Genomic DNA, 115,343 nt, shown 5'->3' on the forward strand with positions numbered 1-115,343 from the left:
TTAGGTAGGCGAGGGGGATTGCTCCATCGAGCCAATACGGGGCGCGTTCCCAGCCTTCGGCCTCGCCACCAAACCAGGAGCTATCCTTAATATCGGGCCAAAATTGATCGAGGGCACCGCTTAAGCCATCGGCTTGAATTTGGAGTTGATTTTTGAGCCAGCCCTGAGGCTTGATTTGTCCCAATGCGAAGGGCGTGAAAGTGAGTTTTTGTAAAGTCATAGAGTTCCTTTTGTGGGTGGATCTAAATAAAATAATATGCGACGAGCCAGCCTCTTCGTAAATGGCCTGATACGACAAAAAATAGACCGTATGCGACATGGTGAAGGTTATTGACTAAAGAATGTCGAAGGTATGAAATAAATTAGCCCAATGGCGCAACCTTGGGGAAGAGAGGTGATTAGTGTTTTGAATGCCGTAGGTATGGCATAGGCCCTATGCCGTTCCTTCAGAACTCCTGAATCTTTGATCATATGTTATGCGCTAGTTCTCACGAACTAGGCTAAGTTATGGCGTGCTTTCAGCACTCAAAAAATTCAACTGAGCGCTAGATATTTCATCCAGTGACTTAAAGATAGCCAGAAACTTCCTTAATTACCCTAGTTTTGATGGCTCTAAGAAGATTTTTCTAAGTTCTTGTTTGCACTGGTTTATTTCAAAAATGTGTTATTTTACGGGCATTAAATTTTAAAGGAATCACATGAACCTCGAGCAATACATTTCCTGGCTGAATCATGCAGTGAGTCAAGCTGATCGTCCCTATTGGGTTGATTTGGCTTATCAATCATTTCAAAAAGGCTGGTATAGAGAAATCTTAGGTCGTCACGACGACGAAATTTATTTGATGCGTTTCTGGATTAATGAGCCGCAGCCCAATACCAAGGGCTCGCATTCATCACGCAATAGCCTTCTCCTGCATCATTTTCTCAAACCCGATGATGATAAACACTTGCACAATCACCCCTGGGCAGGGCGTTCGACAATCCTAAGTGGAGGTTATGTGGAAGAAACAAAAGACGGGCTCAAGACAGTGAAACCGTTTGATTCCAATATGATTACCGCGGATACTTATCATTGTGTGAAATCTATTGAGCCCGATACTTGGTCATTAGTTCATACGGGTGATAAAGAGGGTGAGTGGGGTTTCCTCGTCGATGGTAAACACATTCATTACATGGACTATCTCAACGACGCAATTGCCGCGAGGTCCTGAGTTCAGCGCTTTGCGCTGAAAGACCGCTACGCTGAAAGACCGCTACGCTTGCAGATCGTTCGCTTCGCGCACTGCAGATCGGCCTTCGGCCTGCAGAGTTATTGCGCCTTTCTTTTTCCTTCTAAAGCTTCTTTTTGGTGGCGCTTGATTTCTTCTTCTAAGCCTTCTTTACCAATGAGGTTCCTCTTGCCATCCTTGCGGTGGATCCAATAATCTTGGGCATCTACGGAATCAAAATATTGTTTCATGCTCTTCTTGAGATCACTAGCTAATTCAGGCATGCTTTCCATGAGGTCCTTAGCTTCTTCAATATCATTAGCGACATCAAATAACTCATATTTTCTGGTGTAGTAACTGTAATAAAGTTTATGATTTCCACGACGAATAGCGGCTGCGGGGTGAACCGGATCATGGGGTAAACCTTCCCATTTGAGGAAGCGCCATACAAAGTCTTCGGTACCGCGATTAATCTTGGCATTTTCATCGCCTTCTAAGTAGGCACGAAAGCTGCCGCCATCGAGTTCCAAATCTTGGCTGAGGGCTTCTGTACCGCCCACTAAATCATAAAAGGTTGGCAAGAAATCCCAGTTGATAATGGGCTGATTACAGTAAGTCCCCGCCTTGATTTTGGGACCTTGAATGACGAAGGGAACGCGGATGCCACCTTCATATAACCAACGCTTGCCTCCTTTTAATGGAGTGTTTTGACCAGAGGTGTTGGCATAAGAGAAGCCACCATTATCGGATGTAAAAATGATGTAGGTATTGTCTTTAATTCCCTGTTTTTCGACTTCGTCTAAAATCATGCCGACACCAATATCTAAATCCTCCACCATAGCGGCAAAATCAATAGTTCTTTGGTGCAATTTAGGATGTGTAGTGGCAAGTCGCTTTTTAGTTCTTTCCAGGGTTTTGGCACGGGATTGTAATGAGACGTGAACCGCATAATGAGAAATTTGTAGATAAAATGGTTTCTTGGCTTTTGCTTGTTGCGCAATAAAGTCACAGGCACGTTCCGAAATGGTGTAAATTTGTTTAGGATCTTCTGGGGGGAGCTTTTTCTTATCCTTACCTTTATGCGCTTCGTAATATTCTCCGCCACCATTGCCTGTATAACCATCATGCACGTCAAAACCAGCTACTTCAGGCTGAAGCTTGGGAACATGCCACTTACCTAGGTGAGCTGTCGCATATTCAGGGTGAACCAAACGGATCGCTTGAGGAATAGTAAACTTATGACTTCTATCTGGAACTAAGTTATCTCCCGCATTGGTGGTGTGAGCTAAGCGAGTGGGAGTTTGTCCAAACATCAAAGCCGCTCGACTTGGCGCACATTGCGGAGCGCCAGCATAGGCTTGTGAGAAGATCATTCCCTCCGCTGCCAGGCGTTCTAAATTTGGTGTGTGGTAAATGCCTTTGCGGCTATCTTTGCGATCGGGGTGCATGTGAACCGAGGTGTCGGCCCAGCCTTGATCATCTGAAAAGATCAAAATGATATTGGGTTTCGATGTCTCAGCTTTGAGTAAGAGGCCCGAGAAAAGGCCTAGGACTAATAGTGTGTAGAAAGAATTTTTGGTCATAATGACGAGCTCATAAAAGGTTAGACTATATAATATAAATCGTAGGATAAGTAGCGTTCTAACAGCGCAAGCTTGATTTCAGGACCAAAACTTTTTGACGAGAGCAATTCCGGCGTCGTAGACTTCTCTTTCGCTAGAGAATAAAGGTCGCCAAAGGTGCAGCGCAGCAACAATGCCAGGATCATTTTGAGTGAAAGCTTCAATAACAACCCAGCCCTCATAGCCAATTTCTTTAAGTGCGGAAGTATTTTCCTGCCAGTTGACTTGGCCCTGGCCTGGGATGCCGCGATTACTCTCGGAGTACTGCACATGCTTGATGTGCTTACCGGCCTGCTGAATGGCTTCTGATAGGCTGTATTCTTCCAGGTGAGCGTGATGTGTGTCGTAGTGAATCCCCAGATTATCGGCGCCAACGGCTTCTACCAATTCTACTGTTTGGGCAAGAGTATTTGTGAGGTGGGATTCAAAGCGATTGAGGTACTCAATAGTGAGCAGTACATCTTTGCCTTTTGCGTAGTCCGCAAGTTCGCGAAGGCCTTTGATGGCCCAATTCATTTCCTCGCTACTTGGTGCTTTTCCCGTCAGTACTCCGGGAGCTGAATGAAAGGGTCCACAAAGAGCTTCACTTCCCAAAATTGCCGAGCAATCCACGGCCCATTTAAGATGTTGCAAAGCTGCTTCTCGACATTTTTCATCCGGCGAAATAAGGTTCCTATCCTCTAGGCAAGCCGTAGAAGTCGTACATTCAAGGCCGAGATCATCCAAGGCTTCTTTTACTTTTTTATAATGCTCCAAATCACCCTCAAAAAGAGGGATTTCTACACCGTCATAGCCGGCGTTCTTTAAGTCATTGAAGATGGGAAAGTGCTTCTCTTCAACAAAGGGGGTCCAGAGCATCATATTGATGCCGACTTTATTTTTTTTATTCATGTTCGTCCTAAGATGATTTTATTAATAGCCTTATCTTTATGCCAAGCAGGAGCTTGGCATTCCCAGGTAAGTAGTCCACGCTTCAGTGTGAGGGAGAATGAAGTGTTCCGAGTTAGGTATGTAGTCCACGCTTTAGCGTGCGGGAGAATAAGCAAACTAAAGTTTGAACTACGAGCCGGTTTTATTTTTTCTCTTTGATTTTTAGGGTTTGGATGTAGGCGGCGACGTCTTTCATGGCTTGCTCATCCTTGAGAAGCTTGGCCGAGGCCTGCATCATTTTTCCCGTTTTATCACCGCTACCATTACCGCGAATTCCCTCTTTGAAATTGTGGAGTTGCTTAACGATGTAGTAATCTGGAAGTCCAGTGAGAGCCGGTACTTTCAATTCTTTGAGACCGCTACCGTCGGGTTGGTGGCAGGCAAAACAGTTATTGTAAAGAACCTTGCCTTTTACAGGGTCGCCGGCGAGTGTTGGCTTTGGCTGTTTAATTGTCTGCGTGCGAATATAAGCCGAGAGGTCAGCCATTTGCTGAGTCGAGAAGTCTTGCATAAGGACTTTCATGGCATAGCCGTCGGCATCGTTAACATCACCCCCGCGAATACCCTGCTTAAACTTCTGCATTTGACTCTGGAGGTACCAATCGGAGAGCTGAGATAAGCCAGGAGCACGCTCACTTGCGTGACCCGCAAAATCTTCGCCATGGCAGACGATACAGGCGGCGGCTAATGTTTTGCCATTGGCCGCATCACCTTCGACAATGACGGGTTCAAAGCCAGTCAAGCTATTGGCGAGTTCATTGAGGCCGATATCGATGTTGTTATTTGATGAGAAGATGGCAAGGGGCATTTTGCTGGCGGGTGCAGCGTCGTCGGCTAGGGCCTTGAGGCGTGTTATTTGCTCAGCACTAAAGTTCATATCATTGACATTCTCGAGCCCTTTGATAAAGAGCTCGGTTCTTTTCTCATTTTTAGTATTGATCAATTCCACAAGTTTGATGAGCTCATCAGGGCTCTTTTCAAAAGCCTGAGCCGCGAGTAAACTTTCAATCGCGGTAACTTTTTTGACGATCTTTTCAGAAGAAAGCTGAATGAGCTCAGGCTCGGTGTACCAAACGGTGCCCGTAGCTTCTGTCCAACCGCCAAATAGGCCGAAGAGCAGTGCGCCGCTTGTGGCTTTAACTCGGAAGTTGACTTGGATTTTAGTCCATTCGTCTTTTGTACCCTGCAACATTTCACTGGTGGCTTCCACCACATCACGTCCTGCCGCACGTAAATAGACGCCGCGTTCTGCCGATTTGAAGTCTTTCATTTTGACCCACATTGAATAGAGGTATTGACCAGGCTCGAGTCTTTGGACTTGAAGAACTTCAGCACCGCCGCCATTAGTGGATTCAACGCGCACGGAGTGTTTGCCCTTGCGGACAACTGATGAATCCATACTCATTTTAACTTCAGCTTTATTTCTGTGAGCCTTTAAAATCCATCTGACAGGTTTTCCATTTTTCATTTCTTCAAAAGAGGGGTTCTGCATGAGGTTTTTGATCTTTGTTTCTTGCTTCTCAACGATTCCTTCTTTAGCACGGTCTCGCTCGGGTAAGTCGGTAATAAATTGATCCACTAATGAACCTCCATGGCGAACGAAGGCTAAATTAAAGGCTGGCTGTAAAGCTTGTTTACCATTGACCTTAGCTTTTATTGTTTTGTAGAGAATGAGGCCCGTTTCAGAAGAGGACGGCATGATGCTAAGACTTAGGAGAATATGGCGCAGGGTATTCGCGTCTCTTTCATTGAGCATTGCCGTGAGCAGCTGGGTGTTTTCAGCTGTAGGAGGCAAAACGCGAACAGCATTTTTACGAACGGCAGCTGAACGGTGTTTTAAGGCTTCTTGAGCGACTTTGAGGGCTTCAGGATTTGAACCATCTAATTGACCGAGGCCGTGAAGTGACCATAGAGCATGAATGACAGCGGGATTGGAGTCGAGATCGACGATTTCTTTGGATTTGGCCATTTCGATGAGCAGGGGAATGGCATCCATACGCTTTTGCTGAACAATCTTTTGCTGAGCCATCATGCGCCAAAAGAGGTTGTTGTTATTAAAAGTATCCACTAATTTTGCCGTGTTGGCTTTACTTAAATCGAGAACTTTGTTGGCCTTACCGTCTTTGTGTGTGATGCGGTAGATACGGCCGTGAGATTTATCACGCAGGGGATTTTGCATCTGTCCTCCATGAAGCATGATGAGGTTGTGCCAATCCAGCATGTAGAGCTGACCGTCGGGACCAGTAATGCCTTTGATCGGTGCTGTGTATTCATCGAAACTAGCGACCAGGCTTTCTCCATTGCGAGCGCGGTAGCTTCCCTCGTTATCGGGTTCGAGGAAGTATTGCCCGAGCAGTTTTCCTGTAGGACCACCGATGAAAGCGCCTTTATTCCAGTATTTCTCTGGGAAAGAGCGTGCGGTATAAATGTCGAAGTTGGAACCGGCGGTATAGCCACCAAATTGATCACCCTGACGAGTGATCGTGAGGGGGTAATAAGTCCAGTGATCAAAAATAGGGAGTGAAGATATTTTCTTGAGTCCCACGGCATCAAAATAGGGGTAGGGAGCGTGAATGTGTTTTGCTGGACCCTTGTTTGCGGTAGATGCAAAAATTTCAAAATCTTCGGTGAATCCCAAGCCCCAGCTATTATCACCTAGATTACTAATGGGAGTGAAATTACTCCCGTCCACATCCATACGCCAAATGCCAGCTGAGAAACGATTGCCGCCATTCTCATCGACGTGACCGCCGCCGCCAAGACACCCATAGATGTAGTTGTCGAAGCTATAAGTTAGATTGCTTGGACCACCGTGGAGATCACCCAAGCCCCAGCCTGTGTTGATCTGTTTGATCACATCGGCTTTATCATCACCCGTGGTGTCTTTGAGGAAATACATGTGGGGTGCTTGAGCGAGGATAATGCCGCCATTAACCCAGCAGATGCCGGTGTGAAGTTTAAAGCCTTCGGCAAAAATGGTGAATTTATCCAAAATGCCGTCGCCGTTTGTATCTTCACAAATTTTGATGCGATCACGGCCCTTGCCTTGAGGAATGGTGGGGTACTCCACTGTTTCGGCTACAAACATGCGTCCACGGTCATCCCAAGTGATATCGATGGGGTTGACGATGTTAGGCTCGTGAGCAATAAGCTGGGCCTCAAAGCCATCTTCCAAAACGAGGCATTTGGCCGATTCTTGGGGGCTGATTTGATTTTGAATCATTTGGGGATCTTGGCGACCCTCGAAATTGTGTAAACTCTTCTTTACATCATCGCGGTAAGTCATCAATGGGATGTCTTTGTTGATGAGAGGAGTCTTTTGTGAGGCCCATACAGTGGCAGCGGTGATCATTTTCTGAAAGTGACGATTTTCCCAAACGCGGCCATCGTGACCGTGAGCGGTATAGAAAACTCGACCCTTGCCTTGATTTCGAACCCAAGTCCAAGGTTCTTTGCGTCCCTTGTCATCTCGAGTTTGCAGGTCAGTACGGTCGTCATTCAAGTTTTTGTGGACGTAAGTTTCGTCCCAGGTGAAAAACTCTGGAATACCCCCAAGCGCGGGGTGATTTTCCTGACCCTTGACGTGATTAGCTGCAAACCAGCCTTTGCCATGGCCCTTGAATTCACCCCCAATGAGCGAGACAAAACGCTTGTCGCCTTCAAAGGCTCCGCAAGTATTGTGGACACCCACAAAACCGCCACCCTTTTCAACGAAGTCGATGAGCGCATCGATACGCTCGGGTTTGTCATTGGCAGCACTCAAATAAAGGATGACCACATCATATTTTGAGAGCGTCTCTGGATTGAGAGCATCTTTGTCAGAGGTGTAGGTCAATTCAACTCTATACCTTAAAAAATGAGGAAGCAGTTTATGGTGATTGATCCTGCCGTTATGACCGCTGTCGGTTGTAGGGCCACCGCCACTAATGAAAAGTGCCTTGATGCTTTCGGCACTGGCGCTCTGTAAGAAGAGCAGGCAGCTGATGAAAAGTATAAATCGCATAAAGTTTCCTTGTTTTTTAAAGTATGTTAATAAATGCTAAGACTTGGAATAGCCTATTGAAATTTTTTAGTGAGTTTATTTAGAAAAAGTCCATTCAGGAAGCATGATCTTTTTGCCTCCATTCATAGCGGATTCGTGGGAGAGAATTCCCGAACAAGTGATATTGGCTCCTTGGCGCGCATTGGGGTAGGGCTCACGTTCGTTGATGATCGCATCCAGAAGTTCGTGCACGAGATGCGGGTGAGAACCACCGTGACCGCCGCCTTGGGCAAAGGAGAGGTGAGTATTATCATCGTCGTATACGCCTTTAGTAGTGAATTTCGCAATGGAACCGGGTAGGCGGTGAGCGTAATCGGGAACTTCTACGCGCTCAGGGCTTTCTCCCGTGTGCATGATGTGACCATCATCTTCGATAAGGCTCCATTCGAATGATTTTTTCGAGCAGTGAACATCAAAACTCTCGCGGTATTGACGAGCCACATCAAAGAGTGAACGTGTGACTTCTGCATAGAGATCAGAATTTCTGAACTTAATATGAGCCGATTCAATACAGAAAGGTGAGCCATATTGAGCGTGCATCGCTTCATCGATCGTACCCGAGCCAATGCATTGAACCGATTCCGCTTCGTTGCCGCCGATGGCGAGTGTCGGAGAAATAGCGTGAGTCGCATTATACATGGGAGGAAGTCCTTCCCAGTAACCCGGCCAGCCAGCCATATCCTGCTGATGCGATGAGCGCAAAAATTGTAATTTGCCCATTTCACCTTTGTCGTAGAGTTCTTTGACGTAGAGGTATTCGCGACTATAGACCACGGTCTCCATCATCATGTAAGTTTTACCCGATTTTTCCTGAGCTTCCACAATGCGTTTGCAGTCTTCTACAGACATGGCCATGGGGATGGTGCAGGCGGCGTGCTTGCCCGCTTCCAATGCTGCGACGGTTTGATCGGCATGCATAAAGGGAGGCGTGTTGATGTGAACGATGTCGATCTCGGGATCTTTCAAAAGTTCTTCGTAATCGGTGTAACGTTTTTCGACCTTATAAGTATCGCCGATTTGATTGAGGCTCTCTTCATTGCGCTGGCAGATAGCGTACATATTGGCATTTTCATGAGCCTGATAGATAGGGATAAATTCTGCACCAAAGCTGAGGCCGACAATAGCAATATTTAATTTTTTTGCTGACATAGAGAATTCCTTGTTTTATATATGATAATGTTTTTATATAATAAAAATTGGTTGATTTGACCCAAAAATAGTAAAAAGACGTCGTCTGTTTTTTCGCTGTGTTGAGTGGGTAACGCAACAATGTCTTTAATTATATTTTTGTTGATTTGGTCTATTATAAAGTTCATATCTACATATAACTTGTAGGAAAAGTGTCTAATTTTAGGAGAATAGCGTTTTTGTTTTTTGGGTTATTTGTATTTCATCATGTGTAATGTACTTATTCATCTCTTATCAAATATTGGTGAATAAAGTTTTATGGAAGTTTTTGAATCATTAAATGACTGTGTGATTAGCGAAGATTTTTTTCGTGTGTTCGATGATATCAAGGGTGTGCTTTTCTTTGTTAAAAATCGTCAATGTGAACTGATTTGGGCAAACCCTCGATTGGCAGAGCACTGCGGTTTCTCGAATGTGGAAGATTTGGTACATGCCCAAGATGATTTTAAGATTCATTCTGTAGAAATGGCTCAACAGTACCGTGAAGATGACCTCCAAGTGATGGAGTCGGGTACGAGCAAAGAGGGCATCGTCGAATTGTTTCCCAACTACCTCGGAGACCTCAGTTGGTTTGTAACGAAAAAGATTCCTTTGTTCAACAAAGAATGTGAAGTTCTAGGTTTATACGGCATCATGCAGACTTATGAAAATTCCGGAAAACTGGGGCGACCGCTTGGTGAGATTTCCAAAGCCTTAGAGTATATCAAAGCCCACTATACCGAAAAGATTTCCAATAAAACTTTGGCTCGAGAAACGGGCATGTCGGTGCGCCCCTTTGAAAAGCGCTTCAAGGAAGTCTTTAACAGTACGCCGCATCAGTACATTATTAAACTGCGAATCCTCAAGGCCTGTGACCTGCTCTTATCCAAGAATAAAAGCATCATTGACGTCGCCACCGAAATGGGTTTCTACGATCAGAGTGCCTTTAACTTACACTTCAAAAAACAAGTCGGCATGACCCCACTCAAATACATCAAAAAGCATAGTTCGTAACTTGATTTGGTAAGTAGTCCACGCTTCAGCGGCTGTGTGAAAAATACTTTTTTAGGTGTAGAGCACCGATAGAAAATAGCGTGTGGTGTAGCCACACGTAGATGATAATAAAATGAATGGAGGGCTCGCGGATGTGAGTCCGGCATAGTGTATCGAACCCAAGTTTGGGCCCTAGCTTAATTCCGAACCCATTTTCATGCCCCTGACGGAGCATGCTACAATTTGTCGGGCTTCCAGCCCTAACGTGAGCTGTATTTTTGTTTTTCACACAGCCTCTTCAGCGTGCGTGAGAAAAGTTAGAGATATCAATGGTGAATTATATGCCTTACCACTACTTAAATTACAAAAGCTAAAGGTTCCTTGTTATAAAGTTCGATTTTCTTCGATTCAACTAGTATAACGTTGATTAATTTTAGGATGAAATATGAAAATAAAAACTTTTATAATGACTTTGTTTCTTGTGTCTTTAAGTGCGGTTATCAATGCCTCAGATGAGGATCAATTCAAGGCTTATGGCAAGGCAATAACGGTGATGAATATTGAGAAGCTGGCGTTGAGCCCAAAAGAAAAAGAGGCTTTTTTAGAAGGGGTAAAAGCCGCTTTAAAGGAGACGAAGCTCAACGAAAAGGATCAAGAAGGACTCGCGAAGCTCGGACAATTTTTAGATCAACGTGCTAGCAAAACTATGGCTAAAACAAAATCCTGTGATTCGCCACAAGGCAATTGCAAAACCTGCCCATAAATGGACTAATAAAGCTTTCAAAAAGATCTCGACTAAATCCTAGTCTGTAAAATTGCTAAAGCGCAATTAACTTTTTGATTTATCACGGATAAGTTTCCCAGAAAAGATAAAAAATACTAATTCCATTTCTCTTCAACTGGAATTATGGGTCCCAAGGTCCAGTGCTTGGATCTGGGTAAAAATGGTCACCTAAGTTTTGAGGATGGGGCCAGTTTTGAAAACCCTAGTAATATTGAAGTACGAGGGTCAACACAAGTTGATTTTACGCTTTGTGAAACAGGCTTTTCCACACTCGATTTTTGGAGTTTATATGATGAGAATGTCGTGAATGGAGCGATTTATATTTCAATATATATGTTTCCAACTACGACCATAGCGCATGGTATCGAGACTGTGAGGGTAGATTTTATTTCTCATTCGTCTACCTTTAATGATGAGTTTAATCCGACAATTAATTTCATAAAAAGAGCCCACTTATACGATCTTGAACTGACTTTTGTTAAGGACACATCAAAGCTGATTTTGACATTTACGCCTTGAAAGAAAGCATCACAATTTCCCTATTAGTATAAAAAATTAGAAATTATCTCACCTAGTTTTTTTTGATATCATCAAATAAGTTTCATAATTCATATTAAATGGCTCACAAATAATAATTATTAAACTCCTTATGTTCACTTAGTTTTGTATAAATAACAATAAAGTGAGTCATTATAATGAAAATATTTAATCAGCTATTTTGCCTTTTTTTCATATTTATGTCATTTCAACTAAAGGCAGATCAGAAACCAAAAGTAAGTATTCAGTTATCTGGAGAAAAGAACCAGATTATAATTAATCAGCCCAAAACTCAATCTAAACTGCGTTTTTCCAAGATGGATTGGATGAAAGAAAAGAAGAAGTTTACTTTAGCGGTAAATGGTACAGACGCTCTAAACTCGCAATGGAAAGAGTATACTTTTACTTTTATGCCAAGTAAAGAGGGCAAGGTTCAATTAACTCTCCTAGGGACTTTCCATAAACCAGCCGGAGCTCAAAAACCACTTTCAATATTAGTATGTTACGACTCCTTTAACGTTACAGGCGCTCAATTAAAAAATACCAGTTTTGAAAGTTTAAATCCAAAGGGCGTACCATTCTGGTGGTGGGGTGCAAGCACCGACCAAATCCTTTCTAACGAAGCCAAAGATGGACAAAAGTTTATAGCAGTAAGTCAAAATAAACGTGTTTCACAAAATTTAATTGTTAAAGCTAATCAGCTGGTTACAATTAAGTTTTCGGCTCGCTCATATCCTCAATCTATATAATACTTCAAACAGAAGATAAGCTATAAAAACCCTATTAGCCTATTCCTTATAATTTAGATATCATTGTGCTTTTGGAGTTTCAAACTCAGGATTCATCCATGAGCGCGGTTCACTCTTAGACAAGCACCTTACTACAGTGATTGCACGAGGCGTAACGCAAATTAATTCCTTGAACTGACTTTCTCCAAACACTAAATAAATGAATTCAAAGAGAAATATATGAATGTAAAAATAAATAAGATCGTTCGTGCGCTAATAGCTTTTCTTGCTGTAAATAGCATAAATGCTCAAACAAAAAAGAATATCCTCTTTATTGCTGTAGATGACCTCAAGCCAATTTTAGCCTGTTACGGTGACTCCACTGTTCTTACTCCAAACATCGATCGCCTTGCAGCTCAAGGCACCGTATTTATGAATAATCACAGTCAATTTGCCGTTTGCGGGCCATCGCGAGCAAGTTTAATGACAGGCCTTATGCCAGAGGAAACAGGTGTTACCTCTTTTATTAAAATGCGTTCAAATAAAAATGCCCAACTCAAGGATCTAATTACCCTACCGCAACACTTTAAAAATAACGGTTACGAAACTGCTGCTACCGGAAAGCTAAACGACAATCGCTGTGTCGGTTCAGTTAATGCAGATGGCACAGTAAATGACGATGGCAACGATGTTGACGACCCAGCTTCATGGTCAATTCCCTATGTCAAAGCAGGCCCTGGACACCAAGGCCCCACGGCAATTAAGCAGGGGACAAGCAATACGGTCATGAAAAAAGCCACCGAGAGTATAGATGATGTCGACTCAGCCTTTCCAGATGGCAAAGTGCTCGAAGAAGCGCTTGTTTTACTCAACGATTTAGCCACAAATGACAAATCATTTTTTCTCGGAGTTGGCTTCAAAAAACCTCACCTACCTTTTGTGGCTCCAAAAAAATACTGGGACTTATATAATCGCGATGATTTTTCTCCAGCTAATCACCAAGGTGCAATTCTAAACGATAGTGGCTACGTCATGAATAGTGTTGAAGAACTCAGAAATAAATATTACTTTCAAACTGATGCAAGTGGCCTCGCAATTCCCCTCACTTCAGAAACCTTTTCTCATGAAGAGCAAAAAGAACTAATCCATGGCTACTATGCATGCGTTTCTCATGTCGATGCATTGATTGGTGTACTTCTTGATGAACTTGAGAATCTAAAATTAAGTGACAATACAATTATTGTTTTATGGGGCGATCATGGTTTCCATTTGGGCGATCATAATCGTTGGGGTAAACATACAGTTTTAGAACAATCTACTCGCTCACCATTAATCATTTCTGCACCAGCTTATCCAGGTGGTCAAACAACTCAATCGCCAACTACATTTTTAGATTTATATCCAACTTTATGTGCCATGAATGGTTTGGCTCAACCTCAACAACCACTCAACTCGACACAAGTTACTGGACGCCCTCTTAGAGGCAAAAGCCTCATCCCAATATTAAACGATCCAACGGCCCTAGTCCAAATCGGTGCCGTCAGTACGATTTATCCAAAAAATGGAGCTATCGGATATGCATATAGAACCGAAGATTACCGCTACATTGAGTGGATTAAAGATGGTGAAGTAGTTGCCCAAGATCTCTATGATTACCTGCATGACCCAGATGAAACTCAGAATATTGCCCAAGATAACTCCTATGAACTCGCTCAAACCATGCATATTCTTTCAGAAATCATGAGAAGTGAATCAGAGTGCAATGGCTGCGAAGTACTCAAAGCCTCAAATCCTATACCAGCACCACAACAAAACGATGCCCCAGTATGGACTAAATCGACTATAAATCGTACCGCTGATGCCAACACAGATTTTACTGTTTTCTTAAATTGGGCTGCTTCTGACCCAAACCAAGATGCCTTGCTGTATAGCATCGTATCTGGCCCTTCATGGTTGACAATGGCGAATTCAAGTTTAGGTAAATTAAACGGCACCCCAAGTATAGAGCATATTGGCGATAACACTTTTGTCATTGCCGTTTCAGACTCATATAACGCACCCGTAAATGTTTCCTTAATCATAACTGTAGATGGAATAAATCTTCCTCCACAATGGACCAAACAATCATACACTAAAATAGCCACTCAAAACACCCAGTTCTCAAGCTTTATGAACTGGGCCGCATCGGATAGCGATAGCAATACTTTGAGCTATTCTATTGTGTCTGGCCCCTCATGGTTGAGTTTGGTAAATAACTCAAATTGCAAACTAACTGGCACACCAAGCTCTGATAACCTAGGGGACAATAAATTTGTCATTGCAGTAAGCGACGGATTTAATCCAGCTCAAGAAATGAACTTAAATATTAAAGTAAACGATTAAGCCATCACTCATAAGCATGCTTAAAAGTGTAAAAGTAAGGTCATAAATCAGTATATTTAGTCCCTTCTAGAGTCATATTTTCACTTTTATGATAACATCCCTCTGGGTCTAAAATCGCTATGCTTGAAGTTATCTTATTTATATAAAAATCCACGATTATAAACTTATCCATGACGCTATTTATTTTTCATCAAAAATAGACTTTGAAGAAGCTACATAACATAAATTTCAGGTGATTGGTGGCCTCAATTCACGGCACAATAAGGGCTAATAAGGCACAGGTAATCTTGAGCTATATCGCTCTTATTTAGCTCTTGTCTCCTTTTATTAGTAGTGATTCATCCCCTACCATCAAATTTTAGTATTTTTAAAAATCAAGAGCGCGCGTGTTATCGAATGCTACAGTACATCTTAACAGTGAAAATCCTTTTATGACAAAGCTTTATGCAATTTAATTTTAAAGTCTAAAACATGACACATCTTAACTTTACATTAACAATTCAAGCCTATTATTTTCAGCACTAAATGATACTTACTCGGTAATTTTATAAATTACTGGAGATACCATGAGGAAAATACTCATACCCACTATTGCGCTTGCCGCAATTATAGTTTCATACAACTTGATGCAGAAAAATCCCATCAAGCAAAATGAACCATCAGCTAAATCAAACACAAATAAAATTGACGATAATTCTGCAATTGTTAATATTGACAACACCAGTCTAAAACAATCGGAAGATTCAAGTAAGACGTCTTCAATTAATAATAAATCAGCAAACCCTGCGGGTACAGCCTATGCAAAGACAAATTATAAAGCCTTAGAAGAGGGCTATGGCTTAACTCCTGCAACTACGAATCAAGAAATTGCCGCTAGCCCTCAGCTCGCAAGTGCAGTAGAGGCGGCCAAGGATCCTAAAGAAAATGCGACTCAGTTGTCACTCTTAGCTAAACCCCTTCCTTTTGAAAAGAATCGTTACTTAAATGATAAAGAATATAAAAAACAATACCTATCAACTGCTGAGCCTGCTAGAGTTTACCAAAGTGATAGTAGTTCAAAGTATACACTCAAGCGTTTATCACATTACTATCAGGAAGTCGAACAGGGCAATTTTACCCACATAGTTGTCCAAGGTGAGCCCAATATGCCAATTTCACTTACAAGCCTCGATTTGGGTAAATTAGGTAATGGCTTAACTCATCAGACTATAGAAGCCGATATCAATGGCGAAGCTAAATTCACTTTTTACGGCATGCCAGGAACTATTGCAGATACAAAATTACTAGCAAGTGGCCCCACCTGTAAAGGTCAACTAAAATTTATTGTTAATACAACTTTTAAAAAATAGAATAAAGAGGAAATGGAAATGATTAAAAAAATAGGTCTAATAATTCTTTTATTAGCTACATTCAGTCAATTAACTTTGTCAGCAGGACCAAAAAAATTATGCTGTAATGTCACGGGTGGTGGCAATGGTGGTGGCTGTGATGGTAGCTCTGGAGGAGATGAGTCAGGCGGCGATGAGTCAGGCGGCGATGAAGATCCAGACGATCCTGGTTGTGACGATACAGAGGATGACGGCACAGATGAAGAAGATGACGAAGCTCCAGATACATGTTCAAACTCAGGCGGGAGTATCATCGATAACCTCACTTACAACTACATTCACAATGTAACTGATTTCAGTATTGCTAGTGGAACTACAGCATGTGCATCATGTGGGAGCTCATCTCCAGTAGATACACTAACAGGGGTAAGAATTGTTCGTTATCACCAATTTAGACATATGTCGGAACAGGGGTCATTTGGTCCCGGTGTATTTATTAACTGGGATTCTAATTTAACTCTATTTGAAGTTGGTGACATTCACCCAGAAACGCGCATCGATTTTTTTGAGCCTGCCGAAACTTCTGTACGCCGTTATTTTAAAGAAGGCGATGTCTTTAAGGATACATACCTTAAAACAACTGATCGCATGGAACTTTACGACACAAACGGTGACCTTACTACCTCGATGATTGATGCTCAAACAGCTGTCGTTTTCACACTAAGTCAACGCACATTTCATTTCGAGCTCTATGAAGTCGAAGAAGGTATGAAAAAAGGGCGTATTGTCGCTTATCGTGATCAGCGTGGCTACGGTATAGACTTAACTTATCAAATTCCTGCAAATGCTCAGGTAAATGACCCTAGCGAAAAAAGAAAAATAGAAACAATTAGCGATGATAATAATCGTCAGCTTACATTTACTTACTTCCCTACACAAAAGAACTCTCAATGGGTTGTTTCTTCAATTCAATTGCCTAATGGATCTGCCATTCAATACAACTATGGGGCAGGAGAAACAGGATCAATTTCATCTATCAATTACCCCGATGGTACTAGTTCAACTTTTTCCACTTCTGTAACATCGGATAATTTAACAAAATTTTCTATTTTTGAAGCCGGTGAAAAAGCTTCTCACAGAAACAAACATGTGTATCTAGATAATAACTTTGTTGCCGATACTAGCGGGCAAGACGGTGTTGTTTTCTTTAATAGTGCAGCTCTCTTAATCACCAAACTGACCAAAGGTGATGACGAAGAACTGGCATACCAAAATTTTGAAGCTCCAGATAAAATTAACAATCGCCTTGTTTACGAAGGTGGACAACAAATAAAGCACGTGACCCCAACATTCAATAGGTATGGCTACTTAGGTCCTAATGCAACGGTGACTTTCGATACTATTGATTTAAATACAGGCTACTATGATTTTGACTTTAAAAGTGAAACTAAATTTGTTCAAACAAAAGGATCTATTACCGCCAACTTTCAAAGTCGTCCAACCTATGCCCGCAATATTAAAGGGGAGTTCCATACTTATGCATACAACGACAAGAAATCTGTAACCAAAAAATCTTATGCTGATGGATCTTCCAAAAAATGGCAGAAAAATCAATTTCAACAAGATACAGTAGAATGCGATCGCGAAGGTCGAGTAACTCTAAAAACTTATGATGACTGGGGTAATCTTCTCAGTAAAAAAGTCGGGCTCAGCTGTAGTCCGCAGGGCTTAGTTGGTCAAGAATATCTTCCTGGCTTGGATACCAAGATATATTTTTATAGTAGTAAATCTCAGCTTCCTACAGACTTCGCAGGACTTCCTTTACTTGATTCATTCATTGAACACAACTTCAACTCAGATGTCGATAATGGTGAAGGCAAAATGGCTTTTTCTTTCGATGGTCAAATAGAGATCACCAATTCAGGTGATTACACATTCTATTCACAAACCACTTTGGGTGGGGCAAAACTCTATATTAACGATCAATTAGTAGTCGATAATGAAGCTTGGAATAAAGCCAGTGATGAAGACGCGGGCAAGGACTCAAGTATTCCAATTAATCTTTCTTCGGGTTTTCATTCAATTCGTGTCGAGTTTTATACCCATGTAAAATACGATGAACTCGGACTTTTAAACATTACTTACACGGGGCCAGACACACTAGACTTAGATTCAAATCAGCAGGAAATAGCTATCCCAGACACGGCGCTAACTCACCTTTCTACTGCGGATGATTATTCCGAGGAATTTGAGGAGACAAGCGAAACCGCCACCTATCTCTACGAATATTATCCAGCGGGTCACATCAATCAACACCTTCTTCGTTACGAATGGGATGCCAAAGGCAACAAGACCGAACATATTTATGATGAAAATAACCAAATTCTCGAAATCCGTGAACCATCTGATAATGGTTCTGGCTCAATTGTTAAAGCTGCATACACCTATGATTCAGCACGTCGTCAAACATCATCTACCGATGCTCTAGGTCGTACAACCGCCTTTGAATACGATAATCGCGATCGTGTAATAAAAGTTACCTATAACGACGCATCAACCGAGTTAAGAATTTATGGAACGGGTGCAGATTCAAATCTCATTGTAAAATCGAAGGACCGTAATGGTAACACCACCAAGTATACCTACGACTCACTCGGCCGTGCTATTCAGACCATTAGAGCATACTCGATTATGAATACAGATGGTTCATCAGAAACAGTAAATCCACCTAATCTTCAATCAATTGAAAACTGCACCTACGTTCAGGGGACGGAACTAAAAGCGTCTTGTACAATTAATGGTGAGAAAAAAGAATACGAGTATGACTACCGCAAACGTATTGTAAAAACCAATCGTTACCCCAAAAACGGCATCGTACTTACTTCTGAAAAAGTCTATAAAAACAATAAACTCTTACAAGATAAATCACCCTATGGCCATAGTACTTTTTATGCTTATAGAGAAAGCGATTCTAAACTAATCAGAACTTTAAAGACAACTTGGAATAATTACTTACCTTCAGTAGGCGGTGAGGGGTTTATTTTAAGTCGTACTCGTGACTCACAATTAAATGCTAAATTTATGATCACCGACTATGAGCTTGATGCCACAGGTTTAACGACTGCGACTATTGATCCCCGTGGCATTCGTCATGAGATGGTTTACGACTCACGAGGTCGTATGATTGCTTCAACACAAGCTGTCGGTTCAAGCGTTCAAGCTTCTACTTCTCGCGAATACGATGCCAACTCCAATGTCACAGCATCAATTGACCCTCGTGGCATTCGTACAGAAATGACTTACACTGCCCGTAACCTTATGGCTTCGCAAACTGTGGCAGCAAGCACTTCCGACGCCGCGACTTCCTACTACACTTACTACGATGACAAACGTCAAAACACGGTGACGGATTATAAAGGTAACTTTAGCCAATCTGTGTGGCACCAATGCTGTGGTCGTCCTCAAGCCAATATCGACCAAGCAGGTAACGGAACAATCACCAATAATGACTTTTACGGCAACATTACGCACTCAGCTGCAGTGGAAGACGTACTTGCTCACGCAGGAACTTACCACGATCCAATCAATGCTAAAACTCTCACCGAGACCACACGCCTCTATGACTCACGCAATCGCATGGTCGCCCAAACGGTTTGGCTTCAGCCTCTTGGCTACGTTGACCCCAATAATGTGCCAATCGCTACCGACTCAGCCCAAGGCTTAACGACTTTCTATACCTACTTTGATGAAGTCACGGGCCACCCTGAACTCGCCTCAATTATTGCGGAACTCGCAGCCGACGGTATTGTTATTCCTGGGAGCGCCGGCGGCTCGCCGGCATCTGATGGCTCAGCCGTCATGGTGCAAAATCCTGCTGGTGAACTCTCGGTACAGATCTCCGATGGCCTCGGTCGCTCAGTCGCTTCCGCCATTCTTGAGCCATCCAATTATTCAGTGATTACTTGGAATACCACAGCCTACGATGCGATTTCCGCAAATGGTCTCGTGGAAACAGCCTCCATCGATGCCCTTAATAATACCTCAAAATCTCGTGCCGATGGCGCGGGCCGTGTACAAGAATCAGTCGATGCCCTAGGAAACATCTCCACAGCTTCCTACGACGCGAATTCCAACCGCATTTCTTACCGCGATGCCTCTGGTGTCGGCCAAGACTGTATCTTCGACGCTCGCAATCGCGATGTCTCTTGTGTGGATACCGCTGGTTCAACGACCACAAAAGTCTTTGATGCCAACAATAACCTTGTCTCAGTCACCGATGCAAAGGGCCAAACTTCTACATACGTCTATGACCTTCGTAATCGTAAGATCTCTCAAACTGATCGCATTGGCGGAACAACGACTTTTGCTTACGATGCCAATAATAACCTCACATCCATTACCGATGCACAGGCGTCAGTCACAACTTATGTTTATGATCTACGTAATCTGCAAACATCCACTATCTACCCAGCCGGAAGTGCCGGTGGTTCAACAACTGTAAGTACCGTTTATGATGCCCTCGGTCGTAAAGCCCAAGTGACGGATCAACTCGGAGATACAGTAACTTATACTTACGATATGGTTTCTCGTATGCTCAATCGTGATTACTCCGACAACACGTCGGATACCTTCACCTACGATGACGCCTCCAGACTTGTTTCAGCCACCAAGGGTCGTTATAGTAACACTATTTCTTACACTTATGACCAGGCAGGTAGACGTTTGAGCGAAACACAAACACATTCTGGGAGCGCTGGCGTCTCGCCGGCTTCTTTTACAATCTCCCACACTTTCGACGTAGCTAATCGTGTAACTTCCTGCACATACCCAGATGGCACGGTTCTCAACAAGACCTACACTGACCGCAATCTCCTCGAAGGCCTCTCCTACGCTGGGACCGCGGGCGGCTCGCCCGCATCAGTAGTGGACTTTACATACGACGCCTCAATGCGAGAAGCTTCCCGTGAATACGGCAATGCGATCACCACAGACCGCACTTACAATGACGACAATACCCTGGGAACGCTGAGCTCCAGCTCGGCATTATCCTTCACCTACGCTTACGACGCCAACAAAAACGTCACCGGAGAAACCGTCCAAGGAGCGCCGAGCTCCAACTCGGCATTATCATGGACGGCAGCCTTCGACAATGAAGATCGTCTCTCACTATGGACTCGTTCTGGGAGCGCCGGCGGCTCGCCGGCATCATCAATGTCATGGAACCTCGACCTCATTGGTAACTGGTCATCCGTCACTCGCAATGGTTTGACTGATACTCGTACGCATAATGGCGTACACGAACTTACTGGGAGCGCCGGCGGCTCGCCGGCATCATACAGCTACGATGCCAAAGGTAACCTCACTACTAATAAGTATGGTTCAACCCTCACTTGGGATATTGATAATCATCTCCAGTCGATTCTTTACTCAGGGATGGATCCTGCAGATGCACCAAGCTATGAATACGACGCCCTAGGCCGTCGTCTCTCTAAGTCTCATTTAGATGGTTCAAAAACCCTCTATGTCCTCTGTGATCAAAAAGTCTGCATGGAATTTGATTTATTTGTTGATGGGAACACTGGAGCTTTACTGCCCGCGGTGGCTCACCGCAAGTACGTCTGGGGCACCTATGTGGACGAACTCATCGCCATCATCCCTGCCGAAGGCATTTCAAATACCCTCTACGCTCACCAAGATCGTCAATACAACCTCAGAGGCTTAACTGACTCCAACGGAGCACTTGTAGAATACTATGCCTACAGTCCCTATGGTGAACGTACTGCCTACGACTCCAATGGAACTGAGATAGATCAAACTTCCACTATGCTAAAAACAGACTATGGCTTCACTGGTCGTAGATATGATATGGAAAGTGACCTTTGGTACTTTAGAGCAAGGTACTTTGATACTGAAATGGGTAGGTTTGTGAGTAGGGATCCATTGGGTTATGTGGATGGTGCGAGTTTATATGCGGGGTATTTTGCTCAATTTTTAAGTGTTGATCCGAGTGGGACAAAGTGTCAAGTTAGGATTTTCGTAGGACACCATTATGAAACTGGTAGATGGATCGATAAGCAAAACCCTAAACAATGTGATGCAATGGGTGCGGTTAGTTGCCACCCTGATGGTAATAATGAGAGTGTACCCGAAAAAAATCAAATTGGGGGAATGGTAGGTGCATTTGATAAACTACTGAGAAACTTCACATACACTAAACAGGAAGATAACGGCTATTTACATTGTAAATTTGTTAAACAAGCTATTAAGATTGCAGTGAAGAAGGCTATACGTCATGCGAAATCATTTTGTAAAAAAGAAGGGGGATGCTGTAAAAACGTAAGATTTGCAGTTATATGCTCTACTTGGAGAAAACCTGGTCCAAGTGGTCGTTTACAAAAAAGTGCTAAAGATTGTGGAGGTAGCTTATGCAGAGATTTTGTGTTAAATTGCAAAAAATAACTATATTAACTATTTTTTTCTTATCTTATCATGTTTATGCTACAGAAGTATTTACTTTTTGTGAATATATAATATTTGAAAAAGATAGTAGTAAAATGTTAGATGATAATAAGAGGTGTTTGAAACTAACCGACTACAATTTTTCCGAATCAAATCTAAAAAGTAAACTCAAATCACATCTTGATAGAAGTGTTTACCCTCGAAGTAGTGAATCAATTAGTTATATAGTTTTCAATCAATCCGAAGAGAACTATTGGACAATTTCTTTAGGTAATTATGGCTATGAATTAATCATACATAAATCTAAAACCAAAGGTGATTATATAGTTTGGCCTAACGGTGAGTATAGTAAGACAAGTTATTATGGAACATTTAGAGATAAGAAAGCGTACCTTATTTTCTTTGATGCACTTCTAAAAATCAAAAATCCTACAAAAGATATAAAGCGACAAATTAAGTATATGCAATATTCGTACCCTGAGTTAAAACAATTGGTAGAATCATCTCAGATAGAAGGAGAAATTGTAGGAGACAATAAAAATAAGTCAGAAGTTAAATCTCTCCCTCCAAAAACTAAAACCGATGAAGACCAACCCACCAAATAACTTACAGAAAAAGTATCACCCCCAAAACCATCGGTGCTTTTTCTAAACCCTTAAGCAAAAGCCCCCAAAGCTTTTAAAACAATTTGGCAACCTTTCCTCGTTATTACAGCGAGTGTTGTGAAGTAGGAGTACTTCGTGAGGAAGGGTTGCCTTTTTTTGTGTTTAGATGGTTTTAAAAATGAAATGGGTTTAAAGCGTTTTAAAGGCGGTTTGATGGGGTTTAAGTGTGTGCGTGGTGGGGTTTGTGGGTTGAGGTGTTTTTGATGGGGTTGTGAGGACGTGATAAGCTTATTGATAGTGGAAGAGGGACTTGAACCCACTTAAAACCACGGTCAAATAGCCGTTTTAAGTACAAAAACTATGTGTGAGTTACAGTGAGATCCAGTGTGGTTCATACAGGTGGTGTAAAAGTTTTTGGGGTAATATTGGGGACTACAGCTCCAAATAAGCTCCGTTAATCCTTAACCAGTCTTTTCGTTCGGCATAATCGGGCATGATTTTACTTAATAATCTCCAAAAGTCTTTGGAGTGATCGTGATGAATGAGATGGCATAATTCATGAGCTACTACATAGTCCACAATACTAATTGGAGCCATGATGACCTTCCAGTTGAAGACTACTGTTTTATCTTGGTGGCATGATCCCCACTGGCTTTTGAAATTACCTAGCTTTATCTGTTTGGGCTTAACATTAAGAAGTGTGCTATACTTCTTAGCTCTTTGCTTAAATTTGGTTAGAGCATGTTCTCTATACCAATTGATAATTGATTCACGAATAAACTCTTCTTTGTGCGCATTATTAGCTTCTTTTGGCACTGATACACATAATCTTGCACTCTCATAAGAGGTAGGCTTATAATCACCTTCTAAGACCTTTAAGCGGTAGTTACGGCCAAGATAAGTAAAGGATTCACCCGATACGTATTCTTTACTTTTAGCGGGTTTTCTAACCTCATTATTCAGAGCTTTTTTCTTGAGAATCCAAAGTCGTTTCTTTTGAATGATCTTATCAATTTCATCATCACTTAGATTATCGGGAGCAAGGATACTTACTGAATTATCGGGAGCGACTATGACTTTTGCAGTCTTTCGGTTGGGTTTCTTTAGAATAGTATATTGCATTAGTTAATCATTAATCGTTTCTAATGCTTTCCCAATATTCCTTAAGCTTTGAAGCTTCACTTAAGGCTGAATAGGCACTTCTAGTATCAAAACTCTCATCCATGGGATTTATTTTATCGACATCAACTCTAATGGAAATAGATTTACCTGTTTTAACTAATTGATAAGTAGAACCTTCTTCAAAATCACCGTATAAAACAAGGTAATCCTCAACGGAGATGACCCTTTCTCAGAGATGACCCTTTCTCAGAAAACTAAAAAAAGTTCATAGGTTGAATTAAATCAATAACTTATAGAAAAAGTATCGGCATTAAAAACGTCGGTACTTTTTTTAAACCCTTAAGCAAAAGCCCCCAAAGCTTTTAAAACATTTTGGCAACCTTTCCTCGTTATTACAGCGAGTGTTGTGAAGTAGGAGTACTTCGTGAGAGAGATGACCCTTTCTCAGAAAACTAAAAAAAGTTCATAGGTTTAATTAAATTAATAACTTATAGAAAAAGTATCGGCATTAAAAACGTCGGTACTTTTTTTAAACCCTTAAGCAAAAGCCCCCAATGGATGAGCCTTTCTCAGAAAACTAAAAAAAGTTTATAGACTAAATAAAATCAACAACTTACAGAAAAAGTATCGACACTTAAAACGTCGGTACTTTTTTCTTTTTAGCTGATTCTAATGCCTTGGCCTCCCGCTGGTCGTCACTAAGCGCTGACGCGATAAAGACAAAAAATAAATCATATGATTTGCTTATTGAATAAGATTGACTATTCTTAAATTTCCAAATTGGGAATTTTTAGTTGTTGTTTGGTCCAATAAGAATATATTAATGCAGGTTTTATCGCGAGGAACAGTCAGAAACTTTACCGACTCCCATGCAAGTTCTGCAGAATCTTTGTGGGAATGGTTTAAACTGACAACAAGCACAAATTGGACAAATTTTGAAGAACTAAAACAGACTTTTCCAAGTGAGGATTAGTTTCCCAGAAAAGATAAAAAATAATGTATCCCATTTTTGTTGAATAGTTTATGCCTTATTTATCTAGCTGAATTTGTCGAGTAAATTTGCACAAATAAATATTAGCGTATTTATTAAAGTTAATCAGTAAGGAGAGCTTTAATGAAACGTTATTTGGATACAGAAAGTGATCTAAGTTTTTATCATGTAATAATCAAAGTTCCTGACAATACCTTTGGGAATAGTAATTATGCTTTTCAAGCAGAACATAAACGTCGCTTAAAGGATTTATTTTTCTGGCTAGAAGAGATTTATGAACTGAAATGTCTCTGTTACACCATCATGAGTACCCATGCTCATTTTATTATTTGTCGAGAAAAAGATCTTGAATTTAAGTTGAGTCTAAAAGAGCTCGCCTTGCGTGAGCAAAAGTATCGTGGACGAAAATACCCTTTGGATGCTCGAAGTTGCGAAGTGCGCAATTTTAGATTTCGTTTAAACGATTTAAGCGATTTCATGGGGAATTTACAAAAACGCTTTACCCGATGGTACAATAAGCAGGGGGATCGAAGTCGAAGAGGTCAACTTTTCAATCATAATTTTAAGTCAGTTTTACTTAAAGATACAAAATCATTAATACACTGTATGCAGTATGTGGAAATGAATGCCGTTCGAGCACAAATGGTCAAAACACCGAGTGAGTATGAGTTCACATCATGGTCTGATTTTAATAAGAAAAATTCTTTAGGAGAGCGCTTAAAAAGAAGTTTCATCTATTGCTTAAGAAAGTTTAATGGAGGATTGCAGGACATGACTGACCTGCAGGTTTTTTCACTTTATACTGCTCGCCTCAAGTTAATATGTCGGGCGTTGTATGAATTAGGTGACTTTTCTAAATTAGATAGGACGATTGTGAATGAGTTATTTCTGAAGAAGAAAAAGTGGACAGCTGCTGAAGCTGTTGCTTTGGAGTAAATTTATGCTCATTGCAGAAGAATATCCGATGTTGACTATACTTTTCACTAAAGAGCTTACTTTGGATAAAAGTAGACTTTGCTATTTGTAACAAAAGAAGGTTCTTTCTCACTTTGAGGGGATGAGGTTTGGTATCCCAGTTAAATTTCCTTTAGTGAAATAGAGCATCATTTTTAGATATTCTTTAGATCTAAACCCTCTGGCCCGTCTTTTAACTGCTGAGAAAACGGAATTAATTCCTTCCAATACAGCATTACTTGTTCCGTGCCTCCATCGAGCAATAATTCCATCAAAATGTTTTGTAAGAGATTCGGCAAATTTCTTTAGAGGGTTTAAAAAGTATTTCCACATTTCTTTTTCAGCTTCATTATGAACCCAAGATATCCATGCTTTTAACCCTAACAAAGCTTTGATTTCGGACTTCGTTTTAAAAATATCTTGGAGACTTAAGCGCATTTGGTATGCCATGGCTGTTGCAGTGTTCAGCTCTTTTAATTTTTCTATAGTTTGCTGATCTTTTTCCTTGAGTTTGTCTCTGTTCTTTTGAAATAAACGAGGCTTTTTTAGGAGGTTTCGAATATCACCTTTTGTACGGCGCTCTCTGGAACAAACTTTGCCAATTGCTTTGTTTAAGTTTTGTGCAATATGGAAGTAGTCAAATACTTTACGAGCATTGCGCATATTTGAATCAACGCCACTTTTATAAGAGGGACTCATATCCATGCTAACTTCAGTAATTGCATGAGGGTGACCGTCTTTCAGGTAAAGTTCCTCGGTGAATTGTTCAAAAACTTGTGCATCTTTGCCGTCTGCAGCGAATAGAACACTATGGTTTTCCATATCCACAAAAACACTTACATAACGATGACCTTTTGCGATACTCAACTCATCTACTCCAATTCTCGTGAGTTCACTCCAGTCAAGTTTGGCCCGTTCTTTATCAATATATACTCTTAGAATCCTCCATAATTTTTGATCATCAACTTTCATTAATTTACCTACTTTTGACACGGGCATATGACGCATGAGGGTCAAGGCTAATGCCTCAAAGTCTTTACTGGAATGTTTATTGACACCTTCCCAAGGAGCTCGAATTGTCCACGTTTTTTTACAGGATTTACAAAGGGCACGAGGCAATCGGCATTTTAATACAGTTTTATAAGTCCACATTTGTAGATGATCCCATAGCCTTTCATTTGCATGATCTTTTATAATTAAATCGGTTCTCTTACAACAAGGGCATTCCATACCTTCTAAAAGTTTAGCTGTATCTTTAATTGTCACTTCAATACATGATTGCTCTGCCAAAACTTCTAGTTTACTAACTTCCCATTTATCCCCGAGATTTAACATTTCTGCAAAAAGTTGTTCGGTCATCATTAGCTCCTATTTTGATAAGCTTAACAATACTCCTTGGAGCATCTATCCACAAAAAATGAGAAAGAACCCAAAAGAAATAAGTAAGCGTTTGATTCTAAAAGGTTTAATCAATAAGACTTAAATCAATGAAGAGCTGTAAAGTCGAGCTGATGATGGGTGTTTTCTTGAAAATACGAATTTTAAGTTAAAGAACTAGCAAGCCTTAAGCATTTTTTGTCCTTTATGAGGGAGAAAAAATGATAAAAAAATGTATTTTTAGCTCCTTGTGAAAGATTAAGGGATTTTTTGCGATTAGTAAGAAAGGAGTTGTTTTTGTCGTATATATATTCTGTAAGCCAAATAGAGAATAAGTTTAATGCCGCTACATCGTTTTAAAGTTCTCGATTCTTCTGGTGCTCAGCAGGAAGTTTCGATAGATGCCCAAAGTCGTGATTCGGCCTTGGGCCGTTTGCGTAGTCAGCAAATGACTTATTTGGCTTATTTGGGGGAGGGACAAAAAGGCAAGGCACGTTTTTCATCGAGTAAGGGGATTAAGTTAGAGGAGTTTACTGAAAACTTATCTTCCTTGCTAAAAGCTGGAGTGACTTTAGAGCGCAGTTTAGAAATTATAGAAGAGAGTTTAGAGAATGAACATGGCCGAGCTTTTGTGGGCCATTTGCGCCAAGGCTTGCACGAGGGGCAGAAATTCTCGGTTTTAGTGGGTGATCGTCCTGAGTTTTTCCCAAAGATTTACACACACCTCGTCATGGTGGGTGAAGAGTCGGGAACTTTGAGTGCGGTGTTGGAACGTTTGCACATTTACTTGCAAGAGAAAAAAGAAACGCGTTCTTATGTAATTTCCGCCAGTGTTTATCCTTTGATTGTAGGTTTTATAAGTCTCTCGGTGCTCGTGTTTATGTTGGCATTTATTGTGCCACAGTTTGCCCAGACCTTTGCTAAGGCAAAAACGGAGCCAAGTGGCTTGGCAGCGATCTTGTTTGATGTGTCATTCTTTTTGAAGGATAATTTTGCGATTCTTGGTGTTTCGACTCTGCTAGCCCTTGCGGGTTTTATTTACTTTTTAAAGAGTGAGAATTTAAAAGAAATCAAAGACCAACTCTTTTTGAAAATCCCCTTTTTACGCAAATTCATTGTGACCGCTGAGCTGAGCACTTTTTTTCGAACTTTGGGAATTATGATTGGCAATGGAGTGCACATGTTGAAGGCAGTACAGATTTCAGAAAAAGTGATCAATAATAGTCAGATTCGTCAAGATTTTAGTCAGTTGCCAGCACAACTTCGACAAGGCAAGAGTTTATCATCCGCTCTTAGCAGCATTGATTATATTTCAGGGACAACGGGAAAAATGTTTACCGTTGGGGAAGAGACAGGGAAGATAGACGAAATGGTGGAGCGCGTTGCGGAAGCCTATGAAAAATCCCTCAAACAAACCATAAAAAACTTTCTTAGCGCTTTTGAACCGCTGGTGATGATCTTTCTGGGCGGTTCGGTGGGCCTCATTGTCATTACGATGTTCTTGGCCATCTCAGATCTTACAAATTTAGCTTAAATACAAAAGGAAAACACATGAAAAAATCATTTTCATTGATCGAAATTATTATTGTTGTGACGATTATCTCTGCGATTGTCGCGATTGTCGCACCCCGCATACTCGGTAAGGGTGATGAAGCCAAAGTGAACCTCACACAATCTGAGTTAAGTAACCTCACGGGTGTGATTGATTTATTTAAGCTGAATACGGGACAACTTCCTGAAGCACTGGATGAACTCGTTGAAAATACGCGTGACCTAAAAGGCTGGAAGCAGCAGGCCGATAGTGTCCCCGTGGATCAGTGGAATAATGCCATTATTTATGAAAAGACTTCGAATAATCGTTATGGTTTTCAGTTGATGTCCTATGGTGCCGATGGCCAGCCAGGTGGTGAAGGTCCAAACGCCGATATTATTGTGCCTGAAATCAAGCGTTAATGCGTAAAAGTTTTTCACTTCTTGAGTTACTGATAGTTATCGGAATCATAGCGATGGTTTCGGTGGTAGTTCTCAAGCGTTTTTCAGGTTCTTATGGACCTGTTGACCGCGTCGTAGTGAAAAACCAAATCATTAAATCCTTTGCTGAAGCTCGCTTAAAAGCTAAGATGTCTGGCCGTGCAGTGGCGTTAAACTTTGAAGACGATGAGGGTAAAAAACAAATTCGCATCGATTTTCTCGACTCCATCAATAAGGAAAATTCTGAAGCAGCACAGGACTTTGAAGAGGAAGCTATTTCACTCCCAGAGACGTGCACGTGGGCAACAGAGCTTGAGGAAGCTTTTGTATTTTATCCCGATGGTGAAGCAACGGGCACTGAATTTGTCGTGGGAGCTGATAAGTCCACTTTTATTATCCAGGTCGATCGCCTCAATAGCCAGTTGATAATCGATGAAGAATAAAAATTTCAGTTTAATCGAAGTGCTTTTGGCGACAGTTATTCTATCCGCCGGGGCTGTGCTTTATTCTAAAATAAGTGCGCAGTCCGCAAATATGGTGTATGAGGGTGAGAGTCAGTGGGGGCGGGCGCATCTAAAATCTCTCGCCTGTGAATATTATCTCTTGTGGGGAGCTGATGCCCCTGAACCAGTAGAATTATTGCCAGAAGATTACTCTGCGAGCTGTGAACTTATTGATGAACATGAATTATTGGAGCAGAGCGAGGATCAGACTGAGGGACGCTGGACACTCAAGAAGTATTGGGTTCAGCTTTATTACAAAGACGAAGTGATTGACGAGACTTACGTGAGCAAATTTCTTCCCGTGGAGCTCGTGCAATGAAACAAAAATTCACTCTCCTAGAAATGCTTATCTCTGTCTCTTTATTTGCTTTAGTGGCAGCCGCGGGTGTGAGCCTAAATGTAGGTTCAATTTCGACTTATAATTCAGTCAATGATCGCCATCAGCACGTCCAAGAAATTATTCGTGTGGATGAAACGCTGCAGAGACTGATCACAAGTATGAAGCCGTTTTGGTGGAAGGCAGAGGAAGGTAAGCAAAATTTATTTTTGGGACTTCCCGATAGCATGCGTTTTGTGAGTCGTGGAAGCGTTAAAAACTTTAAGGACGGGGCATTTCGTTTTTGCGAACTCTATGTGGATGATGAGGCTCAGTTAGTGGTGCGTTATCAAATGCGGCCCTTAACTGAGGGAGTCGAGTTTGTGGAAGATGAAACTTTGTACTCAATCTTAGCCCGAGAAGTCGATAGTGTGGAATTATCGTATGCAGGAATTGAGCACGAATTAACGGCGGGTGAAAACCAAGCTGATTTGTTGCCTGAGTGGCAGGCTGAGTGGGACGAACTTCGCGTTGATCTTCCCTTAGCGGTTTGGGTGAAAGTTAATTGGCAAAACGGAGTTTCGGAAAACTTCATGTGGCGTACATCTGGTAACGGTCGTTATGAACGCTTGGGCCAATGGCAAAACGGAGTGGAACTCAAATGAAGGGACCTGTTTTAATTATAGTGATCATGATTATGATGATGGTATTTATGTTTTCGGGAGAAACGAGTGCAGTGGCTAATTTGAGTTATCGGCAGTCTTTGATCCGCAGCCGTCAAATTGATAATCATTACTTAGCGGAAAGCCGAATGGCCGAAGGTATTTGGAACCTATACTCTGATATCCGCCTCAATAAAAACCGTGTTATTGACCGCGAGATCTTAGAAGAAGATGAAGCCGTCTTTACGGCAGATAATATTTGGCGCGTTGAAAGTAGCGAAGATGGGCAGGAGTTTCATTTAAAAATTGAAGATGCTTACAAGGGCTTTTCCTTTTCGGGTAAATTAGATGGCAAGGCCATTGCTGATTTGAAGAGGAATTGGTTAAATGAAGAGAATAGTCAAGATTTAGACGTCTTGAAATTTTTCGATGAACTCAGACTTTATTCGAGTTCAAGCAACTTGGAGAAAGCAGAAGAATACGCTGATTTTGATATGCCACGTCGAGCTCCCATGCAATATGCTGAAGAAGTGTTGTGGGTGCCAGGGATCGAGAATGTGATTACAGAGCTCAACGAAGAGACTCAGCTTAATTTTGACTTCAGCCAATTACTCGCTCCTTTTCCTCCTCAAGGAGTGAAAATCTCTAGAAAAAATAAGAGTAATTTCTATTCCGCAAGTCTATCGGAAGTGATTCTACGAGCCAATCTTCAAGAAGATGAAGTAGAAGAATTACTGGAAGGTAAACGCTTGTGGTCCGAAGAACGAGTCCCGTTCTCTGAAGGTATGCCGAATCTCTACAGTCGTTTGCGCAAGTTTTTTTCCTTTAAAGAATCAGGAGTTTATAAGTTAAGTGTCAAAGTGACGGATCAGGGCGCGCAAGCACCAGTGAGCCGCACGGTATTGCTTCAATTGAATTCACGAGGGCCTGCAAGATTGGGGAAATTTAATGGTATTTCTTATTGGGAATGGGGTGCATTTTAATGAGTTTGTTTAATAAAAATATTGTTGTTCTCTGCTTGGCAAAAAGTGGTCGTCACCTCGCCATGAAAGTGGCCAAAAGCCGATCCGGTTTAGAGTTAATCAAGTCGCGTATATTAGATGGCGACCATGAGTTTAGTTCGTTACAAGAAAGCCTCGATATAAGCGCAAATGATTATTTTGTCTTGTGCGATGAGGGCAGCTTAAGTGTGAGCGTCAATTTAGCTTTGCCAAAGCTTGCCGCCAAAGAGTTGCGTAATGCGGTGAGTTTTGAACTTGGTAATAAAATTCCTTTGCCAGTAGATGCTGTGCAATGGGGCTATTATCGAGACAAAGATTCTTGTCAGCTCAGTGTGATTAGCTATGAAGCATGGGATGAATTCATCTTAGCAACTCATGAGATGGCCTTTGATTTTTTCGTGTCGAGTTCATCTCTTCCTGAGTTAAGTGATGACTTGAAAGGCTTGGTCAATAAGCAAGGAGAAAATGACGAGGCTCTATTTGAACAGGCATTAAAAGTCGCCTCCTTTTGTTTGTCGAATGATATGAACGTCCTCAAGAAAACGATGATAACGCCGCCCGAAGGGCGTCGTCTGAAGCATCGATTTGTGAGTAAATACATCATGGTGGCCTGCATGGTTTATGTGTTGACCTCTTTGCTCATGACGGGTTTGACTTATTACAAAGGCAAAAACCAATACAGCTCGCAACTGAAATCGCGAATTGCGCAAATTCAGTCGGCAACTCCTCAGGTCGATGAAGAAGCCTTTGAGTACCTTAATGAACTTAATAGTGAGTATTCAAGCATCCTTGAAAAGGCTTATTCACCTGGAGCTATTTTAGATGAATTATCTTTGAGGTTACCCGCTAAGTACCTGATCAAAAGTTTGAGAACAGATGGTCTTTCAGTGAATTGTGAACTAACGAGCCAAGATGGTGTCTTGGATACAAAAGAAATTTATAATGCCTTTGTGGCTTCTGATGTTTTTACCAAGGATATTCCCATCAGCCAAAGAAAGGGATCACTTCAGTTGAACTTAACTCTGAATGAGAAAGGAGTTGACCATGACTGATACACGTCGAAAAATCATCCTATCAATACTTATGGTATTCTTGTTAGCTTTTGTTTATTTTGATAAGAACAAAAACTCTGCGACTAAAGTAGGAGGGGCTTCAAGCGCAGCACTGGAGCTCGACTTACAGAAAACAAATAATCGTTTGAACTTACAGCTGGCTAAGCAAGCGAAGTTTGAAAAGTTACTTGAAGCAAAAAAAGATATGGAGCAGGGACTTTGGGCTTACGAAGAAGGGGACTCACCTCGAAGTTTAGTTCACCAAAACTTGCGTGAGTTGATTCAAGTGAGTGGTCTTACCGCCTTAACCGTTGCAGTTGGAAGAGAAAAGCAAATCAAAGGCTTGGAGTCCATTCGAGCTATCGATTTCTCGGTAAATGGAGTTTTAATTACCGCAGACCAAGAAAATTTCTATCAGCTTACAAAGTCTTTGGAAAAGGATGAGAAGTTATATCACTGGGCTTCACTTAGCTTAAGCCAGCATGCTGGGCAGTTGCGGGTGAGTGCAGTTTTACGAGCGTATGTTTATATACCAGATAAAGAACTAGAAAAGGAAGCCTTATGAAATCATTATTAATTGTATGCGCTTGTCTAGGTGCAGTAGTAGCGACCTTCCCTCTCCAGGAGAAGATGAAGTTCAACAGCAAGCCACTCCCTCCAATGAATATCGAAGAGATAGTTTCTGAGTCTCCACAGAACAATCAAGACGAGGAAAGTAATGAGCCGAGTTCTTTTTTAAAGGCTTTACCGTTTTCTCGTCAACAAACAGAAGCTCCTGTAAGTCCAGTAGTGGAAGAAGTCCCAGTAGAGGAAGCGCCACAGGCTTCGCCGCATAGCTTTATCCTAAGGGGTATTACAGGTGTGGGGGACAAGAAACGAGCCGTTATTGTGCTCGAAGGAAGTAATGATGCAGCTGCGTATTCGTATACTTATGAAGATAAAATCTCCGATAGCGGTTATGTGGTCTATGAAATTCACGACGATCACGTAGTGCTAGATCATACACTCTATGCAGATGTAACTTTGGGCTTTGATTATGATGCAGATTTTAGTGCTTCCATGAAGAAAAAAGCTACTGACTTGGAACAAAAAACACAGAAAGAAATTACTAAAGTTTACCAGAAAAAGGGTGGTGCAAGTTCTAAGAGTAAAGCAATTGCTGATAAGAAAATGTGGGAAGAAAGGAAAAAAAGGTATGAGCGTTTCCGTCAGATGCGTGAAGAACAAGAAAAGAATAAAAATAAAGTTGAACAAGATGAAAAAAAGAAAAAACGCTAAACTTTGAAACAATTTAAAAATTTTTGAAAAACTAATTTAGGTACGAATCGTGATTTTAAATAAAACAATATATAGCCTGCTGATAACGACTTGGTTTATCTCCTGTTCGGGAGTTGACAAGCAAGAACTAGCCGAAACAACAAAGATGGAGATCAATCTCTCCAAGAATGCTCAAGCGATTCCAGTTGATACAGAGCAAGGTATGCCCAAAGATGGAGTTATAGAAGTGATTTCTCCTTTGCAGGGTGTGGATGGAAGTCGTAATTTCACTTTGCCGAATCGCGATGGAAGCAAAGATTACGAAATGCAAAAGCTCAAACGCCTTGCAGATCTGATGAAGGAACGAGCACCAGATCCAAAGACTTTCGAAGAGAAAGTGAGTGTATTCCTAACTTTGGACAATGTTGAGCTTGGGGTTGTTATTAATGAGTTTAGTCAGGTGCTTTCTTTTCAGTACTTGGTAGATCCAGGCGTTAAAGGTTTTGTGAAATCGAGTATTAGTTTAGAAAATAGCATGACCGTTTATGATGCTTGGAAACTTTTTGAACAGGTTCTATATATTAATAATGCCTATGCGTCCATCGATGAAGCTGGAATTATTCGGGTCTTTCCTTTAACAAAAATTGCTCAAGATGCTTTAGCAAGTGTACCTGGACAAGCTCAGGGCAATGTGAATATTGTTTATTACTCACTGCAAAATATTACTGCAGCAGAAGCCTTGCCAATCCTTAAGCCTTTTATGAGTGCCAATGCGTCGGCCTCGGTGATTCCTTCAAGTAATGCATTACTTATAGTTGAGACGAGTGCCAACATGGATCGCCTCAATACGATTTTACAGACAATGGACGCCAATGGTCAGAGCAATTGGCCACAGATCGCTTATAGATGCCGTTTTATTGATTCAGCGGTACTTTTGGCAGAGTTACAAAGCGCCATTCCCGTTTTAGGCTTTTCACTTGCTGCGGGAGAGAATCAAGGTGCAGGTGTTAAAATGGCTTCCATTGATCGTATGCAGATCATTGTGGCTTCAGCCCCTTCAGGAGCGGTATTAAATGAAGTTTATAAATGGATTCAGATTTTAGATACCGCAGAGTCTGAGGGTGCTACAAAAGTTTTTTATTATCCCGTACGTCATGGTATCTCAGCCGATTTAGTCGCGGCTCTGCAACTCTTTTTCCCTAATTCAGCCAATGCGGCCTCACCTCAAACGAATGCTTCTAATTCGACTTCCAGCCGTGCCTCGACAAATAATACGAATAACCGCACGACCCCGAATAGGACGACAACAAACAGGAATACGACAAATTCCAGTGATGTTACTTCTATAAAATCTCTATTTGAAGAACCTGTCACTATCTTTGAGGATAGTCGCAGAAATCAATTGGTGATACGTACCAAGCCCAAAACTTATTCCATGGTGAAGGCGATCTTACGCCACCTCGATGCTCCAGCCATGCAGGTAATGATTCAAGTGACCGCCGTAGAAGTCGAGCTCGGAGAAGGACTAGAATTTGGTTTTGAGTATGCGGCTACGGATAAATTTGGTAGTGGCGATAATGAAAGTGGCGTCGGTGTCGGTAGTAGTACGGCAGACACACCAAGTTTTGGCCCTCCGGGGGGCTTAGATCCAGGGATTAGTTTACTGCTACAGTCAGCTGGGGTTGATAACGAATTTGCTTTTGTTCAGGCGGTTGCGGGCGATTCATCCTCCGAACTACTCTTTACTCCGCATATTTTAACTCTCAATGGGGAAGAAGCGGAAATTAACATTGGCCAAAATGTCCCCGTAAGAGCGGGTACTACATCAACTTCTTCAAATAATGATTTTGAGCAAATTGAGTATCGGAGTACGGGTGTGCTTCTTCGAGTGTTACCACAGGTTTCAGCAGATAAATACGTAACCTTAGATACAGAAATAGTAATATCAAGTATTGTTGAACAATCTCCAGAAGAAGTTTTGATTGATTCGCCATCCTTTAATGAGAATAAAGTAACAACGAAACTCTTGATTAAGAATAATGAAACTATTTTACTAGGTGGCATTATTCAAAAAGTAGCGAGTGAAAGTACCAGTGGGGTTCCATTTTTGAAAGATATTCCAGGTATAGGCTTCCTCTTTCAAAGTGCCACAACAGGAAGTAGAGAAAAGGAGTTGGTAATCTTTATTAAAGCCACAGTGATTGAGCAAAAGAGTGATTTCCAAGATGTTGTCAATCGTTATGGCAATGCGATGAAATTCAAAAATGAAACGCCAGAAGTTCCGTGAATTTTTCTAATGAACAGGACCTGCTCGATAAGCTTTCACATGAGCTAAAGGTTGATTTAAAGGAGGCCAAGGATCTTGATGAACTCCTTGAATCGGGAGAATTGAGTGAAGAGCGTTTAATCAATGCATTCGCACAAGAAAGTGGACTTGAGCACATCCTTGAAGAGACAGTTTCTAGTTTAGAGAAGATGAAAAATGTGAGCCACGAATACCTGGATGCCGCCCTCTGCCTACCCTTGGCTCAAGATGACTATACAATTGACTTGGCATTTTGTAGCCTTTTTCAACTCGATGAAAAATGTAAGCAGTGGCAAGTTCTATACAATAAAGAAATTCAGCCCAAGCTGATGCGTAAGAGCTTTATTTCTCGTAAGATTAATGAACTTTATCACCAATCCGATGAACTCAACGAGTTTGATGAGCAGGCGAATCAGTCTCTAGAAGACATGGCCAAGGAGGCACCGATCGTTCGTTTGGTAAACGATGTCTTTAGTCGAGCTGTTGAATTGGGTGCGAGTGATATTCACGTTGAACCCGGCGATGGTCAATTGAATATTCGTTATCGTATTGATGGTATTTTACATACTCACTTCACGCCACCTTTTCAGCAATTTGCCGCCATTTCTTCACGTTTAAAACTGATTGGCGGTCTTAATATTGCCGAACGTCGAATCCCCCAAGATGGTCGTATTGAATTATCCATTAGTGGTAAAGCGATCGACGTGCGAATGAATACTTTGCCAGGCATGTACGGAGAATCAATTGTGATGCGTTTGTTGCAAAAGAATCTCCAAGATTTCACTTTAGAAAGTATTGGTATGTCTGCCGTGCTGAAGGATAAGTTTATAGCGAAAATTAAAAAGCCTTATGGTCTTGTACTTGTCGTGGGGCCCACGGGTTCAGGTAAAACGACGACGCTCTATTGTGCGCTTAATATTCTCAATAGTGGTAATGAGAAAATCATTACGATTGAGGATCCCATTGAATATCAAATTAATGGCATTACCCAGGTTCAAGTTAAAAAGTCCATTGGCTTAAGTTTTGCTGATGGTCTGCGCTCCATTGTCCGTCAGGACCCCGATATTATTCTAGTGGGCGAAATCCGTGATAAAGAAACAGCGGAAATTAGTATCAATGCGGCTCTCACAGGGCACTTAGTGCTCTCGACACTTCACACTAATGATGCCGCAGGGGCAATTAGCCGTTTGCAAGATATGGGAGTCGAGAATTTTCTGATCGCCTCATCACTAGTCGCAGTACTATCACAGCGTCTTTTACGTCGTGTGTGTTCGGCTTGTGGTGGTAAAGAAGAGAACTTCCCTTGCAGGAAATGTGCCAATACAGGCTACAAAGGTCGCGTTGGGGTTTATGAATTCTTAGAAGTTAATCAGCGTATACAAAATGCCGTTATGGAACAAAAAGATAGTGGTCAGATTAATGCAATTGCGGTGTCGCAAGGCATGCAGACAATTGCGGAAAACGCAAACGAAAAAGTCGAAGCGGGAGTGACGACTCGCGAAGAACAAGTTCGGGTGTGTAGTACGAATTAAATAAGGTGTGATAAGTCTAATCAGTGGTATCGGCTTTCTTTAGATCGCTTTTTATTTCCCGGCGCTTTTTATTTCCCAGAAAAGTAATCATAAAATTTCCCAGAATCATAAAATTTCCCAGAAAATCATAAAAAGTTTATAAATAATTTACAACTAACTATTTATAAATAAGTTATAAGTGAAAAAATGGTCGATAACTTTTCTTTTTAGCTGAAGTAGAATAAGGCACAGCTTGAGTGATTGGCAATAATCTATTATCCACGAATAGAAAAATTGATGGCGCTTTTTCTTTCCCAGAAAAGCATAAAACGCTTTTTCTTTCCCAGAAAAGCATAAAAAGTTTATAAATAACTTATAACTAACTATTTAGGGCTCACTGATTAAGATATAAATAACTTATATACAATGAGATAAGTGTAATTCATGCTATATTATATGTAAACAAAACCCCTCAAAACAGTCATTAGGTTTGCATAAGATGTATAAAAATACGGGCTCAGAGCCCAAAATGGCCAATTTACCTTATTTTCTAGATGGTACACTCAATATCAATAATCGCTGGGTCAAGTTAGCAGCGATAATACCTTGGACAGATGTCGAAGAAATTTATGCACTAAATTTCACCAGTCATACTGGGCCCAAAGCTCTTCCTGCAAGAACTGCATTTGGTTCCCTTATCATTCAAGTAAAGCTAAGTTTAACTGATGAAGAAACGATAGAAATGATTTCTGAAAATCCCTATCTTCAATATTTCTTGGGCTTTGAAAGATATAAACAGGAAGCACCTTTTGATTCGAGCATGATGACTCATTTTCGAAAGCGTTTTGGCGCTCAGGACATTAAAGACATTGACGAACTCCTGCATACAGCGACACGTAAAAAAGAAGAGGATTCTAATGATGATTCAGACAATGATCCTCCATCAAATAAGGGTTCTTTAATTGTTGATGCCAGTTGTGTTCCTGCTGATATTCACTACCCAACTGACCTTGGGTTACTAAATAAAGCCCGTGAAAAAACTGAGGAAGTAATCGATATCCTTTGGTGTCATCGCTCAAATACAGAAGATAAAGTTAAGCCTCGAACTTATCGTGAAGATGGCAGGAAAAGCTTTTTAAGTATTGTTCTAAAAAAACGTGTTTCGAAAAAGAAAAGACGTGAGGTGATTAACAGACAACTCCATTGCGTAAGGAGGAACCTCGCCAGTATAGATGAACTCAAAAAGTATGCCGATCTTACTCTATTGAAGCCTAGTTTATATCGTGAACTTCTGGTGATCGGGACACTTTATCAACAACAGCAATACATGTACGATAACAAAGTAACAAGCGTAGATGATCGCATCGTAAGTATTCATCAACCACATATCCGTCCCATAGTTCGGGGGAAGGCGGGAGCTCATACGGAATTCGGAGCAAAAATATCTATCAGTGTGGTCGATGGCTGGACCTTTACCGATACGATTAGCTTTGACTCTTATAATGAAGGGACCGAACTGATTTCACAAATTGAAAAATACAAAGAACGATTCGGTTATTATCCCGAATCAACACATGCGGACAAAATCTACCGAAACAAAGAAAATCGAGCACATTGTAAAAAGCATGGGATAAGGATAAGTGGTCCCAGTCTTGGAAGGCCTCCCAAAGATGAAAAATTACGTAAAGAACAAAAGGATATACAACGCCAAGATGAAGCTATAAGAAACCAAGTAGAAGGCTGTTTTGGTGTAGCCAAAAGACGCTATAAACTCGATCGCATTTTCACGAAAATTAAAGCGTCGTCTGAAACACTTATTGCTTTAATATTCATGGTGATGAACTTGGACAAGGCATTAGCCTTTTTATCACTTTTTGGCCAATATTATAAGCAGCTATTAGAACATTTTCTTAACTTTATAAGTCTCATTAGCCAGGGTGAGCATCTCAAAAGACGAGTCATTCAGTAAGGCCTATTTATAAATAATTTATAAGTAAAAAAATGGCCGACAACTTTTCTTTTTAGCTGAAGTAGAATAGGCACAGCTTGAGTGATTGGCAATAATCTATTATCGACTAATAGAAAAATTGATTACAAGCATATCTGAAAGCGAAACATGCATTTAATTTTACTGATACCTTTCTAAAATTTGAATGAGAGCAATCGGGATAATATATATTTAGATGATTATTGGTGCCAAGTAAAATGGAGTTCAGAATGGCTGAATATATGCATATCCCGATTATAATTTTAATAGCATGGTGTATCTCTTACCTCTGCAAGCGGATCTTTACGGTTCTCATTGATCGTGGAGTCGAAACACTGAAAATTGAGGCAACTAATTATTATTTCATAAGAAATGGTGTCAGCTTTGTTATCTACCTTTTTTCCTTAGCACTAATTTTTAAAATGACACCAGGTTTATCTGGTTTAGGCACGACGTTATTTGCTTCTGCAGGGATTATTGCCGCGGCAGTGGGTTTTGCAGGTAAAGAAGCAATGTCAAATATTGTGAGTGGTATCTTCATTATTATCTTCAAGCCTTTTCGTGTTGGAGACTTTCTCGAATTGGATCCACAAACTCGAGGTAAGGTTGAGGACATTACTATGCGACATACCGTATTGGCCGATATTAATAATCGTCGAATCTTATTCCAAATTCGGTTATTAGTGCTAATGCAGTCGTTAATTTTGATATTTCAGATGAAAAAATCCGTTTTAATTTTAAAGTTTCTGTGGCCTATGAAGCAGATTTTGAGCTGGCGATCAAAATAATAAAAGAATACATTGAAGAACGTGAGGAAGTCTTATTATTAGAAGAGCCTCAACCCGATGGTAGCTTCTTGCCAAAAGTAAATATTTTCATTGCGGAGTTAGGCGAATCGGGAGTTTTAATAAGAGCCGATTTTTGGACACAAAATTTTGCGGATTCTTTGAAGGTTTCTAGAGATTTAAATAAGTATGTGCTACTGAGTTTCAAAGAAAATCCAATAGAAATCCCTTACCCCCATCGAACAGTCGTCCAAAAAGGAGCTTAAAAGTCATTTGTCTCAGTGCATTCCAGTCGGGATCAATAAGGTCGCCGCTAGTGGTTCAAGTAACTTCGTAGAAATAGGTAGAATTTTCTCAGAGACTTTCGGGGATCTGCCTCAATTAGATGTGGCCATCGCTATGTAAGATATTGAGTTTATAAGCCTGAAAACCATGGATCTATAAGCCCTTTACCTCTCGGGTGTTTATATTATTAAAAGGTAAGTTGACTGGCGTATAACTTTTGCTAAAAGCACTTCCGTCCACACTTATGCCACTGGCGAATCCGAGCAGGGTTGAGTAACTCTGCGCTTCTGTGATTACGATAAAGTTACTGGGGCGAGTGATCATAGTGTATTTAATTGACCAGCCAAACTTGAACTAGAAGTTGTCGTTCTTAATCCGCGATTTGGATTTTGACTTCAGCCTTTTTACCTGCGGGAAAGGAGTAGCCTGTGTAAGCGGGAGGGGCAGTGTTAGTGGCTTTGCCTTTACTGCTTAGTTGAGCTTTGCCAGTAAGTTTTCCACCTTCTAGCCAAGGATTGATAGTGACATTTAATGGTGAGTTGGTGACTGTAATAGTCTTTTGTCCATTTGAGCCATTGAGTTGACGTTTATAGCTCACTTTGACCCATTGAGTTTTCTTATCTTTGCCAGCGCGGATGGGGATGCCGACTTCCATTGAACCCCAAGTTTTTGGCATGGTGTCTGTAATCGTCAAAGTATTATCGGGAAGGGAGTATTTAATGCCCGCAAGTCCCTCGAGAATGAGCAGGATTTTACCCGCGTTAAAATTGGAGTACTGATCGCCGAAGGGTTTGCCATCGCGATCGTATGCTTCGGGTGCGACGGGGCAGTCCCATTCTTTATGGTAGTTATAATTGAGCAAATGATTGAGGGTGAGTTGCCAAGCGGGATCACCGAGGTGATGCACAAACATGCCAATGAGGGTGAAATAAGCGGTGTCAGGTGTGTAGCCAAATGTATGGTCGACCGAGCTGGCGAACTTCTTCATGCCGTATTTGCTCATGGCTAAAGGGAAGAACTTGCCGAAGAAACCGTGATCCTTATTTGCCGCCCAATGATTGACCATTTTGATGGCGTAATCTCTAGGAAATTGCGGAAGTCGCATGGGCCAAAAACCCGTGGTCATTAGCATGCCATCGCGGGGAGCCATGAAGAAGTTTTTGTGACCGTTTTGTTGCCATTGGTGATCAAAGCTTCTGCGAATATTTTCTGCAGTGAGAATATCTTTGCCACCCTTATTTTTTAACCAGTGGTCTTTGTCTTTTTCATTGCCAGTGAGCTGAGCCATTTTTGCGAGGATCGCACGAACTTCAAAGTCATTCATGAAAAACTGTGGTATGCCTTCCCAGAACATTTCACGGAAGTAACCCTCGTAACACTTGCGCAAGAAATCGAGATCTTTGCTATGCTCATAAATTTGCCAAGCTCCAATGACGTGTTCCGAAACTTCGTGACCGTAGGCTCCCGAATGCCAAGTTGTGCCTTTATTATCGGCTAGGGCGATCATACCATTGGGGTACTTCTTGTACATTTTGTTTTTAAAGAGATGCTTCCAAGTGAGAACATTGCCGTAAGCAAAGCGTTCTTTGTCGGCCGTCCAAGCGCCCACCTTGATTTGGAACATGGCATCATAGCGGTGGATACCGAGGAAGTTATTCACTGCAGTTTGGGTATGGTTCTCCATTTCCCAGCCCTTCTGAACGTTGATATAATACATCAACTGCATGGACCAGAGGTAGTAATAGATGTCTTCTATGCGTTTATCTGAGCAGCGGAACCAAGGGATCTCCTGAGTTAGTTGAGTATTCATTTCCTTGGTTTTGGCAGCGAGTTCTTTTTTGGCATTTTTGAGGAGTTGTATGGCATTATTTATGGCGAGCTGCCTATCGTCGTGCATTGACCAAATGACTGAGACGCCCTTGCTGTCGCAAGAGATACTGAATTCATAGAGTTCTTGGCCTTTCTTGCCTTTGGAGAGCTTGAGACTTTTTGAAAAGTTTTTCGAAGCGGTCAAAACAGTGGACATGTCTTGATACATGATGGGAGCAGTCGTGTGCCCACCGAATTCTTGAGGGCGAGTTTCTGTGGTTCCACCTTCTTTGATGATGATGGCGTTATGGGAGGAATCATAGTTGATTTTTGCAGTGCTCTTAAGGGATTTTTCTCCCCAGAAACTTTGACCATCAAAAACTAGCGTGATCGGTTTTGAAGAGGTGATGATAGAGCAGGCGGCATCATTGGCAGCAATAAATTTCTCTTCGCGGATTTTGACTCCAGCAACTTCATATTCACAGATCATTTTGTCTGGGCGCCAGAACATTTTTGTGGGCACGGGGTATTGGTGTTTTGTACCATCGATGATGACGGAGCCGTAGAGCACTCGTGTATTCTTATAAAATTCCCAGCCCCAATAATCATTGCCCTTGCCGGTATTTTGCGCCCCATTTTCTTTACTTTTGGCAAGGCCAAAGCCGCGACTACGTAGGTCGTGGTAGAAGGGGTGGGTGAGTCCAATAGTTTCTTGGAATTTAGGGATGTCAGCTTCCCAACTGGGGTGATGCCCCCCGACATAATAGCTTAGATTGCCAGCAAGAAAGCCCGATTTTTTATATTGGACATCATGCTCTAAGCGTTTACAGATATCCGCTTCGAGTGGGTTTTCTGCGCTCATCGCAAAAGATATACTAAAGAAAAAGCTTAAGATAAATAATTTGGCTGACTTAATTCTATTGAGACTCATATGTATTCCTATCCTGTTTCAGCGGGGCTGATTTACTTTTAGCGAGAGTGAATGACTTTCCTATTCCGAGAAGAATATTGTATGGCTTTTCGGACTCGTAAATGGCCTAACACGACAAAGATGTTTCCTATTGCGACCAATGGGGGAAAAGAAGTTGTCAGATCGCTGCGCTTGCAGATCGTTCGCAAGCTCACTGCAGATCGGCCTCCGGCCTGCAGAAAAAAGCTGGGAGCCCCGCATTCCATGCGGAAGTTGAATCTACATTTCTATCGAAGTTGTCAGATCGCTTCGCTTGCAGATCGTTCGCAAGCTCACTGCAGATCGCTCATTTCATTCGCTGCAGAAAATTCCTGTAGGTCATAGTTATAATAGAAGATTCATCTTACTTTATTCTGTGAAAATCTGGGTAATCTGTGGATATTTTTTAAATCATGGGACCTCACGCAGAGCCGCGAAGTTCGCAGGGGAAATCAATAAATGTTTATAATTCCCTCGAAGAGGGGGGCATATTATTAGCCTGGGGTGACTGGAAGGAACCCCAGGAAAATGTTTCGTAAACAAAAACCATCCTCGATGAGGGCGAATGATTGGCCACCTTCGGCGACCAAACAGGTGAAAATATCGTGTTGTGCTGGGAGCTCCGCATTCCATGCGGAAGTTGAATCTACATTTCTATCGAAGTTGTCAGATCGCTTCGCTTTCAGATCGTTCGCAAGCTCACTGCAGATCGCTCATTTCATTCGCTGCAGAAAATCCCTGTAGGTCATAGTTTATAAGAGAAGATTCATCTTAAATTACTTACTTTATTCTGTGAAAATCTGAGTAATCTGTGGAGGGTTTTTAATGATGGGACCTCACGCAGAGCCGCGAAGTTCGCAGGGGAAATCAATAAATGTTTATAATTCCCTCGAAGAGGGGGGCATATTATTAGCATGGGTGAACTGAAAGGAGATTCAGAGTTATTATTCTGTGAAAACCTGAGTAATCTGTGGATGATTATTTTTAATAATGAGACCTCACGCAGAGCCGCTGTGACGCAGAGCTCTTTTCTGTGTTGTTTAGTGTGTTCTGTGGTTTAAATATTTACCACGAAAGATCACAAAAAAGCACGAAAGTTAATGACCAAATATGTGGTTTTGAAATTCTTCTCGCTAAGTTTTTTGTTTGAGAGCTTAATAAGTAACTAGAGTTCAATGGGCATTTTTTAGCTTGATCCACAGATTTGACAGAACAACACAGAGGATTTAAAAAGGTAATCTCAAGTCTTTCTTCTGTGAAAATCTGAGTCATCTGTGGATACCCTATGCCGTACCTTTTGCACTCCGATACTCTTTTAGTACTTTTCTTCCTAGCACTTCGTACTAGGCTGTGTTATGCCGTACCTCCGGTACTCCAAGAGCATAGTTAGGGCGCCGATCAAAAAAACACGCTTTAATCGGCGGTAAAAAGAGAATTAACAATCACTCATTCACCGAAGAAGACGAGTTCGCCATTTTTTTGCGAGAGCAGGATATTGCCGTGACTTACTGCCATGCCATCGAAAACTGGTACTGAGTTGAGTTCGAGCTTAGTCACATGACTGCCGGATTTTTTGTCCATGACCCAAAGGTGACCACCGCGTTCACCATTGAAAGCAGCTTCTTGTTCTTCAAGTTTAGCTTGGTTCTTTTCAGCAGTGAACTGACCGTAGAGCGAAGCTTCATCAAGGATGTCTGCAGGACCAGCTACAATGAGTTTGTCGTTGGCGATTGCGATGGCACGTACCATGATTTCTGGCTCAATTTCACGCCAGTCATATTTGTAGAGAACCGATCTTGAATCATCAAACTTTAAGCTCGCTTTCCAATCGGCAATATTGGGGTTGTTAGCTCGGTAATTTTCGGTGCTTTTCTTATTGGCTGGGAGCTGATTCATTTTTGTACGATAATCAGAGTAGGCTTTTGAGGCTTTCTTCACTTCAGGGGCTTTTTTGTCACCATATTTTCTGCGGGCTTCAATGGCAGTTTGTTTGAATTTTTCCAAAGTAGATGCCTGCTCTGGGCTCATTATTAAAGCGGGTTTTTCACCTCTGAATGCCCTCTCTTTTTCTTTGGAAAATTGGCCTTTTTTCGTGGCAAAAATTTGGTATTCGGTAACCGAGGATTGACGAATAAAAACGGGTTTGCGGCCAAAGCCATAAACAGTATCATCATCCATAGCTAGGATACGCCCAGAGGGTGCTAATTGCATAGGCTTCATCCAGCCACCCCAGCCGCCACCGGGGCCATTGCCATAAATCCAGTAAGTCCTATGAAACCAACTATCATCGAGGAAGCCCGAGAGTGAGAAGAGGTGAACGTCATCGCCACCCTGATCACTTTGGTTATAAGTAAGACCTTTTTCACCGGGTTTAGCATTATTAGTTTCTGGCCACATGCGATTGCCATCGAGGTCAATTTTTTGTGAACCCATGAATATTTTACCATTCTTGACTGAGAGAACATCGGGACGAGAAGTGGGGAGTTTGGAACCCTGTGAACGAAGTTGCATAGATTCACCAGTGATCGGATCGATGTCATTGAAGCGAACTTCGTTAATGACTTCGCCAGTCATGGGGTTGAGCACGTTCATCAAGAGACCACCATCAACAAAGAGGCTACGTCCTGCAACGGCATAGAGTCGGTCTTGGTGGATGAGCACTGAGCCTACGAGTGGCCAGACTGACTCGACTTGTTCGTCGGCAATGAGTTGCTTGTTTTGCGGTGAGGCGCGATAACGCCAAGCGAGTTCGCCATCACTAAGACGGAGGCAAGTGACCCAGCCATCGCTGGCGCCAAAGAGTACGCGACCGCGATAAATTGTGGGGGCGGAGTTGACTTTAGCACCTGTGTTATAGCGCCATTTAACCTTGCCGATTTTTTGATCGATGGCAACAACTTGTTGAGCGTCGAGTAAAGAAACGAGTGCTAAGCCATGAGCGGAAACGGGAGCTGAAATAGCACCCTCAAAAGCGACGCGCCATTTTTCTTGAATTGTACTAGGAATTGTACTCTTTGTAGCCGCAGTCCTTTCTACGCTTTTGCGGTACATGGGCCAATCTTCATTGCTCGCTTGCAGTTCCTCGATTTGATCATACGCTGGACCTTTGAAGAAACGGTTTTCTTTAACAATAGCAGCGTAATCAACTCCTTCTTCAGCTGGAGCAAAGGCACCTAGGGTACGCAACTGACTTTCGGAATAACAGGCACAGGGATTTGGTGGTACATAAGTCACGCCATTAGCGGGCATCACGCCATAGAGGCAACCACCACGAACCCAGTGATTGAGGTTCCAAGTACCTTTTTCTGTGTCAATATACTCGGTTCCCGTAGCCGCCGGCATAATATATTTTTCTGTCGCCTTAGCGCGATAACAGCGTTGGTGAAACCAGTAATCCGGGTCGACATCGAGGGGAAATTCTTTTTCGATTTTACCTGTTTTGGGGTTAATGCCCTGATAAGTTCCGCCACCTTTACCAACTGCATAAGTGCCACCAGTCCAAAGTAATCCACGGATGGGGATGAGGTCCTCTGGGCTATGGTGTCCTGAATGCTGAGGTTTTTGAGTCCACATTGTTTTACCGGTTTTGGAATCAATGCCAAAGACCACAGCTGGTTTGCGACTCTCGCGAATTTGAATAATCACCATGTCCATGTAGTTCAGCATGGTCGGAGCATAACCCGCGCCAAGTTCACCCGCTTTAATAAGATCCTCGAGAACCAATTTGTCAGATTTCCAAATTAGCTTGCCATCCTTGCGACTAATGGCTTGGGCATTGGCTCCATCAAAGAAATAAATCTTATCTTTATCCATATTCATTGTCATGGCAATACAGGGAGCTTTGTAAACCCAGCTAGTTTTTCCCGTTTCAGGATTGATAGAGACTATAGTGCGTTCTTCGTTGGTCCAGGCAAAGCGTTGACGAGCATTACCCGCAGCAGCCCAAACGTGGCTCATATCGTGGGTGTAGCCTTCACGACGTTTAACATGATCACTCATGTGAACAATGAGTTGATCGTTATCTAAAATGATTTCATCGACATTTTCGGTGCCTTCATAAGTCTTGAGGACTTTGCCCGTACGGCCATCGAGCTGTGAAACGGGAGCGAGGGCACCCAAGGTTACATAAACTTTGCCATCAACGGCCACTAATTTTCTTTGAATTTGTGTCGGCCCAGATTTGAGCGGCCACATGTGATTCATCCAAGAGGGAAGTTCTTTGCGCCAGAGTTCTTTACCATTAAAGCCATCGCGGGCAATGAGTGTCCAGCGAGCGGGCAGGGCGACAGCAGAACGGGAACCCATGTCGACGATGTAATAAACAATACCGCCTTCCGAGACCATGGCATTGAAACTCACCATGTGTTCGTGGGAACGCGACCAACCCGGACCCGTCATCCATTGCAGGCGACGAGGAGGTCCAACTTTTGTATCTTTACTGACCACGGTATTAGCGGGATTGTAGAGGGCGTGGGTCCAGTCGTCGATATCACTAGGTACCGGTTTGACGATTTTCTGCCATTGCTCGCCTTTTTGGATATAGGCAATGCCACGGGGCGTGAGGGCGCGCATAATTTCATCTTGATCAATTTTTGCGCTTTCCGCACAAAGGATAATATTGGCAACGCTACTGATGACGGGGATATCGCTACCATTATAAGTCTGTACAGAGAGCTGACCCTTAGTTTTCTGCTCCGCAACTTGCTCGCGACTCGGCTTTAAATCGGCGCCATCTTTAATCAAAATTTGGCCAATGAGTCGTGGACTACTGACAATGGATGCGAGTTGTTTGACTTCATCTTGTGGAGCTTTACCTACATAAAGTAACAGACCCCCACTATCTTCTGGGATTTCAGGAAGTTGACCTGCCCAAGTCAATTGACTGAGCATGAGTAAAGGTAAGTATTTGCGTAAGTTCATGGGGGCTCCTAATTGATGATCTAATAAAAATGTTTAAAACGGCTTCTCAAAATAAATATTGAATTTAGAGGATGAATCGGCAAAGTTTTGAAGTTCTAACAGTTTTTGGGAAAAGTCGTCAGATCGTTACGCTTGCAGGGGAAAGTAAGTTGTCAGTTCGCTGCGCTTGCAGACCGTTCGCAAGCTCACTGCAGATCGCTCATTTCATTCGCTGCAGTTTAAAGCCGTGTTATGCTGGGAGCTCCGCATTCCATGCGGAAATTGAAATGGTGTCTCTCTCGAAGAGGGATGATGTCATTAGCCTAGAGTGACTGTAAGGAACCCCAGGAAAAAGTTTCGTAAAACAGCTTCCTCGAGGAGGGCGAATAATTGGAGGTTTTGGAAGTGAGCAGGGGTTTTGCAAGGGCATGGGGTTCACATTATCGTGTGGAAAAGGATGCTACTGAAGCTTGAATTACAAGCTGGTATGCAGTCCAGGTCTGTAGTTTCGTAGAGGGCAGTTATCGATAAATACAAGGTTGTATGCTTTATTGCTTGCCGTAACCTTTATAAAAGACTTAAAAGTATAAAATTGTATTTTTTATTGATTTGTGAGTAATGTTTTTTCAATCGTTTCGTATAAAGAGTGTAAAGGCATTGTGAATTTAAACTCGGAGCTCCCATGAATAATATGAACCGCCGGCTGGCACTAAAGACTCTCTTGGGAGGTTTTGGGTCTGTCGCCCTTAATTCAAACTTATATTCACAATTTGCTACGCCAAGCAAGTTGAATCCTAGTTTTTCTGGTGGCCCTAAACGCGTTGTGTTCTTTCTCCAAAATCAAGGTTTTGAACCTAAAACCTGTATTCCAGTAGGTATGCAAAATAGTGGCTCTTTGGCTAATGCGACTTTGCCAGAACCCATTCAAGCCCTGCAGCCCTACCGTGAAAAAATTCATATTATTAATGGTCTTCACGGCAGACATGCTTCCCCTGCGCACAGCGCCTTCTTTGGGGCTTTAGGCGGCTACCGCGGAAGTGATGGCGTACCGCCAAGTGCTTCTACAGTTGATTATGAATTAAGTAAAACGCTTCCTCAAACTCTCTTGCCCCACCTCTGTATTGGTATGGATTCTTTGGACAACATGAAAGCTAAGCCGACTCTCGCGACCCTGTCCGCCAGTGGTGCGGGTCAGCCCATTTTCATGTATTCTGACCCTATGCAACTCTATAAACTTCTCTATGGTGGTTTAAGTACAGGTGAAGTTAGAACTCAGCATGAAGCGCAATCTCATATGCTTAGAAAAATCGAACAGTTTGCTGTAGATAAAAGCACTGGGCTCCCTCTTCATGACCAAGAACTTTATAGCCAATTTACAGGTGGTTTTGAGCAAATGAACGCGCTCAGAAAACGTTTGGACGGGGCATCTGGTGATCTTGCTAAATACGCTCCAAAGCTGGATCAGCGTTACAGCAATCCCGAGTTTGAAACAGATTGGCACGATGTACTTCTGGACCTTGGTATATCTGCATTAAAATCTGGAATTACTAATACATTAACTATTGGTTCTGGCCGTGGTGAGATTTTTGGTTCCTGGAAGGGCTTGGGAGTAGAAAAGCAAGGCCACAATCTTGGTCACATGCCGCAACATGAAAACCCCATTTGGATCAAAATTCGCCAATACAACTCCCGTATGCTTGTTAAGTTAATTGAAGAGTTGGAAAGTGTTCCCGAAGGTAGTGGGACAATGATGGACAATACACTCATCGTCTATACGAGTAACAACGCAGACAAACAGCACACCAATGGCGCAACTTGGCCTTTTATTTTGATTGGTGACTGTAATGGTGCTTTCAAAATGGGTCAGTTCACTCAGCTTGATGGAAAACGCCCCATTAATGCTCTTTACACAAGTATCCTAAACGCTGCTGGTCGCGATATTGAACGTTTCAATATGTCCGAAAAAATGGCCAAGAAATACGATTCATCAACGGGTCCATTAAAAGAAGTGATGGCTTAAGATGTCAAAATTATTCTTTAGCAGTCTAGTATTCCTGTGTCTAAATATGATGGCAAAAGAGAGCTTTGCTCCCGGGAAGTATATAGACAAAGACTTTGATTCCTTCGGTATAGATTTCATTGATAACAACTGCACAAACTGTCATGATGATGACAAGCCCGATGGCAATTTAAATCTTTTAGATCTAGAAGCGGTGAACGAAACAAATGTTGCCCTCTGGAAATCCATATGGGCGCAGGTGGCTCTTGGTGAAATGCCACCCAAGAAAAAAAATAAGCTCACAGAAATTGAAAGGCTCGAATTCTCTGAATGGGTCGTTCAGGAAGTGAGTAAAACTCTCAAAGACAAGGGCGGTTTTCACGTCCAAAGAGATCCCAAGAAAGGGAATTTTGTCAATCATGACTTGTTGTTTTCTCCGAAAGCAGGAATGCTGAAACTTGAGCCTGCTGCTTCCCCTAAACGGATTTGGCGTATCACTCCCCAGGAACACATTACGCGCTTGAGTATTCTGATTAATTCTGAGCCAAATTTTGATCCACAAAAACCTGGACAAAGAACATTTGGTGATTCAGTTCCCTTGAATCATGGTGGTGAGCTCAAACTCTACTTTGGTGCGGACCGAATCAACAGCTGGCAGGGAGGGACAGTGGCTTACGCAACGGCTGTAAAAAGTATCCCAGTTGTTTTATCGTCGATGCGCAAACACGGCTTTTCTAATTATGCGGGTAGATTAAGCGTGAATAGTGCAGAATCAGTGCAAATACTCAGCAAGGCGCATGATATCTTAAAGTACATGGCTTATGGACCTGGAAGCCTCATCAAATTCCCTGAGCAGATTACAGATGACCCCACGACTTATCAAAAAGAAAGACTTGATGGTGACTTTCGTGGCTTACCTATGGCACTTACCTACAACACCAAAGTGTTACGTCCACTTACCGCTGTTCATGACTTACTCAAGGATCCTAATAAAAAAGTATCTGAAGCGGAAATCCACAATGCAATTATTTATCTTTTTGAGATGCTGACTTTTCGACCTCCTTCTCAATTAGAAGTAGACAAATACTACACCCTTATTAAATCGACTATTGATCAGTTGGGGCAAAAAGACGGTTTACTGGCAGGCTTGAGTTCACTCTTTCTTGATCGTGATGCCTTATTCCGTACGGAACTTGCGAAATCCTCTGTCCCCGATAAATACAACCGAGTTATGCTGCAAGACTGGGAATTGGGCCTAGCTCTAAATCATGCCCTCAGTTATTTAAAACCTGACCCAAGTTTAAGAAAAGCTATCATGAATGGCAAGATGCGTAGCCGTGAAGGTGTTAAGCGCGAAATAACACGCATGCTCGAAGATGATAGCTTTCGCAAACCTCGCCTTTTACAATTCTTCAGAGAATACTTCGATTATGATTTAGCAGGTTTTATCTGCAAGGATGAAAAAGCTTTACGAGATGCGGGGTACATGGGTAAAAATCCAAGTAAGACCATGTTTTATACTTTAACGAGTACCGATCGCCTAGTTGAACTCATTCTAGAAGAAGATAAGGATGTTCTGAAACAGTTGCTCACTACGGATAAAATTGTTGCTCATTCAACAGAGAATGGCTTCTATGCTGAATACCTCTCAAAAAAGGAAAAAGAAGCTTACGAGATAGCTAGAAAGAAAGCAGGTAAATCCGAAAAGGAAAAAGCTAAATTTAATACGACAATTAGCAAACTCGATAAACAAATTACTGAGACCAATGAAAAGATTGCAAATGCGACAGACAAAACGAAAAAGTCTGAGGCCGCAAAAAAAGTTAAAAAATTAAGTCAACAAAAAAAGAAAGTTGAAAAGCAATATAACAATCCGCCAGTACCCAATAGCTTAGTCCCAGAAATGAAGGGTGAAAACATCTACGCTCGCGTAGGGCGCCGCTCTTTTGCCAACGGTTTTAATGACTCAAGAAGAATTCTCACCCAAGCCCCAAAAGCTCAACGTTTTGGGATTTTAACACAACCAGCTTGGTTAGTTTCTCATTCCGACGCCATGGATAATCATGCGATTCATCGAGGTATCTGGATTCGTGAACGCCTGCTCGGTGGCGGCATTCCGGATGTGCCGATCACTGTTGATGCACAACTTCCTGATGAGCCTCACAATACCCTGCGTGAACGCATGCGCGTCACTCGTGAGGAGTACTGCTGGAGCTGTCACGAGAAGATGGATCCCCTTGGTTTAGTCTTTGAAGGCTATAATCACATGGGACTTTTCCGCAACTATGAGAAAGAAAAGCCAGTCAATACAAACGGAGGAATTATTGACTCCGGCGATCCTGCGCTTGACGGCCCCGTTTCAGGACCTTTTGAACTCATCAATAAACTGGCCAATAGCGAACGTGTGGAACAAGTCTTCGTCCGCCACGCCTTCCGTTTCTGGATGGGACGCAACGAAACCCTTCACGACGGACCGATTTTGCGAGATGCGCACAAAGCCTATAAGGAAAATGGCGGAAGCATGAAAGCCTTGCTCATTTCTCTCATGACTTCAGATGCTTTTCTTTACAGAAGGGGTGAAGGCCAAGAAATTGTCATGCAATAGATTTATTCTATTTCTAATAGTCACACTATAAGTGAAGTTATCAGATCGCTGCACTTGCAGATCGTTCGCAAGCTCACTGCAGATCGGCCTTCGGCCTGCAGTAAGGGAAAGAAAATCTACGATTCACCATATCGAAGTAAAATTTAATCCACTGATTACACAGAGAATCTCAGATTATTATAGATCTAAGATTTTTTTAAATGATGGGATCTCACACAGAGCCGCAAAGCTCGCAGGGGGGAAGAAATAAATGTTTATAATTCCCTCGAAGAGGGGAGCATATTATTAGCCTGGGGTGACTGGAAGGAACCCCAGGAAAATGTTTCGAAATAATAGCGTCCTAGATGAGGGCGAATGATTGGCCACCTTCGGCGACCCTTTTGTGTTTTAATTCAAACCTCGGGTTTTACCCGAGGCTAATATAATTAGGCACCTTAGGAGCCATAGGCACGGAAAAAGACAGTTGTCAGATCACCCTATTTTTTATAATTCCCTCGAAGAGGGGAGAATGTCATTAGCCTGGGGTGACTGAAAGGAACCCCAGGGATAGGTTCAGGATTTTCTCAATGTGAATTCTGGTAGCTTTAGAGTGATGCCACCTTGGAGTGCGGATTCATGAGCGAGAATTCCCACGCAAGTGATATTGGCCGATTGGCGTGCATTGGGGTAAGAATCTTCACCGGTTTTGAGCATGTCCACAAATTGATGGACTAAGTGGGGGTGGGAGCCGCCGTGCCCAGCACCTTGGGTAAAAGATAAGTGCTCTTCGCCATCATTATTATAAACACCATGGGTGGTGAAGCTTTGGATTTCCTTAGGGAGTAGATGAGCAAAATCTGGACATTCTACTTTAGATGGAATCTCTGGCTCTGGTTTCTTCGCCGTATGAACAACGAGTTCTTCATTTTCAACTAAAGGCCATTCAACGGATTTTTCCGAACCATAAACCTCGAAGCTCTCCCTATATTGGCGAGCGGTATCAAAGAGTGAACGATAGACGTGACCGGTTAAATCTGAATCTTTAAATTTGATGTGACAAGACTCCACTGCGAAGGGCGAATTGTATTCGCTAATGAGTTCTTCCCGTATAGTTCCCGAGCCAAAACAAGAAACTTCTTCAGCTTCAGAACGTGTGAGACCAAGAACAGGACCGACACAGTGAGTTGCGTAATGCATCGGAGGTAAGCCTGGCCAGTAGTTTGGCCAACCATCCATATCTTGTTGATGGCTCGCTTTGAGGAATTGGACTTTACCGAGTTCACCTTTTTCGTAGAGATCCTTCATGTAAAGGAATTCACGAGCGTAAACCACCGTTTCCATCATCATATACTTTAAGTTTTTCTCTTCGCATAGGCGAACGATCTCTTGGCACTCCTCTAGTGAAGTCGCCATAGGCACTGTACAGGCCACATGTTTACCCGCTTTGAGGGCTTGGATCGATTGCGCACCGTGATTGGGAATGGGGGTATTTATATGAACGGCATCAATATCAGGATCTTTGAGTAATTCTTCATACGAAGTAAAACGTTTTTCAATCCCAAATTGATCGCCAACTTCATTAAGTGACTTTTCGTTTCGTTGACAAATAGCAACTAAGTCAGCATCGGGGTGCTTTTGATAAATAGGGATGAATTCTGCGCCAAAACCTAGGCCTACAATAGCAATACGAGTCTTCATAATTTTTCTCCAATTTTATTTAAGTGAATCAATTATAGGTTTATCACGATGTTGATTATTGCTGTTAAAATATTTTTTTTAGGAGAATAACGACATTTTAAAATATCATGGACAAAACAAGTCGTTCTAGTGGAGGAAGGATGAGGGAAATAAAAAGTACTTGCTTAAAGAGAGCTAGATTGCTCTTTAGTAAGTCATGGGCTTTTCTTTTGAAAGAAAGACCTCTAAAGGTGAAAAATAAAGGTAACTTGCATTAATTTCTTAAAGAATTCTCCTAAGAATAATCAATTTTTTATGAATATGCTTGTTAGAGTGTACAGTTGAGTTCGATTCAGTTTGTATATCTATTAAAAAGAAGTTGTGAAGGTAAATGAATAAAGCGAAATACATTTTTCTTAGTCTTGTTGCCCTATTATTAATTGCTACGGGATTTTTGTTTAAGAATGACCCCTCCGAAACAGGTGAAGCCACAAAGAGTCTTGATTTTTATTGTGCCGCTGGAATGAAACTTCCAGCCGCCGCAGTGGTGAAGGATTACGAACGTGAATTTGGCGTCAAAATCAATATTATCTATGGTGGTTCAGGGACGCTGCTCAATAACTTGGCGGTGGCGCAAAAAGGCGACCTCTATTTAGCAGCGGATTATAGTTACATTACTTTAGCTCGAGAAAAAGGTTTGCTCGCGGAAGCGATTCCCGTGAACCAATTGCGTGCGGGTTTAGCGGTTGCTAAAGGCAATCCCCATGGGATCAGCTCACTGCAGGATTTGCTGGATAAAAAAGATTTAAAGATTGGTCTCGCTAATCCCGATGCGGCATCAGTGGGGAAGTTCACCAAAAAAGTTCTCAGCCAACATAAGTATTGGCAAGCTATTGAAGAGCGCGTGAAAAATGACGGTGTCTTTACGGGCACAGTTAATGAATTGACCAATAACCTCAAATTAAGCTCCATTGACGTGGGGATCGTTTGGGATGCGGTGGCCGCACAATACCCAGAGTTGGATTTCGTCGCACTTGCCGAGTTTGATGCGAAACCCAAAAACACTACGATTGGCATTTTGAAATCAAGCGAAAATGCTGCGCAGGCCTTGCACTTCGCCCGTTTCCTGACGGCGCGCGATAGAGGGCTGAAACATTTTGAAGCCATGGGTTTTAAAATTGTTGAAGGCGATAAATGGGCCAATCGACCCGAGCTCAATTTCTTTGGTGGTGGGATGTTACGTCCTGCAGTGGAAGAGAGCATCCGCGAATTTGAACTACGTGAAGGAGTGATCGTAAAAACCACTTTTAATGGCTGTGGGATCTTGGTTTCACAGATGGAAGCAGGAGCACATCCCGACGCTTATTTTGCTTGTGATACTAAATTCATGGAACAAGTTCAAGATAGGTTTGATCCTTCGACTGATGTGACTAGCAATGATATAGTGATTGCTGTGGAGAAAGGAAATCCCAAAGGTATAAATTCATTAAATGATATGCTCAAGCCCGGTGTGAAAGTGGGTTTGGGGCATCCCGATAAGTCGGCTTTGGGTTACCTGACAATGGAGATGCTTAAGTCGGTGAACCTTTATGATAAAATCAAGAAAAATGTTGCGGTAGATTCTCCCACGGGAGATTTCTTAATCAATCAGATCAGTATACATTCTGTGGATGCAGTTATTATTTATAAGAGTAATTTTATGGCCAGCCCGAGTGCGGTGCGCGAATGTGATATGATTGAGATTCCACTTAAAGAAGCCAAGGCCGTTCAGCCTTATGCGATTTCAAAGAATAATGATCACAAAGAGCTTCTTAAGCGTTTGATGATCCAACTCACGAGCCATCAAGAGCGCTTCACTGATATTGGTTTTCATTGGCAGGCAGCTGAGTGAGCGAAACCAAGCCAGTCGAGCAAGTCGTCAAGAATGGTGAAGGTGTCCGAGCGAAGATGCGCAAAGTGCCTTCGGATAAACCTTTTATCATTGGCCTCGCTTTTATTTTTTCGCTCTACCTCTTGCTCATTTTGGGAATGCTCGTTGCCGATGCTAATTACACGAGTTTTGCGGACATCGCAAAAACTCTCGAAAATCCCAATATTCAGTACTCGCTAAAAATCACCATGCTCAGTTGCTTCATCGCCACCATCCTCAGTGTCATTGTGGCAGTGCCGACGGGCTACTTGCTGGCGCGCTTTCGTTTTCCAGGTAAAGCAGCTTTGGATGCATTGCTCGACATTCCGATTATTCTTCCCCCCTTAGTGATTGGCTTGAGTCTCTTGATATTGTTTCATAAATTTTCCGTGTTTGGAACCAGTATCGAAGAGTGGTGCGTGATTATTTTCTCGGGGATCTATTCATTCTTCAGTGGTAAAGCGCCTGATTTTTCCGTGGGGGTGACTTACAAGGTCCCCGCAATTATTCTCGCTCAATTTAGTGTTTCCTGTGCTTTTGCGGTGCGCACCATGCGTAATACTTTCGATCAAATGAGTCCTCGCCAAGAGCAAGTCGCCATGACTTTGGGCTGCAATCGTTCACAAGCTTTTTGGCTCATTGCCGTTCCGGGTGCTTGGCGCGGGATTTTGACCGCAGCCGCCCTCGCTTGGGCACGTGCACTCGGTGAGTTTGGCCCCATCCTTATTTTTGCAGGTACGACTCGCGGTCGTACAGAGGTTTTATCCACATCAGTATTTTTGGAAATCAGCATTGGTAACTTAGAGGGTGCGGTCGCCGTATCAATGATTATGGTGGTGATTGCCTTGGCAGTCTTGTTCCTCGTGCGTCTGATAGATGGTCGCAAAGGAGGTCTTTATGATATCAATTAAGGATTGCACCATACAAGCAGGTAAATTTAAGATCTCTCATATCAATATCGAGATCCCCACGGGAAGCTACGGCATCTTGATGGGCAAAACGGGCTCGGGTAAGACGACTATTCTCGAAGCACTTTGCGGACTTCGCAAAGTCTCGGCAGGACAAATCTTAATCAATGGGGTCGATATAACCAAGAAGCGCCCAGCCGAAAGAAACATTGGCTTTTTGCCACAAGATATTGCGCTTTTCGATCATATGTCAGTTTATGAGCACATTGCTTTTGGTATGCGCATTCAAAAATGGAATAAAGTTGACATTGATAAACGCGTGCGTGAACTCGCAGAACAATTAAAAATTAATCACTTACTCGAGCGCAAGCCGGCAGGTTTGAGCGGCGGTGAACGTCAGCGCACGGCCATGGGCCGAGCTCTTGCGGTTAGACCTCAGGTGCTCTGCTTAGATGAGCCGCTTAGCACACTGGATGACGATACGCACGAAGATGTGATCAATCTAATTAAAGAAGTGACTCAGGAGAACCAAGTCACTTCACTACATATTACCCATAGAAAATCTGAAGCTGCTTTGCTTGGCGATCATTTTTTCGAGCTTTGCGATGGTCGCATTATCCAAGATCAGGAGACTTTTTCATGAGAATTCAATTATTATGTTTACTCGTTTTTTTTCAGGGCATTACTTCGGCTTGTGATGTTCCCGTTTTTCGCTATGCACTTGAGCGTTGGGAACGCGACCTCTATAAAGTCTTTATTCTCCATCGTGGGGATTTAAAAGAAGCGGATTCCAAGTTGGCTGACGAAGTTTATGCTCAGAGTATCGGTCATGGTGGGCATGCAAATATTGTTACTTATAAAGTTGATTTAAACGATGAGAAGCAATCCAGTGATTTTTATTCGGCTTACAAAGATCTGAAGGAAATTGAAGTGGGAGATATGCCCGAGATGGTTTTGCTCTATCCCACGAGTACACGAGTTTTTAAAGCTGTTTGGAATGGAGATTTTAATAAAGCCAATGTAGATGAGTTGTTGAATTCAAAAGCTACAGCTGAGTTAATGAAAGGCGTTTTACAGGGCTACTCAGCCACTTTCTTAGTGATGGAAAGCGGAAATAAAGCAAAAGATGAGCGCGCAATTAAGGAAGTTAATGAGGCGATGGAGCTGCTTAGAAATGAGTTGGAAATGCCTGAGGGTGTGGTTCAAACGGATGGTAGCGTGACTGGTGGGAAACTCACTCCTTACGAAGCGGCGGCAATTGATCCCTCCAATGTTTTGAAATCAGGGATTCCTCTCAAAATCGACTTTCACATGGTGCGCATGCCCAATAATGAGGCTAATAATATTTTTCGTACCATTCTATCACGAACCTTTAAAGATGAATCCAAAGAGCCTGAACCCAAGCTTTTTGCCTTCTTTGGTCGAGGCCGTTTACTCGGTCCCATGGTGGGGGATGAAATTATCGTGAAGCACCTCAAGCAGCTTTCTCATTACCTTTGTGGAGCCTGTTCCTGTCAGGTGAAAAGCCAGAATCCAGGGATCGACTTTTTAACTAATCTCAACTGGGGAAGCTTTATTGCCGGGAGTGAAGTTGTGGTTGATAAAGAATTGCCACCACTCATTGGCCTGATTGATGTGGAAGATATTAAAGAAAAAGCGGAACAATCAAAATTAGATGAACCACAAGAAAAAGTTACTCAAGAAGAAGTCGTAGCAGATAATTCGACGATTAAAACGAGCGCTTTCATTACAGTTTTACTGCTATTCGCTTTAGTTATTGGTGGTAGCTTAATCATAAGGAAGAAATAATGACCCTTTTTAAACTTATTCGCAAAGAAATTGGCCATCGAAAAATCAATTTTGGCCTCTCAATTCTCGCTGTTGCGGTGGCCGCAGCCGCTTGGCTCTTGAGTGATGCTTTTCTCACCAGTGCCAATTTACAATCTGAGGCCCTGATTCAAGAAAAAGTTGAAGAAACAGAGAAGCATATGAAAAAGCTTGAAGACGATATTCGCAAATCGATGAAGGGCTTGGGCTTCAATATTTATATTTTCCCCGAAGGGCAAGATTTGAGCGAAGTTTACTCTCAGGGTTACGCGAGTAAAACCATGCCGGAAGAATATGTCTATAAGTTAGCGAACTCCAATATCGTTACGGTCAATCACCTCTTGCCAACTCTGACCAGGAGCCTTGAATGGCCTGAGCATAAGAGAAAAATTGTTTTAATTGGGATTCGTGGACAAGTCCCCAAGTCGCACGGCAAACCCAAAAAACCTCTCGTGAATCCCGTCGCCGAAAATGATATGGTTTTGGGTTATGAGCTCCACAAGAGTCTCGGACTCAAAGTGGGTGATAAAGCGACTTTTATGGGGCGTGAATTCACGGTTTCAAAAATTCATCGCCAACGCGGCTCAAAAGATGATATCACCGCCTGGATCAATTTAGGGGTTTGTCAGCAACTCTTGGGAATGGAAAAACGAATCAATTCGATCTTGGCGCTGGAATGCAATTGTGCCACTGTGGATCGCATTGGCGAAATCCGCAAAGAACTTCTAGCAATTTTGCCGGGTACGCAAATTATTGAACACGATAGTAAAGCCTTGGCTCGAGCTGAAGCTCGAAATAAAACGCATGAGACGGCGCTGCTGGAGATTGAATCAATCAAAAAACAACAGCATGAACTCAGATTGAAGCGCGAGAATATGGTGGCGATTATGGTTCCTTTTGTGGCGATTCTCTGTATGGCGACGATTGCGCTCTTGGCTTTCCTTAATGTGAGGGAACGCATTTACGAACTGGGCTTATTATTGAGTCTCGGGGTGAAGACAAGCAAAATTTTATTTGCCTACTTAGTGAAGGCTTGTTTGAGCGCCTTGGTGGGAGCACTCATTGGTGTGGGGCTGCTTTACCTCTGCCTCAATTTCGGAAAAGAGTCTTACTTCAATTCTCATTCAGCCTGTGCCTTAGTGCAGAGCTCAAAAGTAATTTTGATTATTGTGGCTATGCCAGTCTTGGCAATGTTAGCTACTTGGTTGCCAGCCCTTTGGGCGGCGCAAACTGACCCAGCGGAGGTACTTCGTCATGACTAATTCAATTGAAATTAAGCAGGCCTCAAAAGCCTATCAACGTAAAAACCAGACTCCCGTTCAAGCTTTAGATAAGCTCGACTTAAAAGCTGAGAGTGGCGATTTTATTGCTGTCCTAGGACCGAGTGGTTGTGGCAAATCAACTTTGATGTTGAGTGCAGGCGGACTTTTAGAAGTCGATTCGGGTCAGGTGGTGATCAATGGTCAGGACCTTAGCCAACTCAGTAGCTCACAAAAGGCGGAGTTTCGCGCTAAGAATGTGGCCTACGTCTATCAAGAATTTCACTTAATTCCCTACCTCAATGTGATTGATAACGTTCGCATTGCGGATCTCGCATTAGGATCTGGCTCTGAACAAAAAGCCGAAGAAATTCTCAAAAAATTTGGTTTGGCGGAGCGAGCCCAGCATCTTCCCTCTGAATTGAGTGTGGGTGAGCAACAGCGCGTCGCTCTGTCTCGAGCCATTTATTCTGGAGCTAAAATTATTTTAGCCGATGAACCCACGGGGAATTTGGATAGCGAGAATGCCGAAACAGTGCTCAAAGCCCTTAAAGATTTTACCGAAGAGGGTGGCATTGTGATTATGGTGACTCACGACGATCGCGCGGTGGCTTATGCGGCCAAAAAGCTCAGCATGTCTGCAGGACAGTGGAGCGCTTAAGTTTTTAATTTTTATAGGAGTACGTTCAATGGCACATAAAGTAAAACTCTGGGGGCAATTAAAGCATATTGCTGGGGAAGAATACGTCGAAGTTTCTGGCGCGAAAACTGTAAAAGAACTCGTTTTTCATTTAGCTGAACAGAAAACAGAGATTAGCGAAATGTTACTTGTGGACGGTCAGCCCAATCCCTCGATTCTCGTTTTTGTCAATGATAATCAACACCTCTGGGAGAACCCGACGGAATTGCAAGAGAGCGATGCGATTACTTTAATGTCACCCATTGCAGGAGGTTAAGATGAAGCCACTCAATCAAGAAGAAAAAGATACCTATGCTTGGCAAACAACTGTTCCTGGTTTTGGGGAAGAAGGTCAAGTTAAACTCAAAAACTCCACTGTTTTCATCTCGCGTTGTGGCGGTTTAGGTTCGGTGGTCGCTTATGAACTGGCGGCCGCAGGTATTGGCAAGATGATTTTAGCCCATGGTGGCAATGTCAAGCATTCGGATTTAAATCGTCAGTTACTGATGACTCATGATTGGTTGGGCAAGCCCCGCATTGAATCAGTGGAACGTCGCTTAAAAGAGCTCAATCCTCGTTTAGAGATTGAGGCAGTTAATTCGAATGTCAACGAAGAAAATGCCCAGGAATTAATGAAAGAAGCGGATCTGATTATTGATTGTGCACCACTCTTTGAAGAACGTTACCTGATGAATCGCGAAGCGATCAGAAATAATATTCCCCTCGTCGAATGTGCGATGTTTGAAATGCAGGCGCAGATCACCACCATTATACCGGGCAAGACGGCTTGCTTAACTTGTATCTACCCCGAGAAACCAGCCGCATGGAAGCGTCGCTTTCCCGTTTTTGGAGCAGTTTCGGGGACAGTGGGCTGCATGGCCGCCATGGAAGCTGTAAAAGTTCTCAGTAACTTGGGCGATACTCTGGAGAATAAATTATTGAGTTTTGATTTACGCGATATGACTTTTATGAAAAGTCCGCTCATTAAGCGCGATGATTGCCCCGCCTGTTCAGGGCATTCGAGTTAAACTTAAAGTTTTTAGGAGGAGCTTTATGTTCTTCCTTCAGAACTTCCCTAGTGTTGTTATCTACTTTCTCCTATTAATTCGGCGAGTATATAGATTGAGAAAATACTGGCCTTGATTTTTTACCAGTTTAATATAATGCTGAAAGCATGACTCAATTTAGCCCAATGGCGTAAGCCTTGGAATAATAATGTACATAGTCATATTATGAATGCTGTAAGCATGGATTAGAGCACTATGCCGTTCCTTCAGAACTCGTAATTTTTTTGTTTCACATATACCTAGCTCTCACGAGCTCGGCTAATTTATACCGTGCTTTCAGCACTCAAAAGTAAATCTAGTTCATCGCCAGATTAATAGCTCTGACGAGGCTGTGTGAAAAATAAAAAAACGAAATATCTATATTGTTAGGGCTCACGTGTGAGTCCGCTAAAATGTAGCATGCTCCGTGAGGGGCATGAAAATGGGTTCGGAATTAAGCCAGGGCCCAAACTTGGGTTCGACACTCTATGCCGGACTCACATCCGTGAGGTATTGCCATACGGGCGGATAAAAACTATTTCCCCATTTGTGCGGCTGCACCACACGCTATTGTCTATCGGTACTCTGCACCTAAAAGAGTGTTTTTCACACAGCCTCTGACGAGCCTTGCTGAGCTATGTAGTGCATACAGCACACTCTGACGAACTAGGTTTACAGTCCTGCTTTTTGAGGATTTTATTGCAAGAGATCCCAATAAGTACCTTGAAGGTCGGCAGTGCCAATATGTGTGCCAGTATAAAAATCATTGCGATACTCACCAAATGTATCCGCATAAGGCATGACATGGACGCTGCCGTCTGCCATGAGGAAATTCATTTTATAGGATTTACTGTCATGAACATAGAATTCCTTGACTCCCCCGACTTGGCTATTATGAGCTATGAAAGGGGCGCCCGGAGAAAAGTTTTTACTGATTATACCGCCTCGTTGGCCTGCCCCACGACCAAGAATGCTGTTAAAATCATGCATTTCGAGTAAAACCATGGCTGCGCTGGGATTGTTGACTTTTGTGATTTTTGTCGACCAAGCTTCAAAGTACCGAGATGCACCACTACCACCTATGTTAACCCATCCAGCTACTCCCTGTGTATTTCTGCTTGGGTTGCTGGGTTGGTTATAGTAATTATTGTTGATGGTGTAAGATTTTAGCACTGCAGGAGAGCGTTTTTGGACATTAGATGGGCAGACGTAAAGGTCTTCATCTTTATAATCAGCATCAGTCTGGCGGAGATTATCTCTCAATTGCTGCTCTTCAGTTAAGTTTCTGCCATCATAAACACCGAGCTGATCATCCCAACTGACAAAGGGATCTAGACGGCCATCGGAGGCCTTATTGCCCTCGCCGTCATCGTAGATTGGGTAGCGATTATCATTGTCTCCCTGATACATGGTAAAAGCGATGCCTATTTGTTTTTGATTACTTGCGCAGGCTGTGCGTCTGGCGGCCTCACGAGATCTTTTTAGCATGGGGAATAAGAGACTGAGAAGAATACCGATTATGGCGAGTACGACGAGTAATTCAATAAGGGAGAATCTATTTTTTTTCATAATTAGCCTTTGTCTTTGAGTGTATGGTTCCCAATTCCTATTCAATACTAAACTACAAGTTGCATAAGTTCACAAGGGATCTTATTTATCCAATCACGACATTTAATTATCCAATGACGACCCTAATATTTTAATATTTATTCATAAGTATATTATTATAAGTAATTTAAATGAAATATTATAACAAAACATCTTTATTCTAATTATGACTATTTATCGTTAATGAGTGGACTTATGGGCTAGGGCTCTTGCTGAGCCTAGGAGTGAAATTGTCATGGGCTTTTTACTTAAGGCTTGTTTCTTTGGAACCCATACTTGGTATGTTCTTCATGCTTTTCCTGGGAGGCGGGAGCTAAAATCATCAAAGCTGCTTTTTTCTACACGATTACCCATAAAGCGGGGCAAGGTCCCTAATCGACTGGTCAAGGAAAGGCATTTCCTTGCTGGGGGAGCTCGAGGGGGACAGCGGCTCCCTCGTATGGGTGCATCATGCCCTTTATTGTGGGTAATCGTGTTTTTCTCAGTCTGACGTGGTTGTGTGAAAAATAAAAAAACGAAAGATCTATATTGTTAGGGCTCACATGTGAGTTCGCTAAAATGTAGCATGCCCCGTGAGGGGCATGAAAACGGGTTCGGAATTAAACTAGGGCCCAAGCTTGGGTTCGACACTCTATGCTGGGCTCACACCCGCGAGGTATTGCCATACGGGCGGATAAAAACTATTTCCCCAAAAAATCCGTGTATTTCCTAGAAATACACGGACATGTTTAGTGAATAGCGACTTGTTTTAATAACTATTGAGAGGTCAATTCGGCGCTTATTTAAGGGCATTCCAGGGAGTGTCAATTAGGTAGCCCCAATTAGTGTAAGCTCCGGTATAAAAATTACTGGCTCCTGTACTACCGAGGGTACTAGGAACACTGCGATACTCCGCATGACCATCGGCAAAGGAAAAGTTCATTTTATAGGATTTATCATCGTGGACATAAAAACCACTGACTCCACCAATGTCATTGTTGTGGAGTGGGAAACCGTCAGGGTTATAGTTTTCAATATAATAACGTGCATGTGAGTAGCCTTGAGCCCCATAAAATCCGAGAATATTAGAATAGCTTTGGGCTTCTGAGTTAACAATAGTGTCGGATGGATTGCTAATTTGAGTGAGAGAGATAGAACTTCCTAAATTATTAGGTGCAATGACACCTGCGCTAGAATCGTTGACGTACGCCGCATTCATAGAATAAGATCTTAGGTTGACTCCAGGTCTAGATTGCCGATTTGAAGGGCATAAATACATGGGAGATGGGGTGTTATCAGCCTCATTTAGATTTTGTCGTTCCATTTGAGCTTGGGTGAGGTCACGACCGTCATATAAGCCCAATAGGTCATCCCATGATATTTTTGTGTTATTAAAATCAGCATTGGGAGCGGGGTAATAGTCTTCATTATCGCTGTGGTAATTGACTAGTGCAATGGCCATCTGTTTCATGTTATTCATACATGATGCTCTTCTAGCCGAGTCACGTGCTTTTTTGAGAGTCGGCATTAAGAAGCTAGCTAAGATGCCAATGATGGCCACAACGACGAGAATTTCGATGAGTGAAAATTTCAATTTTTTCATACTTAGCCTTGGTCTTTTAGTGCTTGTTTCCCTCGCCCTCTTAAATAGTAAACGACAAATACAAGCAGTCCGCAAGTCTTGGTATTTATCAAATTACGACATTTTATTATCTTATAACGACCTAGAATATGTGAAAATAATATATAAATACTTTTCAATAATGATCTTATGAACAATTTACCTAAATCAGAAATGGTATCGAGCGACTTTTTTAAATTGTGTTAAATCGTTTTTTGTGCTTTTAAAGCAATAAAAAATCCCTATGTTTTTTAGGAAACACAGGGATTTATTGTGTGAATAGGAATTTTATTTTTTCTTGAGTTCTGCGTCAGTCCAAGGAGTTTTGCGGTCTTTGTGGCGGGCGCGAACGCGTTTGACCTGATGATGAGGGACGCTTTCGCCCACATTGCCCCAGGCACGACGGATGTAGGTGGTGACGGAGCCAATCCATTCGTCATCATTACTGCCCATGGCAGCCATCAAGCCACTATATTTTTTGCCATCGATGGGGCCCGTGAGGCCGTGGAGTAGAATTTGCACGACTTTATCGGGATCGCCCTCAACGCGTTTGTTGGCTGCAAGTGCAGGAGCAAGCAAATCGGTGCTGCTCGGAATTTTAATGCCCATGCCATCTTGGCCGTGGCAGGCTGCACAGAGGCCATTGTAAATGGTCTTGCCACGGTTGTAGAGGTCTTTTTCCCAATGGGCCATTTCCACGACGGCATAGGGTTTATCATAGCGAGCCTCTCCGGGCCAGGTAAACCAAGTCATAGATTTTTTGAGTTGTTCAGAAGCGGCGTGTGTTTCTTCTAGCTGGCTGAGTACTTGTGGTTTTTTATCGAAGCGAACCAGTGTGACGCGTGAGCCACTGCCGCGACCATTTTGTGGAAGTGCTTCGGCAAATCCTTGGATCAATAGTTCTTGATGTTCTTGTGAAGACTCAATCGACATTTGCAAAAGTTTTTCTACTCGCTTGGCATCACCGGATTTAATAATAATGCGACCGAGCATTTTCAACCAAGCTGAAGCTTCTTGTGGATCGCCGCTCTTCTTTAGGATAAAAGCGAGTAAAGCCTCTTCTTGTCCCGGCATGGAAGCAATAGTTGAGAGTACCATGAGGTCATTTTTTGGGTAGGTCATGGCAATTTTGGTAATGAGGGCCCTAGCGGCAGCTTTGTTTTGCTCTTTGACGCCCTTTACGCTATTGCATAGACCGAGAGAGAGGATGACTTGGCGAGCGACTTTATCATTGATCAACGGTGTTTGAGCTAAAGTTTTGATGAATGAGCTGTCTTCTTGGATGATTTTTTCACTGGCGCGAATGGCGGTGAATTGCACTTGCCAATCAGTGTCCTTAATTGCGGATTCCGCACTTGCCTTGTCCCATGAATCGAGACCTCGTAAAGTCCAGATGGCGTGGACGCGACCGAGAGCTGATTTTTCAGCTTTGAGCAACTCCTTAAGAGCGGGGACTACGGATTTGTCTTGGGCAAGCACGAGGCGTTTTTGCGCTTCATCACGCCACCAACCATTGGCGTGGGCGAGGGCTTTGATGAGTTGATCATTTGAGAAGCTATCAAATTTGGGTATGGCATCAGGTTTGATGCCGTCTTTTGAGATGCGGTAGATACGACCGCGCTGAATGTTTTTATCGAGTCCCCTGCGAAGAATTTCTTTGCGCAAGTAAGAGCCCGGTCGCGTCCAGTTACCATCTTGGATAATACCGCGATACATATCGATGATGTAAAGACAGCCATCGGGCCCCGTAAAGGCGTTGACGGGGCGGAAGTTCGAGTCGGAGGAAGCCATAAATTCTTTCTGTTGACCTTTGAGGGGGTTGGTCAGAGTGCGGAAACCATCTTTTTCTTCGATGACGGCTCGACGTACCAAGCGCCCGACGGGTTCCGGGATAAAGTATTGTCCCACCATATCTTCACCGAGTTTATCGCCACGAAAGATCGCCTGACCACCAATAGCGGTAAAGCTATGCAGGGTGTTATCTTCTTTGCGGATGGCGCCAGGGCCGCCCTGGACATCGGGAGTGCCGATGATGGGCCAAACTTTTTTGAAGTCTTTTTCGAGGCGTTTTTGTTGAGAGAAAGTGTCGTCGTGAACGAGCTTGTTATGCATCAGGTATTCGTAGGCAATTTGCTCGCCAATCCATGGGGTCGTATTGCCCGTTGCATAAATATGGCCGATATTATCTTGAGTGATGCCCCACTGACCGCGAAAGCCTGTTTGACCTTCGATGAATTTTCCGCCCTTATCATCTTGGATATATTGGTAGCGGGTCGCGGATTTGGCATTATAAATCCAGTTGTCTATGCCCCACATGAGGCCGTTATCTTTGTGTTCCACATTGCCACCACGCCCAGCGTAACGATCGTAAATGGACTTGCGTATGTCGGCAACGCCATCACCTGTGCTATCTTTACAGAAATAAATATTGGGGGGAGCCGCAATTAGCAAGCCACCTTTGACGGCCATGATGGCGCGAGGTTCCACGAGCTTATCGACAAAAACACTTTGCTTATCCATGATGCCATCGCCATTGCTATCCTCTAGACGAACGACTTGACCAACGGGTTCTTGTGCACCGCTATGATCGGCATCCTGCATATAGCCTCGCAGTTCAACGACATAGAGGGCACCATCGCCGCCCCATGCCATGACGATGGGTTCGTTGACCATGGGTTCAGCGGCAATGAGCTCAGCTTTAAAAGGAGCTTCCATCCGAATGCTTTGCTGCGAAGCCTGTGGCTCGAGTGGAGTGACGTCAGGATCTTTGTCAACAGCTAGGCGATTTTGGGCACTTATTACTAATCCGGTGGTACAAAGTAAAGCAAAAGTCTTGAGGTGATGTATGTACATAGAAAGCCTTCTTATTTTAGGGCTGAAAATTTAGATTCACTAAATACAGTAAGCTTAGTTCAACTCTTGATCAATAAGAAGTCTTTGTCATGTTGCGACATCTATTTATCATTAAATGACTTGTGATAAGTAGTATATAAAAAAGGCCTGCTGATCATTTATCAGCAGGCCGAATCAACTCTTTGACGTATACCTTATTTTACTGGCTTGGGCAGTAGACCAAGTTTTGCGCTTGGTGTGGCGTCGGCTTCTACGTCGCCGCAGGCGTACTGAATGCCTGTAAGCATGTGCTGCATGGCAACGGGATTGAAATAGGTATCTTCATTGTGGCCGAGGTTGGTGTAAAAGACTTTTGAGCCCGTGTAAGATCTGAGCCAAGAAACAGCGTAGTCATTATCTTTACGCTTCATGTTATTCTTCATCATTTTGGGGCCTGAGAGATCGAGACTGAGCAAGACTCGCATCTTATCGCGCGTGAAGTGTTTGTCGTCTTTGTATTGATAGATTTCGTCGCGAATGACAAAGCCTTGGGGAACCATTTTTGCACAAGCGTGATCGGGGCATTCATTGTACAAAGTTACGTGATCGCCAGCGCCCCAGGGGTGACCATCAAAAATCCCGCCCATAGCTTCGAGGTAGTTCGGCCATTTTTTGTGGCAGTCCGTGGCAGCGTGAATTCCCACGAGGCCCTTGTCGGAAGCCATGAATTTCTCAAAAGCAGCGCGAGCTTTGGGGGTGGAAATGGGATTGTTAGTTGTGCTGAGCATGAGTAGGACATCGTATTTTGCCAGTTCCGCATCATTGATCATGCTTTCATCTTCGGTGTGAACAGCTGTATAGGCACCCGTTTTTTCACCCACTAACTTTATCATGCCTGCGCCCGTTTCGATGGAGCTATGACGAAAGCCAGTCGTTCTAGAGTAGATCAAAACTTTTCTTGGCTTTTTGCTCTTGGCCACTTCGAAACCCTGGAACATTTTTTCGACTTTATCGCTTCTTTCGAGCAGCCATTTTTGGAATTTGAGTTTGTTGACTTCGCGTTTTTTGAGTTCAGATTGATGCCTAAGTTCATTGGATTGCTGATGCGTTTGCTTCATCTGCATATCTAGAGCTTTGATCTTGGCTCGTTTGTCATCATTTGCGACTAGCGCAAGACCAGTGAAAGCAAAGGTCATGAGGAGTGATTTCTTGAAGTTCATAGCTTTCTATCCTTTTATTTTTTTAGTGAGCTGAGGTAATCTACCAGAGCGGCAAATTCCTTAATGCTGAGATTGTTGACGAGCCCCTCTGGCATCATGGAAGTTTTGAGTTTCTTCTCTGAGACCACATCTTCGTGGGCAATTTTTGTCGTAATGCCAAAGAGATTGCGCAGGGCAATTTGACCGTGTTCGCGACTGCTCACAAAACCGGTGTGGCTCGAACCATCTTTCATCTTAAAGAGCACGGAAGTAAAACCCTGAGAAATGGTGGCGTTGGGGTCGATAATGGCTTCGGCAATGGCATCGCGAGTGAAAGTTGTGCCCACATTGCCCATGTAGGGGCCTTTGGCCATTTCGCTTTCTGAACGAGCATGACAAGCGACACAACCAGAGCGGGTGTAGAGTTGTTCACCTAATTTGATATCCCCTTTGATGTTTTTGACTTTTGCCATGACAATTTTCTTGTCGAGTTGAGCAATTTTTTGATTGCTGTCTGTATTCTTAAGTTGCTCGATTTTGACGACGAGCTTTTTGTAAAATTCGCCTTTTTTACCCTTGCCTTTTGCAGCGTACTTTTTAACTTCCTCAAAATACTCAGGATAGCCCATATTGACGGCATATTCTGCAGTGAATTCCTGGCCTCTACTAATTTCTTTGCCTACGGCTTTAATGATTTTTTTACGAGTTTTATCTTGGATGAGAGGCATACTTTGCAGGTTTAAGAGGTAGCGGCAGTAATAGATCATTGTACCCCAGCCTTTTTTGTGATAAAAGGCCTGGAACATGGCATCTTCGTTACTAAGTAGGTAATTAGGATCAGTCATGAAGGCTTTAACTTGTTCATTTAAAGCTTTGTTTTTTCTGTGTTTAAGGTTTTGTTCTACAATGGAAAATAGGGCGAGACGAACTTCTTTGGGGTGAACATCCAGATGATCGTTGAGTTTATTCCAGGCATCTAGAACGATTTGGGCTTGATCTTTTCCTTCTTTTATTTCTGCTTCAATAAAGGCAATATCCTTTTGGTCCAATTTGTCTTTCGTTACTAATGCCTCGAGTCCTGTCATCTTTAAGCCGAGCTTGAAGTCACGTCTCTGAATTCCCACACTTTGTAAGGATGAAAGCATGGAGACAATCTGCTGATCTTGAAGACGAGACATATTTTTTTCTATGCATGACTTAACTTTTTCAGACCCAGCCCAAAGATCTTTCCTCATATACGGGATTTTAGTTTGCGGGCGGGTACTCCACCAATGTTGACGCCATTCAACTTTTTCGATATCTTCCATGTAGTAGAGTCTAAAGAGAGTGGGCAGGTAGCGGGGGAGATCTTCAGGGGAGGCCTCATTACAGAGCTTTGTGATCCCAGCGACCACTTCCGGGGTATAAATATTTTTTAAGACGCGCAAGGCCATTTCCGATTTGGGGCCTCGAGTTTTGGCGACTGAAAGTAAGTAGGGAACATCGGCGAGCTCAAGGAGCACTCGAAAAGCCGTGTGGGGAATTCTCGGGTTGAGTTGGGCTCTATCGGGAAGTTGATCACTTTTGTAATCATATGGCTTTGCTCCAAGGGCCATGATGTATTGACTCGTTCCTGGAGCTTTGAGGCGGCCTAGGCTAATGATGGCTTGGCTGCGCACTCGGGCATTGGGATCTTTGAGGAAATTAATGAAGAATTGTGGATCGAGACCCTTGACTTGTGTGGAGCGATCCGTGAGTGCTTTGAGAGCATTTTCGCGGAGGTCTTTATCCTTGGTGAAAGACTTCAAGGCCTCATGGGCTTGAGTTCCAAAAATTTGTTTTAGAGCAAAGAGAGCCGAAGTACGTCCATAGAGGCTTTTCGAGGAATTTTGTACGTAAATTGTGAGTTTTTTGGCGGTTTTGATATCCGCTTTACGACTAATGATTTCGCGCTGACTCGTCATGCGTAGGTTTTCAGAATCACTATTGAGATTGTTGATGAGTTGATCAATGGACTGTTTTTTTAACTCGGGAAAATTTTTAGCTTGATGATTTGTTGGTTTGAGTTTAAAAATACTGCCGCGCTCTTTATCAAAGTTGGCGTAATTGTTAGCGCCTTTCCAGTTCATGACGTAGATATTGCCAGCGGCATCCGCATCGATATCCATGGCTTTATCAGGTTTAAAGAAAGTTTTTTGTTCAATGATATAGGTTTCTTCGAATCGCTTCATATCGTGAATAGAAATACCCGTTCCACCCCAGTCACAGCTGTAGACTTTATTATTCCATTGCCTGGGTATACCGGGTTCTTGGATAAAGCGCATTCCCGTACCACTGCCGCCACCATAGTCTGCGAGAGGGGCTTGGGTTTCGTCGGGATTACTCAGATATTTACGAGGATAACCGGCATCCATAAATTGACTAAAGTAGTGAAAACGAACGTTCCAACCCCCACCATCATTGGTGTTGTCACGGGAGAAGAGCTCCATTTGTGGAGTAATAGCGACACCATAAATATTACGTGTATTTGAAGTGAAAATTTCCAGTTCTGAACCATCGGGACGGCAGCGCAGAACTCCCCCACCCCAAAGCTGAACAGAGGAGCCATCGCTACCTTTGCCATTGGGAATGGCGTAATCACCAATCGCCATGTAAAGCCAACCGTCAGCACCCATGCGCACGCCATTGGAAGTATGATCACCACCACGCCAATCTAAAGAAAAGCCGATGCCAGTAAGAAGATTTTTCTTTTGGTCCGCCACACCATCATTATCACTGTCTTTGAAGGCTGTGAGGTAGGGTGGATTGATGACATAGAGTGTGTCGTGAATAAAATGGATGCCGCGCGGTTGATCAATATCGGCAACAAATTTGGTGAATTTATCGGCTTTGCCATCGCCATCGGTATCTTCCATACGGGTAATGGAGCCATTATGAGGGTTTTTGCCCCATGCACCATTCAAATCTTGGGCAGCATAAACTACGCCTTCGGGGCTGACAGATAGGCCAGTGAGACTTTTAATTTCGGGGTAACCGGCAAAGCGCGTTTCGCTAAAGCCTTCGGGTGTGTTGGCTTGAACAAAAAGAACAGTAGATAATAAGCTAAAGAATAGGCTAGTTTTATTCATTGGACTCCTAGTAATAATTATTGATTTAATTGTTTATGAAAAGGTTTTTCTTAACAGCTTTGCTCAAGCGGTCAAAAATCATGGCTTGCCGATTTCGTACATCTCTCGTATTTCGGAAGCACTGAGGGCGCGTTTGAAGATGCCCACTTCGTCCATCCAACCCTCGAAATCACGATGATGTGACCGGTCGTTGTTGGTGCCAATATCGACGCGTTTATTTGGGGTAACATTGATTTGTCCTTCCACTTGGTGAATAGCGTCAATTTCACCGTCGATATAGAGTCTCATCTCTTTGCCGTCGTAGGTGGCAGTGATGAGATGCCATTGATTATCGTCTATGCTCGTTTTGCCTCGAACGACGTAGGGGGAGTTCGTGTCACAGGCGAATTCGATAGAGTTTTTACTGCCATTGCGAGCAATGCGCCAGCTATGATCACCTCGGGCAACAATAGCCTGGAAATGACGAGTAAATTTTTTGACTTTGACCCAAGCAAATAGAGTGACGGCTTCTTTAAAATTAAAATGGGAATCAGAGCCGCAGTCCACATAGCTATAAGTCGAGTAGTAGAGGGCGTCTTTCTGAGGCCAGCGCCCCTTCGTCCATTGAGGGTCAGTAATGCGACCATCTCTCAGATGAGCTGAGTCACTTTGAGCTAAATTTTTTAAAACATAAGGGAACTCGCCTTTGAAGTGATCGTAATAAGCGACGAGGTCGGGATCTTTTTGAAGTTGATTTGAGTAGCTTTGCCACTGAGTAAAGCGTTCGAAGTCTTTGTCCAATTGATTGGAGTGAATGGATTCGGCAATGACCGCTTGCTTTGGCGAGGCAGAGGCCTTCTCTCCCGTTTGAACGAGATCAGAACTTCCCGTGCGGTTCTGGAAGTGAATTTTGCCATGGAGAACTTCTAGATCAGATTTTTCCGGCTCACTAGAGAGATTAAACTTGGTTCCAAGGATTTCAGCTTTTGCCGATCCCGTTTCAATCAACATGGGGCCGAGTTCTTGTTTTTGAATATCGCCGTACATCTGCCCTTGGTTGAGGTAGACTAACTTTGAGTCGCCTTTGCGATTAAAGCTGAATTCAGCTTCCTTGGTGAATTCCAAAATGGATTTGTCGAGGTACTGAACGCGCAGTAAATCTCCTTCAGAGATCTTATAAAACCGACCGAGTTCAAGGATTTGGCCCTTTTGCAAGCCTTGCTTGGATTTTACACTGATGACTTTGGGGCTGAAGTCGAGGTTCTGTTGACTAGGGACCTGAAAGAAAAAAGCGAATAAAGCAGCACTTGCCATGAGGACGCCGGCAATCAGGTAAAAAGATTTTTTTGAAGGCTTGGCTTCGCTAGGTTCATGACCAGTGATGGAGAGTTCGTTGAGCGCGTCTTTCATGAGGCTCTCATCCATTAAAAAATCGGTGTAGAGCTTGGAGAAGTCTGCGTCATTTTGAAGGCCTTGATCAAAAGCTTGCAGGTCCTGAGAACTCAGTTTCTTTTGGTGAAACTTGTGGATATATTCTAAATCATTCATGAGTTGATCGCCTTTGAAATGATGCATTTTTGCAGGCTCAAACGCAGGCGCTGCAAGAGTGAGTGGGTGGCGGTTTCACTACGGCCAATTGATTGGGCAATTTGGCGAGCCGATTCACCCTTGATATACTTCATTTTTAAAATTTGATAATTTTCACCGCTGATTTTCCCCAGGCAGGATTTGAGTGATTGCAGCCGAGATTCGAGAACTTCGTCTTGGTAATTTTCGCAGATTTGCTTTTCGATGATATCCAGACTATCCTCGGAGAGGTCGAGCTTGTCCAGCTTCTTTTTTTGCGAAGCCCGCAAAGCCTGAATACGGGTAATACCAATTGCCCAAGGAAGAAAAGCTCTCTCCGAATCAAAGTCATCAGCCTTCTTAATGAGTGTGATAGAGACTTCTTGCAGGATGTCATCACACAAGTGATAATCATGGCAAATGGAATAAGCCATAGCCCATAGCCTACGGTGTTCCTTACTAAAATTTGCGATGATTTCTTCTGGCTTCATTAACTAAAATTCTCAATCTTTATTAGGTATCCACCTCACAATACTGAATTCATCGGCGAAAAGAAACAAAAAATGCAATTTTTTTATTTTTGAATTCAAAAAAATGTAAAATACCTTACAATCGCCATGAGTTGAAGCTTTATGTGCTCTCACCCAGTTGTTAAGGCAAGTCGGTTTTTACCAATTAGGTTTGAATAGTACTTATTTATATCGAGGATGTAAAAACTAATTATCGTGAGGATAATTTTAATAAACTTTAATAGAGATACTATTATTGAACTTTAGGGCTGCTGTAAAGATTACAAATTATAGGACACTATATCTGTTTTTAGGGCACATTATATTTAAGAGGGAAAATGAGTTAATAAGCAATATATATCTGAATAGGAATCATCTGTATTCAGAGTGAAGCAACTTTATAGAAAAAGCTGATTGATCAGGTGTCTGTTTAGGAAAGAAGTATGAAAAAAGAGCAGCTACAAATCTTTGAAGATAGTTCCATCCGTACTGAGTGTGATAGCGAAGTGGAGAAGTGGTATGATTTAGATCATCGATGTCATTGCGATCTTGACTGAGAAAAATGATTATCAATCAGCTAGGAATTATTGGAAATTTTTAAAACATAGGCCTTTAATAGAAGGAAATGAAACGGTTACAAACTGTAAACAGTTGAAAATGCCTGAGTCTGATGGGAAGTAGCTGAAATAAGCTTTATTGAAAAGGCTATGGAAATTGAGGATGGAAACTTAGTTAAGAATTGAGAATGGGATTTAGAAAATGAATGAACAAAATTTATGGACGGAAGAATTTATAAAAGAAAGCTTTGCCAAGAAAGCTAAGTTTCAGGTATGGGCTCTAGAGATTGCCGTGGCGCTTTATCCGCATTTGGTGGATGATTTTGCCTATGAACTCATTAATGGTGAGGATAAATCAAAGCGTGGTCAAACACTACGGATCATTCAGGACTTAGCAAAAAAAGCAATCTTAGCCCAGCGTTTAGTTGATGACCTAGAAAAAGATAAAATTCCCCATTGGGAGGTTTATCAATTTTTATCGACTTGTGATGACGTTGATGTATTCGAATATGTAGAGAATCGTAAGCTTTATCATCAAGCTAAACACCTGGAGGATATGATAGGCATATTCGATATCATTGAACATTTTCCTCGTCCCATGGCTTATGTGAATATCAATCAATGTTATAAGACTGGCGAAGAAGGTTTTATGATAGATTTTGTTAGGAGGGCACTCCTAAAGGTCGCTCCCTTAAGTCAGCGAGAAGAGCTTTTTGAAAAAATTTATGATGAGGATGCTTACAGTTGTAAATTAACTGAATTGGTCTGCGAGGCTTACATTTATCAAAATTTACGTGATAAAGCTGATGAATTAAAAAACTTTGAGTTTGGAGCACTGAATGAAGCCTTAAGTCGCTGCCTAAAAGCTTACGACTTTGATGAAAAACTTTTGATCCAAGCAGTGCAAGGCAATAGCTCAAAAGTTTTTAAAGATGATTTGCTGAGACTGGCAGAAGAAAGCGCGTGGGATATTGAAAGTTGGGAGAAGTCTTGGGACGAAGGTCTGAAAATGCCGGAGTTTCAAAAGATCTTTTTATGGGGCTTGGACCTACTGACTTTCTTTGCCAAGAAAAAGCAATGTACGAATATAAAAGTAAAGTCCTACCTCATTTTTAATGCCTGTGCTAGCTTGCAGAATCAGCCCGCTTTACTTGCTCAAGCGGATGATAAAGCGGCTTGCGCGCTACAATTATTGCAGCAAAATCAATCTTATTTAGACACGCAATGTATTGATGCTTTGGTGAAAGCTGATCCCGCTATTTACGAGGAGCCGCTCTTACAAATTCTCGAAGAAGATAAACGCTATGTATCCATAGCCAATGCCTGTCAGGTTTTTAAAGGGTGGTGCTCGATAAAACCCGACGATTGCTTTAGGTCAGTTGAGCGTTTGATTGATTGTTTAACAGAAGATCAAGGCGATTTTATATTAGAGGATATAAGTACCTGCTTGCGTTTGCTTGGTGCTCGTACCGTAAAGGAAATTCGACCACAGATCAAAGAAGATGACTCGGCAAGATCAATTTACCTGCGTGGCGCACTTGGCGATATTCCCACAGCGGAATCTTTGCAGGCTTTGATGGAGGTATCTTTAACAGATGGTGTGCTATATGATGATGAGGTAGATCCCTTTAGTAAGTTTCTCCATGTGGATTTATTAAACTTTTTGGGAAATCATGAAGTCACTGGCGAGACGGCTGAACTCATTGACGCAGTTTGTGAATTACATGAGATCGATCATCCCTTGCTTGAAGAGGTTTCAGGAATGATTGCAGAGCAGCGTCGTCGGCGTGAGAATTTTATGAACCCTTTCGATAATCTATATAATGAAATGCATAGTCTGGAGGAAGATTTAGATGAATCATTGTTAGAGCTTGAGGCAATAAAAGAAAAGAACAAACAACAAGTTCGAGAGCAGCAGCTCAAAAAGAAGAAGGCCGAGGCCCGTGCCAAGGCCAAGGCCAAGAAGAAGGCCAAGAAAAAACAGCGTAAAAAATAGCTTGCTATGAATAAGAAAAAACAATTAGTGAAGTTGGGAGCGGAAAAGCTGGCGGATTTATTGCTCGATGTCATGGATCATTCTGATTACGCGAATGACTTGATCAGTCGTACTATCGCTACCCCAAAAAGAAATTTGTTGCGATTTCAGCAAAAATTAAATGATCTTCTAGATGGCCTATGCTTTATTTATTGGAAGCAAAGTTTTGACTTTGCAGATGAATTAAGGCTGATTTTACAGGACTTGAAAGCAACCCAGATCAGTCCTGAGCAAGGCCTGGAAGAAATTGCTCATTTTTATCGAAGCGATGCTTCAGTAATGAATAATGCGGATGATTCCAGTGGCTGTATTGGCGATGTCTATAATTCGGATGCTCAAGAGATGTTTTTAGCATACACTCAGGCCTGCACTAATAAGCGGCGTGTAGCAGAATACATTTTGGATTTAAGTACGAATGATGAATACGGTTTAAGAGATACAGTGATTGAGTGTGCCAATAGTTTACCCGTAGAACAACAGCAATGGATGGTCAAAGAACTTGAAGATATGGCTGTCATTAAACAAGATGATTACAAAAAGCGAAGGTACTTATACCTGGTCATGACTTTGGCAAAGCAAATAGGGGATGCAGATCTTTACAGTAGAACTTATGAGGCCGCCCACGGCGAAATAGGTTCCGCAGCCAAAATTGATTTAGCAAAGATTTATTTTGAGAAAAATGATCTGGACGAGGCATTAAAAACCTTAGAAACGATTCCGAATGATGATTTTTTCGTACAGCATGATAAACAAAATTTACTTATCGAGATTTATCAAGCGCAGGGTGAGCCAGGAAAAGTTGAAATGATTCTCCGTAGTCAATTTCGTGCCTGTCGAACAGTACATAGTTTGGAGTCACTTTTAAACTGCAATCCCGAATTAGATAAGGAAGTCATTCTTAAGGAGGAGTCTGAGCTGATGTTGGAATCTGAGTCCTTTTATGAGCACGAGGCCTTATTTTTAATCCATTGTGAATTAATTGATAAGGCTGAGGCATATGTACTTAGACATCATGATAAACTAAATGGAAATGCCTACGGTGCTTTATTAGAGCTAGTTGAATCCTTTGAAAAGGCTGAGAAGTATTTGGTGTCGAGCTTAGTTTACCGGTCTTTATTAATGTCAATCCTTGACCGGGGCTATACAAAAGCCTATAGACATGGTGCCAAATATTTGAAAAAAATAGTAAAGTTTGAGACTGAGATTAGTGATTGGTCACCCTATGAGCATCATGAAGAATTTTATAAAAAAATGTCTGAAACACATAAACGCAAAAGAAGTTTTTGGGCACAGTATAATGATTAAGAATGTGATAAGATGAATAAGGATAATGAAAGAGCCGAAGTTATTAAAGAGCTCATTGGGAGTTTTGCTTTGGAGTACTTTAATGAGGAAATCCTTAGTCTCTGCTGGCAGTTAACAAATATGCTCCACGAGGAGGATCTCATGGACCTCAATCGTGGTAAGAAAGAAGTTTGGGCGGGGAGTATTATTTATGTGATAGCTCGAGTGAACTACCTCTTTGATAAGAGTAAGGATCATTTTATCGAGAGCAAAGATCTGGCCAATTATTTTAATGTTAGTTCGGCAACTCTGGGCAATAAAGCAAGTAAAATTATGGAAGAAAATGATATCTCCTGGCATGGTGGAGAATTTGCAGGTTTTGAAATTCAGCAAAGTTTCCCAATGGTCCTTGAAACAGAAGAGGGCTTTCTTATTCCAGTCTATCCCGATAGAGAAAATGAAGAAATACCCATTTACCCGGAAGACAAAGGAGCGAAACTTTACTTCTCCAATCATTCGCCAAAGGGAGAACTTAGCCTACAGAAAATTCGCAATGAAGAACTGAGAGCTGAGGCCGAAAGAAAACAATTAAAAAAAGATGAAGCCAAACGCGCAAAGCAGGATGAGCGAGAAAGAAAGCAAGAAGAACGCGAAAGGGAACAAAAATTACAGCAAGAAGAATTCGATAGAATGAATCCCAGTCTTTTCGATTTTTAAGATGTGTTTTTAAGTAAAAATTTACATATAAATTACATTTAATATCTATTTAGGTGACTTTTATTTATTCTGTGGCTTGAAATTCATTTCTCCTGCCTTTATTATGGTATAATTAATTTAAAGGAACTTAGATGAAAACATTGTGTATTGGCGAAATTTTGTGGGATGTATTTCCTGATAAAAAGGTCTGGGGTGGTGCACCTGCAAATTTCATTTTTCATACGGTGCAAATGGGCGCGGAAGCCGCTGCGTATTCCGCAGTTGGTGACGATGAATTGGGCAGGGAAATCACCCGAGCCATAAAAGACTGTGGCATCAATCTAAAGGCTCCTACTACAGATCATCCTACCGGCGTGGTAGATATCACTTTAAATAAAGATGGGAGTGCCAATTATCAATTCAATGCCGATTGTGCCTGGGATCACATAGCTCTTAGTTCGGAACTGATTAATTTAAGTTCCAATGCCGATCTAATTGCTTTTGGTAGCTTAGCTCAGCGCTCAGAGCAAAGTCGGCAGACAATTTACGAAGCTCTGCGTCACCGTAAGTCTTGTTGCAAGGTTCTTTTTGATATAAACCTCCGCCAAAACTTCTATTCTGAAGAAGTCATTCTAAAGTCTTTAAATGAATGCGACTTTCTCAAGCTCAATGAAGAAGAGCTGCCCATCATTTGCGACTTACTCAATATCGAAGAAGCAGAGCTTTCAGATAGCTTTAATCTGGAACTTATCATACTCACTTTAGGTGAAGAAGGGAGTACAATAATTTCGCAAAATGAAACGAGTATAATGTCGGCCAGCCCATGCGAACTCGTCGATACCGTCGGAGCTGGAGACTCGTTTACAGCTTGTTTCATTATTAATTATTTGCAGGGTATGCCAATTAAAGATGCTCAAAAACAGGCTTCAGATATGGCAGCTTATGTTTGTAGTCATAGTGGAGCCACGGTTGAATTACCAGCTAAGCTTAAACTCACTCCGTAGTTCTAAGTATTTTTTGTAAAATCAGTTACAAATAAGTAATAAACTAAATTCAGAGAATTTCATATATGGATAATTCAGAAAGTAATCAATAAATAGGAGAAGTAAATGAAAAAATTATTAAACGCTCTAATGCTCTTAGCCTGCCTCGGCTTATTCAGCAGTTGTGGTGAAAGTGACTCAGCAAGCAGCAATGAGCCTCTACAGAAAAATAAAAAGCTGCTTGGCATCACCGTGATGACTTTAGCAAATCCCTTTTTTGTGGAACTTGCGGAGGCCGCAAAAGCTGAAGCGGAAAAGCATGGTTACGAAGTCATTATTCTCTCTGGTGATGATGCGGAAAAACAAGCTAAGCAAATGAAAGATTTTATTTCTCAAAAAGTCGATGCCATTATTGTGGCACCTAAAAATACATTGGCGATTGGCGAGCCTATCAAAGCGGCCAATGCGGCTGAGATTCCCGTATTTACGGCGGATACGGGTTGCACCGATCCAGGAGCCAAAGTGGTCTGCAATGTGATGACAGATAATTTCGGTGGCGGTAAGCTCGCAGCACAAGCCATGATTGACGTACTTCCCAATGGCGGGAAAGTGCTTATTCTCGATTTCAAAAAAGCTCAATCTTGCCTCTTGCGCGTGGATGGCTTTAAAGAAGTTATTGCCGAGCACAATGAAGCTCATCCAGACAAGAAAATCGTCATTGTAGCGGAACTCGATGGCGCAGCAGCTGAAGAACCCAGTAAAAAAGCAACTGAAGATCAACTCAATGCAACGCCAGATCTTAAAGGCGTTTTTGCCATTAATGATTTATCAGCTCTTGGTGCGGTCGTAGCTCTCAAAAAAGCGAACAAACTTCAAGATGTTAAAATCATTGGTTTTGATGGTCTGCGTATCGGTAAAGAAGCCATCTTACGTGGTGAAATTCATGCCGATCCTATTCAGTTCCCTTCAGAAATTGGCAAACTGACTGTTCAGCAAATTTTGGCCTATAAAAATGGTGATGAAGTGAAGCCTGAGATTCTTATTGCTACTAAGCTCTACTACCAAGAAGATGCTAAAAATGATCCATCACTAAAAACGGCTAAGTAAGCATGTCTGATAAGCAAGAACTTCTTTTACAAATGCGGGGGATTCATAAACGGTTCCCTGGCGTGCATGCCATTAAAGGGATCGACATGGCCCTCTATAAGGGAGAAGTTCTGGCGCTCATGGGGGAAAATGGAGCGGGTAAAAGTACTCTGATCAAAATGCTTGGGGGTGCTCACCAACCTACCGAGGGGATCATAGAACTCAAAGGGGAAAAAATTGAGATTGAAAATCCACAGGTATCCCAAGACTTAGGCATTGGCATAATCTATCAAGAATTTAATCTCATTCCTCATCTGACCGTTCGCGAAAATATTTTCCTTGGTAAACCCAAAAGTAAAAAGGGTGTTATCTCAAAAAAAGAGGAACATCAACACGCTCTGGAACTCTTTCAGAAAATTGGAATAGATATCGACCCGGAGACTTTGTGCTGTAAATTAAGTACTGCTGAACAGCAAATCGTTGAAATCGTTAAGGCTCTTTCCTCTGAATTGAGTTTGCTGGTCATGGATGAACCCAGTGCGACGCTCACACCTCAGGAAGTCGAAGGCTTATTCAAAATTATCCGCGACCTCCAAAAACAGGGGATTGGCATCATTTATATTAGTCACCGACTCGATGAGATTTTTGATATTGCCAACCGAGTCACGGTTATGCGGGATGGCGAGTACATTGGAACGAAGGAGATTGAGGAAATTACCCGTCAGGAAATGATCGAAATGATGGTGGGTCGCAAAGTCGAAAACGAATTTCCAAAACACTATCACAAGATTGGTGCTCCAGTATTAGAAGTCAGTGAAATGAATTCAGCTGATGTTAAAAATGCCTCATTTACGGTTCATGCAGGAGAGGTATTAGGTTTCACTGGCTTAGTTGGTGCCGGGCGAACAGAGCTTATGCGACTTATCTTTGGCGCGGACAAAAAGCGTAGCGGAACAGTGAAACTCCACGGCAAAGAACTCGATATCAAATCTCCTGGAGATGCCATTGCGAAGGGCATTGGCTTACTCACGGAAGACCGCAAAGGTCAAGGTCTCGTCTTGATGCATTCCGTTCGCGAAAATTTTGGCCTGCCCAATCTTGGACTCTTCTCGAAAAAAGGCGTCATCAATGCCTTTGAAGAAAAGAAGCGTTTCGCAAAGCATATCGAAAGCATGAAGATAAAAATTCCCCATCAGGAACAACTCGCCAAAAATCTCTCTGGTGGCAATCAGCAAAAAGTCGTGCTCGCCAAATGGCTTGAGCAGGACTGCGAAGTCATCATCATTGATGAGCCCACACGAGGCATCGACGTGGGGGCTAAATACGAAATCTACATGCTTATTAATCAACTCGCTGAACAAGGCAAAGCCATCATTATGATTAGCTCCGAACTTCCCGAAGTCATTGGCATGTCCGATCGCATTGTTGTTATGCGTAGTGGACATATTTCCGCCGTCGTTGAAGACGTGCAAAACACCACTCAAGAAATTTTACTCGATCACGCAATTCACTAAGGTATTCTCATGAAACAAAAACTCTCATCCCTGCTATCGGACTACGGCATGATCCTGGTTCTGGCCCTCCTCTTTGTCATTTTTTCTTTGACCACATTCAAAGAACAAACCGCAGAAGGCTATGGCGCTGGTCTGCAATTAGCTGAAAAAACGCTTAATTCGGGGAAAACCGAGCTCGTACTTATTGTCGGGACTTCCTCCGATGATCAACAGGTCAAACAAGGTGTGGAAGAAGCCCTGAAAGGCAAAGGCATAGACTTGCATATTATTGAAACTGCTGAGCCATCCAAGGCTAAAAAAGCTTTGAAAGAATTGGTTTCTGCGGTTCCCGCAAATACTTTAATTGCCTGTAGTAAAAAGACGGGGAACTGGACCTTCTACAATAGTGTTGATCACTTTAAATCTAGTGAAGTTCTCATCCCGAAAAGCGAAACGGTCTCGACCTTTCTCAAAGCGAGCAATTTAAAAACTCTTCCCGATAAAACAGCAAAAACTGCCATCATTGCCATCGGTATGACGATGATCATTATTACTGCAGGTATTGATCTTTCCGTCGGCTCATTAGTCGCTTTGGCAACTGTCGTAGCGACCATGACCCTACAAAATGGTTTTGGTAATTCCTCTAGTCCGGTAATGATTGGCTGTTCTTTTCTTGCGGGAATCGCAGCTGCAGGTTTTTGTGGCTTTATCAATGGAACTTTGACCACCATTTTTAAAGTTCCCTCCTTTATAGTGACCCTCGCCATGATGCTTATTGCCCGTGGTTTAGCACTAAACCTTACGGGTAATCAAACCATAAAAGTCGGGCTTCCTGATATCTCTTGGTTGGGTCAGACACCTAATCCGATCATTCTCATGTTGCTACTTTATGGTCTTGCTTACTTCGTCATGCACAAAACAATTTTCGGTCGGCAGATTTACGCCATTGGTGGTAATGAAGAAGCCGCCCGCCTCTCTGGGGTGCCAGTCAAACGCGTCTTAATTTCAGTGTACACTATATCGGGAATCATGGCGGGTATCGCCGGGATCGTCATGGCCTCAGAACTCAATTCCGGCAGTGGTGAATTTGGTCAAACTTGGGAACTTAACGTGATTGCCGCTGTTGTCGTTGGTGGTACTAGTCTTATGGGGGGACAAGGAAAAATTATCGGAACTCTCATTGGTTGCGCCATCATCGAAGTCATTAATAATGGCATGAACCTCATGGCGATTAGTTCCAACACACAGCAAATCGTATTGGGCTGTGTGATCTTAGCCGCAATCATTATTGATAAAATAAAAAAGAAATAAAGGAGTCCATTATGTCAGCAATAGTCGACTGTCAAAGTACTTTAATTGCCAATTTTGGTATGCCCGTTTGGGAGAATCCAACTGAGTTCATGATGGAAGCCGTTTTTAAGCACGAAGGCATGAAGTACCGTTACATCTCAAGAGAAATCCCCAAAGACAAACTCGAAGTTTCTTTTGAGGGCGTCAAAGCCATGGGCTTCAAAGGCTTCAATTGCACCTTGCCTCACAAGCAGAATATCATTCCACTTCTTGATGGACTCGGAGAATCTGCAGAACTCATGGGCGCAGTGAATTGTGTGGTTGAGCGCGATGGTAAATACATTGGTGAAAACACCGATGGCAAAGGCTACACTGAGTCTCTTAAAGAGCTCACTAGTATCGAGGGTAAAACTCTTCTCATTTTAGGTGCCGGTGGTGCTGCTCGTGCCATTGCGATTGAATGTGCCCTAGAAAAGGCCGCTAAAATTATTATTGTCAACCGTACGGGAAAAACCGCTAAAGAGCTAGCCGAGCTCGTCAATAAAAATACGGATTCAGTCGGCGAAGCTATCACCTTAGAGGGTGAAGTTGCGATTCCCGCAAATGTGGACATCGTCATCAATGCGACAAATATTGGTCTCTATCCCGACACGACAAAAGTTCCCATTGATATGAGCACTTTAAAATCAAATATGATTGTTTCTGACGTGATCCCGAACCCTCCCCAAACGCCTTTTATTCAAGACGCCGCCGCTCGTGGTTGCACGACAATTGACGGCCTGGGAATGCTGGTGAATCAAGGAAAGATTGCTATCAAATATTGGTCTGATAAAGATGTCAACGCCGATGTGATGCGTGAAGCACTCGTCGATTTATTTAGCTAAACATGGGACAAAAGAATGAAAAATATTTTAATGGGCCTTTGTGCCTTAGCTACAGCTACATCCTGTCAAATGCATAGAGCTGCCGACAGCCAAATCACCTTGAGTTCTGTCGAGAAAAACATCGCGATCAGTGATGCAAAGTTGACTGCAGCTGACTTCGGATTGAGCTCCGATATAGATTGGTCCGTAAGCAAGAAAACACTTCACGGAGGTATGCAAGAAGGTGTTGAACTGGTCACCATCAATAATGGTGAAATTGAAATCGACATCATTCCGACTCGTGGAATGAATGTCATGAGTGTGCGTTCGAAAGATATCACCCTCGGTTGGGATTCTCCCGTCAAAGAAATTGTGCATCCACGCAACGTCAATCTCAATTATAATGGTGGACTCGGTTGGCTCGATTCCTTTAATGAGTGGATGGTGCGTTGCGGACTCGAATATTCGGGTCATCCAGGTGATGATAATGGCCGCCTCATGACTTTGCATGGACGTATTGCCCATATTCCTGCTTCTGAACTCAAAGTAGAAGTCGATAAACTCCCACCTCATCGCATCAGCGTGACGGGGATCGTAAACGAAGTTTGGTTTAAAGGCGCTAATTTCACTCTAGAAACAACTATTTCTACGCTTCCCGGTTCAAACACTTTCCGTTTCGATGACGTAGTAACAAATAATTCTTCTCAAGATAAAGAATTTCAAGTTCTCTATCATGCGAACTTCGCAAAAGAACTACTTGAGAAAGGTTCACGTATGGAAGGCACAATTGCCGAAGTTCAACCCTTTAACGATTACGCCGCTAAGAGCCTTGATAGTTATGAGACTTATGATGCGCCAGCTAGTGTTTGGGCGGATGAGAAAGTTTATCAAATCACTCCTTTTGCAGACAAAAATGGCTTTGCTCACTTCATGCTCCACAATCAAAAGGCGGACAAAGCGGTTTCATTTAGCTTCAATACGGATGCCCTTCCTTATCTGACGCAGTGGAAAAATGAAGACAGTAGAGAAAATGGCTATGTGACGGGTCTTGAGCCAGGAAATACCTTTCCTGCCAATCGCGCACATGAACGTAAAATGGGACGTTTGCCGAAGATCAAAGCTGGTGAAAGTATCAATTATCATTTAGTCTACAGCCTTCATTCAGGTAAAAGTTCGGTTGAAAAAGCTCAATCAAAAATTATTCAGCTCAATAAGGGACACAAGGTTAAATTCATTAAGACACCTGAAAACAAATAATTGATTTAAAGGACTTTTAAAATAAATTTAAGTAGGCGGGCGCGGTGTCCGCCTTTTATCGAGGCTTGTTTTTACATTTATATAACAAATATATTATAATTAATTAACTTTCGAACAATAAAGCTGTAACTATTGCGTATTAGGTTCGGTTATTATAAAATAAAGAAACTTAAGAGAATTTATTCGATGACAAAAACTTCTACATTATTAAGTGTTCTAATCTGCGGGGGCAATTTATTTGCCAACCAGGGTTATGAATTCTTTGAAAAAAATATACGCCCTGTACTAGCTGAAAGTTGTTATGATTGCCACAATAGCTTGAGTAAAAAAGAGGGTGGTAAAAAGAAAAGCGGCTTAGCCCTTGACTGGAAAGAACCTTTTCTCAAGGGTGGGGATATGGGCGACACACTGATTCCGGGCAATTCTAAAGACAGTTTTCTGATGGCAACCATTCGCCATGAAGAGGAAGATATGGAGATGCCTGCCAAAGCGCCAAAGCTGTCTCCAGAAGTGATTGCGAACTTCGCAAAGTGGATCGACATGGGAGCACCTGATCCGAGAACAACGAAACCCACTAAGAAAGACTTAGAAAATGCAATTCCTTGGTCAACAGTTCGAGATAAGCGCGCTAAATGGTGGTCGTTTAAGGAAGTCGAGAATCACCCCGTGCCCAAAGTGAAAAATACGCGTTTTCAAAAACAGCCAATTGATGCCTTTATTGCTGAAAAACAGGAAGATAATCAACTTAAGCCTTTAGGAAAAGCTCAACCAGAAACACTCATTCGCCGAACTTCCTTGGTTTTACTTGGCCTCCCTCCCGATTACAAAGACGTCCTCGAATTCAAAAAGAATCCCAGTCAGGAAAACTTTGAAAAGTATGTCGATAAACTTTTGAGTTCACCTAAATTTGGTGAGCGCTGGGCGCGTCACTGGATGGATTGGTACCGTTTCGCCAATACTCACGGTTCAGAAGGCGATCCCAATATACCCTATGCAGGGGTTTATAGAGATTATTTGATAAGAGCACTGAATGAGGATATCCCCTACAATCAGCTTTTAACCGAGCATATTGCGGGAGACTTACTCAAAAATCCCCGTATCAATAAAGATTTAAAAATCAACGAATCCGCGATTGGCCCAGCTCATTTTCGCATGAATCCCTACGGTTTTGGCGTGACAGATGCTTATGCGGAACAAGTCACTTCAACCGACAATCAAATTGACGTAGTTTCTAAAGCCATGCTCGGCATTACAGTTTCTTGTGCGCGTTGCCACCATCATAAATTTGACCCCATTAGTCAGGATGACTTCCATCGTTTCTTCGGTATCCTGGATTCTACTAAAATGGGTAATGTACTCATTAGTACACCCGATCAACTAGAGATTAATAAAAAAGAAATAGCTGAGCTCAAAAAAGAAATTCATAAAGAACTAGCGGATTACTGGATCAGTCAGGATCACGATTTTGCAGCTCTACACAAACGAGCTAATGAGGTCATCGATATTACCAAAGAAATGCGTAAAATACCTCACAATAAAAGAACGGAAGAGCAACAAGTCCTTTTTGACCGCGACCGTGAGTTGAGAGATTTTTTGAATAAATCACAGACCTTTTATCTCTTTAGAGCAAAAAATGGTAAAGACTTAGAAAATAAGATTAACGGCCTTAGAGATGAGATTAAAAAGAATAAATCATTTAATGATGAACTCAGAAAATCAGCTGATTTATATTTAGATTTCCGTCAGCAAAGTGACTTAGATAAGTTAAAGATTTCCGGTAACTCTACTGCAAACAAAGTAAGTCCATCCGGGAGCTTTGCTCTCTTCGGAGAAAATGAATATGCAGTCAATGGTATTTATCCCAGAGGTGTTTATTCCCATCTCATTTCGGATAAACATGCGGCTGTCTTGATGACGAATAATTTTAGAGCAACTCAAAAAGGCATGTGGTTAAATGGTCTAGGTGCTCATGCAAATATGAAAGCGCCTGTAAGAAATTACCCATTAAGCCATGGTCTTTTACATCCTACTCATGAGTTCCACGCGAATCAAAACTGGAAGTGGAATAAACCAAACCATAAATGGGATTACTGGAGAGATGAGCGTTTGCATTTCGAGATCAGAACGGCGAAAGATGCGGTTCACGGTCGAAGAAACTCAGATCGCAGCTGGTTTGGTATGACTGAACTCATAATTGCCAAAGAGGAGCCTCGTGTCATTCCTGTTAACTTTATTGAGGTACTTGGTGAAGACCTAGAAATAAGCAATCAGCAGCAATTGATGTCTGCCTTCAAAAATGCCCTTAAGCAGTCCTTGCAGGCTTGGAAGCAGGGGACAATGACTGATGCTGAGGCAAAATATGTGGATCTCATGCTCAAACAAGGTATTCTCAATAATGAGCTGGCTTCTATGCCGCAACGATTACAGAAAATTATTAACAAATATAGAGAGCTGGAAAAGGAAATTATTATTCCAAAAAGAGCTCCAGGCCTGCACGAAAGTGAAGTGCTTAATTCCAAGCTCTTTGTTCGCGGTGACCATAAAAAAGAGAGTCATGAAGTTCCTCGGTCATTTTTAGAGGTTTTCTCTGATAAGGAATACACATCAGAAAACTCCGGAAGACTTCAATTGGCTAAGGATATCACCTCAGATACCAATCCACTCAAATCACGAGTACTGGTAAATCGTCTATGGAATTACGTCTTCGGCAACGGAATTGTTCCTTCTACAGATAATTTTGGCCTGCTTGGTAAAAAGCCTACTCATCCCGAGCTGTTGGATTACCTGGCCTTGGATTTCGAAAAAAATAATTGGTCCATCAAGACAGCCATTCGCAAGATGATGATTTCCGAAACCTTTCAATTATCTTCTGAACCATCGCAGGAAAATTTAGATCAGGATATCACCAATACTTACCTGAGTTATTACACACCTCGCAGGCTTGATGCCGAAGCCATCAAAGACAGCTTACACTTTGTTGGCACTAAGAATTACAGAAGTATGAGACACGATATTATTCGAAACCGCTTGGATAAATTTAACGAAAGTTTCGATTTTCCCGTTCCCATGACCACAATGAGTAAACGAAACATCACCAATGTTCCAGCTCAGGCTCTGTTATTGATGAATGGTCCAATAGCAAAAAATATGAGTAACCACCTCACTGGGCATGTTGAGAATAGGACTAAAGGCAAAGGACCTGAAGCTTTTATTATTGGACTTTATAAGCGCTTGTATGCTCGCAACCCTGAACAAGCCGAAATTGCGGCATGCCTGGAATATTTAAAGAATCACAAAAATAACGAACTTGCTCTAGCACTGCTCAACTCAAAGGAGTTTATCTATGTCTACTAATATCAATCGTCGAGACTTCATGAAACTCACCTCAATGGGCGTGAGTGCCACAGCTTTGTCCGGAATGATAAATTCTGCGGAAGCCGCAGAATATAAACCCAAATTTCATCATAAAGCCAAAGCTAAATCCGTAATTTTCCTCTACATGTCTGGAGGCGTTTCCCACGTCGATTCTTTTGATCCTAAGCCGCTGCTTAAAAAGATGCATGGCAAGCCCATGCCCACCAAGGTGCAAAAAACTCAGTTTGATAATAATGGCAATATTTTTCAAAGTCCTTGGGAAAGTAAAAAGTATGGTCAATCGGGGATTGAACTCACCAATCTCTTTCCTAAAATAAACGAAAAGATTGATGATATTGCCGTGGTTCGTTCCATGACCGCAAAATTCTCTGAGCACGCCCAAGGGAATTTCTTTATGCACACGGGCTTCCCCTTCCTTGGTTATCCCTCTGCGGGAGCTTGGGTGAGTTATGGCTGTGGATCAATGAACAAAAATTTACCTTCTTATGTGGTTTTAAAAACCAAGAATGCCGGCATTCCGCATGGTGGTGTGAGTGTATTTGGCAATGCCTTCCTTCCAGCCGTTCATCAGGGTTCAATCTTCAATATCTCTGGCGATCGCGCCGTTCCTAATATTAAGCCTTGGATGCAAAATAAGAAGCAAACAGAAATGCTTTCCCTGGTTAAAAACCTCGATCAGCGCTTCTCTAAAAAAATTGCTTACGAAGAGGCTATTGTCTCCTCAGTGAAAAATACTGAGACCGCTTATGAAATGCAGGAGTCCGTCCCTGAGCTTACAGATATCTCTAAAGAGTCTCAAGCGACTCTCGATGCCTACGGGGTGAATGATCAAGATAAAAACAAATCAGAATACGCAAAGCAGTGTCTCATGGCTCGTCGCTTAGTTGAGCGTGGTGTGCGCTTTGTCGAGTTATCTTGCTGCCGAGCTGCGGGCGCAGGTGGTGGTGGAGCCGCCAACCCTTGGGATCAGCACGGTAATTTGCCAAAGGGTCATAAACAAATGGCGGACCACGTGGATCAACCCATTGCTGCGCTTTTAACTGATCTAAAAGAACGTGGTTTACTCGATGAAACTCTCGTGGTCTTCACTGGTGAGTTTGGTCGTACACCCTTCTCGCAAGGCTCCAATGGACGTGACCATAACCCCTATGGCTTCTCACTCTGGATGGCGGGTGGTGGCGTCAAAGGTGGCACCGTTTACGGCGCCACTGATGAACTCGGTTATTACGCTGTAGATAAAATTTCCACTGTTTACGACCTCTGGGCAACAGTTCTCCACCAGCTCGGCATCAATCACGAGAAACTCACTTACCGCTTCTCAGGTCGCGATATTCGCCTCACCGATGTCCACGGCCACGTCTGGAAGGATATACTTGTTTAATAAAGAAGATCGCTTCGCTTGCAGTCGTCAGAGTATGTAGTCCACGGTTTACCGTGCGAGAGAGCAATTCAGACAAAGTGTATGTAGTCCACGATTCATAATATGTAAGAAAAATCATCCACAGATTTGCAAGGTTTACTCAAATCAAAAACTTAGAGTCTTGACGCCTTGGCGAGAGCAAAAAATTCTCACTAATGAGGTGCACTTTACCGTGATTACTCAAAAAGCATTATAAAAGTATGCGGATCCCATAAAATAATATTTCTCGCCAAGACGGAAAGACGCCAAGTGATCGACTATAATATAGGGTTTCACATGGGATTAAACATTTTGAGAAAGAACTTATAAAACTTACACTGAAAGCAATAAATCAATCCACAGATTAACACGGATGAACACCGATTAAAAACTTATAGTCTTGGCGCCTTGGCGAGAAATAAAAAGTCCATAGATCGGCTTCGCCTGCAATTGTCAGCGTATGTAGTCCACGATTCATAATATGTAAGAAAAATCATCCACAAAGTTCGCAAGATTTACTCAGATTAAAAACTTAGAGTCTTGGCGCCTTGGAGAGAGATGAAAAGTCCATAGATCGCTGCGCTTGCGGATCGTTCGCAAGCTCACAGTAGATCGGCCTTCGGGCGGTAGTTGTCAGTGTCTTTAGTTCACGATTTATCGTGTAAGGAGAAAATATTTAATAAGTATAAACGAACTGCTTCGATGACTCGCGTAAAATTAATTTTCAGGAGTCCATGTCACGGATTGCAAAGAATGGTGACATGGACTAAGGATTTAATTTAAATGAATTTTAGTAGCTCTAGGAGAAGAAGTTTCTGTTACTCCTGCCAAATTGAAGCAATTTCATTCACTTCAATGGAATTGAACTCGGTGTTACCGGAGATGTGTATTTTGCGATTGGCGGGATCTGGTACAACGACAAAGCTGGCGGCTGCTTGTCCATCATTTACAAAAATTTCTAATGAAGCACGATCCACTAGGACGCGTATTTTGACCTTGCCGTCAATGCTTGGAGTAGGGATTTCGCGGATGCCATTATCACGATAGGGATGTTTTTTACGTTTACCTAAGGCATGGGCGGCTTTTTCGCCTTCGACGCGCTTACTATTGAAAAAACGAAGGACTTGTTTTTCTTTGTCATAGCTGATTTTTAATCCACGGACATGAAAGTCAATGTTTTGAGTTGCTTTTAAATTAAAGGTGGCATCAATGAGTTCTAGGTCAAGTTGAGCTAGTTTAGCGTTAGCTTGATCTGTGCTGATCTTTTCAAATCTGTGAGATTTTATATACATCTCTGCAATCTCTGCAACTGGGTTGCGATACATGCGAATACCTTCTGATGTACTTTTAAGGGTGATTTCAGCGGGGATAGACATTTGTTGTGTGAAGGGCATGCCAGCATCTAAAAAGGGACGGTAGCCACTTTGCTTGCTACTCAGCCAGCCAATATGAACAACGCGACCATCTGGGCCTTGGTTAAACACCTGTGCAGCATAATAACTATCACCATAATCGAATTTAAGTCTATCTTTTTTCTTATCACTTTTGCTATTTGGTGATCTATCTCCAAAACCTTTCCAGTTTCTTCCATCAAAATCACCTACTTCGTAGTATGTTCCAGCATCGGCAATGACCCATTTCATGTTATTTACGATTCAGTCATTTGTCCGGTAAGTATCGCTAGATACTAAAAAAGTGTAGTGTCCCCTTATAAATTGTTCTACCAAAAAGCAAAAAATAAGGAGCACTACACCATGAGTATACAAATAGCGAACTCTCAAGAAAATCAAAGTCGTCGCTTATCTTTAAAAACAATGAACCAGCAAATGAGTCACTTGGCGGTTCATGGAGCGGGCCTAAGTCCCTGGGAAGCCAAAGAACTGGTTCGCATGATAGATGAGGTCTATTTTTCCTATAGCCAAAAGGAACTTAAAGAAGGTCAACTCAAGTACAACTGCGTCTCGACCAAGGAAGGTGCAGGTAAGGCACTCAAAGACTGTGAAATGATAAGCGTCACTCTAAGTGTATTCAGTGATTTTGACGAAGAAGAGTTGCCCAATAGAAAAAATAAACAACGGCAAGTTGTTCGCCGTCAGCGTAGGTTAATACGTTTGAGCGAAGAGGCTCGCGATCAAGGAGGTCTATTAAGCCAGGAGGATTTGGCCAAGCTGTTGATGTGCGATACAAAAACGATCCGACGTGATATCAAACACTTACAAGAGGAAGGTATTGTCATTCCGACGCGTGGCCAACAAAAAGATATTGGTCCTGGAGTTACACACCGTGAATTGGTCATTCGTCATTGGGTGGAAGGCAAAGAAGAAGTTGAAGTTGCGAGTGCTACAAAACATTCGATGGGCGCCGTTGAGAGTTACCTTCAAAAGTTTAAAGTTGCGGTTTACTTACGGGTAGGGAAGAGCTTCACTGACCATGAAATCGCGGTAGTTGCAGGAATCTCACAACGCGGCGTGAAGACATTCCTTAAGATTTACGACGAGTTTAAGAATAAAGATATGTTCAAACATCGTCTGGATGAAATCCTGCTTACAGGAGATGAATACTATAAGGAAGTTGGCGAAAAAAAAGACTCACTACTGTCGAATCTATCAAATCCCGTATGGAGCAGAGCATGAAGACGCATATTTCAGCGAATGAAGCAACTTACGGACCACAACAATATAAAACTTTTGCTGGAGCTTTAACAGCTTTTTCTCAGAGGAGTGTCCGCAACTGGGAGGAATGAGGACTCGGCAAGTTTTGAGCTCAACTATTATCTCTATGGTCAATAAATTCTATCCCGAAACTTCTCATTTAAAACAGGGTCAGACGCCATGGGTGACCACTGACAAAAATGCGACTAAATCATACGGAAAAAAGATCAATCAAACACCTTTAGTGAGTGTTATCCTAGATTTAGTACGAGCAGAAGATATTCAAGAGCGCAAAGACGGTAAGAAGCTCAGAGACATAAAAAAGGAAGCTGTTGCAAGGATGCTCAAACAAAGTTATAAGCAAGGTGGCTGTATGACCTCGGTTGAATTAGCCATTCTTTTAAAGATCTCTCCACCAACTGTGGGTAAGTATATTAAAGAATGGGAACTGGAACACAATGAGGTCTTACCTCGAAGAGGTTCAATACATGATATGGGGCCAACTCTCACGCACAAAAAAATTATAATTGAAAAACTTTTCATAAAGAAACTCAGCGTTCAACAAGTAAGTCGTGAGACTTATCATTCATTCCAGGCTATCCAGCGTTATATCAGCAAATTTAAACAGGTTCTTATCTGTTATAAGAAGGGCATGAATATCAATGAGATCGCCAAAGTTATTGGAAATACACCCCGGTTAATCAAAGAATATGAAGCTATCATCTTGGAGTACAAAGACCGAGGGTTTGTTTTAGAGCAAATCATCAATACGGACGCAAAGGTGGACTCACAATACGAAACCATCGTCAATGACTTGAACTCTCAGAAAAACTAAATATCTGTACGTAAGGGGACAAATACACCTCACGGACAAATGACCTTATTTGGGTTGCCATCGACCGCCACTGTGTACATATCGATGCATTCTGCGGCTTTGTTGGGTATGTCACTCATAAATTCCCAATTGAGTAAGTCCTCCGATTTCCAAAGACGAACGGCCCGGTCCTTGCCGCCAATCATCATGATTGTCACGTAATAACCGCCCAGCTCATAGTAAAAGATACGTGGATCGCGTTGGCTGCCTGAGCGTCCTTTTTGATGAGGAATAACGGGTTTTCCATCATTAATGATTGTCCAAGTACGCCCTTTGTCAGTTGAGTACATACCTCCTTGAAAAAACTCTACTTGTTTTTCTTTATTGCTGTGAGTCGCGGTGTAGAGGGCAAATAATGTTTTTGTGTCAGCTTTTTGTTTTCCTAAAGCATTATTAATGTCAACGACAGCTGAACCGGACCAAATAGCGTGTTTATTACCACCTTCCCACATGACGTTATCATAGGGGTTAATAGCATGGTCGAACTGTTTCCAGTTCATAAGATTTGTACTTACAGAGCTTCCCCAAGATTTAGGCCCGTTGGCGTTGCCTTTTGAATAATGTTGGAAGTACATAAACCACTCTCCATCAGAGTAAACCATGCCATTGGGGTCATTAAGCCAACCTATACGAGAAGTAAAGTGGAATTGTGGTCGTAATGTTTGATCATAGCCCACGCGTTTATATTCCGGGAAAGTAGCCCACTCATTTTTGAGTTTTGGTTTTTTAATAGGAATAAAAACAGTCTTATTAGCTTGCTTGCTAGCCTGGAAGTCATCCACAGACACAAAACCAAAATGCCCTTGATCTTGATCTTGATCAAAAATGACTATTTGGGCTTTTTTACCCTGATACTTGCGAACATCAAGACTTATGGGGGACATTGTCTCACCCCGATTTAGACTTGAGGTTCCCATGAGTTCTTGACCGTCTATTATTAGGTTAACTCCAACGCCATTATGGTCATCGCTTCCTGCAATACGAAAATTTATGTAAGGTTTGGATATTGTGAATTCTTTAGACACTAAACGTCCCATTGGAGCATTACCTTGTTTCATGGCTGGTCGACCTTTCTTGCCGGTGTATTTCTCGTCTGTGCCAATCCAGTATTCACCTTGAATGTTTGTGGATCCCTGTTTGCGGGCTTGCATTTGATCACCTTTAGTAGGTTGCATAATCATAGCATCTCCCTCGGCCGTCCAGTTAGTTAGATCTCCTTTTTCAAAATCACTGTTTTCAAAAAGTGGTTGAGATCCTGCATTTGCGAATCCAGCAAGGCAGGTGAATAAAGTTAAAATTTTACTTGCGTAGTTCATTAGGTATTTCCATATTTTTAAAATTAGTTTGTTAAGATCTTATATTTAATGTTTTTATTTTCTATGGTATCCAAGTTTCAGATTGCCAATAACTCTTTTGGATGAGATAGTTAACAGTCAAAGCCTTGGCATGTCCGTCTAAAAATGAGGCATTGGCTTTATTGTTGTGTCGAGGTATGCGTGTGTTTTTTTCAGGAATAAACAAGTTATTTGATAATGTCTGCCACCTGTAGACGACACTAAAACTTCCATTGTTTACGGTATCCATAATTAAAATTGTTTCGGTCGGATGTGAACTTTTAATATCGGCAGGGTTGGTGCTTGGATCGCGCCAACCAATATGGTCGTTGGGGCCAAAGCCAGAGGACCAATGATTTAAAATGGGATTTGCGGAGGGGCAGGAAAGGTTGTCGGTGTCGGCGGCGTTTGACATATATCCAGTGGCATCAAGACGGTCATACCATTGGTCCCAAGGTGCCATGCTTTCTTTTGTGGTGTGTGGGATCATTTGCTCGAAGTCAAGCGCATACGTTAAGCTGGCTAGGCTGTATTGTTTTATTTTGTTGAGGCAGACAACTTGTTTGGCGTTTTGTCTAGATTTGCCGAGCATAGGCAAGAGTAGGCTGGCGAGTATACCTATAATAGCAACAACCACCAAAAGTTCGATGAGTGTAAAGGGCGCATAGGTGCAGCGAGGGGGTCTTTTTTTCATGGTCTATCCTTATAATTTCATTAGTTACCATAAACACTACGATCTGAGTTTCTTTTATATAACAATTAATTTATATTTACATTACTTTTTTATATCATTATGTTTATCGGGTGATGTAAAAGGGTTGCTAAGGCGTGATTATATACTATTTATTCGGTGTCATTAATGAACTGTAATAGTTAAAGCTTATATCGACTCATAGAACAGAATTAAGGAGCTTTTCTTGAATACTGTACTCAGTTCAGGTCGAAGTTATCAATTATGATGAATGATTTGTGCCTAATTATTAGGCTTTAAAAGTAATGTGTTAAAAGGGTCAAAACATAACACCATTATAATCTTTCTGATTCAGATCGGATTTTTTTAATGGAGGACGCTACTGTTAAACAGCCCTTGAAGCGCTTTTAATTGTAGTTGGAAAACAAAAAGTAAGATTTATCAAAGTCGCATAGAAGTGCTAAATCAGTTTATGGAAAAAGGCGGTAAAGCTTTTTTTAAATTCCTTCACGTATCCTTTGAGGGTTCGAACTCAATATTAATCATTAATCTTACTTAGAAGATTCTCTGATAATCAGTTCGCCGTGGAGCAAAACTTTTCTAGCCGTCATGCCGGGGTTTTGAATTCTGGACATCATGATTTCTACGGCAGTGGAGCCAATATCACGACAAGGCTGCCGATAAGTCGTTAGCGGTGTCTTGAGAAGCTTGGCATATTTTACATCATCGAAAGAACAGATTTTGATATCATCCGGAATATTTATGCCGAGATCATTGAGAGCCATGCTGAGCTCAGCGGCGGCGGCATCATTGTAAACGGCGAGGGCATCAAAATCTTTGGGAGCAATAATCTTTGCGAGCTCCGCAATATCATCATCGACCATGATTTCTTCGACAGAGTCGTGCGAGAGCTTGGCCTGAAGTATGGCTTCGCGCAAACCCATGAGTCGCATGTGAACGGTACTAGCGATATTAGGGCGAGTAATAAAGGCAATGGATTGACATTTGCGTTCAATCAAATGTGAACCGATAAGAAATCCGGCTTCAACATTATTGATACCAATTAGGTCGTATTCACTTTTTAGCGGAGCTTTGGCCACATCACGATCGAGAAGGATGACGGGGATATGAGCCTTTTTAAAGAGCTCGAGGATACGTGCGTTAACTTCGTCGGAGTCATCGTGCAGTTCCAGTGGCGTGAAAAAAACACCGTCGACTTCTTCCTGGACGTATTTATAAGCGAGTTTTTCTGCCACAGCAGTGCTATTATTGAGGCTTGAGCCGGCATTTCCCCACAGGAGGTTGAAGTTATGCGAGTCAGCCAGGCTGGCAATTTGCGCGCAGATGGGTTCAAAAATCTCTGTTTCGCCAAGAGAGGGAATGAGTAAGCCAAGAGTAATCTGCTCATTACTACCGGCGGTTTGCGGTTTATTTTTCAGATATGTCCCAAAGCCAGCTTTTCGACCAAGAACATTTTCTTCGACGAGTCTTTGTACGGCTTTGGCAACAGTAGGGCGACTGGTACTGAATTTTTCTGAGATTTGCAGATCAGTGGGGAGCAGCTCGCCCATTTCATAGGTGCCTGCTTCGATTTCCTTCTTGAGGAACTCGTAGATTTCCTGTGTTTTGTTTTTTCGACTTTTCATAAGTGAATGTTACTTAAATGTCAACTTAATCAAGTCGTCTTATGATTTTTGCTCTAAGCTACACAGGTTTTTAAATAAAATGGCATCTCAATCTGTAGGTAAAATTGCTTTCAAATTTGGATTGTTATATATTTCTTCGAATTAGGAAAGGAGTTAATTATGGCTCACAATCGTGTGAAAGAAAGTTGTTCGGATCAGGCAGTTTATTATCTTGTGACTAATCGCATTGCTGGTGGTCGCATGTTATTCAAAGATCTAGAAAAACATAAGCTCAAGGAACTGCTTTTTGCGGGCTCCGCTAAGCTCAGTTATCAGGTGATTGATTATGTTTTTATGGATAATCATTTTCATTTGTTGATTAAGATCCCCCCTACTTCGAACATGGATGATGTGGAATTATTACAGCGTTATCGGCTTTATATGGATAATGAAGAAATTGAATTTATTAATTCCGCTCAGAGGGATGATTTCAGGGAGAAGATCCATGATATTTCTTTTGTGATTGGCAATTTTGAACAGCGATTCGTTCAGTGGTTTAATCGAGAGCATCAGTCTTGGGGACGTCTCTTTGGTCAGCGTTTTGATTCAGAAATGATTGAGGTCTCGGCTCAATCTGATTCTTTGCTTCGAGTGATGGCGTATATCTCATTGAATCCAGTTCGAGCCGGAATTGTTACTGACCCAAAAGATTTCTTTTTCTGTGGTTATGCTGATCGCCTCGCGGGTGGAAGTGTTGGAGATTCAGATCAAGACTTTTTTGATCTCTTTTGTCGTGGCATCAAGGCTGAGGACTACTGCCGTAGGGGCGGATATTTCTTTGCAGAAAATGAGAAGCAAAAGCATTTTAGGGAGGTTTTTAGAGCTTATATGCTTGGCTTGCGTCGTTATAAGAATGCTGATTCAAAAACTGTAGCAGAATATCTTCAGATAAAAATGAACACGCCCCCGGAGGCTCTCCGGTGGGATGATTTGTTCATTCATAAGTGCAGATTCTTCACTAAATGTCTGGTCATCGGCTCTGAGGCTTTCGTTCGGGAGAAGTTGGCCAAGTTCTCAGAAAAGATGAAATGGAAACGAGTTCATGAGCCTTACACTGAGGATGAATGGAATGATATTTATTCCCTCAAGCCTAGGAAAAAAGCTCGAGCCGCACCCAATTAAAATATCAGCTCAGAACTTCATAAAAACAGAATTTGAACTCAAGATGATTTAAAACCGTCTTGAGTTCTTCGTTTTTCTTTTAGCCGAGTTTGTACTCTATCGGCTAAATTTTTACTTCGATCTCTGCGCTTTTAATCGACTAAAAGAAAAAGTGGCACTTTTGCATCAAGCTTGACCTCCTAAATACGAAAAAAGAGCCCCAATTTGGAGCTCTTTTCGATCAGCCCTTTTCTAAGGCCTGTCCTTCAATTTTTCTTCAATTTTCGATCGACTAAAAGAAAAAGTGGCACTTTTGCATCAAGCTTGACCTCCTAAATACGAAAAAAGAGCCCCAATTTGGAGCTCTTTTCGATCAGCCCTTTTCTAAGGCCTGTCCTTCAATTTTCGTAAGGCCTGTCCTTCAATTTTCGTCCTTCAATTTTCGTCGATCAGCCCTTTTCTAAGGCCTGTCCTTCAATTTTCGTCCTTCAATTTTCTGTCCTTCAATTTTCTTTTTCTAAGGCCTGTCCTTCAATTTTCTTTCTTTTTCTAAGGCCTGTCCTTCAATTTTCTTTCAATTTTCTGTCCTTCAATTTTCTTTTTCTAAGGCCTGTCCTTCAATTTTCTCTGAGTGCACTTGCAAGTAGAATACGAGATTAATTAACGAATTTCTGAAACCATGCAGGTCGTCTTTGCGCCAATACTTCTAGATAGGTCTTTTCATTATATGGAGTTCTCGTTTTCCAGCAGCGATACATGATACGAATCCATTTGTAGGCCAAAGCTCTAAGTATAGTGAAATGAGGTATGTTAAGAGCTTTCTTATGATAATAAAATTCATGTGCCCATATTGACGATCTTATGGAATTATTTGCGAACTCCACAAAACTAAGTTGAGTGAACCTATCACATAAAAAACGTCTTCGGACAATATTCATTTTTCCACTCTGAATTGTCACAGGAGCTATTTCACTAATTTTAAGAACCTCATTTACAGACTTAAATTTATCTCGATCGCCCCCAAAGAAAGCCATAAGACGTGGGCCGATACTAGGGCCTGCTCCTGGGAAAGATTGAAACATTTCATAGTCCTCATTACTGCGATAAGCTTGCTCAATTTTTTCGTCATAAGCTTTAATGACCTTATTTAAACTCCTGATTCTGTGGCAGAATTGTTGTATCTCAAATATGTAGTAATCCAACTCATCTTCATCATTAACAACAATTATGGAGGAGCGTAATATTTGAACTCTCTCTTTTGTTTTACTATGCTTGGTACTGCGTTTGTTAAAGAATTTGGTAATGCCGATTTGATGAGCATTAATGACATCCTGCGGGCTTGGATATTTATCTAAAAAGTCTAGAAACATATCTGCATATAAATGATTGCCCACGACTTTGAGGGCGTTTGGGTAATAAATCTTCAATAACGCAGTTAATTGATTAGTTAAACGAGTTCTATCACCTACTAAATCACGCCTTTTTATATTAAGTCGCTTCAGTTTCCCCTTTGAAAAAGATGAGTCTACTTTTTGAACTTTATCAGGATGTTTTAAATACAGTTCAAGTAATGATTTAGTATCTGCTCGGTCACTTTTAGCACCACTCAAATGAAATGTTTTAGCAAACTTTGAAGCAGTCGTAGGATGAACCACATAGATATCAAACTCCGTGAATGATATTAATAAATTCATCAGTGCAGATTGGCAGCTCTCGATGACAATGGCAATGGAACCATTAACAGTTTCAAGTATGAGTGTATCAAAGAAGTTTTTGAGAGTAAGTAAATCACTACTGATAACTTTACATTCTTCTTCACAATCCTTAAGAATTCGTAGGTCATGCTTTTGATCCGCCCAGTCGATCGCAATAATAACTTGATATTCAGATGGTTTTTTAGTTCTTGTATTATACATTTTTACTCCTAGGGAATATATAGATTTAAAAAACAGCATGCGAAATTCCTATAGCATTTGTGGTGGAAGCTTTCTGAGTATTCGTCCCGCTGAAAAACATTCCCGGTCGAAATGCCCAGAAAGTCTTTTTAAAGACAGGAGCACCAATTCGTACCGAGAATGATTAAATTTATATGTTCCTTTTTTAATTCTAAAATTTCTCCCCCAGACCCCCTCATTATATTTATCTATTTAATTACTTGGACTACTATAGGAGCTCCGCATTCCATGCGGAATCAATTGCTAGTTCCGTAAAAAGAATCATCCACAGATTAACACGGATGAACACCGATCAAAAACTCAGATTCTTGGCGCCTTGGTGAGAGCAAAAAATTCTCACTAATGAGATGCACTTTGCCGTGATTACTCAAAAAGCATTGGGATACATTATAAAAGTATGCGGATCCCATAAAATAATATTTCTCGCTAAGACGGAAAGACGCCAAGTGATAGACTATAATATAGGGTTTCACATGGGATTAAACTTATTGAGAAAGAACTTATAAAACTCACACTGAAAGCACTAAATTCATCCACAGATTAACACAGATCAAAAACTTAGAGTCTTGGCGCCTTGGCGAGAAATAAAAAGTCCATAGATCGCGTCGCCTGCAGTAGTCAGCGTATGTAGTCCACGGTTTACCGTGCGAGAGAAATTACTTCGACGACTCGCGGATAATGAGCTCCCCGTGAAGTAAGACTTTCCTTGCGGAGAGGCTCGGGTTTTTGATGCGAGAAATCATGATTTCTACTGCTGTGGCGCCAATATCACGACAAGGTTGACGGTAAGTCGTTAGGGGAGTTTTAAGCAGTTTTGCATATTTTACATCATCAAAAGCACAGATTTTAATATCTTGAGGGATATTCACCCCAAGCTGATCGAGGGCAATGCTGAGCTCAGCTGCGGCAGCATCGTTATAAATAGCTAAGGCATCAAATCTTTTTTCTGAGCTAATTTGGCGAGCGAGATTATCAATATCCTCTTCCACAATGAGTTCTTCGACTGAGTCATGAGGTAGGCCTGCTTGGAGGATGGCTTCACGCAAACCCATGAGTCGCATGTGAACAGTGCTCGCTATATGGGGACGAGTGATAAAGGCAATGGATCGACATTTTTTTTCGACGAGGTGTGAGCCAATGAGGTAGCCAGCTTCAATATTGTTGATGCCAATGAGGTCGTATTCACTTTTGAGTGGAGCTTGGACGACGTCACGATCAAGTAAGGTGACGGGGATATGGGCATTTTTGAAGAGCTCAAGAATGCGTGCGTTTATGACTTCAGAATCTTGGTGTAACTCGATAGGCGTGAAAAATACACCATCAACAGCTTCCTTGATGTATTTATGAGCGAGTTGCTCAGCTGCGGCAGCACTTTTATCTAAGCTCGAACCCGTGTTGCCCCAAAGGAGGTTGAAATTATAAGAGTCGGCTAAACTAGCAATTTGACCACATATAGGTTCAAAAATTTCCGTTTCACCCAAGGAAGGGATCAGTAGGCCCAAGGTGATTTTGTCATCACTGCCACCAACTTGTGGTTTGTTTTTTAGGTAAGTGCCAAAGCCAGCTTTTCGAGCCAAGACGTTTTCATCAACCAGCCTTTGTACGGCTTTGGCCACTGTGGGGCGACTCGTTTTGAATTTTTCTGATATTTGCAAATCCGTGGGCAGTAATTCACCCATTTCATAAGCACCGGATTCGATTTCCTGTTTGAGGAATTCGTAAATTTCTTGAGTTTTATTTTTTCGACTTTTCATAAGTAAATGTTACTTAAATGTCAATAGAGTCAAGGTGAGCTAAGTCAATTCATCAATGATTAGACCTAATGTCTAGCGTTTATTGATAATGAGTATCCACCATGTGATATGTAAGAGAAATAAAAAAAGGCCCCCGTTCGACTCGTCACCACAAAGAGAAGAAAGGGAGCCCAAGGAGAGCTTTTAGAAAGCCTCGGCTCCTCTTAAGAAAGAGCCGAGGTAGATAATTTAGTCGTTCATGAGATCCAAGTCGAGGAGGCCAAGGGCTTTGCCGGCTTGAGCTTTGATCTTGAGTTTGATGCCTTCGCAATGAAGGGCAGCAGCAGGGTGCACCACCACATACATATTGAGATCCGTGCCGAAGAAATCGGTAACGTAGCGCTCGAAAGGCAACCACTGACCCTCTTTTTTGTATTCCATTGTCCAAGATTCTGGAGCGGCAATCGAATCCATTTCCGCCCAGTAGACGCCGACGGACTCAATTTTTTGTGTTCCAGAGAAGTTGAACTCAATTTCTTGATCTTGTCCTTCTTGTCCCATGGAAGACCATTTTGGTAGGCTGCGATCACTTGCCGATTGCGGACGGCGACCATCACGGAGTGCTTCGATTGTATCACAATTAGCGGTATGAGTCGCGGTGATTTCACCGTAGTGCTCACTGCTAAACTGCATGGAATCGAGAGATTTTTGTGCGAGCGATTCAATATTTGGGAACCAAACATTCATCGAGCAGTTGCCACGGTTATTCCAAGCAAAATAGGGGATGAGCTTCATAGAACTTTCGCCCTTGCCAATTTCTTTACAGGGAACGGTGAGAATGGGCATGCCTGCGAGGTTACCCTCTTGGATAGTTTCTTGCTCAAAGTTACCGACTTCTTTTTCGAGGAAGAAGCGCTGGACAGCACCCTCATTATCGACTTCTTCAGCAGCGAGGACGAGTGGGCCACGTGTGAGGGCAATTCTTCCCACATTTGCATCGACGCGAGTATCGCAAACCGAGCTCATGATAGGCATTGGCAAATCGAGTTCAACGACATCGCCTTTTGACCAAGTGCGTCGAATAGAAGCAAAACCACGATCGAGTGTGCACTGAACGGCAGCACCATTGATTTTTACGGTCCAGTTCTCGTTAGGTTTCGAAATATATTTGTAGAGTGCGCCTGGAAGGAAGTTGTCGCGAGCCCAAGAAGGGATACGCAATTTAAAAGTGAATTCTGAATCTTCGTCCATGTCGAGGTCAAATTTAACTTTACCTTCGAAGGGGTACTCAGTTTCTTGTTTGAGGCTCACTTTACCGTTGGCTAAATCAAGGCTCACATCTGATCCCGCATAGAGGAGTGAGAAAATTTCATCTTCACTCGTTGCGTACATGTAGCCACTAACCTGCGGCATGAGACGGGCAATATTTGAAGGGCAGCAAGCGCAGTCAAACCAGTGTGAACGACCGGCGTTACCATGGTTAAAAAGGCGTTGGCCATCAGCTTCCAGCGGATTCACGTAGAAGAATTTGTCGCCTTCCATATTTACGCCTGCAAGGGAGTTATTGAGGAGAGAGACTTCGGCAACGTCGAAGTAAGAAGCATCTCTATGAAGCAAGAACATGCGGTAGTTGAAAAAGACATTTGCGATTGCCGCACAAGTTTCGTTATAAGCTTCTTTGTTCGGCAAATCAAAATCATCGCCAAAACCTTCGATCCCGTGAATAGCACCGAGTCCACCCGTGATATGCATTTTCATATCTACGAGGTTGTGCCAGATCTTGTTGAGAGCATTGGTGTAATCGTGGCGATCCTGCAACATGTCAACTTCGGCCATAGAAGCATACATATAGGCGGCACGAACGGCGTGACCTACGGCGCTATCTTGATCCGTGAGGGCGACGTGCTGCTGAGCGTAGTCAGGAGCATTAACGCCATCGCCATCGGGAATAAAAGTGACGCCGCGAATTTCGAGGAAATGTTTAGCGAGTTCGAGATAGACTTTGTTACCAGTAACCATATAGAGTTTACAGAGGCCGAGTTCGATTTCCTGATGACCAGGAGCCTGATTGACCGGCTTACCATCGTTATAGTTGGGATCGCCTTCCACAAAAACTTTGTAGACGTGTTGAGCTGATTTTTCAGCAACTTTAAGCCAAGCATTTTTACCAGTTGCTTGGTAGTATGCGACGGCACCTTCGTAGAGGTGGCCCACATTGTAGAGTTCGTGGGAGTGAATCACAAAGCTGTAGGGCTTAGTACCCATTTCATCCACATTAAATGTATCGGTAATGTGATTGACGTAGAGGTAGCCATCGTCCTGCTGAGCACCGGCAATGATGTCGATAATTTCATCGATTTGAGCTTCGAGTTCGGCATCGCGATTGAGCATGAGTAGGAAAGCAGCGCCTTCCATAACCTTGTAGAGGTCAGAAGAAACGAAGCGGTGAGTGAAAGGCTTTTCGTCGGGAATGCCCTTGAGGAAGTTAGCGCAACGCTTGAGGTTAGCGACGGCGTGTTCAGTTTTGTGGAGGGCAAAGGGAAGAGTCGTTTTTTTCTGAGTCTCTAATCTAGGCAACCAAAAGCTATCATTGAGTTTTACTTGGTTAAAAGTAATCGGGTTAATTTCTTTATGTTTTACTATAGGCATATTATTTCTCCGTTGGAACGACAATTCCTTTTATAATTAAATTCTGACAAAAAATGAAAATGAGTAGGGTGGGGACCGCAGCGACTAAGAGTGAGGCAAAAACCACTCCTTGCGATGAAAATTGTTGGAGTTGGTAGAGCCAGACCATGAGGGTCCACATTTCGCGGTCTTGGCAAAGAATGAAGGCAAACATGAAGTTCGAATAAGCGCCGTTGAAGGCTCCGAGTGCGATTACCGCAAGAATCGGTTTCGAGAGGTTCATGGTAATCATCCAAAATTTATTCCACTCACTCGCCCCATCGATATCGGCGGCTTCATAGAGTTCCCGAGGCAAGGAATCAAAGAAGCCCTTGAGCAGGAAGATCGAATAACCATTCGCCATGGAAGGTAATAAGAGGGCGGCAAAAGTATTGAGAAGCCCAAGATCACGTAGGAGCAGGAAGTTGGGGATCATGGTGACCACTGCCGGGAAAGCCATGGTGGCAATGAGGAAGAGCAAGATTTTGAACTGACTCTGAAGCTTGTAGCGCGAGAGTGCGTAAGCTGCAATTGGATTCACCAAGAGTGAAAGCACGATCGAGAGCAGACAATAAACCACCGTGTTAGAAAGGCCTTTACCATAGAGCAAGACGTATTCGAAAACCATCGTGAAGTTACGTGTGAGGAAATTTGATTTCACATCGGATTTATTTTTAATCACCATAGCATAATCAAACTCTTTTTGCGGCATGCGAACTTCTTGTATTGAGGAAAAATCACGATCATGAGCGGCGTTGATTTTTTCTAAGGAGCCATACTTTTTGATCAAGAATTCTTGCCAGGTGAATTCTGGTGTGGTCAAGGAAATGAACTCAGCGGGAGAATTCTTCTTGTCAGAAATAAAGAGCATGTAATCAGTAACTTGCGGGCTGGAGTAGATTCTATCTGTTGGCAAAGGGACCTCATCAAATGATTCATAAGTCGTGTTGTAGAGTTTGTTGAGGAACTCGACTTTTTGATATTTTTGAACGAGGAATTTATTCCAGTGACTTAAACCATCGGAGGAAAAGTTAACGAATTGGGGATGCAAGATCGTGCGCACCCAACGCTCCATACTCGGAGAAGTGATTTTTTTCTTGAGGACTTCGGCTTCGGCACCAGTTTGTTTGAGGAACTTGCTATAAGCACCCATGGCGGACATAAAAATGCGATCTTCACTCTTGATTTTTGACTTAAACTCATAGAAATTCTTAAATAATTCAGTTCGATTGAGTAAGAAGGTTCGATCCAAGAGACGCTCAGACTGAAACTTTAGAAAAAACCAGTTTTCTAGTGGCTCGCCAAAACGCGTGCTGAATTCAGTTAAATCATTATTACAGACTTCTTTGATATAATTGCGGAATTCGCGTTCATTGCGCTGAATGATTTTGCCATCGCCCGTGGGACCATAGCCAATGACGAACCAAGAGAGTGGGAGGTTAGTTTGATTAAACTCGATCCAGTCAGTAACTAAAGCAGGTTTATGAGCAGTTGGCATCTCGATATTTCTGAAGTTAAAAACTTGATCACCATTGCTCTGAAGATAGAGCTGAAGGTTTTCGTTGTATTTAGATTCGATCTGCTTGCGGAAGAGCATTGATTCATCGTGCAGATAAGTGGGAACAATATTGAATTCGTTTTCATCGATACGACTTTTCATTGAGCCTGATACCATGAGTAGGAAGGGGTAGACCATGGAAAGAGCGCCAACGGCAAGTATTAAATACATGCAAGCGTAAAGAATTCGGATAGAGAAGTTTTTCTTCTCGGTAAGTAGGATAATACTCATTAGTCGTTATCTCCTGCAGTAAAGCTCATATTAGAAATGCGTTTCATTTGGAACATGGTGAGGCCGATGAGTAGGAAGCCAAGTATCCATGCCATAGCAATGGCAGTTCCGAATTTAAGGTAAACGTAAGCATTATAGAAAATTTCTAAGCCGATGACGTTTGTTGCGTCGCCAGGACCACCACCAGTCATTACCAAGACATTATCTGCCGATTGGAATGAGCCAATGAGTACAAAGATTAATTGAATCAGTACTAGTGGGCGAATAGTGGGGATAGTCACATACCAAATGCGTTTGAAAAATCCTGCACCGTCAATTGCTGTGGCTTCATAGAGGTCTTCGGGTACAGTTTTTAATGCAGCTAAGTAGATCAGTGAGCCAGGACCAATTCCTGCCCAAGCAACTGGGAGTAAGATCGAGATCATTGCCAAAGAGCTATCTTGCAACCATTTTTGTGGGCCGATGCCAATGATATCGAGTACTTGGTTGAACATACCGCTGGAGCTCGGTTCGAAGAACATTTTCCACATGAGCATTACAACGAGGCCAGAGACAACTGCCGGCAAATAGTAAACGATACGGAAGAAAATTTTACCTTGAGGGATCTCGGAGAGGATGAGTGCAAGTACAATTGGTGAGAGGAAAACGAGGATCAGTGACCAAAAGACATACTCAAAAGTTCTCAGCATAGAGATCCAAAAAGTGGAGTCAAACAAGATGGCGGCAAAGTTATCTACGCCAACAAAATCTGAACCGCCAGCACCTGCAATGACATTGTAGTCGAGGAAGGCCATATAAGAACCATAAATCAGTGGGTAGTAATTGAAGATTGCGATGGTTCCAATGGCTGGTGTGAGCAAGAGGTAAGCGGGTAAGTTTTTGGTCCACTTGGTTTTTTTGGCATATTCATTTTTTGGTGGAGTGAAAATTTTCCAGATATAGATAAACATGGCAATGAAGCCTATAGCAATGGTAATAATGACTGCGAGAGCGACTTTTCGACGGAATTCCATAGTTTCCTCAGGAACGTAACCGAGCATTTTTTCGTTCGTTTCAACCACGGCTTTATCGTAGAGCACCTGGAGCTTTTTGAGGCGTACTTCTTTGTCTTGAATACGGGGAATCTCGGCAGTGAGTGCAGCTTCGAGGGGTTTAGAGGCACGTAAGATGAAGACCTGGCAGTTTTTGCCATAGGGTTCAGGGTAAGAGTCCTCTAGACTCTGCTTGAGTGTGGCAGCCCATTGTTTTGGTACCGTGTGAAGGTACTCGGTGTAGCCAAATTCTTTGAGTTTTTCGGGATTGATGTAGGAGCCGTAACCATTTTCGATATAGACGCGAACAATTTCTTTTTGAGCTTCAGCAGAACCAGCGAAACGGATGAAGCGCCAGGTAGCTAAGAGTTTTTCCTTAGGCGTCGTAGCACAGATACCTAGACCACGAACGTGAAGTTCAGTCGTTTTCTCACCAGAAGGAGCAGTGGGGATGGGTACAATTCCGAGTTCTTCCGGGTTGAGTGCCGAGAGGTTGGTGTCGGCATTGATGAGTAGGTCATTGATGTAGAGAAAAACCATGCCCACACGACCTTTATTCCATAGTGGCCAAGCTGCTTCGGTACGACCAACGCCATAGAGCTCTTCACCCTTGTCGTTTTTCCAAGCACCATCCACGAGTTGGAGGTAGAAATCGGCAGCTTCAACCGCACCTTTGTCGTTAAAAGTGGCACGCCATTCGCCAGACTCTTTATCGCGTTCAATGAATTTTGAACCATTGGCGTAAAAGAGGGGAAGAGCAATCCATGAAGCTCCACCAGAAGTATCCACGAGCATGCCGTAAGAATTGTTTTCTGGTTTGTGGAGTTTTTTGGCAGTTGTGAGCATCTCGTCCCAAGTTTTTGGGTATCCATTTTCAGGATCGAGACCATTTTCGAGGAAGAGGTTTTTTGAGTAAGCTAAAGCGCGAGCCCAATAAGAATAAGGTAGGAAATAAAAGTGCTTTTTGCCATCGGGTCCAACGCGGTAGACGGCGTCTTTTGCCTGACCCTTAACTCGTTCGTTGAATTCATCTTTGTACATGATGTCTTCATTAAAGATCCCTTGAGCTTTCGCTTCTTCTTCAGTGATCTCGATATTGATGAATTGATCGAGAGGAGTGAGGAATTCACGTTGGACAAACGAACCTGACTGACGGCCATTGACAGCAAAAACATCAGGAGCAGTTTCACCTGCAATGGACATGAGTAAGGGAGCCTCTCCAGCCGCACCCTCGAACTTGAGTCCCATGGGATTGCCCTCGGGAACAATATTGGGATACTTTTTACGAAAAGCGTGGTAGACTGCGAGGTTTGCTTTGCCTTCAATACTGAAAGCCGAGTCGGGTGCAGGAGCGAAGTCCGTGGTTTTGAAATGGATTTTCTCCTCTGCGGACAGCGCAAAAAGCAGTGCGAAAAGTATGGAGGCTAAGCGCTTCAATTATTTGTCCTTGCGAAAGAATTGTTTGAGTTCAACTTCCTGCATTTCACTTCCATCAACGGAGTACATGATCTCTAAAGACTTATTGATTTTGTATTGGAAGTAATCGATTTGAATCGGGTGGAGACCCGCTTTGAGTGGGATACTACCTTTCGATTCCCAAGGGTCACGATCCGAGAGGATATTGAGCTCGACAATTTGCTGACCAGCAATTGTGAGGCGTGAGCCATCATCACTCTTGAGGTTAAAAGTATAGAGACCCGTTTTAGGGACTTTGATGTAACCGAAGAGCTGCATGCCGAATTCATCGTGCATTTTAGCGACTTTGTGGGGCTCAATAACTTGAGTGGACCCTTGAGCGGAAGCCGTGAGTTTTTCGAACTCAGGGATGCGTCGGAAAGAGCCTTTAAAGATCTTGTAGTCGAGTCCTTGAGCCACTTTGGTACTTACCGGTTCTACAGCTTCTTGACGCTCGAATTCGAGAGTTGACGTTTCGTAAGCTTTACCCCATTTGTCCCAAGCACGCATCTTGAGCTGACAAGTTTTGTCGAGTGTGAGTGGCTTAGTATAGATAGGTGAGCTCTCGTTAGGAACTGAACCATCGAGTGTGTAGCGCAAAGTTGTTTCTTGGTTGAGGTTCTGAAGTGTGATTTCCATGGGGCGGTAGAACTTGCGATCAACAGGAGAAACCGTGACGAACGTTTTTGGTGTCTTGGCTTTCTTGCCGAGTTTTACTGAAACTTTACCCTGTGATGTTTGAAGCTTTTGGCGCGTTGTGTAAGTCTCGCGAGAATCAGTCCACGCTTTGATGTCGAGTTTAGCGAGGGGATTGTTTTTTACCTCAATATTTTTAGTGAGTCCATCTTTAGTGTGCATTTGGTCAACTTTGACGTGAACCCAAGTGGTTTTTCCATCTTTAGTGACAGGAATATAAGTCTCGAGCCAATCCCAGTTTTCTGGGAGGTGTTCCGTCACAGTGAAAGTATTAGTCTTCAATGAGAAGTCGATACCCGCAATACGTTTGATCAGAAGGTCAACAATTGGCACATCCCAGTTGTAGTAGAGTGAACCCCAAGGGCCGAATTTTTCTGGTTCCCAGCATTCTGGTGCCACAGGGAAACCGTGAGTTTTGTTCATGCCATTGATGTGACTGAGAGTGGCAAATACACCTTCGCGACCACGGTTGTGACGGAAGAGACCTTCTGTGGCTAACCAAGTTGAGATCGAAGATACAGTGAAAACACCATTGGGGGGATCTGTCATGGGACGAATGAGGAAAGAAACAGGACCGAGGAAACCATCTTCAGGATTCATAACCCAACGTTCAGTCATAGCGTCAGCCCATTCCTGAGGCATTTCGCGATTCATGAGTGAGATGATATTCCAGATATCTTTCCAAGGTGCGCCTTTCGCTGCGTAAAAAGAGGGTGCGTAAGCTTCCCAATGCTGGGACCAGTTTTTGTACATTCTTGGATGCATGGCTTCCCAATGCTTGACGTCTTCGTCCATACCAAGTTCTTTGGCCATTTTGATGAGGTCAGCAAGAGCATTGAGTTCTTCGCCCATGGAAGCTTGAGGACCAGCGTGATCCCAGTAGAGTGGCTTCCAAAGTTCAGTGTAGAGTTCTTTGAGGAATTTTTTGTCGCCTGATTTACGGTACATATCCCAAGAGAATTCAACTGAACCCACGAGGTTCATCCAAACTTCTGGCGAGTACCAAGTAGTACCAAAGTTATCGGGGAGGCCGTTAGCTTTATTTTTGAAAGGAACCATGTGCTTCCAAGAGAGAACATTGCCGTAACCCCATTTCCACTTGTCGACTGTCCAAGCGCCAACGGCAGTGTAAGCCCATGAATCCCAAAGGTGAAGACCCATGAAATTGTTGATTGCCGTTTGTGTGTGTGGGTACTCTTCAAAACCTTCGCCGATGTCAGTGTAGTACATGAAGTAAAGTGCCCAGAGGTAGTAGTAAGTCTTTACAGCAGTCTTATCTGAAGCGTCGAAATAAGGGATCTGATTATTGAGGATATCGTTAAAGTAAGTGAATTTATTGTTGAGAGCTTTTGCGGGATCCGCAAGAAGTTTTTTGCTATTGTCGAGAGCAACTGAGTATTTGTCGTCTTGAGCGTAAGTAAGAGTTTCGCTTTTGCCCGCGTTGATATTGATAGTGAAAGTATAAACTTGACGACCCTTATTATCTCTGGTGAGTTTAACGCTATCGCCAAATGAAGCTGTTGAACTAAGCGCAATGCTCATGCCATCATACATGATTTTGCCCACTTTAGTTTCTTTCCAACCAGACTTAGTAAGAGTTGTTCCACCCTCGCTTACGTGGATGGTGTTGCTGCCTTTATCGTAGCGACTTGTCGCCGTTTGTGACTGAGTAAATTTTTGACCGGCAGCATCGCCATCCCAAGTGGGGAATTCGGCATCATTAACAAAGCTATAGCCTGTAAACTCAATCTGAATGTCTTTATCCGAGCTAATGATTGTGGCGAGAACATCATTGTTATCAATGAACTTCACTTCTGTAATATTAGCACCACCCACTTGGTAGACGCATGTGACGCGATCCGGACGCCAGAGCATTTTGAGTGGTTTGGGGCGTTTGAAGCGTTTGCCATCAATAATGACTGTGCCCTCAGCGCCTTTTACATGATTCCAGAATTCCCAACCGAATTTATCGTGTCCCTTGCCACCTTGACCTTCGACGATGCCGTAACCACGAGCGCGACCATCGCGAAACATGGGGTGAGTGAAGCCAATTGTTTCGGAGTGCACTGGCTTCCAGTACTCATCGACTTTACCGCCGATGTAATACATTTTGTTGCCAGCCATAAAGGAATAGAGTTTATCTTGAATATCACGTTCGATCAAAGCGCAAAAGTCTTTGTGGGGTTTTTCAGCAAAGAGGTTGATGCTGAGGAAAAAGGTGAGGACGGATAAAAATGTTTTCATTGAGTTGAGCTCCTGATGGTTTAGACTAATCAGTATATTAGAGATTGGTTCGATTAACTTGTTTCATTCTAATGTCCGAGGAAATGCATTACAATTTCTGATTACGCCATTAATTTATCTGATTGCGCCATGTCTTATGGCTTCAATTTAGTATTTTGAGTTGAAAAAGTGAAATTTCTGTCTTAGTTTTTAATTATAAAAATAATAAATCATGCCAGGAGGTAATTGTGGCCATCTTAAAAGACTACGCTTGTATTTCAGTTGATTCCCGCGATCAACATTTGCCCATGGTTCCCAAATTTGCCGAGCCTTTTCGTCAGAAAAAGATTCGCGGTGTTGGTATCCACGAAGTTAAAGTTCCCTATGAGATTCAACGAGTTTCAGCTCCTTGGCACATAGCACTGATCACAATTTCTGGCTCGGCGCGTTACAGTTGCAAAGGCAGAAGTGGCTTGATTAAAGAGAATACCATTTGGATTGGTCCAGCAGATACTTCCTATCAATACAAAGCCACGGGTGACTGGAAGTTTATATCGGCAGCGCTGATTAAGTCTAACAACCGCGAGCACATCGAAGGCTCAATTACATGTAAAATGATGCAAAATGATGTCAGTCACCTCGTCAATGCAGTGGAAGCCTATTTATCCGAGTCGACCCATTGCCAAGATGGCATGTCCCAGGAAGCACGAGCCCTGGCCTCATATATAAGTCTCTGTATAGATCGCGAGATTGCCTCTGATTTAGAAAATGATTATTCCCGCAATGCCCTCACCCTAGCAAAAGTCTGGGAAGAAGTGAATGCTTCTCCAGAAGCGAGCTGGAGTGTTTCGGAATTGGCCTATAAAGCGAAAGTGTCCGTGCGTCAATTTCAGCGCGTTATGAAAAAGAATTACGAAACCACTGCAGAAGGCATGCTCACTAAGATTCGCATGCAGCGTTCGCAAGAACTCTTGCTCTCCACTGACCTCACCCTCGATGCCATCGCCGATCGCGTGGGCTATAGCTCGGTCTACTCCTTCTCCAAAGCCTTCAAAAATTACTGCAGCATCCCACCCGGGACTTTCCGCACACAGAATAGTTAAAAAAAAGAAGCGAACTGACCACTTCTTTTTTTCGAACTGAATACTTGGATAAATCTGTTGATACAGCACTCCTGTCGTAATGCGATAAATTTTTGTCTTGCTGAGATATTTAGATTTTGCGTTGAGCCCCTTAATTAAGTTAAACTTATAAGGAGTTCCCAATTTATGAAACAAATTCTCATTAGTCTTTTTTTATTTAGCTTTTGCCTGCAGGCCAAGAGTCCCAATTTTATTATGATTTATTTTGATGATCTCGGCTGGGCCGATACTGCCGTCGAGATGATTCCTGGGGATGCGGGCAGTCGCAGTGATTTCTATCAAACTCCCAACATCGTTAAACTCGCCGAGGGTGGCATGGTGTTTTCGAGTGCCTATGCACCTTCACCCGTGTGTACGCCTTCTCGCAATAGTGTGCAGCATGGGATGACCCCAGCTCGCATGCTCAATGCAGTGCTTCACTCAGAAGCCGCATCGAAAGAATATCGTGGAGTGATCACTATTCCGCAGGCCTTAAAAAAGGCTAACCCCAATTACATAAGTGCCCATTTCGGCAAGTGGCACATTCCTTCATTGACCCCTACAAAGGCGGGTTATGAAGTCACTGATGGACCGACGGGCAATGGTGAAGGCGATTATTTGGATGATATGAGAACGCATCTTCCTGAAGATGACCCCAAGCGCATGGTGTCCTTAACTGATAAAACGATTAAGTTCATTGAAGATCAAAATAAAGCGGATAAGCCTTTCTTCGTACAGCTCTCACATTACGCAGTTCATATTTGGCATGATTCATTTGCTGAGACGCGTGAAAAATATAAAAAATTAGCTAAATCAAATCGAGCGGAAGCACACGATTATTTCCCCGATTCAGAAATCACCGAGAGTATGTATAAGCACAATTGGATTATTAACTATGCTTCTATGGTAGATGATATGGACGCACAATTAGGTCGTATTCTCGAGCGTTTGGATGAATTGAAAATCGCGGATAATACCTATGTGATCATCACTGGTGATAATGGTGGCGGAATGAGAAATAACGGGCGCTTATCGGGCTCAAAAGGAGACTTGACTGAGGGCGGGATTCGCGTTCCCTTTATTGTTAGAGGGCCAAAAGTAAAAGCGAATGCCTACACTTCAGTACCCACTGCGGGTTGGGATATCCTCGCGACTTTTTATGATCTTGCAGGAGGTACAGAAGCTTTGCCGCCAGAAGTTGAAGGTGGAA

Annotated in this window: 77 protein-coding genes (2 of these 77 running past the window's edge); 50 read left to right on the top strand and 27 right to left on the bottom strand. The window is 42.4% G+C overall.

The window, feature by feature from the left end:
* A protein-coding gene (locus LNTAR_RS07555; protein ID WP_007278078.1) for a beta-L-arabinofuranosidase domain-containing protein crosses the window boundary here: on the bottom strand, window positions 1–220 show its beginning. 1,679 nt of this gene lie to the left of the window's left edge; the window shows 220 of its 1,899 coding nt (coding positions 1–220); it begins with the start codon at window positions 218–220; its stop codon lies off the left edge, out of view.
* A gap of 478 nt (window positions 221–698) precedes the next feature.
* On the opposite strand from LNTAR_RS07555, the gene LNTAR_RS07560 reads away from it, so the two are divergent.
* A complete protein-coding gene (locus tag LNTAR_RS07560; RefSeq protein WP_007278079.1) occupies window positions 699–1,211 on the top strand; it encodes a hypothetical protein in 513 nt (170 codons plus the stop codon).
* Between the two features lie 98 nt (window positions 1,212–1,309).
* Here the strand turns inward: LNTAR_RS07560 and LNTAR_RS07565 are convergent, their stop codons facing one another.
* The 4 genes from LNTAR_RS07565 to LNTAR_RS07580 form a co-directional block, all read right to left on the bottom strand.
* Window positions 1,310–2,791, bottom strand: coding sequence for a sulfatase (locus LNTAR_RS07565; RefSeq protein ID WP_007278080.1), 1,482 nt, complete (start codon window positions 2,789–2,791; stop codon window positions 1,310–1,312).
* Window positions 2,792–2,869: 78 nt separating this feature from the next.
* Window positions 2,870–3,721 (bottom strand): sugar phosphate isomerase/epimerase family protein, encoded by an 852-nt coding sequence (locus LNTAR_RS07570; RefSeq protein ID WP_007278081.1) that lies wholly within the window; start codon window positions 3,719–3,721, stop codon window positions 2,870–2,872.
* A 181-nt stretch (window positions 3,722–3,902) separates the two neighbouring features.
* Window positions 3,903–7,763 carry a PVC-type heme-binding CxxCH protein gene (locus LNTAR_RS25365; RefSeq protein ID WP_007278082.1) on the bottom strand — a complete coding sequence of 1,287 codons (3,861 nt, stop codon included), beginning with the start codon at window positions 7,761–7,763 and terminating at the stop codon, window positions 3,903–3,905.
* A gap of 75 nt (window positions 7,764–7,838) precedes the next feature.
* A complete protein-coding gene (locus LNTAR_RS07580; RefSeq protein ID WP_007278083.1) occupies window positions 7,839–8,951 on the bottom strand; it encodes a Gfo/Idh/MocA family protein in 1,113 nt (370 codons plus the stop codon).
* Between the two features lie 297 nt (window positions 8,952–9,248).
* Between LNTAR_RS07580 and LNTAR_RS07585 the strand changes: the two genes are divergently transcribed.
* The 8 genes from LNTAR_RS07585 to LNTAR_RS07620 all read left to right on the top strand — a co-directional run bounded on the left by LNTAR_RS07585 (window position 9,249) and on the right by LNTAR_RS07620 (window position 22,785).
* The gene (locus tag LNTAR_RS07585) at window positions 9,249–9,983 is read left to right on the top strand and encodes a helix-turn-helix domain-containing protein (RefSeq protein WP_007278084.1); all 735 of its coding nucleotides are present in this window, start codon (window positions 9,249–9,251) and stop codon (window positions 9,981–9,983) included.
* A 424-nt stretch (window positions 9,984–10,407) separates the two neighbouring features.
* Window positions 10,408–10,725 (top strand): hypothetical protein, encoded by a 318-nt coding sequence (locus tag LNTAR_RS07590; protein ID WP_007278085.1) that lies wholly within the window; start codon window positions 10,408–10,410, stop codon window positions 10,723–10,725.
* Window positions 10,726–10,890: 165 nt separating this feature from the next.
* Window positions 10,891–11,265 (top strand): hypothetical protein, encoded by a 375-nt coding sequence (locus LNTAR_RS07595; RefSeq protein ID WP_157473370.1) that lies wholly within the window; start codon window positions 10,891–10,893, stop codon window positions 11,263–11,265.
* 176 nt (window positions 11,266–11,441) lie between these two features.
* On the top strand, window positions 11,442–12,032 hold the full coding sequence (locus LNTAR_RS07600; RefSeq protein WP_007278087.1) for a hypothetical protein: 591 nt from the start codon (window positions 11,442–11,444) through the stop codon (window positions 12,030–12,032).
* A gap of 219 nt (window positions 12,033–12,251) precedes the next feature.
* Entirely contained in the window at window positions 12,252–14,393 is a 2,142-nt protein-coding gene (locus LNTAR_RS07605) for a sulfatase-like hydrolase/transferase (RefSeq protein ID WP_007278088.1), read from the top strand.
* Between the two features lie 566 nt (window positions 14,394–14,959).
* Window positions 14,960–15,742, top strand: a complete 783-nt coding sequence (locus LNTAR_RS07610; RefSeq protein ID WP_007278089.1) for a hypothetical protein — start codon at window positions 14,960–14,962, stop codon at window positions 15,740–15,742.
* Window positions 15,743–15,760: 18 nt separating this feature from the next.
* Window positions 15,761–22,180 carry an RHS repeat-associated core domain-containing protein gene (locus LNTAR_RS07615; RefSeq protein WP_007278090.1) on the top strand — a complete coding sequence of 2,140 codons (6,420 nt, stop codon included), beginning with the start codon at window positions 15,761–15,763 and terminating at the stop codon, window positions 22,178–22,180.
* Window positions 22,147–22,785, top strand: a complete 639-nt coding sequence (locus tag LNTAR_RS07620; protein ID WP_157473373.1) for a hypothetical protein — start codon at window positions 22,147–22,149, stop codon at window positions 22,783–22,785. Before LNTAR_RS07615 ends, LNTAR_RS07620 begins: the two co-directional genes overlap by 34 nt.
* A 432-nt stretch (window positions 22,786–23,217) precedes the next feature.
* Here LNTAR_RS07620 and LNTAR_RS07630 read toward each other — a convergent pair whose 3' ends face one another.
* The gene (locus LNTAR_RS07630) at window positions 23,218–23,907 is read right to left on the bottom strand and encodes a M48 family metallopeptidase (RefSeq protein ID WP_007278092.1); all 690 of its coding nucleotides are present in this window, start codon (window positions 23,905–23,907) and stop codon (window positions 23,218–23,220) included.
* Window positions 23,908–25,021: 1,114 nt separating this feature from the next.
* On the opposite strand from LNTAR_RS07630, the gene LNTAR_RS07635 reads away from it, so the two are divergent.
* Window positions 25,022–25,834 carry a transposase gene (locus LNTAR_RS07635; RefSeq protein ID WP_007278093.1) on the top strand — a complete coding sequence of 271 codons (813 nt, stop codon included), beginning with the start codon at window positions 25,022–25,024 and terminating at the stop codon, window positions 25,832–25,834.
* 108 nt (window positions 25,835–25,942) lie between these two features.
* On the opposite strand, the gene LNTAR_RS07640 is transcribed toward LNTAR_RS07635, so the two are convergent.
* Window positions 25,943–27,214, bottom strand: coding sequence for an ISL3 family transposase (locus tag LNTAR_RS07640; protein ID WP_238527699.1), 1,272 nt, complete (start codon window positions 27,212–27,214; stop codon window positions 25,943–25,945).
* A 355-nt stretch (window positions 27,215–27,569) separates the two neighbouring features.
* Between LNTAR_RS07640 and LNTAR_RS07645 the strand changes: the two genes are divergently transcribed.
* The 14 genes from LNTAR_RS07645 (at window position 27,570) to LNTAR_RS28200 (ending at window position 40,845) form a co-directional block, all read left to right on the top strand.
* A complete protein-coding gene (locus LNTAR_RS07645) occupies window positions 27,570–28,763 on the top strand; it encodes a type II secretion system F family protein (RefSeq protein WP_007278094.1) in 1,194 nt (397 codons plus the stop codon).
* A gap of 17 nt (window positions 28,764–28,780) precedes the next feature.
* Window positions 28,781–29,182 (top strand): type II secretion system major pseudopilin GspG, encoded by a 402-nt coding sequence (gspG, locus tag LNTAR_RS07650; RefSeq protein WP_007278095.1) that lies wholly within the window; start codon window positions 28,781–28,783, stop codon window positions 29,180–29,182.
* Window positions 29,182–29,643, top strand: coding sequence for a type II secretion system protein (locus tag LNTAR_RS07655; protein WP_007278096.1), 462 nt, complete (start codon window positions 29,182–29,184; stop codon window positions 29,641–29,643). Before gspG ends, LNTAR_RS07655 begins: the two co-directional genes overlap by 1 nt.
* Entirely contained in the window at window positions 29,633–30,022 is a 390-nt protein-coding gene (locus LNTAR_RS07660; RefSeq protein ID WP_007278097.1) for a type IV pilus modification PilV family protein, read from the top strand. Before LNTAR_RS07655 ends, LNTAR_RS07660 begins: the two co-directional genes overlap by 11 nt.
* Window positions 30,019–30,684 carry a hypothetical protein gene (locus LNTAR_RS07665; protein WP_007278098.1) on the top strand — a complete coding sequence of 222 codons (666 nt, stop codon included), beginning with the start codon at window positions 30,019–30,021 and terminating at the stop codon, window positions 30,682–30,684. The genes LNTAR_RS07660 and LNTAR_RS07665 overlap by 4 nt, the downstream gene beginning before the upstream one ends.
* Before the next feature lie 32 nt (window positions 30,685–30,716).
* Complete coding sequence (locus tag LNTAR_RS07670) at window positions 30,717–31,664, top strand: hypothetical protein (RefSeq protein ID WP_157473379.1); 948 nt, start codon at window positions 30,717–30,719, stop codon at window positions 31,662–31,664.
* Window positions 31,664–32,734 carry a hypothetical protein gene (locus LNTAR_RS07675; protein WP_007278101.1) on the top strand — a complete coding sequence of 357 codons (1,071 nt, stop codon included), beginning with the start codon at window positions 31,664–31,666 and terminating at the stop codon, window positions 32,732–32,734. Before LNTAR_RS07670 ends, LNTAR_RS07675 begins: the two co-directional genes overlap by 1 nt.
* Window positions 32,727–33,299: a hypothetical protein gene (locus tag LNTAR_RS07680; RefSeq protein ID WP_007278102.1), complete on the top strand. Its 573-nt coding sequence runs from the start codon at window positions 32,727–32,729 to the stop codon at window positions 33,297–33,299. The genes LNTAR_RS07675 and LNTAR_RS07680 overlap by 8 nt, the downstream gene beginning before the upstream one ends.
* The gene (locus LNTAR_RS07685) at window positions 33,296–34,012 is read left to right on the top strand and encodes a hypothetical protein (RefSeq protein WP_007278103.1); all 717 of its coding nucleotides are present in this window, start codon (window positions 33,296–33,298) and stop codon (window positions 34,010–34,012) included. Before LNTAR_RS07680 ends, LNTAR_RS07685 begins: the two co-directional genes overlap by 4 nt.
* 49 nt (window positions 34,013–34,061) lie before the next feature.
* The gene (locus LNTAR_RS07690) at window positions 34,062–36,278 is read left to right on the top strand and encodes a secretin N-terminal domain-containing protein (RefSeq protein WP_007278104.1); all 2,217 of its coding nucleotides are present in this window, start codon (window positions 34,062–34,064) and stop codon (window positions 36,276–36,278) included.
* Window positions 36,275–37,828 (top strand): GspE/PulE family protein, encoded by a 1,554-nt coding sequence (locus LNTAR_RS07695; protein WP_007278105.1) that lies wholly within the window; start codon window positions 36,275–36,277, stop codon window positions 37,826–37,828. Before LNTAR_RS07690 ends, LNTAR_RS07695 begins: the two co-directional genes overlap by 4 nt.
* A gap of 478 nt (window positions 37,829–38,306) precedes the next feature.
* Entirely contained in the window at window positions 38,307–39,776 is a 1,470-nt protein-coding gene (locus LNTAR_RS07700) for an IS5-like element ISLar5 family transposase (protein WP_007278107.1), read from the top strand.
* Window positions 39,777–40,024: 248 nt separating this feature from the next.
* Window positions 40,025–40,582, top strand: a complete 558-nt coding sequence (locus tag LNTAR_RS28195) for a mechanosensitive ion channel family protein (RefSeq protein WP_007278108.1) — start codon at window positions 40,025–40,027, stop codon at window positions 40,580–40,582.
* A complete protein-coding gene (locus LNTAR_RS28200) occupies window positions 40,543–40,845 on the top strand; it encodes a mechanosensitive ion channel family protein (RefSeq protein ID WP_007278109.1) in 303 nt (100 codons plus the stop codon). Before LNTAR_RS28195 ends, LNTAR_RS28200 begins: the two co-directional genes overlap by 40 nt.
* A gap of 389 nt (window positions 40,846–41,234) precedes the next feature.
* Here LNTAR_RS28200 and LNTAR_RS07715 read toward each other — a convergent pair whose 3' ends face one another.
* Window positions 41,235–43,604, bottom strand: a complete 2,370-nt coding sequence (locus LNTAR_RS07715) for a hypothetical protein (RefSeq protein WP_007278110.1) — start codon at window positions 43,602–43,604, stop codon at window positions 41,235–41,237.
* Between the two features lie 1,464 nt (window positions 43,605–45,068).
* Entirely contained in the window at window positions 45,069–48,542 is a 3,474-nt protein-coding gene (locus LNTAR_RS07720; protein WP_007278111.1) for an outer membrane protein assembly factor BamB family protein, read from the bottom strand.
* Window positions 48,543–49,203: 661 nt separating this feature from the next.
* On the opposite strand from LNTAR_RS07720, the gene LNTAR_RS07725 reads away from it, so the two are divergent.
* Together LNTAR_RS07725 and LNTAR_RS07730 are read left to right on the top strand one after the other, a co-directional pair.
* Complete coding sequence (locus tag LNTAR_RS07725; protein WP_007278112.1) at window positions 49,204–50,541, top strand: DUF1552 domain-containing protein; 1,338 nt, start codon at window positions 49,204–49,206, stop codon at window positions 50,539–50,541.
* Between the two features lies 1 nt (window position 50,542).
* Window positions 50,543–53,125, top strand: coding sequence for a DUF1588 domain-containing protein (locus tag LNTAR_RS07730; protein ID WP_157473382.1), 2,583 nt, complete (start codon window positions 50,543–50,545; stop codon window positions 53,123–53,125).
* 552 nt (window positions 53,126–53,677) lie between these two features.
* On the opposite strand, the gene LNTAR_RS07735 is transcribed toward LNTAR_RS07730, so the two are convergent.
* Window positions 53,678–54,802 carry a Gfo/Idh/MocA family protein gene (locus LNTAR_RS07735; RefSeq protein WP_007278114.1) on the bottom strand — a complete coding sequence of 375 codons (1,125 nt, stop codon included), beginning with the start codon at window positions 54,800–54,802 and terminating at the stop codon, window positions 53,678–53,680.
* A gap of 370 nt (window positions 54,803–55,172) precedes the next feature.
* Here LNTAR_RS07735 and modA point away from each other — a divergent pair, with 370 nt between their 5' ends.
* From modA to LNTAR_RS07775, 8 genes are read left to right on the top strand one after another with little or no spacing between them, the layout of a single operon-like run.
* The gene (modA, locus tag LNTAR_RS07740; protein WP_007278115.1) at window positions 55,173–56,672 is read left to right on the top strand and encodes a molybdate ABC transporter substrate-binding protein; all 1,500 of its coding nucleotides are present in this window, start codon (window positions 55,173–55,175) and stop codon (window positions 56,670–56,672) included.
* Entirely contained in the window at window positions 56,669–57,601 is a 933-nt protein-coding gene (locus LNTAR_RS07745) for an ABC transporter permease (protein ID WP_007278116.1), read from the top strand. Before modA ends, LNTAR_RS07745 begins: the two co-directional genes overlap by 4 nt.
* Window positions 57,588–58,241 (top strand): ATP-binding cassette domain-containing protein, encoded by a 654-nt coding sequence (locus LNTAR_RS07750; RefSeq protein WP_007278117.1) that lies wholly within the window; start codon window positions 57,588–57,590, stop codon window positions 58,239–58,241. The genes LNTAR_RS07745 and LNTAR_RS07750 overlap by 14 nt, the downstream gene beginning before the upstream one ends.
* Entirely contained in the window at window positions 58,238–59,407 is a 1,170-nt protein-coding gene (locus tag LNTAR_RS07755; RefSeq protein WP_007278118.1) for a hypothetical protein, read from the top strand. Before LNTAR_RS07750 ends, LNTAR_RS07755 begins: the two co-directional genes overlap by 4 nt.
* On the top strand, window positions 59,407–60,687 hold the full coding sequence (locus LNTAR_RS07760) for an ABC transporter permease (protein ID WP_007278119.1): 1,281 nt from the start codon (window positions 59,407–59,409) through the stop codon (window positions 60,685–60,687). The genes LNTAR_RS07755 and LNTAR_RS07760 overlap by 1 nt, the downstream gene beginning before the upstream one ends.
* Complete coding sequence (locus LNTAR_RS07765) at window positions 60,680–61,345, top strand: ABC transporter ATP-binding protein (RefSeq protein WP_007278120.1); 666 nt, start codon at window positions 60,680–60,682, stop codon at window positions 61,343–61,345. The genes LNTAR_RS07760 and LNTAR_RS07765 overlap by 8 nt, the downstream gene beginning before the upstream one ends.
* Window positions 61,346–61,373: 28 nt before the next feature.
* A complete protein-coding gene (locus LNTAR_RS07770) occupies window positions 61,374–61,640 on the top strand; it encodes a MoaD/ThiS family protein (RefSeq protein ID WP_007278121.1) in 267 nt (88 codons plus the stop codon).
* A gap of 1 nt (window position 61,641) precedes the next feature.
* Window positions 61,642–62,391 carry a HesA/MoeB/ThiF family protein gene (locus tag LNTAR_RS07775; protein ID WP_007278122.1) on the top strand — a complete coding sequence of 250 codons (750 nt, stop codon included), beginning with the start codon at window positions 61,642–61,644 and terminating at the stop codon, window positions 62,389–62,391.
* A 714-nt stretch (window positions 62,392–63,105) separates the two neighbouring features.
* Here the strand turns inward: LNTAR_RS07775 and LNTAR_RS07780 are convergent.
* The 7 genes from LNTAR_RS07780 to LNTAR_RS07815 form a co-directional block, all read right to left on the bottom strand.
* Entirely contained in the window at window positions 63,106–63,978 is an 873-nt protein-coding gene (locus LNTAR_RS07780) for a DUF1559 family PulG-like putative transporter (protein WP_007278123.1), read from the bottom strand.
* Window positions 63,979–64,795: 817 nt separating this feature from the next.
* Window positions 64,796–65,599: a DUF1559 family PulG-like putative transporter gene (locus LNTAR_RS07790; RefSeq protein WP_007278125.1), complete on the bottom strand. Its 804-nt coding sequence runs from the start codon at window positions 65,597–65,599 to the stop codon at window positions 64,796–64,798.
* A gap of 306 nt (window positions 65,600–65,905) precedes the next feature.
* Window positions 65,906–68,470, bottom strand: coding sequence for a DUF7133 domain-containing protein (locus tag LNTAR_RS25370; RefSeq protein WP_007278126.1), 2,565 nt, complete (start codon window positions 68,468–68,470; stop codon window positions 65,906–65,908).
* Between the two features lie 194 nt (window positions 68,471–68,664).
* A complete protein-coding gene (locus tag LNTAR_RS07800; RefSeq protein WP_007278127.1) occupies window positions 68,665–69,669 on the bottom strand; it encodes a ThuA domain-containing protein in 1,005 nt (334 codons plus the stop codon).
* 14 nt (window positions 69,670–69,683) lie between these two features.
* Complete coding sequence (locus tag LNTAR_RS25375) at window positions 69,684–72,755, bottom strand: DUF7133 domain-containing protein (protein WP_007278128.1); 3,072 nt, start codon at window positions 72,753–72,755, stop codon at window positions 69,684–69,686.
* A gap of 78 nt (window positions 72,756–72,833) precedes the next feature.
* Complete coding sequence (locus tag LNTAR_RS07810) at window positions 72,834–74,282, bottom strand: LamG-like jellyroll fold domain-containing protein (protein WP_007278129.1); 1,449 nt, start codon at window positions 74,280–74,282, stop codon at window positions 72,834–72,836.
* The gene (locus tag LNTAR_RS07815; protein ID WP_007278130.1) at window positions 74,279–74,791 is read right to left on the bottom strand and encodes a sigma-70 family RNA polymerase sigma factor; all 513 of its coding nucleotides are present in this window, start codon (window positions 74,789–74,791) and stop codon (window positions 74,279–74,281) included. The genes LNTAR_RS07810 and LNTAR_RS07815 overlap by 4 nt, the downstream gene beginning before the upstream one ends.
* 777 nt (window positions 74,792–75,568) lie before the next feature.
* Here LNTAR_RS07815 and LNTAR_RS07820 point away from each other — a divergent pair.
* From LNTAR_RS07820 to LNTAR_RS07870, 11 genes are all read left to right on the top strand, one after another.
* Window positions 75,569–77,362, top strand: a complete 1,794-nt coding sequence (locus LNTAR_RS07820) for a hypothetical protein (RefSeq protein WP_007278132.1) — start codon at window positions 75,569–75,571, stop codon at window positions 77,360–77,362.
* Between the two features lie 6 nt (window positions 77,363–77,368).
* The gene (locus tag LNTAR_RS07825) at window positions 77,369–78,706 is read left to right on the top strand and encodes a DUF6880 family protein (protein WP_007278133.1); all 1,338 of its coding nucleotides are present in this window, start codon (window positions 77,369–77,371) and stop codon (window positions 78,704–78,706) included.
* Window positions 78,707–78,718: 12 nt separating this feature from the next.
* A complete protein-coding gene (locus LNTAR_RS07830; RefSeq protein ID WP_007278134.1) occupies window positions 78,719–79,402 on the top strand; it encodes a DUF6398 domain-containing protein in 684 nt (227 codons plus the stop codon).
* A gap of 131 nt (window positions 79,403–79,533) precedes the next feature.
* Window positions 79,534–80,385 (top strand): carbohydrate kinase family protein, encoded by an 852-nt coding sequence (locus LNTAR_RS07835; RefSeq protein WP_007278135.1) that lies wholly within the window; start codon window positions 79,534–79,536, stop codon window positions 80,383–80,385.
* Between the two features lie 105 nt (window positions 80,386–80,490).
* Window positions 80,491–81,471, top strand: coding sequence for a substrate-binding domain-containing protein (locus tag LNTAR_RS07840; RefSeq protein ID WP_007278136.1), 981 nt, complete (start codon window positions 80,491–80,493; stop codon window positions 81,469–81,471).
* Between the two features lie 2 nt (window positions 81,472–81,473).
* Window positions 81,474–82,964, top strand: a complete 1,491-nt coding sequence (locus tag LNTAR_RS07845; RefSeq protein ID WP_007278137.1) for a sugar ABC transporter ATP-binding protein — start codon at window positions 81,474–81,476, stop codon at window positions 82,962–82,964.
* Between the two features lie 9 nt (window positions 82,965–82,973).
* Window positions 82,974–84,254, top strand: coding sequence for an ABC transporter permease (locus LNTAR_RS07850; RefSeq protein ID WP_007278138.1), 1,281 nt, complete (start codon window positions 82,974–82,976; stop codon window positions 84,252–84,254).
* A gap of 11 nt (window positions 84,255–84,265) precedes the next feature.
* The gene (gene aroE / locus LNTAR_RS07855; protein ID WP_007278139.1) at window positions 84,266–85,117 is read left to right on the top strand and encodes a shikimate dehydrogenase; all 852 of its coding nucleotides are present in this window, start codon (window positions 84,266–84,268) and stop codon (window positions 85,115–85,117) included.
* A 15-nt stretch (window positions 85,118–85,132) separates the two neighbouring features.
* Window positions 85,133–86,353, top strand: a complete 1,221-nt coding sequence (locus tag LNTAR_RS07860; protein WP_007278140.1) for an aldose 1-epimerase family protein — start codon at window positions 85,133–85,135, stop codon at window positions 86,351–86,353.
* Between the two features lie 186 nt (window positions 86,354–86,539).
* Window positions 86,540–89,707 (top strand): PSD1 and planctomycete cytochrome C domain-containing protein, encoded by a 3,168-nt coding sequence (locus LNTAR_RS07865; protein WP_007278141.1) that lies wholly within the window; start codon window positions 86,540–86,542, stop codon window positions 89,705–89,707.
* A complete protein-coding gene (locus tag LNTAR_RS07870; RefSeq protein ID WP_007278142.1) occupies window positions 89,697–91,109 on the top strand; it encodes a DUF1501 domain-containing protein in 1,413 nt (470 codons plus the stop codon). Before LNTAR_RS07865 ends, LNTAR_RS07870 begins: the two co-directional genes overlap by 11 nt.
* An 836-nt stretch (window positions 91,110–91,945) precedes the next feature.
* Here LNTAR_RS07870 and LNTAR_RS07875 read toward each other — a convergent pair.
* Window positions 91,946–92,770 carry a GH32 C-terminal domain-containing protein gene (locus LNTAR_RS07875; protein ID WP_007278143.1) on the bottom strand — a complete coding sequence of 275 codons (825 nt, stop codon included), beginning with the start codon at window positions 92,768–92,770 and terminating at the stop codon, window positions 91,946–91,948.
* A gap of 111 nt (window positions 92,771–92,881) precedes the next feature.
* Here LNTAR_RS07875 and LNTAR_RS07880 point away from each other — a divergent pair, with 111 nt between their 5' ends.
* Both LNTAR_RS07880 and LNTAR_RS07885 read left to right on the top strand, forming a co-directional pair.
* On the top strand, window positions 92,882–93,760 hold the full coding sequence (locus tag LNTAR_RS07880; protein ID WP_007277561.1) for a DUF1670 domain-containing protein: 879 nt from the start codon (window positions 92,882–92,884) through the stop codon (window positions 93,758–93,760).
* A gap of 106 nt (window positions 93,761–93,866) precedes the next feature.
* Complete coding sequence (locus LNTAR_RS07885) at window positions 93,867–94,613, top strand: DUF1670 domain-containing protein (RefSeq protein ID WP_040914475.1); 747 nt, start codon at window positions 93,867–93,869, stop codon at window positions 94,611–94,613.
* A gap of 29 nt (window positions 94,614–94,642) precedes the next feature.
* On the opposite strand, the gene LNTAR_RS07890 is transcribed toward LNTAR_RS07885, so the two are convergent.
* From LNTAR_RS07890 to LNTAR_RS07900, 3 genes are all read right to left on the bottom strand, one after another.
* Window positions 94,643–95,968: a glycoside hydrolase family protein gene (locus LNTAR_RS07890; RefSeq protein WP_007278146.1), complete on the bottom strand. Its 1,326-nt coding sequence runs from the start codon at window positions 95,966–95,968 to the stop codon at window positions 94,643–94,645.
* 61 nt (window positions 95,969–96,029) lie between these two features.
* Window positions 96,030–96,680, bottom strand: coding sequence for a prepilin-type N-terminal cleavage/methylation domain-containing protein (locus tag LNTAR_RS25380; protein ID WP_007278147.1), 651 nt, complete (start codon window positions 96,678–96,680; stop codon window positions 96,030–96,032).
* Window positions 96,681–97,228: 548 nt separating this feature from the next.
* A complete protein-coding gene (locus LNTAR_RS07900) occupies window positions 97,229–98,323 on the bottom strand; it encodes a substrate-binding domain-containing protein (RefSeq protein WP_007278148.1) in 1,095 nt (364 codons plus the stop codon).
* Between the two features lie 159 nt (window positions 98,324–98,482).
* On the opposite strand from LNTAR_RS07900, the gene LNTAR_RS07905 reads away from it, so the two are divergent.
* Window positions 98,483–99,484 carry a transposase gene (locus LNTAR_RS07905; RefSeq protein ID WP_007278149.1) on the top strand — a complete coding sequence of 334 codons (1,002 nt, stop codon included), beginning with the start codon at window positions 98,483–98,485 and terminating at the stop codon, window positions 99,482–99,484.
* A 635-nt stretch (window positions 99,485–100,119) separates the two neighbouring features.
* Here the strand turns inward: LNTAR_RS07905 and LNTAR_RS07910 are convergent.
* From LNTAR_RS07910 to LNTAR_RS07935, 6 genes are all read right to left on the bottom strand, one after another.
* The gene (locus LNTAR_RS07910) at window positions 100,120–101,379 is read right to left on the bottom strand and encodes an IS110 family transposase (protein ID WP_007278150.1); all 1,260 of its coding nucleotides are present in this window, start codon (window positions 101,377–101,379) and stop codon (window positions 100,120–100,122) included.
* Window positions 101,380–102,074: 695 nt separating this feature from the next.
* A complete protein-coding gene (locus LNTAR_RS07915) occupies window positions 102,075–103,172 on the bottom strand; it encodes a substrate-binding domain-containing protein (protein ID WP_007278151.1) in 1,098 nt (365 codons plus the stop codon).
* A 228-nt stretch (window positions 103,173–103,400) separates the two neighbouring features.
* Window positions 103,401–105,800: a glycoside hydrolase family 127 protein gene (locus tag LNTAR_RS07920; RefSeq protein WP_007278152.1), complete on the bottom strand. Its 2,400-nt coding sequence runs from the start codon at window positions 105,798–105,800 to the stop codon at window positions 103,401–103,403.
* 1 nt (window position 105,801) lies between these two features.
* On the bottom strand, window positions 105,802–107,607 hold the full coding sequence (locus LNTAR_RS07925; RefSeq protein ID WP_007278153.1) for a carbohydrate ABC transporter permease: 1,806 nt from the start codon (window positions 107,605–107,607) through the stop codon (window positions 105,802–105,804).
* On the bottom strand, window positions 107,607–110,075 hold the full coding sequence (locus LNTAR_RS07930; RefSeq protein WP_007278154.1) for an extracellular solute-binding protein: 2,469 nt from the start codon (window positions 110,073–110,075) through the stop codon (window positions 107,607–107,609). Before LNTAR_RS07930 ends, LNTAR_RS07925 begins: the two co-directional genes overlap by 1 nt.
* Window positions 110,076–113,033, bottom strand: coding sequence for an FN3 associated domain-containing protein (locus LNTAR_RS07935; RefSeq protein WP_007278155.1), 2,958 nt, complete (start codon window positions 113,031–113,033; stop codon window positions 110,076–110,078).
* Window positions 113,034–113,260: 227 nt separating this feature from the next.
* On the opposite strand from LNTAR_RS07935, the gene LNTAR_RS07940 reads away from it, so the two are divergent.
* Both LNTAR_RS07940 and LNTAR_RS07945 read left to right on the top strand, forming a co-directional pair.
* Window positions 113,261–114,115 (top strand): helix-turn-helix domain-containing protein, encoded by an 855-nt coding sequence (locus LNTAR_RS07940; RefSeq protein ID WP_007278156.1) that lies wholly within the window; start codon window positions 113,261–113,263, stop codon window positions 114,113–114,115.
* Window positions 114,116–114,280: 165 nt separating this feature from the next.
* A protein-coding gene (locus LNTAR_RS07945) for a sulfatase (protein WP_007278157.1) crosses the window boundary here: on the top strand, window positions 114,281–115,343 show its 5' portion. It continues 509 nt past the right edge of the window; only the first 1,063 of its 1,572 coding nucleotides appear in the window; its start codon is at window positions 114,281–114,283; its stop codon lies off the right edge, out of view.

It is taken from the genome of Lentisphaera araneosa HTCC2155, from assembly GCF_000170755.1.
In the GTDB taxonomy this organism is placed as follows: domain Bacteria; phylum Verrucomicrobiota; class Lentisphaeria; order Lentisphaerales; family Lentisphaeraceae; genus Lentisphaera; species Lentisphaera araneosa.

Coding starts and splice junctions, on each gene's coding strand:
- LNTAR_RS07590 (WP_007278085.1), top strand. CDS start 10,408: ATGAAAATAAAAACTTTTATAATGACTTTGTTTCTTGTGTCTTTAAGT.
- LNTAR_RS07845 (WP_007278137.1), top strand. CDS start 81,474: ATGTCTGATAAGCAAGAACTTCTTTTACAAATGCGGGGGATTCATAAA.
- LNTAR_RS07905 (WP_007278149.1), top strand. CDS start 98,483: ATGGCTCACAATCGTGTGAAAGAAAGTTGTTCGGATCAGGCAGTTTAT.
- LNTAR_RS07730 (WP_157473382.1), top strand. CDS start 50,543: ATGTCAAAATTATTCTTTAGCAGTCTAGTATTCCTGTGTCTAAATATG.
- LNTAR_RS07825 (WP_007278133.1), top strand. CDS start 77,369: ATGAATAAGAAAAAACAATTAGTGAAGTTGGGAGCGGAAAAGCTGGCG.
- LNTAR_RS07700 (WP_007278107.1), top strand. CDS start 38,307: ATGTATAAAAATACGGGCTCAGAGCCCAAAATGGCCAATTTACCTTAT.
- LNTAR_RS07565 (WP_007278080.1), bottom strand. CDS start 2,791: ATGACCAAAAATTCTTTCTACACACTATTAGTCCTAGGCCTTTTCTCG.
- gspG (WP_007278095.1), top strand. CDS start 28,781: ATGAAAAAATCATTTTCATTGATCGAAATTATTATTGTTGTGACGATT.
- LNTAR_RS07810 (WP_007278129.1), bottom strand. CDS start 74,282: ATGAATGATTTAGAATATATCCACAAGTTTCACCAAAAGAAACTGAGT.
- LNTAR_RS07585 (WP_007278084.1), top strand. CDS start 9,249: ATGGAAGTTTTTGAATCATTAAATGACTGTGTGATTAGCGAAGATTTT.
- LNTAR_RS07890 (WP_007278146.1), bottom strand. CDS start 95,968: ATGAACTACGCAAGTAAAATTTTAACTTTATTCACCTGCCTTGCTGGA.
- LNTAR_RS07835 (WP_007278135.1), top strand. CDS start 79,534: ATGAAAACATTGTGTATTGGCGAAATTTTGTGGGATGTATTTCCTGAT.
- LNTAR_RS25370 (WP_007278126.1), bottom strand. CDS start 68,470: ATGTACATACATCACCTCAAGACTTTTGCTTTACTTTGTACCACCGGA.
- LNTAR_RS07735 (WP_007278114.1), bottom strand. CDS start 54,802: ATGAAGACTCGTATTGCTATTGTAGGCCTAGGTTTTGGCGCAGAATTC.
- LNTAR_RS07820 (WP_007278132.1), top strand. CDS start 75,569: ATGAATGAACAAAATTTATGGACGGAAGAATTTATAAAAGAAAGCTTT.
- LNTAR_RS25375 (WP_007278128.1), bottom strand. CDS start 72,755: ATGAATAAAACTAGCCTATTCTTTAGCTTATTATCTACTGTTCTTTTT.
- LNTAR_RS07660 (WP_007278097.1), top strand. CDS start 29,633: ATGAAGAATAAAAATTTCAGTTTAATCGAAGTGCTTTTGGCGACAGTT.
- LNTAR_RS07780 (WP_007278123.1), bottom strand. CDS start 63,978: ATGAAAAAAAATAGATTCTCCCTTATTGAATTACTCGTCGTACTCGCC.
- LNTAR_RS07815 (WP_007278130.1), bottom strand. CDS start 74,791: ATGAAGCCAGAAGAAATCATCGCAAATTTTAGTAAGGAACACCGTAGG.
- LNTAR_RS07645 (WP_007278094.1), top strand. CDS start 27,570: ATGCCGCTACATCGTTTTAAAGTTCTCGATTCTTCTGGTGCTCAGCAG.
- LNTAR_RS07840 (WP_007278136.1), top strand. CDS start 80,491: ATGAAAAAATTATTAAACGCTCTAATGCTCTTAGCCTGCCTCGGCTTA.
- LNTAR_RS07900 (WP_007278148.1), bottom strand. CDS start 98,323: ATGAAAAGTCGAAAAAACAAAACACAGGAAATCTACGAGTTCCTCAAG.
- LNTAR_RS07580 (WP_007278083.1), bottom strand. CDS start 8,951: ATGTCAGCAAAAAAATTAAATATTGCTATTGTCGGCCTCAGCTTTGGT.
- LNTAR_RS07680 (WP_007278102.1), top strand. CDS start 32,727: ATGACTGATACACGTCGAAAAATCATCCTATCAATACTTATGGTATTC.
- LNTAR_RS07560 (WP_007278079.1), top strand. CDS start 699: ATGAACCTCGAGCAATACATTTCCTGGCTGAATCATGCAGTGAGTCAA.
- LNTAR_RS07715 (WP_007278110.1), bottom strand. CDS start 43,604: ATGAGTCTCAATAGAATTAAGTCAGCCAAATTATTTATCTTAAGCTTT.
- LNTAR_RS07685 (WP_007278103.1), top strand. CDS start 33,296: ATGAAATCATTATTAATTGTATGCGCTTGTCTAGGTGCAGTAGTAGCG.
- LNTAR_RS07775 (WP_007278122.1), top strand. CDS start 61,642: ATGAAGCCACTCAATCAAGAAGAAAAAGATACCTATGCTTGGCAAACA.
- LNTAR_RS07725 (WP_007278112.1), top strand. CDS start 49,204: ATGAATAATATGAACCGCCGGCTGGCACTAAAGACTCTCTTGGGAGGT.
- LNTAR_RS07865 (WP_007278141.1), top strand. CDS start 86,540: ATGACAAAAACTTCTACATTATTAAGTGTTCTAATCTGCGGGGGCAAT.
- LNTAR_RS07720 (WP_007278111.1), bottom strand. CDS start 48,542: ATGAACTTACGCAAATACTTACCTTTACTCATGCTCAGTCAATTGACT.
- LNTAR_RS07885 (WP_040914475.1), top strand. CDS start 93,867: ATGAGGACTCGGCAAGTTTTGAGCTCAACTATTATCTCTATGGTCAAT.
- LNTAR_RS07675 (WP_007278101.1), top strand. CDS start 31,664: ATGAGTTTGTTTAATAAAAATATTGTTGTTCTCTGCTTGGCAAAAAGT.
- LNTAR_RS07600 (WP_007278087.1), top strand. CDS start 11,442: ATGAAAATATTTAATCAGCTATTTTGCCTTTTTTTCATATTTATGTCA.
- aroE (WP_007278139.1), top strand. CDS start 84,266: ATGTCAGCAATAGTCGACTGTCAAAGTACTTTAATTGCCAATTTTGGT.
- modA (WP_007278115.1), top strand. CDS start 55,173: ATGAATAAAGCGAAATACATTTTTCTTAGTCTTGTTGCCCTATTATTA.
- LNTAR_RS07760 (WP_007278119.1), top strand. CDS start 59,407: ATGACCCTTTTTAAACTTATTCGCAAAGAAATTGGCCATCGAAAAATC.
- LNTAR_RS07910 (WP_007278150.1), bottom strand. CDS start 101,379: ATGTATAATACAAGAACTAAAAAACCATCTGAATATCAAGTTATTATT.
- LNTAR_RS07830 (WP_007278134.1), top strand. CDS start 78,719: ATGAATAAGGATAATGAAAGAGCCGAAGTTATTAAAGAGCTCATTGGG.
- LNTAR_RS07570 (WP_007278081.1), bottom strand. CDS start 3,721: ATGAATAAAAAAAATAAAGTCGGCATCAATATGATGCTCTGGACCCCC.
- LNTAR_RS07765 (WP_007278120.1), top strand. CDS start 60,680: ATGACTAATTCAATTGAAATTAAGCAGGCCTCAAAAGCCTATCAACGT.
- LNTAR_RS07610 (WP_007278089.1), top strand. CDS start 14,960: ATGAGGAAAATACTCATACCCACTATTGCGCTTGCCGCAATTATAGTT.
- LNTAR_RS07670 (WP_157473379.1), top strand. CDS start 30,717: ATGATGATGGTATTTATGTTTTCGGGAGAAACGAGTGCAGTGGCTAAT.
- LNTAR_RS07915 (WP_007278151.1), bottom strand. CDS start 103,172: ATGAAAAGTCGAAAAAATAAAACTCAAGAAATTTACGAATTCCTCAAA.
- LNTAR_RS07850 (WP_007278138.1), top strand. CDS start 82,974: ATGAAACAAAAACTCTCATCCCTGCTATCGGACTACGGCATGATCCTG.
- LNTAR_RS25380 (WP_007278147.1), bottom strand. CDS start 96,680: ATGAAAAAAAGACCCCCTCGCTGCACCTATGCGCCCTTTACACTCATC.
- LNTAR_RS07640 (WP_238527699.1), bottom strand. CDS start 27,214: ATGATGACCGAACAACTTTTTGCAGAAATGTTAAATCTCGGGGATAAA.
- LNTAR_RS07605 (WP_007278088.1), top strand. CDS start 12,252: ATGAATGTAAAAATAAATAAGATCGTTCGTGCGCTAATAGCTTTTCTT.
- LNTAR_RS07860 (WP_007278140.1), top strand. CDS start 85,133: ATGAAAAATATTTTAATGGGCCTTTGTGCCTTAGCTACAGCTACATCC.
- LNTAR_RS07875 (WP_007278143.1), bottom strand. CDS start 92,770: ATGAAATGGGTCATTGCCGATGCTGGAACATACTACGAAGTAGGTGAT.
- LNTAR_RS07630 (WP_007278092.1), bottom strand. CDS start 23,907: ATGCAATATACTATTCTAAAGAAACCCAACCGAAAGACTGCAAAAGTC.
- LNTAR_RS25365 (WP_007278082.1), bottom strand. CDS start 7,763: ATGCGATTTATACTTTTCATCAGCTGCCTGCTCTTCTTACAGAGCGCC.
- LNTAR_RS07880 (WP_007277561.1), top strand. CDS start 92,882: ATGAGTATACAAATAGCGAACTCTCAAGAAAATCAAAGTCGTCGCTTA.
- LNTAR_RS07800 (WP_007278127.1), bottom strand. CDS start 69,669: ATGAACTTCAAGAAATCACTCCTCATGACCTTTGCTTTCACTGGTCTT.
- LNTAR_RS28195 (WP_007278108.1), top strand. CDS start 40,025: ATGGCTGAATATATGCATATCCCGATTATAATTTTAATAGCATGGTGT.
- LNTAR_RS07665 (WP_007278098.1), top strand. CDS start 30,019: ATGAAACAAAAATTCACTCTCCTAGAAATGCTTATCTCTGTCTCTTTA.
- LNTAR_RS07755 (WP_007278118.1), top strand. CDS start 58,238: ATGAGAATTCAATTATTATGTTTACTCGTTTTTTTTCAGGGCATTACT.
- LNTAR_RS07920 (WP_007278152.1), bottom strand. CDS start 105,800: ATGCCTATAGTAAAACATAAAGAAATTAACCCGATTACTTTTAACCAA.
- LNTAR_RS07790 (WP_007278125.1), bottom strand. CDS start 65,599: ATGAAAAAATTGAAATTTTCACTCATCGAAATTCTCGTCGTTGTGGCC.
- LNTAR_RS07935 (WP_007278155.1), bottom strand. CDS start 113,033: ATGAAAACATTTTTATCCGTCCTCACCTTTTTCCTCAGCATCAACCTC.
- LNTAR_RS07870 (WP_007278142.1), top strand. CDS start 89,697: ATGTCTACTAATATCAATCGTCGAGACTTCATGAAACTCACCTCAATG.
- LNTAR_RS07925 (WP_007278153.1), bottom strand. CDS start 107,607: ATGAGTATTATCCTACTTACCGAGAAGAAAAACTTCTCTATCCGAATT.
- LNTAR_RS07750 (WP_007278117.1), top strand. CDS start 57,588: ATGATATCAATTAAGGATTGCACCATACAAGCAGGTAAATTTAAGATC.
- LNTAR_RS07620 (WP_157473373.1), top strand. CDS start 22,147: ATGCAGAGATTTTGTGTTAAATTGCAAAAAATAACTATATTAACTATT.
- LNTAR_RS07635 (WP_007278093.1), top strand. CDS start 25,022: ATGAAACGTTATTTGGATACAGAAAGTGATCTAAGTTTTTATCATGTA.
- LNTAR_RS07615 (WP_007278090.1), top strand. CDS start 15,761: ATGATTAAAAAAATAGGTCTAATAATTCTTTTATTAGCTACATTCAGT.
- LNTAR_RS07770 (WP_007278121.1), top strand. CDS start 61,374: ATGGCACATAAAGTAAAACTCTGGGGGCAATTAAAGCATATTGCTGGG.
- LNTAR_RS07655 (WP_007278096.1), top strand. CDS start 29,182: ATGCGTAAAAGTTTTTCACTTCTTGAGTTACTGATAGTTATCGGAATC.